Annotated in this window: 102 protein-coding genes (1 of these 102 only partly in view); 44 read left to right on the plus strand and 58 right to left on the minus strand. The window is 72.4% G+C overall.

Going from position 1 to position 115343, the window contains the following annotated elements:
• Nucleotides 1–74 precede the first annotated feature (74 nt).
• From BMZ92_RS14340 to BMZ92_RS14365, 6 genes are all read left to right on the plus strand, one after another.
• A complete protein-coding gene (locus BMZ92_RS14340; protein WP_091507313.1) occupies nt 75–818 on the plus strand; it encodes a PIG-L family deacetylase in 744 nt (247 codons plus the stop codon).
• Nucleotides 819–845: 27 nt separating this feature from the next.
• Nucleotides 846–3110 carry a YfhO family protein gene (locus BMZ92_RS14345; protein ID WP_143249861.1) on the plus strand — a complete coding sequence of 755 codons (2265 nt, stop codon included), beginning with the start codon at nt 846–848 and terminating at the stop codon, nt 3108–3110.
• Nucleotides 3111–3190: 80 nt separating this feature from the next.
• On the plus strand, nt 3191–4210 hold the full coding sequence (locus tag BMZ92_RS14350; RefSeq protein WP_091507317.1) for a zinc-dependent alcohol dehydrogenase family protein: 1020 nt from the start codon (nt 3191–3193) through the stop codon (nt 4208–4210).
• 20 nt (nt 4211–4230) lie between these two features.
• Nucleotides 4231–5070 (plus strand): MmyB family transcriptional regulator, encoded by an 840-nt coding sequence (locus BMZ92_RS14355; protein WP_091507767.1) that lies wholly within the window; start codon nt 4231–4233, stop codon nt 5068–5070.
• A 154-nt stretch (nt 5071–5224) separates the two neighbouring features.
• Nucleotides 5225–6082: a formate/nitrite transporter family protein gene (locus BMZ92_RS14360; protein ID WP_091507320.1), complete on the plus strand. Its 858-nt coding sequence runs from the start codon at nt 5225–5227 to the stop codon at nt 6080–6082.
• An 89-nt stretch (nt 6083–6171) separates the two neighbouring features.
• Nucleotides 6172–7677: an amino acid permease gene (locus BMZ92_RS14365; RefSeq protein ID WP_091507322.1), complete on the plus strand. Its 1506-nt coding sequence runs from the start codon at nt 6172–6174 to the stop codon at nt 7675–7677.
• 271 nt (nt 7678–7948) lie between these two features.
• Here the strand turns inward: BMZ92_RS14365 and BMZ92_RS14370 are convergent, their stop codons facing one another.
• Nucleotides 7949–8560 (minus strand): TetR/AcrR family transcriptional regulator, encoded by a 612-nt coding sequence (locus tag BMZ92_RS14370; RefSeq protein WP_091507325.1) that lies wholly within the window; start codon nt 8558–8560, stop codon nt 7949–7951.
• A gap of 190 nt (nt 8561–8750) precedes the next feature.
• On the opposite strand from BMZ92_RS14370, the gene BMZ92_RS14375 reads away from it, so the two are divergent.
• Together BMZ92_RS14375 and BMZ92_RS14380 are read left to right on the plus strand one after the other, a co-directional pair.
• The gene (locus BMZ92_RS14375) at nt 8751–11126 is read left to right on the plus strand and encodes a glycoside hydrolase family 3 C-terminal domain-containing protein (protein WP_091507328.1); all 2376 of its coding nucleotides are present in this window, start codon (nt 8751–8753) and stop codon (nt 11124–11126) included.
• 10 nt (nt 11127–11136) lie between these two features.
• Entirely contained in the window at nt 11137–12621 is a 1485-nt protein-coding gene (locus tag BMZ92_RS14380) for a carboxylesterase/lipase family protein (RefSeq protein WP_218153459.1), read from the plus strand.
• A gap of 3 nt (nt 12622–12624) precedes the next feature.
• On the opposite strand, the gene argG is transcribed toward BMZ92_RS14380, so the two are convergent.
• The 3 genes from argG to BMZ92_RS14395 are packed head-to-tail and all read right to left on the minus strand — an operon-like array spanning nt 12625 to nt 16396.
• Nucleotides 12625–14073: an argininosuccinate synthase gene (argG, locus tag BMZ92_RS14385; RefSeq protein WP_091507330.1), complete on the minus strand. Its 1449-nt coding sequence runs from the start codon at nt 14071–14073 to the stop codon at nt 12625–12627.
• Between the two features lie 48 nt (nt 14074–14121).
• Nucleotides 14122–15759: an ABC-F family ATP-binding cassette domain-containing protein gene (locus BMZ92_RS14390; protein ID WP_091507332.1), complete on the minus strand. Its 1638-nt coding sequence runs from the start codon at nt 15757–15759 to the stop codon at nt 14122–14124.
• A 46-nt stretch (nt 15760–15805) separates the two neighbouring features.
• Nucleotides 15806–16396 (minus strand): TetR/AcrR family transcriptional regulator, encoded by a 591-nt coding sequence (locus tag BMZ92_RS14395; protein ID WP_177228694.1) that lies wholly within the window; start codon nt 16394–16396, stop codon nt 15806–15808.
• Nucleotides 16397–16472: 76 nt separating this feature from the next.
• On the opposite strand from BMZ92_RS14395, the gene BMZ92_RS14400 reads away from it, so the two are divergent.
• The 7 genes from BMZ92_RS14400 to BMZ92_RS14430 all read left to right on the plus strand — a co-directional run bounded on the left by BMZ92_RS14400 (nt 16473) and on the right by BMZ92_RS14430 (nt 26868).
• Nucleotides 16473–17213, plus strand: coding sequence for an SDR family oxidoreductase (locus BMZ92_RS14400; protein ID WP_218153460.1), 741 nt, complete (start codon nt 16473–16475; stop codon nt 17211–17213).
• Entirely contained in the window at nt 17213–18406 is a 1194-nt protein-coding gene (locus BMZ92_RS14405) for a Cmx/CmrA family chloramphenicol efflux MFS transporter (RefSeq protein ID WP_091507337.1), read from the plus strand. The genes BMZ92_RS14400 and BMZ92_RS14405 overlap by 1 nt, the downstream gene beginning before the upstream one ends.
• Before the next feature lie 40 nt (nt 18407–18446).
• The gene (locus BMZ92_RS14410) at nt 18447–19388 is read left to right on the plus strand and encodes an ABC transporter permease (RefSeq protein WP_091507339.1); all 942 of its coding nucleotides are present in this window, start codon (nt 18447–18449) and stop codon (nt 19386–19388) included.
• Nucleotides 19385–20383 carry an ABC transporter permease gene (locus BMZ92_RS14415; RefSeq protein WP_245783055.1) on the plus strand — a complete coding sequence of 333 codons (999 nt, stop codon included), beginning with the start codon at nt 19385–19387 and terminating at the stop codon, nt 20381–20383. Before BMZ92_RS14410 ends, BMZ92_RS14415 begins: the two co-directional genes overlap by 4 nt.
• Before the next feature lie 89 nt (nt 20384–20472).
• A complete protein-coding gene (locus tag BMZ92_RS14420; protein WP_091507342.1) occupies nt 20473–22161 on the plus strand; it encodes an ABC transporter substrate-binding protein in 1689 nt (562 codons plus the stop codon).
• A complete protein-coding gene (locus BMZ92_RS14425) occupies nt 22162–23763 on the plus strand; it encodes a dipeptide ABC transporter ATP-binding protein (RefSeq protein WP_091507345.1) in 1602 nt (533 codons plus the stop codon).
• Between the two features lie 765 nt (nt 23764–24528).
• Entirely contained in the window at nt 24529–26868 is a 2340-nt protein-coding gene (locus BMZ92_RS14430) for a GH92 family glycosyl hydrolase (protein ID WP_091507346.1), read from the plus strand.
• 44 nt (nt 26869–26912) lie between these two features.
• Here BMZ92_RS14430 and BMZ92_RS14435 read toward each other — a convergent pair whose 3' ends face one another.
• Nucleotides 26913–27740 (minus strand): MerR family transcriptional regulator, encoded by an 828-nt coding sequence (locus BMZ92_RS14435; protein WP_091507349.1) that lies wholly within the window; start codon nt 27738–27740, stop codon nt 26913–26915.
• An 80-nt stretch (nt 27741–27820) separates the two neighbouring features.
• On the opposite strand from BMZ92_RS14435, the gene BMZ92_RS14440 reads away from it, so the two are divergent.
• Complete coding sequence (locus BMZ92_RS14440) at nt 27821–28603, plus strand: SDR family oxidoreductase (RefSeq protein ID WP_091507354.1); 783 nt, start codon at nt 27821–27823, stop codon at nt 28601–28603.
• A gap of 13 nt (nt 28604–28616) precedes the next feature.
• Nucleotides 28617–28943 (plus strand): nuclear transport factor 2 family protein, encoded by a 327-nt coding sequence (locus tag BMZ92_RS14445; protein WP_091507357.1) that lies wholly within the window; start codon nt 28617–28619, stop codon nt 28941–28943.
• A gap of 2 nt (nt 28944–28945) precedes the next feature.
• On the opposite strand, the gene BMZ92_RS14450 is transcribed toward BMZ92_RS14445, so the two are convergent.
• The 6 genes from BMZ92_RS14450 to BMZ92_RS14480 form a co-directional block, all read right to left on the minus strand.
• The gene (locus BMZ92_RS14450) at nt 28946–30004 is read right to left on the minus strand and encodes an NAD(P)/FAD-dependent oxidoreductase (RefSeq protein ID WP_177228695.1); all 1059 of its coding nucleotides are present in this window, start codon (nt 30002–30004) and stop codon (nt 28946–28948) included.
• An 83-nt stretch (nt 30005–30087) separates the two neighbouring features.
• A complete protein-coding gene (locus BMZ92_RS14455) occupies nt 30088–30813 on the minus strand; it encodes a dienelactone hydrolase family protein (protein WP_091507361.1) in 726 nt (241 codons plus the stop codon).
• Nucleotides 30814–30987: 174 nt separating this feature from the next.
• Nucleotides 30988–31770: an ArsR/SmtB family transcription factor gene (locus tag BMZ92_RS14465; protein WP_245783056.1), complete on the minus strand. Its 783-nt coding sequence runs from the start codon at nt 31768–31770 to the stop codon at nt 30988–30990.
• A 47-nt stretch (nt 31771–31817) separates the two neighbouring features.
• Entirely contained in the window at nt 31818–32981 is a 1164-nt protein-coding gene (locus BMZ92_RS14470) for an aminotransferase (RefSeq protein WP_091507363.1), read from the minus strand.
• Nucleotides 32982–33013: 32 nt separating this feature from the next.
• The gene (locus BMZ92_RS14475; protein ID WP_091507365.1) at nt 33014–33574 is read right to left on the minus strand and encodes an isochorismatase family protein; all 561 of its coding nucleotides are present in this window, start codon (nt 33572–33574) and stop codon (nt 33014–33016) included.
• A gap of 49 nt (nt 33575–33623) precedes the next feature.
• Nucleotides 33624–34958 (minus strand): MFS transporter, encoded by a 1335-nt coding sequence (locus BMZ92_RS14480; protein WP_091507368.1) that lies wholly within the window; start codon nt 34956–34958, stop codon nt 33624–33626.
• 71 nt (nt 34959–35029) lie between these two features.
• Here BMZ92_RS14480 and BMZ92_RS14485 point away from each other — a divergent pair, with 71 nt between their 5' ends.
• A complete protein-coding gene (locus tag BMZ92_RS14485; RefSeq protein ID WP_091507371.1) occupies nt 35030–35470 on the plus strand; it encodes a MarR family winged helix-turn-helix transcriptional regulator in 441 nt (146 codons plus the stop codon).
• A 49-nt stretch (nt 35471–35519) separates the two neighbouring features.
• Nucleotides 35520–35870, plus strand: a complete 351-nt coding sequence (locus BMZ92_RS14490) for a UBP-type zinc finger domain-containing protein (protein WP_091507373.1) — start codon at nt 35520–35522, stop codon at nt 35868–35870.
• A gap of 84 nt (nt 35871–35954) precedes the next feature.
• On the opposite strand, the gene BMZ92_RS14495 is transcribed toward BMZ92_RS14490, so the two are convergent.
• A complete protein-coding gene (locus tag BMZ92_RS14495) occupies nt 35955–37019 on the minus strand; it encodes a phospholipase D-like domain-containing protein (protein WP_245783057.1) in 1065 nt (354 codons plus the stop codon).
• Between the two features lie 399 nt (nt 37020–37418).
• Nucleotides 37419–38327, minus strand: coding sequence for an MBL fold metallo-hydrolase (locus BMZ92_RS14500; RefSeq protein ID WP_091507375.1), 909 nt, complete (start codon nt 38325–38327; stop codon nt 37419–37421).
• Between the two features lie 72 nt (nt 38328–38399).
• On the opposite strand from BMZ92_RS14500, the gene BMZ92_RS14505 reads away from it, so the two are divergent.
• Nucleotides 38400–39053, plus strand: a complete 654-nt coding sequence (locus BMZ92_RS14505; protein ID WP_091507377.1) for a TetR/AcrR family transcriptional regulator — start codon at nt 38400–38402, stop codon at nt 39051–39053.
• Here the strand turns inward: BMZ92_RS14505 and BMZ92_RS14510 are convergent.
• Nucleotides 39029–41308 carry a molybdopterin-dependent oxidoreductase gene (locus BMZ92_RS14510; RefSeq protein ID WP_091507380.1) on the minus strand — a complete coding sequence of 760 codons (2280 nt, stop codon included), beginning with the start codon at nt 41306–41308 and terminating at the stop codon, nt 39029–39031. The two genes, BMZ92_RS14505 and BMZ92_RS14510, sit on opposite strands and share 25 nt — an antisense overlap.
• 120 nt (nt 41309–41428) lie before the next feature.
• Here BMZ92_RS14510 and BMZ92_RS14515 point away from each other — a divergent pair, with 120 nt between their 5' ends.
• A complete protein-coding gene (locus BMZ92_RS14515) occupies nt 41429–42970 on the plus strand; it encodes a serine/threonine-protein kinase (RefSeq protein WP_091507381.1) in 1542 nt (513 codons plus the stop codon).
• 192 nt (nt 42971–43162) lie between these two features.
• On the plus strand, nt 43163–45010 hold the full coding sequence (locus tag BMZ92_RS14520) for a putative bifunctional diguanylate cyclase/phosphodiesterase (protein ID WP_245783058.1): 1848 nt from the start codon (nt 43163–43165) through the stop codon (nt 45008–45010).
• A gap of 19 nt (nt 45011–45029) precedes the next feature.
• Here BMZ92_RS14520 and BMZ92_RS14525 read toward each other — a convergent pair whose 3' ends face one another.
• Both BMZ92_RS14525 and BMZ92_RS14530 read right to left on the minus strand, forming a co-directional pair.
• Nucleotides 45030–45473: a YdeI/OmpD-associated family protein gene (locus tag BMZ92_RS14525; protein WP_091507386.1), complete on the minus strand. Its 444-nt coding sequence runs from the start codon at nt 45471–45473 to the stop codon at nt 45030–45032.
• Nucleotides 45470–46132 carry a DUF998 domain-containing protein gene (locus tag BMZ92_RS14530; protein ID WP_091507388.1) on the minus strand — a complete coding sequence of 221 codons (663 nt, stop codon included), beginning with the start codon at nt 46130–46132 and terminating at the stop codon, nt 45470–45472. The genes BMZ92_RS14525 and BMZ92_RS14530 overlap by 4 nt, the downstream gene beginning before the upstream one ends.
• A gap of 75 nt (nt 46133–46207) precedes the next feature.
• On the opposite strand from BMZ92_RS14530, the gene BMZ92_RS14535 reads away from it, so the two are divergent.
• Nucleotides 46208–46837 (plus strand): TetR/AcrR family transcriptional regulator, encoded by a 630-nt coding sequence (locus tag BMZ92_RS14535; RefSeq protein WP_218153461.1) that lies wholly within the window; start codon nt 46208–46210, stop codon nt 46835–46837.
• Here BMZ92_RS14535 and BMZ92_RS14540 read toward each other — a convergent pair.
• Nucleotides 46834–47538 (minus strand): helix-turn-helix transcriptional regulator, encoded by a 705-nt coding sequence (locus tag BMZ92_RS14540; protein WP_091507391.1) that lies wholly within the window; start codon nt 47536–47538, stop codon nt 46834–46836. The genes BMZ92_RS14535 and BMZ92_RS14540 overlap by 4 nt on opposite strands.
• Before the next feature lie 115 nt (nt 47539–47653).
• On the opposite strand from BMZ92_RS14540, the gene BMZ92_RS14545 reads away from it, so the two are divergent.
• Genes BMZ92_RS14545 through BMZ92_RS14555 form a run of 3 tightly spaced genes read left to right on the plus strand, consistent with a single transcriptional unit; the run spans nt 47654 to nt 49821 of the window.
• A complete protein-coding gene (locus BMZ92_RS14545) occupies nt 47654–48166 on the plus strand; it encodes a DUF2231 domain-containing protein (protein ID WP_245783059.1) in 513 nt (170 codons plus the stop codon).
• 32 nt (nt 48167–48198) lie between these two features.
• A complete protein-coding gene (locus BMZ92_RS14550; RefSeq protein WP_091507393.1) occupies nt 48199–48618 on the plus strand; it encodes a hypothetical protein in 420 nt (139 codons plus the stop codon).
• A 3-nt stretch (nt 48619–48621) separates the two neighbouring features.
• On the plus strand, nt 48622–49821 hold the full coding sequence (locus BMZ92_RS14555) for an NAD(P)/FAD-dependent oxidoreductase (RefSeq protein WP_425425808.1): 1200 nt from the start codon (nt 48622–48624) through the stop codon (nt 49819–49821).
• A gap of 13 nt (nt 49822–49834) precedes the next feature.
• On the opposite strand, the gene BMZ92_RS14560 is transcribed toward BMZ92_RS14555, so the two are convergent.
• Complete coding sequence (locus BMZ92_RS14560; RefSeq protein WP_091507397.1) at nt 49835–50767, minus strand: AraC family transcriptional regulator; 933 nt, start codon at nt 50765–50767, stop codon at nt 49835–49837.
• A gap of 81 nt (nt 50768–50848) precedes the next feature.
• Between BMZ92_RS14560 and BMZ92_RS14565 the strand changes: the two genes are divergently transcribed.
• Nucleotides 50849–51268, plus strand: coding sequence for a pyridoxamine 5'-phosphate oxidase family protein (locus tag BMZ92_RS14565; RefSeq protein ID WP_177228696.1), 420 nt, complete (start codon nt 50849–50851; stop codon nt 51266–51268).
• Here BMZ92_RS14565 and BMZ92_RS14570 read toward each other — a convergent pair.
• The 3 genes from BMZ92_RS14570 to BMZ92_RS14580 all read right to left on the minus strand — a co-directional run bounded on the left by BMZ92_RS14570 (nt 51249) and on the right by BMZ92_RS14580 (nt 53787).
• Nucleotides 51249–51812 carry a GNAT family N-acetyltransferase gene (locus tag BMZ92_RS14570; RefSeq protein WP_091507400.1) on the minus strand — a complete coding sequence of 188 codons (564 nt, stop codon included), beginning with the start codon at nt 51810–51812 and terminating at the stop codon, nt 51249–51251. The two genes, BMZ92_RS14565 and BMZ92_RS14570, sit on opposite strands and share 20 nt — an antisense overlap.
• A 42-nt stretch (nt 51813–51854) precedes the next feature.
• Nucleotides 51855–53012, minus strand: coding sequence for an LCP family protein (locus tag BMZ92_RS14575; protein ID WP_177228697.1), 1158 nt, complete (start codon nt 53010–53012; stop codon nt 51855–51857).
• A gap of 94 nt (nt 53013–53106) precedes the next feature.
• The gene (locus BMZ92_RS14580; RefSeq protein ID WP_425425810.1) at nt 53107–53787 is read right to left on the minus strand and encodes an alpha/beta hydrolase; all 681 of its coding nucleotides are present in this window, start codon (nt 53785–53787) and stop codon (nt 53107–53109) included.
• 50 nt (nt 53788–53837) lie between these two features.
• On the opposite strand from BMZ92_RS14580, the gene BMZ92_RS14585 reads away from it, so the two are divergent.
• Nucleotides 53838–54539 (plus strand): sugar isomerase domain-containing protein, encoded by a 702-nt coding sequence (locus BMZ92_RS14585; protein WP_177228698.1) that lies wholly within the window; start codon nt 53838–53840, stop codon nt 54537–54539.
• Here BMZ92_RS14585 and BMZ92_RS14590 read toward each other — a convergent pair.
• Together BMZ92_RS14590 and BMZ92_RS14595 are read right to left on the minus strand one after the other, a co-directional pair.
• On the minus strand, nt 54509–55735 hold the full coding sequence (locus tag BMZ92_RS14590) for an ROK family protein (RefSeq protein ID WP_218153462.1): 1227 nt from the start codon (nt 55733–55735) through the stop codon (nt 54509–54511). The genes BMZ92_RS14585 and BMZ92_RS14590 overlap by 31 nt on opposite strands.
• Before the next feature lie 47 nt (nt 55736–55782).
• Nucleotides 55783–57648, minus strand: coding sequence for an ABC transporter ATP-binding protein (locus BMZ92_RS14595; RefSeq protein WP_091507796.1), 1866 nt, complete (start codon nt 57646–57648; stop codon nt 55783–55785).
• A gap of 133 nt (nt 57649–57781) precedes the next feature.
• Here BMZ92_RS14595 and BMZ92_RS14600 point away from each other — a divergent pair, with 133 nt between their 5' ends.
• Nucleotides 57782–59071, plus strand: coding sequence for a DUF2029 domain-containing protein (locus tag BMZ92_RS14600; protein ID WP_091507405.1), 1290 nt, complete (start codon nt 57782–57784; stop codon nt 59069–59071).
• On the opposite strand, the gene BMZ92_RS14605 is transcribed toward BMZ92_RS14600, so the two are convergent.
• The 4 genes from BMZ92_RS14605 to BMZ92_RS14620 form a co-directional block, all read right to left on the minus strand.
• The gene (locus BMZ92_RS14605; protein ID WP_005437638.1) at nt 59049–59258 is read right to left on the minus strand and encodes a helix-turn-helix domain-containing protein; all 210 of its coding nucleotides are present in this window, start codon (nt 59256–59258) and stop codon (nt 59049–59051) included. The two genes, BMZ92_RS14600 and BMZ92_RS14605, sit on opposite strands and share 23 nt — an antisense overlap.
• A gap of 1265 nt (nt 59259–60523) precedes the next feature.
• Nucleotides 60524–62152: an ABC-F family ATP-binding cassette domain-containing protein gene (locus BMZ92_RS14610; RefSeq protein ID WP_091507407.1), complete on the minus strand. Its 1629-nt coding sequence runs from the start codon at nt 62150–62152 to the stop codon at nt 60524–60526.
• Nucleotides 62153–62302: 150 nt separating this feature from the next.
• A complete protein-coding gene (locus BMZ92_RS14615) occupies nt 62303–62959 on the minus strand; it encodes an acVLRF1 family peptidyl-tRNA hydrolase (protein WP_091507409.1) in 657 nt (218 codons plus the stop codon).
• The gene (locus BMZ92_RS14620; protein ID WP_091507411.1) at nt 62956–64512 is read right to left on the minus strand and encodes a deoxyguanosinetriphosphate triphosphohydrolase family protein; all 1557 of its coding nucleotides are present in this window, start codon (nt 64510–64512) and stop codon (nt 62956–62958) included. Before BMZ92_RS14620 ends, BMZ92_RS14615 begins: the two co-directional genes overlap by 4 nt.
• 103 nt (nt 64513–64615) lie before the next feature.
• Between BMZ92_RS14620 and BMZ92_RS14625 the strand changes: the two genes are divergently transcribed.
• Complete coding sequence (locus BMZ92_RS14625) at nt 64616–66319, plus strand: GGDEF domain-containing protein (RefSeq protein WP_091507413.1); 1704 nt, start codon at nt 64616–64618, stop codon at nt 66317–66319.
• Here BMZ92_RS14625 and BMZ92_RS14630 read toward each other — a convergent pair.
• The 8 genes from BMZ92_RS14630 to BMZ92_RS14665 all read right to left on the minus strand — a co-directional run bounded on the left by BMZ92_RS14630 (nt 66307) and on the right by BMZ92_RS14665 (nt 73269).
• Complete coding sequence (locus BMZ92_RS14630) at nt 66307–66828, minus strand: snapalysin family zinc-dependent metalloprotease (protein WP_091507415.1); 522 nt, start codon at nt 66826–66828, stop codon at nt 66307–66309. The genes BMZ92_RS14625 and BMZ92_RS14630 overlap by 13 nt on opposite strands.
• A 131-nt stretch (nt 66829–66959) precedes the next feature.
• A complete protein-coding gene (locus BMZ92_RS14635) occupies nt 66960–67352 on the minus strand; it encodes a metal-sulfur cluster assembly factor (RefSeq protein WP_091507418.1) in 393 nt (130 codons plus the stop codon).
• Complete coding sequence (gene sufU / locus BMZ92_RS14640; RefSeq protein WP_091507419.1) at nt 67349–67792, minus strand: Fe-S cluster assembly sulfur transfer protein SufU; 444 nt, start codon at nt 67790–67792, stop codon at nt 67349–67351. The genes BMZ92_RS14635 and sufU overlap by 4 nt, the downstream gene beginning before the upstream one ends.
• Nucleotides 67789–69075, minus strand: a complete 1287-nt coding sequence (locus BMZ92_RS14645) for a cysteine desulfurase (protein WP_091507422.1) — start codon at nt 69073–69075, stop codon at nt 67789–67791. Before BMZ92_RS14645 ends, sufU begins: the two co-directional genes overlap by 4 nt.
• A 40-nt stretch (nt 69076–69115) precedes the next feature.
• On the minus strand, nt 69116–69886 hold the full coding sequence (gene sufC / locus BMZ92_RS14650; RefSeq protein WP_091507425.1) for a Fe-S cluster assembly ATPase SufC: 771 nt from the start codon (nt 69884–69886) through the stop codon (nt 69116–69118).
• A gap of 32 nt (nt 69887–69918) precedes the next feature.
• Nucleotides 69919–71085: a Fe-S cluster assembly protein SufD gene (sufD, locus tag BMZ92_RS14655; RefSeq protein ID WP_091507428.1), complete on the minus strand. Its 1167-nt coding sequence runs from the start codon at nt 71083–71085 to the stop codon at nt 69919–69921.
• A gap of 1 nt (nt 71086) precedes the next feature.
• Nucleotides 71087–72532: a Fe-S cluster assembly protein SufB gene (sufB, locus tag BMZ92_RS14660; RefSeq protein ID WP_091507430.1), complete on the minus strand. Its 1446-nt coding sequence runs from the start codon at nt 72530–72532 to the stop codon at nt 71087–71089.
• Complete coding sequence (locus BMZ92_RS14665) at nt 72529–73269, minus strand: helix-turn-helix transcriptional regulator (protein ID WP_177228699.1); 741 nt, start codon at nt 73267–73269, stop codon at nt 72529–72531. The genes sufB and BMZ92_RS14665 overlap by 4 nt, the downstream gene beginning before the upstream one ends.
• 171 nt (nt 73270–73440) lie before the next feature.
• Between BMZ92_RS14665 and mptB the strand changes: the two genes are divergently transcribed.
• The 5 genes from mptB (at nt 73441) to BMZ92_RS14690 (ending at nt 78835) form a co-directional block, all read left to right on the plus strand.
• Nucleotides 73441–75054, plus strand: a complete 1614-nt coding sequence (gene mptB, locus BMZ92_RS14670) for a polyprenol phosphomannose-dependent alpha 1,6 mannosyltransferase MptB (RefSeq protein ID WP_177228700.1) — start codon at nt 73441–73443, stop codon at nt 75052–75054.
• An 18-nt stretch (nt 75055–75072) separates the two neighbouring features.
• Nucleotides 75073–75999, plus strand: coding sequence for an ABC transporter ATP-binding protein (locus tag BMZ92_RS14675; RefSeq protein ID WP_091507434.1), 927 nt, complete (start codon nt 75073–75075; stop codon nt 75997–75999).
• Nucleotides 76000–76055: 56 nt separating this feature from the next.
• Nucleotides 76056–76781, plus strand: a complete 726-nt coding sequence (locus tag BMZ92_RS14680) for an ABC transporter permease (protein ID WP_177228710.1) — start codon at nt 76056–76058, stop codon at nt 76779–76781.
• 47 nt (nt 76782–76828) lie between these two features.
• Nucleotides 76829–77806 carry a COX15/CtaA family protein gene (locus BMZ92_RS14685; RefSeq protein ID WP_091507439.1) on the plus strand — a complete coding sequence of 326 codons (978 nt, stop codon included), beginning with the start codon at nt 76829–76831 and terminating at the stop codon, nt 77804–77806.
• A 93-nt stretch (nt 77807–77899) separates the two neighbouring features.
• Nucleotides 77900–78835: an acyl-CoA desaturase gene (locus BMZ92_RS14690; RefSeq protein WP_091507441.1), complete on the plus strand. Its 936-nt coding sequence runs from the start codon at nt 77900–77902 to the stop codon at nt 78833–78835.
• On the opposite strand, the gene BMZ92_RS14695 is transcribed toward BMZ92_RS14690, so the two are convergent.
• A complete protein-coding gene (locus BMZ92_RS14695) occupies nt 78836–79717 on the minus strand; it encodes a cyclase family protein (protein WP_091507444.1) in 882 nt (293 codons plus the stop codon).
• Between the two features lie 60 nt (nt 79718–79777).
• Nucleotides 79778–80095 carry a hypothetical protein gene (locus tag BMZ92_RS14700; RefSeq protein WP_177228701.1) on the minus strand — a complete coding sequence of 106 codons (318 nt, stop codon included), beginning with the start codon at nt 80093–80095 and terminating at the stop codon, nt 79778–79780.
• A gap of 59 nt (nt 80096–80154) precedes the next feature.
• Between BMZ92_RS14700 and BMZ92_RS14705 the strand changes: the two genes are divergently transcribed.
• Nucleotides 80155–81126, plus strand: a complete 972-nt coding sequence (locus BMZ92_RS14705) for a quinone oxidoreductase family protein (RefSeq protein ID WP_091507449.1) — start codon at nt 80155–80157, stop codon at nt 81124–81126.
• Between the two features lies 1 nt (nt 81127).
• Here the strand turns inward: BMZ92_RS14705 and BMZ92_RS14710 are convergent, their stop codons facing one another.
• From BMZ92_RS14710 to hpnC, 8 genes are all read right to left on the minus strand, one after another.
• Nucleotides 81128–82615: an FAD-dependent monooxygenase gene (locus tag BMZ92_RS14710; RefSeq protein ID WP_245783061.1), complete on the minus strand. Its 1488-nt coding sequence runs from the start codon at nt 82613–82615 to the stop codon at nt 81128–81130.
• A 102-nt stretch (nt 82616–82717) separates the two neighbouring features.
• Entirely contained in the window at nt 82718–83722 is a 1005-nt protein-coding gene (gene hpnH, locus BMZ92_RS14715; RefSeq protein WP_091507450.1) for an adenosyl-hopene transferase HpnH, read from the minus strand.
• A gap of 2 nt (nt 83723–83724) precedes the next feature.
• Nucleotides 83725–85197: a 4-hydroxy-3-methylbut-2-enyl diphosphate reductase gene (ispH, locus tag BMZ92_RS14720; protein WP_091507453.1), complete on the minus strand. Its 1473-nt coding sequence runs from the start codon at nt 85195–85197 to the stop codon at nt 83725–83727.
• Nucleotides 85194–87089, minus strand: a complete 1896-nt coding sequence (gene shc / locus BMZ92_RS14725; RefSeq protein ID WP_091507455.1) for a squalene--hopene cyclase — start codon at nt 87087–87089, stop codon at nt 85194–85196. Before shc ends, ispH begins: the two co-directional genes overlap by 4 nt.
• Nucleotides 87089–88099 carry a polyprenyl synthetase family protein gene (locus tag BMZ92_RS14730; protein WP_091507458.1) on the minus strand — a complete coding sequence of 337 codons (1011 nt, stop codon included), beginning with the start codon at nt 88097–88099 and terminating at the stop codon, nt 87089–87091. Before BMZ92_RS14730 ends, shc begins: the two co-directional genes overlap by 1 nt.
• Complete coding sequence (gene hpnE, locus BMZ92_RS14735) at nt 88096–89454, minus strand: hydroxysqualene dehydroxylase HpnE (RefSeq protein WP_091507461.1); 1359 nt, start codon at nt 89452–89454, stop codon at nt 88096–88098. Before hpnE ends, BMZ92_RS14730 begins: the two co-directional genes overlap by 4 nt.
• Nucleotides 89451–90308: a presqualene diphosphate synthase HpnD gene (gene hpnD, locus BMZ92_RS14740; RefSeq protein ID WP_091507463.1), complete on the minus strand. Its 858-nt coding sequence runs from the start codon at nt 90306–90308 to the stop codon at nt 89451–89453. Before hpnD ends, hpnE begins: the two co-directional genes overlap by 4 nt.
• Nucleotides 90305–91195 carry a squalene synthase HpnC gene (hpnC, locus tag BMZ92_RS14745; RefSeq protein ID WP_177228702.1) on the minus strand — a complete coding sequence of 297 codons (891 nt, stop codon included), beginning with the start codon at nt 91193–91195 and terminating at the stop codon, nt 90305–90307. The genes hpnD and hpnC overlap by 4 nt, the downstream gene beginning before the upstream one ends.
• 134 nt (nt 91196–91329) lie before the next feature.
• On the opposite strand from hpnC, the gene BMZ92_RS14750 reads away from it, so the two are divergent.
• Nucleotides 91330–92544, plus strand: a complete 1215-nt coding sequence (locus tag BMZ92_RS14750; protein WP_091507468.1) for a PucR family transcriptional regulator — start codon at nt 91330–91332, stop codon at nt 92542–92544.
• Here the strand turns inward: BMZ92_RS14750 and BMZ92_RS14755 are convergent, their stop codons facing one another.
• From BMZ92_RS14755 to BMZ92_RS14785, 7 genes are all read right to left on the minus strand, one after another.
• On the minus strand, nt 92545–94485 hold the full coding sequence (locus tag BMZ92_RS14755) for a bifunctional phosphatase PAP2/O-acyltransferase family protein (RefSeq protein WP_245783062.1): 1941 nt from the start codon (nt 94483–94485) through the stop codon (nt 92545–92547).
• A 99-nt stretch (nt 94486–94584) separates the two neighbouring features.
• Nucleotides 94585–95199: a DUF3159 domain-containing protein gene (locus BMZ92_RS14760; protein WP_425425811.1), complete on the minus strand. Its 615-nt coding sequence runs from the start codon at nt 95197–95199 to the stop codon at nt 94585–94587.
• 93 nt (nt 95200–95292) lie between these two features.
• Complete coding sequence (locus BMZ92_RS14765; RefSeq protein WP_091507474.1) at nt 95293–96270, minus strand: DMT family transporter; 978 nt, start codon at nt 96268–96270, stop codon at nt 95293–95295.
• Between the two features lie 42 nt (nt 96271–96312).
• Entirely contained in the window at nt 96313–97074 is a 762-nt protein-coding gene (locus BMZ92_RS14770; RefSeq protein WP_091507477.1) for an SDR family NAD(P)-dependent oxidoreductase, read from the minus strand.
• Nucleotides 97075–97083: 9 nt separating this feature from the next.
• On the minus strand, nt 97084–97662 hold the full coding sequence (locus BMZ92_RS14775) for an FKBP-type peptidyl-prolyl cis-trans isomerase (protein ID WP_091507478.1): 579 nt from the start codon (nt 97660–97662) through the stop codon (nt 97084–97086).
• Between the two features lie 31 nt (nt 97663–97693).
• A complete protein-coding gene (locus BMZ92_RS14780) occupies nt 97694–99985 on the minus strand; it encodes an ATP-binding domain-containing protein (protein WP_091507806.1) in 2292 nt (763 codons plus the stop codon).
• A 97-nt stretch (nt 99986–100082) separates the two neighbouring features.
• Nucleotides 100083–101063, minus strand: a complete 981-nt coding sequence (locus BMZ92_RS14785; protein ID WP_091507481.1) for a heme o synthase — start codon at nt 101061–101063, stop codon at nt 100083–100085.
• A 313-nt stretch (nt 101064–101376) separates the two neighbouring features.
• On the opposite strand from BMZ92_RS14785, the gene tkt reads away from it, so the two are divergent.
• The 7 genes from tkt to BMZ92_RS14820 all read left to right on the plus strand — a co-directional run bounded on the left by tkt (nt 101377) and on the right by BMZ92_RS14820 (nt 110935).
• On the plus strand, nt 101377–103479 hold the full coding sequence (tkt, locus tag BMZ92_RS14790) for a transketolase (RefSeq protein WP_091507483.1): 2103 nt from the start codon (nt 101377–101379) through the stop codon (nt 103477–103479).
• Nucleotides 103480–103501: 22 nt separating this feature from the next.
• Nucleotides 103502–104611: a transaldolase gene (gene tal, locus BMZ92_RS14795; RefSeq protein ID WP_091507485.1), complete on the plus strand. Its 1110-nt coding sequence runs from the start codon at nt 103502–103504 to the stop codon at nt 104609–104611.
• A gap of 2 nt (nt 104612–104613) precedes the next feature.
• Entirely contained in the window at nt 104614–106236 is a 1623-nt protein-coding gene (locus BMZ92_RS14800; protein ID WP_091507487.1) for a glucose-6-phosphate isomerase, read from the plus strand.
• On the plus strand, nt 106233–107762 hold the full coding sequence (gene zwf / locus BMZ92_RS14805; RefSeq protein ID WP_091507490.1) for a glucose-6-phosphate dehydrogenase: 1530 nt from the start codon (nt 106233–106235) through the stop codon (nt 107760–107762). The genes BMZ92_RS14800 and zwf overlap by 4 nt, the downstream gene beginning before the upstream one ends.
• On the plus strand, nt 107759–108751 hold the full coding sequence (opcA, locus tag BMZ92_RS14810; RefSeq protein ID WP_091507492.1) for a glucose-6-phosphate dehydrogenase assembly protein OpcA: 993 nt from the start codon (nt 107759–107761) through the stop codon (nt 108749–108751). The genes zwf and opcA overlap by 4 nt, the downstream gene beginning before the upstream one ends.
• Entirely contained in the window at nt 108748–109530 is a 783-nt protein-coding gene (gene pgl / locus BMZ92_RS14815) for a 6-phosphogluconolactonase (RefSeq protein ID WP_091507495.1), read from the plus strand. Before opcA ends, pgl begins: the two co-directional genes overlap by 4 nt.
• A gap of 211 nt (nt 109531–109741) precedes the next feature.
• A complete protein-coding gene (locus tag BMZ92_RS14820; RefSeq protein ID WP_091507498.1) occupies nt 109742–110935 on the plus strand; it encodes a sensor histidine kinase in 1194 nt (397 codons plus the stop codon).
• A gap of 64 nt (nt 110936–110999) precedes the next feature.
• On the opposite strand, the gene BMZ92_RS14825 is transcribed toward BMZ92_RS14820, so the two are convergent.
• From BMZ92_RS14825 to BMZ92_RS14850, 6 genes are all read right to left on the minus strand, one after another.
• A complete protein-coding gene (locus BMZ92_RS14825) occupies nt 111000–111341 on the minus strand; it encodes an RNA polymerase-binding protein RbpA (protein ID WP_091507501.1) in 342 nt (113 codons plus the stop codon).
• A 52-nt stretch (nt 111342–111393) separates the two neighbouring features.
• Nucleotides 111394–111624 (minus strand): preprotein translocase subunit SecG, encoded by a 231-nt coding sequence (gene secG, locus BMZ92_RS14830; protein ID WP_091507503.1) that lies wholly within the window; start codon nt 111622–111624, stop codon nt 111394–111396.
• Between the two features lie 131 nt (nt 111625–111755).
• Entirely contained in the window at nt 111756–112544 is a 789-nt protein-coding gene (gene tpiA, locus BMZ92_RS14835) for a triose-phosphate isomerase (RefSeq protein ID WP_091507505.1), read from the minus strand.
• Entirely contained in the window at nt 112544–113752 is a 1209-nt protein-coding gene (locus tag BMZ92_RS14840) for a phosphoglycerate kinase (protein WP_091507508.1), read from the minus strand. The genes tpiA and BMZ92_RS14840 overlap by 1 nt, the downstream gene beginning before the upstream one ends.
• 4 nt (nt 113753–113756) lie before the next feature.
• Nucleotides 113757–114761 carry a type I glyceraldehyde-3-phosphate dehydrogenase gene (gap, locus tag BMZ92_RS14845; RefSeq protein ID WP_091507511.1) on the minus strand — a complete coding sequence of 335 codons (1005 nt, stop codon included), beginning with the start codon at nt 114759–114761 and terminating at the stop codon, nt 113757–113759.
• A 136-nt stretch (nt 114762–114897) separates the two neighbouring features.
• A protein-coding gene (locus tag BMZ92_RS14850; protein WP_091507514.1) for a winged helix DNA-binding domain-containing protein crosses the window boundary here: on the minus strand, nt 114898–115343 show its final stretch. Its footprint extends 718 nt past the window's final position; 446 of the gene's 1164 nt are visible here — the last part of the coding sequence; its start codon lies off the right edge, out of view — the gene reads right to left on this strand; its stop codon occupies nt 114898–114900.

A 115343-nucleotide genomic window follows, 5' to 3' on the forward strand; every position in this document is an offset into this window, starting at 1 on the left:
CTGGGCGTCCACTTCGGGCTCGCCGGGGAAACGGCGCCGGTCCCCACCGCGACTACGGGGGTGAGGAGGCGGGGATGGCACACAGCTTCTACTTCGCGGCGCACGCCGACGACGCGCTGTTGTTCCGGGGCAACCAGCTCTTCGCCGACGAACACACCCGCGGCGCGCAGGTCGTGCACGTGACGACCACGGGCGGGGACGCCGGGCGCACCGACGGCTGGTGGCAGGCGCGCGAGCAGGGCCTCGTGGACGCCCTGAACGCCACCGCCGGCGATCCACCCGTCACCACCGAGACGATCACGCTCGGCGGCCGCGCCCTGACCCGGTACCGCGCGGCGAACTGGTTCCTCTACCCGCTCCGCCTGCCCGACGGCGGGCTCGACGGGCAGGGCTTCGGCCTCGGCTCGCTCACGATGCTGCGCGACGGGCGGCTCGGCGCGCTGACCCCGCTCGACGGGAGCACGCCGTACCAGGGCTGGCCCGCGGTCGTCGCGACCCTGCGGGCGATCGTGGCCGGTCACCGCGACAGCGGCGAAACGCCGTGGCTCAACGTCGCCGACCCCGATCCGGCCCGCAACCCCGGCGACCACCCCGACCACTACGCGACCGCGGCCGCCGCCGACGCGATCGCCGACGCCGACCGGGCCAGCGCCTGGTTCTGGACCGGCTACGACACGAAGAACCGGCCCGCCAACCTCGACGGTCTCGCGCTGGAGGCGAAACGTTTCCTCTTCGCCGCGTACGGCTGGCGGACCGGCGGGCCCGACGAGACGGAATGGGGTTGGTGGGGGCCGCGCGACTACGGCCGGGTGCGCTGACGGAAAATCGCCCGTAACGCCATTTGGGTGACGTCCGATAGGGGGACCATGGGGCTCGACGCCGAGGTCGGCAACGCTACTGCGCTGTCCCACACCACCGAGGCCCCCGCCCCGCGGTCACGCCGCGTGCCGGAGTGGCTCGTGGTCCTGGCCGTCGGTGCCGTGGCCGTCGTCGGATTCTCGATCCCGTACTGGCTGCAGCCGCGCTTCTTCTTCGTCGGCGACAACCCCGAGTCGTTCGTGCCGCTCTGGCACCACCTCGGCACGCAGCTGCGTGCCGGGCACTGGCCGATGATGGACGCCGCGGGCTGGTACGGCGGCAACTACGCCGCCGAGGGCGAGTACGCGATGTGGAACCCCGTCGAGCTGCTCGGCTACGTGGTGGTTTCGCTGTTCGACAACCTCGCGGCGGCCTCGGCGGTCGTCAACGTCGCCTTCCTCGCCCTGCTCAGCATGGCCGCATACCTGCTGTGCCGCGAGTACGGCGCCGCGCGCGTGCCGTCGGTGGTGCTGGGGCTGGCGATGCCCGCCGGGGGCTTCACGCTCTTCTACGCGGCGGCGGGCTGGCCGGCCGAGCTGATGGCGCTCACGTGGCTGGCGTGGTTCTGGTGGGCCGCGCGCCGGCACGTGCGCGGCGCGCTGAACCCGTTGGTGCCGTTCGCCTTCGGGGCATTGGCGATCACCACCGGGAACCCGTACGCCGCACTGGGCATCGCGATCGTCAGCACCGGGATCATCGTCGAACTGGCCCTGCGGCGCCGATTCCGCCCCATCGCGCACCTCGTGCTCATCGGGCTGTGCGTCGCGGCGGCCGCCTTCCCCGCGTTCCTGCCGCTCCAGCTGGTGCTGCCGGTGACCGACCGGCAGGGCCTCGCCATGATCAGCAACGACATGTTCCAGGTGCCGCACCTCGGCGACCTGCTCACCTCCAGCGCCCCCACGTACCTGCCCGGCATCGTCAACTGGGACGGCGCGGTGCGCGAAACCCTGCCCTCCACGTACTTCGCGTGGTTCGCCGTGCCGCTGCTGCCGTGGGTGCGGTTCGGCGCGCTCCGCCGGGCGGCCCGCCCGCTCACGAGCGTCGCGGTGATCTGCGGGATCTACTTCCTGCTGGTGCTCGGCCCGTCCAACCTGTGGCTGTTCCGCTGGCCGATCCGGCTCATCGAGCACCTGTACCTGGGGGTGGCCGTCCTCGTCGCGGTGCTGCTGTCCGCGGGGCTCGCGCGGGACCACGTGCGGCGGCGGGCGGTGGCCTCGGCGTGCCTGGTCCTGGTGGCCGGGTACCTCTCGACCGCGCTCAGCCCCGAGATCTCCTGGCTGCACCTGCTCGCCACCGTCGCCGTGCTGGCGCTGGTCGCGGCCGCGGTCGTCGTCCACCGCCGGTACGGGCCGCGCCCGTTCGGTGCCGTGCTGCTGGCCGGCACGGTCGCGATCATGGCCTACCAGACCGGGAACCTCCCGGTGAAGGCGGCGCCGACCGCGGAGGGCCCGGTTTCGGTGAGCCAGATCCGGGAGGGCGCGGTCACGATGCGCGGCACAGTGCTGCAGCTCGCGGACCAGACGCCGGTCCGCACGGAGGACTACGCGAACGGGGACCTCCTGTTCGGCAACGAGAACATCCTGCGCGGCCACGAGACGATCAACCACTACAGCGGCATCAGCTTCGCGAAGTTCAACACGGCGCTGTGCATGACCTACAAGGGCGAGGTGTGCCCGGACGCCTTCCGGCGGCTGTGGCAGCCGGACGCGGACACCGGCGTCCCGCCGGTGGACGCGCTGCGCGTGCAAACCCTGGTCCTGCAACGGCATCTGCTGCCCGAGGCCGCCGACCAGCCACCCCCGCCGGGCTGGCAGGTGGCGGCCCGCGACGCCGTCCGCACCGTGTGGACGCGGTCCGCGCCGCCCTACCCCGGCCGGGTGTCGTGGGCCTCACCCGGCACCGAGGTGCTGGACTCGCGGTCCCAGCCGGAGCAGGAGGCGGTCACCTACCGCGCCCAGCCTGGTGGCGGCCGGATCCTCTTCGCCCGGCTGAACTGGCCCGGCTACACGGCCACTGTGGACGGTGCCGCCGTCCCGGTGCGGGAGGACGCCACGGGCCTGATCGTGCTGGACGTGCCCCCCGGTGAGCACCGCGTGGACCTGTCCTTCCGCGAGCCCGGGCTGCGTGCCGCCGCGTGGGTGTTCGGGGCGGCGACGGTCGTCGCGCTGGCGCACGCGGCCGTCTGGTGGTGGCGCCGCAGCCGGCTGAGGGGGCCTCGCAGAACCTCCCAGCTCCCCTCTCCGCCGACCTAACGTGGTCGTGTCACGGCCGCCGCAGCGGGTATGCCCCTCCGCGCGACCGTGCTCGAACGACTCACGAGGAGCGACACGAGATGCTTGGTGTGGTCATGCACGCCCCCGGCGACGTCCGGGTCGAAGAGCGTGAAGACCCGAAGATCCAGTACCCGACGGACGCGGTCATCCGGGTCGCCGCGGCCTGCATCTGCGGGTCCGACCTGTGGCCCTACCGCGGCGCCGACGACGTCCACGACGCCCCGATGGGCCACGAGTACGTCGGCGTGGTCGAAGAGGTCGGCGACGAGGTGCGCAACGTCAAGCCCGGTGACTTCGTCGTCGGCTCGTTCTTCGCCTCCGACAACACCTGCGAGATCTGCCGCGCCGGGTACCAGTCCCGCTGCGTGCACGCCGAGCCGATGGGCGCGCTGGGCACCCAGGCGCAGCGCGCCCGCGTCCCGCTCGCCGACGGCACGCTCGTGGCCACCCCGGGGATGCCGGACGCGGACCTGGTCCCGTCCCTGCTCGCCGCGTCCGATGTGCTGGGCACCGGCTGGTTCGGCGCGGTCGCGGCGGAGGCGGGGCCTGGCAAGACGGTCGCCGTCGTCGGCGACGGCGCGGTGGGCCTGCACGCGGTGCTGGCCGCGAAGCAGCTGGGCGCCGAGCGGATCGTCATCTTCAGCAGGCACGCCGACCGACAGCGGCTCGCCGCCGAGTTCGGCGCGACCGACGTCATCGCCGAACGGGGTGACGAAGGGGTCGCGAAGCTCAAGGACCTCACCGGCGGGCTGGGCGCACACTCGGTGGTCGAGGCCGTGGGCACGCAGGAGTCGATGATGCAGGCCATCCGCGCGACCCGCCCCGGCGGGCACGTCGGCTACGTGGGCGTCGCGCACGACGTCGCTTTGCCCGGCGGCGAGCTGTTCTTCTCCGGGGTGCACCTGCACGGCGGACCCGCACCCGTGCGCCGCTTCCTGCCCGAGCTGATCCAGCTCATCTGGGACCGCACCATCGACCCCGGCAAGGTCTTCGACCGCACCCTCCCGCTGGCCGACGCCGCCGAGGGCTACCGGGCGATGGACGAACGACGGGCGATCAAGGTCCTGCTCACGGTATGAACGGCGCCTACCGTGGAGCCGTGGACTGGAAGAAGGACGTCCGGGACTTCCTGGTCTCGCGCCGCGCCAGGGTGACCCCGGCGCGCGCGGGGCTGCCCGACGTGGGCGGCGAACGGCGGGTGCCGGGGCTGCGGCGCGAGGAGGTCGCGACGCTCGCCGGGGTCAGCACCGACTACTACACCCGGCTGGAGCGCGGCAACATCGCGGGCGCGTCGGACGGGGTGCTCGACGCGATCGCCAGGGCCCTGCAGCTCGACGACGCCGAGCGCGCGCACCTGTTCGACCTGGCCCGCGCCCGTGCCCGCCGGCCCCGGCACTCCGCGCGGCACGTGCGGCCGTCGGTCCGGCGGATCCTCGACGCGATGGACGTCCCGGCCATGGTGCAGAACGCCGCGCAGGACGTCGTGGCAGCGAACGCGCTGGGACGGGCGCTGTACGCCCCGCACTTCGAGGCGGGACCGCGGCCCAACATCGCGCGGTTCATCTTCCTGGACCCGCGGGCGCGGGAGTTCTACGTCGACTGGGAGCTGGCCCGGCACACCTGTGCCGCGATGCTGCGCCGCGACCTCGGGCGTGACCCGGCGAACGCGGACCTCGCCGCGCTCGTCGGCGAACTGTCCGCGCGCAGCGGCACCTTCGCGCGGGACTGGGCGCGGCACAACATGCACATCCACCGCACCGGCACGAAGGCGTTCCGGCACCCCGGCGTCGGCCTCCTCGAGGTGGACTTCGACGTGTTCGAGCTGCCCGGGGACGACAACCTGATCATGGTCACCTACAGCGCCGCACCCGGCTCCCCCGCGGCCGACGCGCTGGCGCTGCTGGCGCTGGACTCCCCTGCGGCGGCCGATATCGCCTGAACGTCCGGATCACCCGGTGATGGGAGGTTTCACACCGGATACCGGCACGAGTGCGTGAACGGATACCGCACGCTGATCTGCCCGCCACGTCCGCGACGCGGGGCGGAGATCGAATGCGGGCGTCACCGCAGCGTATGAGAGAAAGGACAAGCTCGTGCCGATTCCCGCGTCCGAAGCACTCGGCCTGCAGGCCGAGGTCGCCGAAGGCAAGATCGACGACCTGCGCCGCCCGGGGCGCTACCTGGTGAGCTCGCTGTTCGCCGGGGCGTTCATCGGGGTCGCCGTCGTGTTGCTGCTGGAGGCGACCGGACCACTCGACGCGGCGCACTCGCCCTGGACGAAAGTGGTGCAGGGACTGGTGTTCGGCATCGCGCTGACCGCCGTGGTGTTCGCCGGCGCGGAACTGTCCACCGGCAACATGATGACGATGACGCAGGGCGTGCTGGTGCGGCGGCGCGGGGTGGGCGCTGCGGTGGGCGTCGTGCTCGCGTCGTTCGTGGGCAACCTGCTCGGCTCGGTCCTGTTCGCCTGGCTGGTGCACGAGGGCGGGGTGCTGGCGATCGGCGCCACCCCCGGCCACGCGGGGCCCGGTGCCGCGCTGCTGGCGAGCCTGCTGAAGGCCAAGACCGCGGAATCCGCCGGGGCGTTGTTCTTCCGCGGCGTGCTGTGCAACTTCCTGGTGTGCCTCGCGGTGTGGATGGCGGCGCGCACGAAGTCCGACGGGGCCAAGCTCGCGCTCATCTTCTGGTGCCTGCTGGCGTTCGTCGCGTCCGGGTTCGAGCACGTCGTGGCCAACATGACGACGTTCTCGCTGGGGCTGTTCGAGGACGTGCCCGGCGTGACCCTCGCGGCGTTCGGGCGGAACCTGCTGTTCGTCGGGCTCGGCAACCTCGTCGGCGGCGGGCTGCTCGTCGGCGCCGGGTACGCCTTCGTGGCGCGGCGGCCCGGCGCCAAGGCGCACGGAACCGACACCGCAGGTCAGGAGGGCGAGCTGGCGAGCACGCGCGCGTGACGCCCCGGCCCGTCCTTGACGGTCTTCCCCGGCGGGGCTACTTTCTGCGGACTCGCATTGGCGCGTTCCTGGACCATTGAGGGGATCCCGTGGACGAGGACAGCATCCGGCTCCACCAGCTCGGTTACGCGCAGGAACTCCGGCGCACCATGTCGGCCTTCTCGAACTTCGCCGTCTCGTTCACGATCATCTCGATCCTGTCGGGCTGCCTGACGCTCTACGGGTTCGGCCTGGGCACCGGCGGCCCCGCCGCGATGGTGTGGGGCTGGCCGCTGGTCGGGGTGTTCGTGGTCCTCGTCGGGCTCGGGATGGCCGAGGTGTGTTCGAGCTACCCGACGGCGGGCGGGCTCTACTACTGGGCGGCGAAGCTGGCGCCGGCCCGCAGCGCCGCGGCCTGGTCGTGGTTCACCGGCTGGTTCAACCTCGTCGGGCAGGTCGCGGTCACCGCGGGGATCGACTTCGGGGCCGCCCTGTTCCTCAACGCGTTCCTCGACCTGCAGTTCGGGTTCGCCGCCACGCCGGGGCACACGATCACCCTGCTCGCGTTCATCCTGGTGCTGCACGGGCTGCTCAACACGTTCGGCGTGCGGCTGGTGGCCTTCCTCAACAACGTCAGCGTGTGGTGGCACCTCATCGGTGTCGTGGTGATCGTGGCGGTGCTGGCGTTCGTGCCGGCCCGCCACCAGTCCGCGTCGTTCGTGTTCGGGCACTTCGTGAACAACACGGGCTGGGGTTTCGCGCCGTACGTGTTCGCGCTCGGGTTGCTCGTCGCGCAGTACACGCTCACCGGGTACGACGCGTCCGCGCACATGACGGAGGAAACCCGCAACGCGGCGAAAGCCGGGCCGCGCGGGATCGTCCACTCCATACTGGTGTCGCTCGTCGCGGGCTGGATCCTGTTGCTGGGCCTGACTTTCGCGATCCAGGACTACGACGGCGCGGTGAACTCAGCGACCGGCGTCCCGCCCGCGCAGATCTTCCTCGACGCGGCGGGCGCGACCACCGGCAAGTTCCTCCTGCTGATCGCGATCGGCGCGCAGCTGTTCTGCGGCATGGCGTCGGTGACGGCGAACTCACGCATGATCTACGCCTTCGCCCGCGACGGCGCGATCCCCGGATCCTCGTGGTGGCACCGCATCAACAAGCGCACCCGCACGCCGACGAACTCGGTGTGGCTGGCCGCCGTGGGTGCCTTGGTCCTCGCACTGCCGTACCTGTGGAGCGCGACGGCGTACGCGGCCGTGACGTCGATCGCCACCGTCGGCCTGTACGTCGCGTACGTGATCCCGGTCTTCCTGCGGGTGCGCAAGGGCGACGCGTTCGAGCGCGGTCCCTGGCACCTCGGCCGGTGGGGCCGCCCGGTCGGGATCGTGGCGTCGGTGTGGGTCGCGTTGATCTTCGTGTTGTTCATGCTGCCGCAGGCGTCCCCGATCACGGTGCGAACGTTCAACTACACGCCGGTCGCGTTCGTCGTGGTGCTCGGCGGGGCGGCGGTGTGGTGGTTCGCCTCGGCGCGGAAGTGGTTCACCGGCCCGAAGGTGCAGGGCTCGGCCGCGGAACTGGAAGCCGTGGAGGAGGACCTGCGGGTGGTCTGAGCGGAGCCGCGGCGCCCGTCGGCTTCACGGCGGTGCGCCCGTGCCGGGCGAGCCGCCGCCCGGCCAGGCCCCGTCGCCGGTCAGGCCCCGTCGCGGGGCCCCTGCCGCGCAGCGATCCCGCCGCCGCGGAGCAGATTTCCAGCACCGCCAGCAATCCCGCCCTCACTGAGCAGCCCACTCACCGCCGGGCGCCCACAGCGCCTCGCGCCCGCGCGCCGAGTAGCGGTGCACCCCTCCCCGATGGGGAACCGGCGCAACGACCCAGCCGCGCCTACCCTTCCTCCCGGGGCGCGAGGTGTTCCAGCAGGATCCGCACGAACGCCTCGAACGCGGCGGTCATGTCCTGGTCCCGGTCGAGGAGCCACTGGATCTGCAGCCCGTCGAGCATCGCGAGCACCAGGTTCGCCAGCACGGCCGCGTCGACGTCCGTGCGGAACTCGCCCGTGTCCTGGCCCTGCGCGATCGCCCGGCGGACGCTGCCCCGCAGCCGCTCGTACCGCTCCTCGAAGTACTCGTGCGCGGGATGGCTCTCCGACACGCCCTCGCCCACCAGCACGGTGAACAGCTGCACCAGCTCCGGCGTCGTCGTGTTGCGGGCCACCAGCGCGACGAGCGCGCGCAGTGCCGCGCTCCCGCCCTCGGACCAGGTGTCCCGCATCCACCGCATCGCCTCGCGGTCGCGTTCCTCCAGCACCGCGAGCAGCAGCCGCTCCTTCGACGGGAAGTGGTGCAGCAGACCGGGCTGGGTCAACCGGGCCGCTTCGGCGACCGACGCGAGCGGGGCGCCGCGGTAGCCGTGGCGGGCGAACAGCGGGGCGGCGGCGTCGAGGATCGCGGCGCGGGTGCGCTCGCCCCGCCGCGTGGGCTTGCGGGTACTGGGCATGCCCCACCCTAGACTCCGAAAAGCCTAACGAACGGTAGCGAACGCACGCAGAAGCCCCGCGTGACCTGCTTCTTCATCGATCCGTGACAACCTACCGACTACTAGGTCTTCCGCCGGCCCCGCTCCGCGCACTACCTTGGCCGACGCACCGAAACCACCCGCCGACCAACGACGAGAGGCGGCTGTGCCGATGGACGTCGATCGACGCACCCTGTTGCTGGCGACCGCCGCGGTCGCCCTCTCCCCCGCGCTGACCGCCACCGCCTCGACCGGGGACCCCGTCTCGCGGATGACCCTCGAAGAGAAGGTGTCGCTGCTGCACGGCGCCACCGATCCGGCCTCGCTCGGGCAGGCCGGTTACCTCCCGGGAGTGCCCCGCCTCGGCATCCCCGAGGTCCGCCTGACCGACGGCCCCGCCGGGATCCGCGTCACCCGCCCCGCCACCGCCCTGCCCGCCCCGGTCGCGCTCGCCGCCACCTTCGACCCCGCGACCGCCCGCGACTACGGCCGCGTCCTCGGCGAGGAAGGCCGGTCACTGGGCCAGGACGTGCTGCTCGCCCCCATGACCAACATCGTCCGCGTGCCGCAGGCCGGCCGGAACTTCGAGACGCTGGGCGAAGATCCGCTGCTGGCGGGCGAGCTCGTCGCCGCCGAGGTGCGCGGCATCCAGGAAGCCGGCCTCATCGCGACGGTGAAGCACTACGCGGCCAACAACTTCGAGAACGGCCGCCAGACCGTCAGCGCGGACGTCGACGAGCGCACCCTGCGCGAGATCTACCTCCCGGCGTTCGAAGCGGCAGTGCGCGCCGGAGCCGGTGCGGTGATGGCCTCCTACAACCGCGTCAACGGCGTGTACGCGTCGGAAAACGCGCACCTGCTCACCGAAATCCTGCGGGGCGACTGGGGTTTCCGCGGTTTCGTGATGTCCGACTGGGGCGCGACCCACAGCACGGAGGCGATCCTCGCCGGGCTCGACATGGAGATGCCGAGCGGCACGTACTTCGCCGCTCTCGTCACCGCGGTGCGCGAGGGGCGGATCCCCGAGTCCGTTGTGGACACCGCGGCACGGCGTGTCGTCACCCAGCTGCGGCGGTTCGGCACCCCGAAGACCCGGCCACCCCTGGACCGGGCCGGGCACGCCCGCGCCGCCCGGCGGTTCGCCGCGGCGGGCGCGGTGTTGCTGCGCAACGAAAACGCCGTCCTGCCGCTCACCGGGCTGCGCTCGGTCGCCGTCATCGGGCCGACAGCCCGCAGCCCGCTCGTCGGCGGAGGCGGGAGCGCGCACGTCGTCCCCGAGTACGCCGAAAGCCCGCTCGACGCGCTCGCGCGGCGGGCCGGCCGTCCCCTGCCCTACGCACCGGGCGTGGACCTCGACGGGGTGCCCGTCCCCGCTTCGGCGCTGTCCACGGGCACGATCGACTTCACCGGTTCCGCCGCACTGCCCGCCGGCACCACCCGCACCTGGACCGGCACACTGACCGCGCCCGAAACCGGCGACTACGACCTGCGCATCCAGGGCAGCGGTGCGGTGCAGTCGTTCCAGGGCGGTATCTCGCTCACGCTCGACGGCACGCGGATCGGCTCGGTCGGCGCGATCTTCGGCGGCAACAGCCGCCTGCTCGCCACCGGCGACGGGCTCGGCAACGCGGGCACGGTCGTGCACCTCGAGGCGGGGCAGCCGCACCAGTTCACCATCACCGCCACCGGCGCCGCGGACACGCCGTTGCAGGTCCGGCTCGCGTGGGTCACCCCGGCCCGGCGGCAGCAGGCGCTCGACGAGGCCGTGGCGCTCGCCCGCTCGGCGCGGACGGTGCTGCTGTTCGCGTTCAACGAGGGCACCGAGGGGCAGGACCGGCCGGGCCTGGCCCTGCCCGACAACCAGGATCCCGTCGTCGCCGCCGTCGCGGCGGCGAACTCGCGCACCGTCGTCGTGCTCAACACCGGGGATCCGGTCACCATGCCGTGGCTCGACCGGACGGCGGCCGTGCTGCAGATGTGGTACCCGGGCCAGGAAGGCGCCGACGCGACCGCCGCGTTGCTGCTGGGCGAGGCGAACCCGGGCGGGAAACTGCCCGTGACGTACCCGAAGCGCGAGGCCGACGCCCCGACCGCGCCGCCCGAGCGCTACCCGGGGGTGAACGGGCACGCGCGGTACAGCGAAGGCATCTTCGTCGGCTACCGGCACTACGACGCCCACCACGTCGAGCCGCTGTTCTCGTTCGGGCACGGGCTTTCCTACACCCGCTTCCACTACAGCGACCTGTCCGTGCACGGGCGCCAGGTGGAGTTCCTGCTGCGCAACACCGGTGACCGCGCCGGGGCCGAGGTCGCACAGGTGTACCTCGGGCCACCGGCTTCGGCGCCGGTGCCGATGGCCCGTCAGCTGGCCGCGTTCGCCAGGGTCGAGCTGCGGCCGGGGGAAAGCCGCCGCATCCGCCTGGAGCTGCCCGGGCGCGCGTTGTCGTACTGGTCCGGGGGCTGGCGGGTGGTACCGGGCGACCGCGAGGTGCAGGTCGGCTCGTCCTCCCGCGACATCCGGCTGAACCGGACCGTCTTCGTCCACTGAGGAGGATGTGGTGAAGCTCTTTTCCCTGCTGGTCACGCTTCTCCTGCTCGCCGCCGGCACGGCCACGGCCGCCACCGGGGCACCGCACGCGCACACCCGGGCCGGGGTGGTGCGCGGCAGTTCGGCGGACGGGGTGGACAGCTTCCTCGGCATCCCTTACGCCGCACCGCCGACGGGTGACCTGCGGTGGCGTCCCCCGGCCCCGCCCGTCCCGTGGACCGGGGTGCGGGACGCGACGGCGTACGGCAACCGGTGCCCGGCCGTGGCGAGCACGAACGGGCCGCGGTCGGAGACCGAGGACTGCCTGTACCTCAACGTGCAGCGGCCCTCGGGCGCGAAGAAACTCCCGGTGTTCGTGTGGATCCACGGCGGCGGACTGCGGAACGGCAGTTCGAACCAGCACGACGGCAGCCTGCTGGCACGCCGTGACGTCGTCGTCGTGACGATCAACTACCGGCTCGGCGTGTTCGGCTTCCTCGCGCACCCCGGGCTCACCGCGGAGGCCGGGCGGTCGGGCAACTACGGTTTCCTCGACCAGCAGGCCGCACTGCGCTGGGTCAGGGACAACATCGCGGCGTTCGGCGGGGATCCGCACCAGGTGACGTTGGGCGGCGAGTCCGCGGGCGGCTTCTCGACGTGCGCGCACCTGGCTTCCCCCGCCTCGCGCGGACTCTTCCAGCAGGCGATCATCCAAAGTGGAGCATGCCCGAGCACCCCGCTCGGCACCGCCGAGCAGAGTGGCACCGCCGTCGCACAGTCCTTGGGCTGCCAGGACATCGCGTGCCTGCGGGCGCTTCCGGCGGCCCGGCTCGTCGACGTCGACGCGGCACCCACGCTCGTCAGCGGCGTACCGGAGCTACCGCGGCCGCCGGACAGCGTCGTGCGCGCCGGCGAGTTCACCCGCGTCCCGCTGCTGATCGGCGCGAACCGGGACGAAGGGCGCACGTTCGCGCTGGGCTTCGTCGGCGCGACCCGCGAGCAGTACGAGTCGTGGGTGCTCACGAACTACAGCGCGGCGGCCCTCGCCCGCTACCCGTGGCCGGAGCGGTCCGACCGGTTCACGGCGGCGTACCTGATCGGCGCGATCATGACCGACTCCGGGACGGTGGGCGGTATCGGCGGATGCGCGACGCGTTCGCTGGTCCGGTCCTTCACGCACTACACGCCCACGTACGCCTACCAGCTCGACCACCGCACGGGCCCGGGCCTGAGCCCCGAACCCGCTGGGTACGTGTGGGGCGCCGGGCACGCGGCGGAGCTGGCGTACCTGTGGCCGAGCTTCGACAACGGCACCCCGATCGCGCCGACGTTCGACGCGGCGGAACGGCAGCTGTCGCGGGACATGGTGCGGTACTGGACGTCGTTCATCCGCACCGGCGACCCCGGCTGGGCCACCTATCCCGGCTCGACGTTCTCGCTGCGGGCGGGTGGCACGTCCGTGCCGATCCCCGACCGGCAGTTCTCCGCCGAGCACCAGTGCGGGTTCTGGGGCTGACGCTCAGTCGGTCCCGGCCTCCATCGCCGCGTTGTCGAGCAGGCCCTCCTCCTCGGAGACGGTGCCGCGCGAGGCGATCGTCTCCGCGCCACCCGCGGGCATCGCGCCGATGAGCCCGGTGGAGGCGGCCTGCGCGGCGCCCACGAGCGTCGGGTTCGAGCTGCCGACGAGACCGAGCGCGACGTACTGCTCCAGGCGCGCCCGCGAGTCGGCGATGTCGAGGTTGCGCATGGTCAGCTGCCCGATGCGGTCGGTCGGCCCGAACGCCGAGTCCTCGGTGCGCTCCATCGACAGCTTGTCCGGGTGGTAGCTGAACGACGGGCCGGTCGTGTCGAGGATCGAGTAGTCCTCGCCGCGCCGCAGCCGCAGGGTCACCTCGCCGGTGACGGCCGCGCCGACCCACCGCTGCAGGGACTCGCGCAGCATGAGCGACTGCGGGTCGAGCCACCGGCCCTCGTACATCAGGCGGCCGAGGCGTCGGCCCTCGACGTGGTAGGCGGCGAGGGTGTCCTCGTTGTGGATCGCGTTGACCAGCCGCTCGTAGGCCGCGTGCAGCAGGGCCATGCCGGGCGCCTCGTAGATGCCGCGGCTCTTGGCCTCGATGATGCGGTTCTCGATTTGGTCGGACATGCCCATGCCGTGGCGGCCGCCGATCGCGTTGGCCTCCAGCACGAGGTCGACGGCGGTCGGGAACTCCTTGCCGTTGATCCGCACCGGGCGGCCCTGCTCGAAGGCGATCGTCACGTCCTCGACCGGGATCTCCACGGCCGGGTCCCAGAACCGCACGCCCATGATCGGCTCGACCAGCTCGATGCCGTTGCCGAGGTGCTCCAGCGCCTTCGCCTCGTGGGTGGCGCCCCAGATGTTGGCGTCGGTGGAGTAGGCCTTCTCGGTGCTCGCGCGGTAGGGCAGGTCACGCGCCTGCAGCCACTCCGACATCTCGGTGCGGCCGCCCAGCTCGGTGACGAAGTCGGCGTCCAGCCACGGCTTGTAGATCCGCAGCGAGGGGTTGGCGAGCAGGCCGTAGCGGTAGAACCGCTCGATGTCGTTGCCCTTGAAGGTGGAGCCGTCGCCCCAGATCTGCACGTCGTCCTCGAGCATCGCGCGCACGAGCAGCGTGCCCGTGACGGCGCGGCCGAGCGGCGTGGTGTTGAAGTAGGTGCGGCCGCCCGAGCGGATGTGGAACGCGCCGCAGGCGAGCGCGGCGAGCCCCTCCTCCACCAGCGCCTCGCGGCAGTCGACGAGGCGGGCGATCTCCGCGCCGTAGGTGCCGGCGCGGCCGGGCACCGAGTCGATGTCGGGCTCGTCGTACTGCCCGATGTCGGCGGTGTAGGCGCACGGCACGGCGCCCTTCTCGCGCATCCACGCGACCGCTACCGACGTGTCGAGACCACCGGAGAAGGCGATCCCGACTCGTTCACCGACAGGCAGGGAAGTGAGCACCTTGGACACGAGTGGAACTATATGCAACGCGATGCATGGCCATTCATCCGGGGTGCCTTAGCCCTCCTCGACCCGCCCTCCGGACACCGCCAGCCGGCGGTTCACGTGCACCGCGTCCAGCATGCGGCGGTCGTGCGTCACCAGCAGCAGGGTGCCGGGGTAGGTGTCCAAAGCGGACTCCAGCTGCTCGATCGCGGGCAGGTCGAGGTGGTTGGTCGGCTCGTCGAGCACCAGCAGGTTCACGCCGCGCGCCTGCAGCAGCGCCAGCGCCGCCCTGGTCCGCTCCCCCGGTGACAGCGTCGCGGCCGGGCGCAGCACGTGGGCCGCGGTCAGCCCGAACTTCGCCAGCAGCGTGCGGACGTCGGCGTCGGCGAACTCCGGCACCTCCCTGGCGAAGGCCTCCGCGAGCGCCACGTCGCCGAGGAAGCGCCGCCGCGCCTGGTCGACCTCGCCGACGACGACACCCGGGCCCAGCGTGGCGCTGCCCCCGGCGAGTTCGGCCCGGCCCAGCAGTGCCGCGAGCAGCGTGGACTTCCCGGCCCCGTTCGCGCCGGTGATCGCGACCCGGTCCGCCCAGTCGATCTGCAGGTCCACCGGCCCGAGCGTGAAGGCGCCCCGGCGCACGACCGCGCCGCGGAGGGTGGCCACGACCGCACCCGCGCGCGGGGCGGCGGCGATCTCCATCCGCAGCTCCCACTCCTTGCGGGGTTCCTCCACGACCTCCAGGCGCTCGATCATCCGGTCCGTCTGCCGCGCCTTGGCCGCCTGCTTCTCGGTGGCCTCCGAGCGGAACTTGCGGCCGGCCTTGTCGTTGTCGGGAGCCTTGCGCCGGGCGTTGCGCACGCCCTTCTCCATCCACGCGCGCTGGGTCCGGGCGCGCGCCTCCAGCCCGGCCTTCGTCGCCGCGTACTGCTCGTACTCCTCGCGCGCGTGCCGCCGGGCGACCGCGCGCTCCTCCAGGTAGGACTCGTAGCCGCCGCCGTAGGTGGTGACCTGCCGCTGCGCGAGGTCCAGCTCCACCACGCGGTCCACCGTGCGGGCCAGGAACTCGCGGTCGTGGCTCACCAGCACCGTCGCGGCGCGCAGTCCCGTGACGAAGCGCTCCAGCCGCTCGAGCCCGTCCAGGTCGAGGTCGTTGGTCGGCTCGTCGAGGAGGAACACGTCGTAGCGGCTGAGCAGCAGCGAGGCCAGCCCGGCGCGCGCGGCCTGGCCGCCGGACAGCGAGGTCATGGGCTGGTCGAGGTCGACCGCGAGCCCCACCTCCGCCGCGACCTCGCCGGTCCGCTCGTCCAGGTCGGCGCCGCCCAGCGCGAGCCAGCGCTCCAGGGCGGCCGCGTAGGTGTCGTCGGCGCCCGGCGCGCCCTCGGTGAGCGCCCCGGTGGCGGCGTCGAGTTCGGCCTGCGCGGCCGCGACCCCCGTGCGGCGGGCCAGGAACGCGCGCACCGACTCGCCCTCGCGCCGCTCCGGTTCCTGTGGCAGGTGGCCGACGGTCGCGGTCGGTGGGCTCAGCCGGATCTCCCCCGCCTCGGGCGGCGTCAGCCCGGCGAGCAGGCGCAGCAGCGTGGACTTCCCGGCGCCGTTCACCCCGACGAGCCCGACGACCTCCCCCGGCGCGACGACCAGGTCCAGCCCGGAGAACAGGGTGCGTTCACCGTGCCCGGCGGCAAGCCCCTTCACGACGATCGTTGCGCTCATCAGCAGGTGAGTCTAGGGACCGTTGCGGGAGCGATCCGCGGCCGCCTCAGCCCCAGGCCCGCTCCGCGATCCGCGCCACGGCCTCCAGCTCGGCCCGCGACGCACCATCGCGGGCCGCCTGCGCCAGGCCCGTCAGCACGGACATCGTGTATCGGGCCAGCGCGCGGGCGTCGGTGTCCTCCGGCAGCCTGCCTGCCGCCACGTCGGCACGGACCTTGGCGGCGAAGGCGGTGACCTTGCTCTCCCGCAGCCGCCGCAGGCACCCGATCACGTCCGCGTCCGTCGTACCTCCGTCGCCGCTGATGACGAGGCAGCCCTTGGGCAGGCCGCGGCGGGTGTAACGCCCGGGCGCCTCCGCGAACACGCGTGCGGCCGCGCGCTCCGCCGTCGGCTCCTCCGCCAGCGCCGCCTCGATGAAGCCGCCGTACTGCGCGTCGTACACCCGCAGCGCCTCGGCGAACAGCCGCTGCTTGTCCCCGAACGCGGAGTACAGGCTGGGCGCCCCGATGCCCAGCTCCTCCGTCAGGTCCCGGACCGACGTCGCCTCGTACCCGCGCCGCCAGAACAGCCGGATCGCCTTGTCCAGCGCCGCTTCCCGGTCGAAGGAACGCGGCCGGCCGCGGGTTTTCGTCACCATGGCCGCCATTTTATAGCGATCGTTAGCGAACCTGGTACGGTCATTTGTGTAACGACTGCTAGGGAAAGGAGCGACCGTGGGCAGGACCGCACTGGTGACCGGGGCGGGGCGCGGTATCGGCAGGGCGATCGCGCTGCGGCTGGCGCGCGACGGCGTCCGCGTCGGCGTGCACTACGGCAGCAGTGCCGACGCCGCGAAGCAGACCGTCGAGGAGATCACCGCGGCGGGCGGCGAGGCCTTCGCGATCCAGGCGCGGCTCGGCGCCCCCGGCGACGCCGACGCGCTGTGGACCGCGTTCGACGAGCACGCCGACGGCCTCGACATCCTCGTCAACAACGCGGGCGTCCTCGGCGGCCGGATCCCGTTCGCCGACGTGACCGAGGCGACCTACGACGAGGTCTTCGCCGTCAACACCAAAGCACCGTTCTTCGTGACGCAGCAAGGCCTTTCGCGGCTGCGGGACGGCGGCCGGATCGTCAACGTCTCCACCCGGATCACCCACGGGGCGCACACACCCGAGCTGATGGCCTACGCCATGTCGAAGGCCGCCATCGACACCTTCACCGCGACGCTGGCGAAGGAGCTGGGACCGCGCGGGATCACGGTCAACGCCGTCGGGCCCGGCGCGACGGACACCGACATGAACACCACCCGGCTCGCGACCGAGGAGGGCCGCGCCGCGATCGCCGCCCAGTCCCCGCTGCGGCGCGTGGCACAGCCGGCCGACATCGCGGACGTCGTCGCGTTCCTGGCGAGCGACGACGCCCGCTGGGTGACCGGGCAGTGGCTCGACGCGAGCGGGGGGTCGATGCTCTGATGCCCGTCGCGGTTCTCGTGCTCGGGTTCGCGATCTTCGCCCAGGGCACCAGCGAACTGGTGCTCGCCGGGCTGTTGCCCGAGCTCGCCGCCGACCTCGGGGTGAGCATCCCGCAGGCGGGCCTGCTCGTCTCCGGGTTCGCGCTCGGCATGCTGGCCGAGGCACCCGTGCTGGCCGTCCTCACCCTGCGCTGGCCACGGCGGCGCGCCCTGCTCGCGTTCCTGGCCGTCTTCGTGCTCGTCCACGTCGCCGGGGCGCTGACCACGAGCTACGCGGTCCTGTTCGCCACCCGGTTCGCCGGCGCCTTCGTCTACGCCGGGTTCTGGGCGGTCGGCGGCAGCACCGCGATGGCGCTGGTCCCGGCCGACCGCCGTGCGCGGGCCATGAGCGTCGTCGCGGGCGGGCTCACCGTCGCGACCGTCCTCGGCCTGCCCGCCGGGACGTGGATCGGGCAGCACGCCACGTGGCGCGGCGCGTTCTGGGCCGTCGCCGCACTCAGCGCGCTCGCCGCCATCGGTGTGCTGCTCGCTGTGCCGGACCACCGGCCGGCACACCCGCCGCGCGTGCGGGACGAGCTGCGCGGGCTGCGCACGGGCAGGCTGTGGCTGTCCTACGCGATGACCGCCGTCTCCACTGCCGCGTTGCTGGGCACCTTCACCTACCTCGGCGCGATGCTCGTGACGACCACCGGCCTGGCCGAGCGCTGGGTACCGGCCGTGCTGCTGACCTACGGCGTGGGCGCGCTCGCCGGGATCACGTTCGGCGGGCGGCTGGCGGACCGGCACCCCCGCGGCGTGCTGGTAGCGGGCTTCACCGGCCTGCTCGCCGTCTCGGCCGCGCTCGCGCTGACGGCGGCGCACGCGGTCGCGGTCGTGGTCCTGGTGTTCCTGCTGGGGCTGGCCGGGTTCGCCACGAACCCCGCGCTCAACTCGCGGGTGTCGGTGCTCGCACCCGGCGCCCCGACGCTCGCCGTCGCCGGGAACATCTCCGCCTTCAACACCGGGATCAGCGTGGGCCCCTGGCTCGGCGGCCTCGCGCTCGGCGCGGGCCTCGGCTACCCGTCGGTGGCCTGGCTCGGCACCCTTCTGGCGGCGGTGGCACTGGTCCTGGTGGGCGTTGACGCGACCCGGCAGCGTGTCCACAATGTGGGAAGCGAGTTCCCTCACATGGCGGAATCTCGCCGGGTTTCTTAAGGTCCGGTGGTCCAGTCCAGACAGACCCGCAGAGGAACAGTTGTCCGACATGCTGTCGCCGGGCGGCGCGCCCGTGCCCGCCGCCGCTCCGGCGTCACGCGGCCTGTGGCGCTCCCTGCGGCGTGACCGGTGGGCGCAGGCCAGTGCCGTCGTCATCGTGCTGGTGATCGTGACCGCGCTCGCCGCGCCGCTGCTCGCCATGATCGAGGGGCAGGACCCGTACACCTACCACACGGACCTGCTCGACCCCGCCGACGGCACGGGCGCCGGCGCGCTCGGCGGCATCAGCGGCGCCCACTGGTTCGGCGTCGAGCCGCTGACCGGGCGGGACCTGTTCTCGATCGTCGCCTACGGGGCACGCACGTCGTTCCTCATCGGACTCGCGGCGACGGTGGTGTCGGTGGTCATCGGGGTGCTGCTGGGCGCGAGCGCCGGGTACACCGGCGGCTGGTGGGACACCGCGGTCAGCCGCGTGACCGACGTGCTGCTCGGGTTCCCGCAGCTCATCTTCATGATCGCGGTCGGTGCCGTCGCCCCGGCCTCGATCCCCCGGCCGCTGCTGCTGATCGCGGTGATCGGCCTGTTCGGCTGGCCGCGCGTGGCCCGTGTCGTGCGCGCCCAGACGCTCAGCCTGCGCAACCGCGACTTCGTGCGTGCCGCGCGGGCGCTCGGCGCGGGCGGGGTGCACGTGTTCCGCCGCGAGCTGCTGCCGAACCTCTGGGCGCCGATCATCGTGCTGACCACGGTCACCATCCCGGCCAACATCGGCCTGGAGGCGGCGCTGTCGTTCCTCGGGGTCGGGATCCCGCCGCCCACGCCGAGCTGGGGCCGTTCCATCAGCGACGCGATCAACTGGGTGCAGACCGATCCGATGTTCCTGATCTTCCCCGGCGCCGCGTTGTTCCTCGCGACGCTGGCGTTCAACATGCTCGGCGACGGGCTGCGGGACGCGCTCGACCCGAAGACGGCGGTGCGCCGGTGACCCGCACGCTGCGTTTCGTCGGTGCCCGGCTGGGCGGCATGGTCGTCGTCCTGCTCGTGGTCAGCTTCGGCATGTTCGCGGTGTTCTACCTGCTGCCCACCGACCCCGCGATCATGTCGTGCGGCAAGCCGTGCACGCCGGAGAACCTCGCGCTGGCACGGCAGTTCATGGGCTTCGACAAGCCGTGGATCCAGCAGTACCTCGACTTCCTCGGCGGGATCTTCACCGGCCGCACGTTCGGCACCGGCGCGACGGCGATCGTGTGCGCCGCACCGTGTTTCGGCTACTCCTTCCAGCAGAGCGAACCGGTGCTGACGCTCATCGGCGACCGGCTGCCGGTCACCGTGTCGCTCGCCGTGGGCGCCGCGGTGCTCTGGCTCGCCGCCGGGGTCGCGACGGGTGTGCTGTCGGCGCTGCGGCGGGGCAGGGCGACCGACCGCATCGCGATGACGGTGACGCTGGCCGGGGTGTCGGCTCCGGCGTACCTGGTGGGGCTGCTGGGGATCCTGCTGTTCGGGTTCACGCTCGACGTGGTGCCGGTCAACGGGTACGTGCCGCTCGCGGAGAGCCCGGTCGACTGGGCGTGGCACCTCGTGCTGCCGTGGCTGGTGCTGGCGTTCATCAACGCGGCCGTGTACGCGCGGCTCTCGCGCGGCCAGATGCTGGAGGTCCTCGGTGAGGACTTCATCCGCACGGCGCGGGCGGTCGGCCTGCCCGAGCGGACGGTCGTCGGGAAGTACGCGCTGCGCAACGTGCTGCTGCCCGTGGTCACGGTGTTCGCCATCGACCTCGGCTCCCTGCTCGGCGGCGCGGTGATCACCGAGCGGGTGTTCGCGCTGCCCGGCCTCGGCGGGCTGCTGGTGGACGCGGTGCACCAGGTGGACCTGCCGCTGCTGATGGGCGTGTCCGTGTTCGCCGCCTTCTTCGTCGTACTGGCGAACTTCGTCGTCGACGTCCTCTACGGAGTCCTCGACCCGCGCGCGCGGGTCAGGTGAGGAGGAGGGAAATGGTTGCTTGGGTGGCGGAGCCGGCTGACGGCCCGCAGCAAGCGGCTCCGCCGCTTCGAAACCAGGAAGGAAACTTGATGGATCGCAGGGATTTCCTCAGGGCAGTGGGACTGGCCGCGGGGGTGTCGGGCGCCGGCGCGCTGCTGGCCGCCTGCAACGCCAACGAGCGCTCCGGTGGCGGCGCGCTCACCGTCTCCCCCGGTGGCACGCTCCGCATCCTCTACGACGGCACCTCCCAGCGCCTCGACCCGGCCAGGAGCCAGAGCCTCGCGATCACCTTCTCCGGGCTCATCCACCGCCGCCTGACCGCGTGGAAGACCTCCGCCGACGGCCCCACGACCGTGGTGCCCGACCTCGCGACCGACACCGGCCGCGCGAGCGCCGACGGGAAGACGTGGACGTTCACGCTCAAGGACGGCCTCAAGATGTCCGACGGCACGCCCATCACGAGCGCGGAGATCAAGTACGGCATCGAGCGCTCGTTCGACCCGGCGTTCGCCGGCGGGCTGGGCTACCACAAGACCCTGCTGGAGGGCGGCACGTCGTACTCGGGGCCGTTCAAGAGCGGTGACCTGGCCTCGATCGAGACGCCCGACGCGAAGACGATCGTGTTCCACCTCGCACGGCCCTACGGCGACTGGCCGTGGATCGTGAGCATGCCCGCGTTCGCCCCGGTGCCCAAGGGCAAGGGCACCGACGCGACGTACGACTCCAGCCCGGTCGCGTCCGGCCCCTACCAGGTCGCCTCCTACACCAAGGGCGTGGAGATCCGGCTGACCCGCAACCCCAACTGGGACCCCAAGACCGACGTCGCCCGCACCGGCCTGCCCGACGAGGTCGTGATGCAGCTGGGCCAGGACACCGGCGTGATGTCCCAGCGGCTGCTCGCCAGCGGCGGGGACGACGCCCACGCGTTCGGCGCGGCGTTCGTCAACCCCGCGCAGCTCGCGCAGATCCGCACCAACCCGGCGGCGAAGGACCAGCTCGTCACCTCGAAGTCCGGGGCGCTGGCCTACCTGGCGCTCAACACCCGCCGCGGCCCGCTCGCGAACCCCAAGGTGCGCCAGGCCTTCCAGTACGCGGTGGACAAGACCGCGTACCAGATCGCCACCGCGGGCACCGCCGACCTCGCCGGCCCGGTCGCCACCACGCTGATCACCGAGGGCATCGTCGGCCGCGAGGTGTTCGACCTCTACCCCGCCCCGCCGACCGGTGACGTGGCCAAGGCCAAGCAGCTGCTCGCCGAAGCCGGGTACCCGGACGGCATCCAGAACCTGGACTTCCCGGTGTCCACCGCGAACAACTACGCCGACAAGGCGCAGGCGATCCAGGCCGCGCTGCGGCGGGCGGGCATCGAGACCAAGCTCCGCCCGCTGGACGACGACGCCTGGCAGGCCGTCGCCACCGGCAACGACGACAACGCCTACGACCTCACCCTCACTTCCTGGCAGCCGGACTTCCCCAGCGCCAACGCCAACATCCAGCCGCTGTTCGGCACGTCGGAGATCGGCAACAACGGGTACAACATCTCGCGCTACTCCGTGCCCGAGGTGGACGCGCTGATCGCGCAGGCGCAGGGCACCGTCGACCCGGCGGCGGCCGGGAAGCTGTGGGCGCAGGCGGACCGGCGGATCCTGCAGGACTCCCCCATCGTGCCGCTGATCTACACGCGCAACTCGTTCCTGCACGGCTCGAAGGTGGGCGACTTCGCCATCGGCGAGTTCCCCGCCTACCCCAACTACCTGCAGATGGGGCTGGCGAAGTAAGTGGCCGACGCGCTGCTCGCACTCCGGGACGTCTCGATCCGCTTCGGGGACACCGAAGCGGTCCGGGACGTCGCGTTCGACGTGTTCCCCGGCGAGGTCGTCGCCCTCGTCGGGGAGTCCGGTTCCGGCAAGTCGGTCACCGCGCTGTCCCTGCTCGGGCTGCTGCCGGACACCGCGACGGTGACGGGTTCGGCGACGCTGTCCGGCCGCGATCTGTACACAGTGGACGGTGATGCGCTGCGTGCGGTGCGGGGCGGCGAGATCGGCATGGTGTTCCAGGAGCCGATGAGCGCGCTCAACCCGGTGTTCCGCATCGGCACCCAGCTGGTGGACGCGGTGCGCGCGCACCGGAAGGTGTCGCGGGCGCAGGCCCGGGAGCGCGCCAGGGAACTGCTCGAACTCGTGGAGCTCGACGCCACGCGGGTGCTGCGGTCGTACCCGCACGAGCTGTCCGGCGGGCAGCTGCAGCGCGTCGTGATCGCGGCGGCGCTGGTGCACGAGCCGGCGCTGCTCATCGCCGACGAACCGACCACGGCGCTGGACGTGACGGTGCAGGCCGGGATCCTGCAGCTGCTGCGGTCGCTGCGGGACCGGCTGGGCACGGCGATCCTGCTCGTCACGCACGACATGGGCGTGGTCGCCGACCTCGCGGACCGCGTGGTGGTGCTGCGTGAGGGCCGGGTGGTCGAGCAGAACACGGCCACGGGGCTGTTCGCCGCCCCCAAGGCGGACTACACGCGGGAGCTGCTGGATTCGGTGCTGTCACTGGGTTCCGGCTCGCCGGGCAAGGCGGTGCCCGAGGCCGGGCCGCTGGTTTCGGTGCGGGACCTGGAGGTCACCTACCGCGGCGGTGTGCGTGCCGTGGACGGCGTGTCACTGACCATCGCGGCCGACGAAGTGCTGGGGCTGGTCGGCGAGTCGGGTTCGGGCAAGAGCACGATCTCGTCGGTGCTCACCGGCCTGGTGGCGCTGTCGGGCGGTGAGGTGCGGATCGCCGGGGTGGACCTGGCGCGGGCGAACGCGCGGCAGCGGCGTGAGGTGCGGCGGCAGATCGGTGTGGTGTTCCAGAACCCGGCCTCGGCGCTGAACCCGCGGGCGACGATCGGCGCGAGCATCGCGGAACCGCTGGTGGTGCACGGGGAGCGTGGCGACCACCGGGCGCGCGTGGCCGAGTTGCTGGAGGCGGTGCGGCTGGACCCGGGCTGGAGCGGGCGGTACCCGCACGAGCTGTCCGGTGGCCAGCGGCAGCGGGTCGGCATCGCGCGGGCGCTCGCGCTGCGGCCACGGCTGCTGATCGCGGACGAGCCGACGAGCGCGCTGGACGTTTCCGTGCAGGCCTCGGTGCTGGCGCTGCTGGCCGACCTGCAGCGGGAGCTGGCGTTCGCGTGCCTGTTCATCTCGCACGACCTCGCGGTCGTCGAGCGGGTGGCCGACCGGGTGGTGGTGCTGCACCAGGGGCGGGTCGTGGAGGAGGGCCCGGTGGCGGCCGTGCTGGGCGCCCCGAAGCAGCCCTACACGCGGCGGCTGGTGGCGGCCGCCCCGGTCGCGGACCCCGCGCGGCAGCGGGAACGCCGGGAGGCGTGGCGGGCGCTGACCTCCTGAGGGTGTGTGCCTTCGGGGCCGGGCGGCGTTGCGCTTACCCTGTGGGGCGGGCGGTCTCCTGAGGCAGGGGTCGCGGCCCTCGTGGCGCGGTGCTGGCCCTGGCGAAACCGCACCGTCCTCTGAACGGCGGAGCCGCGCTCTCCCACGGCGCGCCTTGTCGGCCTCCCGGGCTGGGCCGGGCTGTCCCGCGGCGCGCCTTGTCGGCCTCCCGGGCTGGGCCGGGCTGTCCCGCGGCGCGCCTTGTCGGCCTCCCGGGCTGGGCCGGGCTGTCCCGCGGCGCGAGTGTTGGCTCCCCGGGGCCGGGCGGCGAGCCCACCCGCCGCTCGAAGGCACACGCGGCCTCCTGAGACGCGCGCTCCCTGCCAACGCGCCGCCTCCCCCGTCCCGCCGCCGCCCCCAAGCCGCGCCGCCGCCCCTCTCCCACCGCCCCTCCCGCGCGCCGCCTCCCCCGCGCCGCCGCGCTGCCGCCCCTCTCCCGCCAAGCCGCCCTGCCTCCCGCCGCGCCGCTGCCCCTCCCGCGCGCACCCTCGCCCGTCCCGTCTCCCCGGCCAAGCCCTCCCCTGCGCCGCGCCGCTTCCCGCCAACTCCTCCCCGGCCAAGCCGCCCTGCGTCCCCCTCGCCCGCCCCGCCTCCCCGGCCAAGCCCTCCCCTGCCCCGCCCCTCCCACCCCCGAAACTCCCGACCTTCGGCGGGTTGACGCTCCCCTCCCCGGCCCGAAAGGATCAAAGCACGCAGATTGACAACGTTGTCACAGGAGGAAACGGAATGAGAGCGCGCAAGCGCGTCCTTGCCGCCCTGCTCGCCGGGGTCACGACCGTCGCCGTCGCGACGCCCGCCGTCGCGCAGGAGCGGGGGCCGCGGTTCGCCGGCGACCCGACCGCGCTGGTCGACACGTCGATCGGCAACAACGGCGACGGCACCACGTTTCCCGGTGCCACCACCCCCTTCGGGATGGTGCAGCTGAGCCCCGACACGCAGCTCAAGAAGTACGCGTCCTACGACTACGCGCAGGACACGATCCTCGGCTTCAGCCACACGCACCTCTCGGGCGTGGGCTGCCAGACCATGGGCACCTTCCGCTTCATGCCGACCACCGGCGCGGTCACCACGTCCGACCCGGCGCAGTACGGCGCGAAGTTCAGCCACGCCAACGAAACCCGGCAGCCCGGCTACTACGGCGTCAAGCTGGACGACGGCATCACCGCCGAGCTGACCGCCACCCAGCGCACCGGGCAGCACCGCTACACCTACCCCGCGGGCGCCGCCGAGAACGTCCTCATCGAGGTCGGCGAGGCCAACGGCTACACCTACGCCGGCGACGTGCACGTGGTCGGCGACGACACCGTCGAGGGCTGGGTCGAGGGCGGCAACTTCTGCTGGGAGACCCAGAAGGAGCGCTACAAGATCTTCTTCAGCGCGCACTTCGACCGGAAGTTCACCGGTTTCGGCACCTGGACCGACTCGACGCTGACCGCGGGCAAGCGGGACGCCTCGCTCGGCAGCCAGCGCACCGGCGCGTGGCTGAGCTTCGACCCCACCCGGAACGGGCAGGTCGGCGTCTCGGTCGGCGTGTCCTACACCTCGATCGACGGCGCCCGGCTCAACCGCACCGCGGAGCAGCCGAAGTCCTTCGACCGGGCGCGGAACGCCGCGCACGACACGTGGCTCGACGAGCTGAACCGGATGCGCGTCGCGGGGGGCACCACCGCCGACCAGCGCACCTACTACAGCGCGCTGTACCGGTCGCTGCTGCACCCGTCCGTCGGGTCCGATGTGGACGGTTCCTACCGCGGCTTCGACGACCGCGTGCACCGCAGCCGCGACACCTACTACCAGATGTTCTCGCTGTGGGACACCTACCGCTCGCAGAACCAGCTCGTCGCGCTCCTGCACCCGGACAAGGCCGCGGACATGACGAAGTCGGTGCTCAAGATCTACTCCGACGGCGGCTGGCTGCCGCGCTGGGCGCTGGCCAACGGCGAGACGAACGTGATGAGCGGCGACCCGGTCACCCCGTGGGTCGTCGACAACTACCGCCGCGGCCTGCTCGACGACCGCACCGCGCGGCAGCTGTTCGACGCGCTGTGGCGCAACGCCACCGAGGTGCCCGCCGACCAGTCGATCTTCCGCGGCCGCGACGGCAATCCCAGCTACGTCCAGAACGGCTGGATCGGCTACCAGGACGTCCTCGGCTACACCTTCGGCGACACCCGCCAGGCCGGGTCCGCGACGCTGGAGTACGCGCTCGGCGACTGCGCGCTGGCCACGATGGCGCAGGGCCTCGGGTACGCGGACAAGGCGAAAACCCTGCGCGGCCGCTGTGACGACTTCGCCAACCTGTGGGACCGGAGCGTGACCTCACACGGCTTCACCGGGTTCCCGCGCGCCCGCGCCGCCGACGGCACCTTCGTCGGTGACGCCGACCCGGCGCAGTCCGTCGGTTTCCACGAGGGCACGCCGTGGCAGTACCAGTGGCTGGCCCAGCAGGACCCGGCGACGTTGTTCGGCCTGATGGGCGGCGCGGGCCAGGCGGAGCAGCGGCTCGACACCTTCTTCGACATGCCACTGCTGCTGACCGACCCGGCGAAGGCCGCGAGCGAGTCGTGGGTGCACGGCGCGTACGACTACCACAACAACTTCGCCTTCAACCCCAACAACGAACCCGACCTGCACGCGCCGTGGATGTACGCGTGGACGGGCGCGCCGTGGAAGACGTCGGCCGTGCTGCGCGCGGCGCGGACGCTGTTCACCGACACCCCCTACGGCATGCCCGGCAACGACGACCTCGGCACCATCTCGTCGTGGCTCGTGTTCGGCATGACGGGGATCTTCGAGGCGCAGCCCGGTTCCGGTACCTACCTGCTGAGCACCCCGATGTTCGAGAAGGTCGAGATCCGGCCCGCCGGCGGCCGGCGGATCGAGATCGAGGCGCCCGGCGCCAGCGCGTCGAAGTTCCAGTACACAAAGGACGTCCAAATCGGACACCACGACTACGACCGGTCGTGGATCTCGCACGCGGATCTCCTGCGGGCGGGCGAGATCCGGTTCGAGCTGAGCGGCACGCCCACGAACTGGGGCACCCGCTCGACACCGCCCGGCGTCTGAGGCGTCAGCGTGGTCCCGGCCGGAACGACCCGGCCGGGACCACGTCATCCGCCGGAACGCGCGCCGGGCGACAGCCGGAAGACCGGCCAGCCGATCTCCGTGCGCCACGAGTCCGGGTCCGGGTCGTCGCGCGGGCCGCACAGGTAGGTCTCGTGCACCGGACCGTCCACGGCGAGCGCGTGCTCCACCACCCACTCGCCGAGCCTGCCGTACGTCACGTCGATGTCGTCGTGAGGCCCGCGGTGCACCGTCACCGCCAGCTCCACCGCGGGCAGGACGTGCCGTGCCACGCGCCCGGTTTCAGGGGCGTCGGGGACGGGGCGGTAGACCAGCACGCGCCCGCGTCCGGCGGTGAACAGCTCGTTGTCGTACAGGCCACCCGGCGGTCCGGCGGGCTCGTGCCCCCGCACGGCCGCGTCCAGTTCCGCCATCGCGCCGTCGTACCAGGTCAGCACGTCCTCCTCGGCGACCGTGCCGCTCACCGCCGTGACGGTCCGGGCGGGCACCGACCGCAGCTCCACCTCCAGCCGCTCGACGTCGGGGCGCAGCAGCTGCCGCAACGACGTGACCGCGGCCCGCGTGCGGTCCAGCCGCTCCTCCAGCCGCCGCAGGTGGGCGGCGGTCAGCTCCGCGCGGGCCTCCGGGTCCCCGGTGGCGAGGATCTGCTTCACGTCGGCCAGCGGCATGTCCAGTTCCCGCAGCCGGTGGATCACCTGGGCCTGCGGGATCTGCGCCCCGGTGTAGTACCGGTAGCCGCTCGCCGGGTCGACCGACGCGGGCTCGAGCAGGCCCGCCTCGTGGTAGCGGCGCAGCGTGCGCACGCTCAGGTGGGTCAGCTGGGCGAACTCCCCGATCGTCAGTCCCTGGCGCATACCGTCCACTGTGCACCCTCACCCCGCGGGAGACTCCAGCCGTTTGCCCCTCTCCCCGGGAGAGGCCACACGCTGGCGGCATGACACACCAGAAGACCGGCCGCCTCGACGGCAGGCGGGCCGTGGTCACCGGCGCCGGACGGGGCACCGGCGCCGCGATCACCGCCCGGCTGCGTGCGGCCGGCGCGACCGTACTGGGGGTCGCCCGCACCCGCCCGCCGGACGCGGGCCTGTTCCTCCCGGCCGACCTCACCACTGACGAAGGCGTCGCCGCCGTCGCCGACGGCGTGCGCGAGCACCTCGGGGCGGCCGACATCCTCGTGCACACCCTCGGCGGTTCGAGCTCCCCGGCCGGCGGGTTCGCCGCGCTGACCGGCCGGCACTGGGGCGACGAACTGCGGCTCAACCTGCTCGCGGCGGTCCGCCTCGACCGCGCCCTGCTGCCGGGGATGCTGGAGACCGGATCCGGTGCCGTCGTGCACGTGTCGTCGATCCAGCGCCGCATGCCGCTCTACGACGGGACGCTCGGCTACGCGGCCGCGAAGGCCGCGCTGACCGCCTACAGCAAGGGGCTGGCCAACGAAGTGGGACCGCGCGGGGTGCGGGTCAACGTCGTCTCCCCCGGCTTCATCCGCACGTCGGCCGCCGACGCCCTGATCGAGCGCATGGCCGCCACCCACGGCGTCACCCCCGGGCAGGCGCTGGACCGGCTCATGGACTTCCTCGGCGGGATCCCGCTCGGCCGCCCCGCCGAGCCCGCCGAGGTCGCCGAACTCGTCGCGTTCCTCGTGTCGGACCGCGCCTCCGCCATCACCGGCGCCGAACACACCATCGACGGCGGCACCGTGCCGACCGTCGGCTGAAAGGAGAAGGACCTTGTCCCTGCCCGAAACGATCACCGCGTACCTGGCCGCGCACGAGGCCCACGACACCGACGCCGAGCTGCGCCTGCTCGCCCCCGACGCGACGGTCACCGACGAGGGTCACACCTACCGGGGCCACGCCGAGATCGCGGCCTGGCTCCGGCGCTCGGCGAGCGAGTACACCTACACCTCGACGCTCACGGGCACCGAACGCGTGGACGACGACCACTACGTGGCGACCCACCACCTGGAGGGCGACTTCCCCGGCGGCGTCGTCGACCTGCACTTCCGGTTCACCCTCCACAACGGACTGATCGAGCGGCTGGTGATCGAACCCTGACGTCACGGGGCCGCCGGGTGCGGCTCGCCGGTGGTGACCAGTGCCGCCAGCACCCGGCCCACCACCGGCAGGACCGGCAGCCCGCGCCCGGCGAGGCCGCACGCGACCACCACCGGGCCCCGCCGGTCCAGCACCGCGTCCGAGACGAACTCGCACCGCGGGGCGGACAGCGTCACCGAAGCGGGGTCCGCCCCCGGCAGCCACTCCTCGACGTAGCGGGCGAGCGCCCGCGTCCGGGGTGCGTCGGCGCGGCAGTCCACCTCGGCCGCCGCGGCCTCGGCGAAGTCGACCTCGGTGCCCGCCCCGCGGACGCCGCTCGCGTAGCCGTGCGCCGCCAGCGCGGGCGGGTCGAGGTAGTGCTGGAACACGGGCCATTCCAGGTCCGGCCGCACCGGCGCGAACCGCACCGAGCGCGTCCACATCGGACGCAGCGGCGGCAGACCGGGGACGAGCGCGGCGGAGCGCACCCCGGCCGCGACGACCACCCGGCGCGCCCGGTAACACCCTTGACCCGTCCTGACCTCCACCAGATCGGACTGCCGGGGGCGCACCTCGGTCACCGGTTCCCCGTAGCGGATGATGCATCCGCTCTGTGCTGCCGCGCCACGCAAGGCCCGCAGCGCGGCCGACGCGTCGAGCCGGCCCGCGAGCGGGTGGAAGAAGATCCGGTCCTCGCACCGGAGCCCGGGCCAGCGCTCGACCGCCTCCTCCGGCGGTACCCACCGGCCCGGTTTCCCGACCGCGTCGGCCGTCCACGCCAGCACGTCCAGCTCCGCCGACCGCCCGTGGGCGACCGCGCCGGTCAGTGTGAGCACCGGGACGCCGGTCTCCTGCTCGGCCTCCCGCCACAACGGCAACGACCGCAGCGCGGCCCGGTTGCCCGCGAGTTCCCCGTCCGCGACGCGGAAGGCGAGCGTCCCGGACGCACCGCACCCGGGACGACCCGCCTCCAGCACGACCACCCGCGCCCCGCCGGCGGCGAGCTGCCACGCCGCGGCGGAACCGGTGCCCCCGGCTCCCACCACGATCACGTCGGCATCCCGCCCGGCCACCGCCAGCACGACCTTCCCTCTGCTGTGGATTGTCCGCACAGCATGGGGCAGCCGGGCCCGGTGTGCCCAGCCCGGTCCACATCGTGAGCGCGCTACTCCAGGTGCCGCGCGAAGAACCGGTTCACGTCGTCGCCCTCGAACCCCGGCACGCCGGTGTGCCCGCCCATGTTGGCGTGCAACGTCTTTTCCTTCGAGCCGAAGGCGTCGAACAGGTCCAGCGCCAGTTGCCGGTCGTTGTTTTCGTCGTCCCACTGCAGCAGGACGAGCAGCGGGATGGTGACCCGCCGGGCCTCCTCGAACATGCGGCGCGGCACGTAGCTCCCGGCGAACAGGACGGCGGCCGCGACGCGCGGCTCGACCACCGCCAGCCGGAGACCGATGCCGATCACCCCGCCGGAATACCCGACCGGGCCGCGGATCCCGGGCAGCGCGAGGAGGGCGTCCAGCGCCTCCTGCCATTCCGGGACCGCCGCTTCGACCAGCGGGAGGACGAGCCGCTCGACGATCCCGTCGTCGACCGGTTTCCCGGCCCGCACCGCCCGTTGGAGGTCGGCGCGGGCCTGCTCGGCGGCGTCGGAACGGGGCCGCTCCCCGCTGCCGGGGAGTTCGAGGGTGGCCGTGGCGTAGCCCTGCGCCGCGGAATGCCGGGCCCTGGCCGACAGCCGGGGGTACATCCTGGCCAGTCCGCCGGGGTGGCCGAGCAGGATCAGCGGGGCTGGCGAGGAATCCGGCGTCCAGAGGATGCCGGGGATCTCGCCGAGGGTGAATTCGCGTTCGAGGACGCCGTCTTCGAGGCGGCGTTCGGAGGTGAAGTGCATGGTCGTGCCTTTCGGGAGTGCTCGGAAACGGCGCTCCCGGACGACCTACCGCCCGACCGTGACCCCTGAGGGGAGCACCCATGTCGCAGTGTTCACGGGTACCACCTCCTCGGTCTCTCGCACGGCCTCCGGCAAGGTAGCAGCGGCGGGTCCGCTCCGCCAACGGGTTTTCCGCTACGCGTGGGCGGGGCTCATCTCCCACGGCGCCTGGGGCAGCACGTCGCCGGTTTCGAGCAGCGACTTGAGGTTCGCCAGCACGGCGGGCCAGCCGCTGGAGATCCCCTTCAGCATGTCGTGGTCGGGCAGCTTCTCGTGGGTCACGGTGAGGCGCACGATCTCCGCGTGCGGCTCGACGAGGAACGTCACGACCGACGGTTCCCGCGAGCTGTCCGGCGAGTCCTCGAACGTGATCACCAGGCGCGTCGGCGGTTCGGCTTCGAGCACCTTGCCGACGACGTCGACGGCACCCGAGCCGTCCGCCCGCCGGTGCTCCCAGTCCGAACCCGGCTGCCAGTCGGAGACGTTGTGGTGCCCCCAGTAGCGCGCGGTGAGCTCGGCGTCCGTCAGCGCCTGCCACACCTGCTCGGCACTGGCGTGGATGTAGGTGACGTAGACGTAGTCCGGGACGGTCATGGCGTACTCCTCTGCTCGGGTCTTGATGGCGTGCAGCGCCCGCAGCCGGGGCTGGTCGAACTCGGAGATCCAGCGCCGCTCGATCTCGGCGAGGGGTGCCGGGTTGAGGTAGTGCAGCCGTTCCCGCCCGCGCCGCACGACGGTCACGAGGTTCGCCCGCACCAGGACGTCGAGGTGCTGGGTCACCGACTGCCGTGCCATGTCCAGGTGCTCGCACACCTGGCGCAGCGTCTGCCCGTTCCGCTCGCGCAGCCGGTCGAGCAGCAGCCGACGGGTGGGGTCGGCCAGTGCCTTGAAGACGGCGTCCAGCTCTTCGGCACTCACCCGGCCATTATGCAGGTATTTGCCTGCCTATTGTCAAGGACGGGCGGTCAGCGCTCCTTGCCCGCCAGCGCGAGCCGCGCCGCGAGCTCGGCAACGCCCTCGGGGCCCAGGTTGCTGTAGCTGACCCGCACCGTGCCCGGGTCGCCGGGCCAGAACGCCGTGCCGGGGATGACGAGCGTGTCGTACTCCGCGATGAGCTGCCGCACGACTTCGCCGGTGGGGCGGTCGCGGAACGGGTGCCGCACCCAGCCGAAGAACGCCCCGGCCGACAGCAGCGTGAACCCGCCCGGGCGGTCCGCCATCACCGCGGCGAACGCGTGCCGCCGCCGGGCGATCTCCGCCACGCGCTCGCGCCGCCACGCCCCGGCGGAGGTGAGCCCGGTCAGCACGGCCTCCTGCCCGGCACGGGGCGCGCAGATCGCGGCGCAGTCGAGCAGTTTCAGCACCTCGCGGTTGAGCGCCGGAGACCCCACGATGGCCCCGACGCGGTAGCCGGGGATCGCGAGGTCCTTGGAGAAGCTGTGCAGGCTGACAACGGTGTCCTCCCAGCCGGGCTCGGTGAACAACGCGTGCGCGGGCCCGTCGTCCTCCCGGAAGGACCGGTAGGTCTCGTCGACGATCAGGGCAATGCCGTGCCGGCGCGCCAGCGCGGCGAAGGCGGCCAGTTCGGCGCCGCCGATCGTGGCACCGCTGGGATTTCCCGGCGTGACAAGCACTATGGCCCGCGTACGGGAGCTCAGCAGTGCCTCCGCCGCCTCGGCGCGGGGCAGCAGGTCCGGCCCCGGCTCCAGGTACACCGGCACGATCTCGTTGAGGCGCAACCACATGTCGTGGTTGAAGTAGAACGGCAGCACCAGCACGACCTCGTCGCCGGGCCCGGCGAGCGCGGAGATCGTCATGGCGAACGCCTGGTTGCACCCGGACGTGATGACGACGTTCGCGGCGTCGACCTCGGCCCCGTAGTCACGGGAAAGCTCGGCGGCGAAGGTCTCCCGCAGCAGCGGCAGCCCCGGCACCGGCGTGTACGCGGCGCCGTGCGGGTCGGCCGCGACCCGTGCCAGGCGCTCGGCGACCTCGGGCGCGGGCGGGTACGGCGGTGCCGCCTGCGCCAGGTCGAGCAGGTCACGCGCGCCCCCGCGCTGCGCCAGCAGCGAGTAGGCCTCGCCCATCGGCGAATCGACTTGCTGCCGCGTCACCTCTCGCAACCGCATGTGTGCTGTTCCTTCCCTCCGTGCCGGAGAGTTCAGGAAAGCACACCGAAGTCGACGTCGGCGCTGTCCACGGTGCCGGCGGTCCGGCCCGGCGCGCGGTGGTAGCGCCAGTACAGGTTCGTGTGCGCGATGACCTGCTCCGGCGGCGGCGCACCCCAAGCCGAATGGTCCTCGGTGGTGTGCGCGTCCGCGACCAGGAGCGCGTCGTACCCCTTCACGATGGCGGTGTGCAGCGTCGCGCGGATGCACTCGTCGGTCTGCGCCCCGGCGAGGACGAGCCGCCCCGCCGCGAGACCGGCGAGCTCGTCCTCGAGGGTGGTGCCCTCGAACGCGTCGGCGTAGTTCTTGCCGAGGCACGGCTCGCCGTCCCGCGGCGACAGCTCCGGCACGATCTCCCAGTCGTCGCTGCCGTACACCACGTTCTCGTCCGAGTGCTGCACCCACACGACGGGCACGCCCTCGCGCCGCGCCTTCTCGACCAGCCCGCCGATGGTCGCGACGACCTCGTCCCGGCGGTGGCAGCCGCCCACGACGCCGTTCTGCACGTCGACCACGAGCAGGGCGGTGTTCGGCCGGTTTTCCAGTGTTGTCATGGTCCCCCCAGCGCCTCCGGCGAAGACCGCAGCTTATCGCCGGGGACGCTCAATCGGCCACCGGCGCCGCCTTCGCCTCCACCACCGCCGCGTCCTCCGCACGCGCCCGCCGCGTCAGCGGAGCGGTGTGCGCGAGGAACGCCGCGACGCCCGAGACCACGGTCAGCCCGGCGAGATAGACCCCGATCAGGAACGAACTGCCGCTCCCGGCGAGGATCCCGGTCGCGATGATCGGCGCGAAGGACCCGCCGACGATGCCGCCGATCTGGTAGCCCAGCGACGATCCGGTGTACCGCACGTTCGTGGGGAACAGGTCGCTCATCACCGCGGGCAGCGGCGCGTACTGGGCCACGTTGGAGGCCGCGCCGAACGTGCAAGCCAGCAGCGCGAGCACCCACACCCGCGTGTCCAGCAGCGGGAACAGCAGCAGCGACGCCGCGACCTGCAGCACCGTGCCGATCACCATCGTGCGCCGCCTGCCGAAGCGGTCGGCGACCGAACCCGCCCACGCCATCGCGAAGATCTGCACCAGGCTCGCGAGGATGCCCATCAGCAGCACGTCGTTCCGGGTGAAACCGTCCGCCTTGGGCGCGTAGGACAGCGTGAACGTCAGCACGGTGTAGCCGATCGCCGAGGACGCCGCCGTCGCCAGGACGGCCGTCACGACACCGGCCGGGTACCGGCGCAGCACGTCCAGCAGCGGCACGCGCGCCGGACCGGTCCGCACCGCCCTGGTGAACAGCGGGCTCTCGGTCAGCCGCCGCCGGACCACCAGCCCGTACACGACGAGCACGATGCTGGACACGAACCCGATCCGCCAGCCCCAGTCGGTGAACGCCGGGCCGGTCAGCCAGGACAGCACGAGCATCATCAGGTTCGACAGGATCGCGCCCGCCGGCACGCCCAGCTGGGTGGACGAGCCGTAGAGCGCCCGCCGCTTCGGTGGCGCGTGCTCGACCGCCATCAACGCGGCGCCACCCCATTCCGCGCCGACGGCGAGGCCCTGCGCCAGCCGCAGCAGCACGAGCAGCACCGGGGCGGCGACGCCGATCTGCGCGTAGTTGGGCAGCAGGCCGACGAGCACCGTCGAGCCGCCCATGACCAGCAGGGACAGGATGAGGATCCGCTTGCGGCCGAGGCGGTCGCCGAAGTGCCCGGCGATCACGCCGCCGAGCGGCCGGGTGAGGAAGCCGATCGCGAACGTGGCGAACGAGCCCAGCTGGCTGACGACGGGGTTGCCGACCGGGAAGAACTGGGGGCCGAAGACCAGCGCGGCCGCCGCTCCGTAGAGGAAGAAGTCGTACCACTCGATGGTGGTGCCGAGGAAACTCGCTGTGGCGACCTTGCGCGCCTCGCGCGTGCCGCCGGAGTGCAGGTGCGTCATTGGGGGCCTGCTTCCGATGTCAGGTTTCCTGATGTGATCCAGGTAACAGGATCCCTGATACCGTGTCAAGCATGAGCCGTTCCGAGCTGCCGCCGCGCACCGCCTACCTCGTCAAACAGCTGGAGCTGGCGATGCGGTCCCGGCTGGACGCGGCGGTGCGTCCCCACGGGCTCACGACGATCCAGTACACGGCGCTCGCGGAGCTGCGGCGGCACCCGGGGCTGTCGTCGGCGCAGCTGGCGCGGCGGGCGTTCGTGAGCGCGCAGACCATGCAGGAACTCGTCGCGCGGCTGGAGCACCAGGGCCTCGTGCGGCGGCGGCCCGCGGAGCACAACAAACGCGTCCTGCGCACCAGCCTCACCGCCGAGGGGGAACGGATCCTCGCCGAGTCCGACTCCGCCATCGACGAGATCGAGCGCGACATGCTCGCCGATCTCGAACCGGCGCAGGTCACCGAATTCCGCGCCACACTGCGGTTGTGCACGCAGCGCCTGCTCAAGGACGAGCGGTGAGCGTGCCAGACTGGACCCATCACCCCGGCCGCGACTGGAGGAACCGCTGATGGAGGGGATCGACCCGACGGTGCCGCCGAGCGGCACGGGTTGCGCCGAGTGCGACGCCGCGAGCCCCCAGGGCTGGTGGTTCCACCTGCGGCGCTGCGCGCAGTGCGGGCACATCGGCTGCTGCGACTCCTCCCCCGGGCAGCACGCGACGGCGCACGCCGAGGAGACCGGGCACCGGCTCGTGCGCAGCTTCGAACCCGGCGAGGAGTGGTTCTGGGACTACAGCGCCCAGGTCATGTACGAAAGCGGTCCCGCGCTCGCCGCCCCGGCCCACCACCCCCTGGACCAGACCGCGCCCGGCCCCGCGGAACGCGTCCCCGCCGACTGGACGCAACGCCTCCACCGCTGACCCGCTTTCCAGTCGAAACCGCCCCGGCGGCACCTCGGCGGTTCTTCCCGTCCAAAGTGGACGATCCTTGCGGCGCCCAACCCCTCAGCCGTCCACCAGCAGGCCTCGCAGCGGCCCCTGGAGGCGTTCCGCCCGGCGGGAAACGCCGGGCAGCAGCACGAGCCGGTGCGTGCGGCGCTCGCCCCGGCGTTCCCGTTCCGCCTGCTCCTGCGCGACCGGGCGCCACACGCGGTCGACCACGTCGGCGGGATCGCCGTCCAGCTCCGCCTCCGCGCGCCCCAGGTGCTCGGCCCACAGCCGGAGCCGCGTCGCCCTGATCAGGTCCCGGTCGTCGGTCGCCACGTTGACCTCGGTGTCGTTGAACAGCGAGTGCTCGTTGAGGTTCGCCGAACCCACGGTCAGCCACGCGTCGTCGACGATGCCGAGCTTGGCGTGCACGTACACCGGCGCCGACGTCCCGCCGTCGTGGGCGCTGATCGTGGCCGCGACCAGGCGCCGGTTGCCGTCGTCCGCATCGAGGAGCCTGCCCAGCTGGCCGCGGGTGGTGTCCGCGCCGTTGCTGGGTTTGCGGGGCAGCAGCAGGACGACGCGGAAGCGGTCGTCCGGGGGGTTGCGCAGCTTGCCGATCAGCACCTCGGCGATCTCCGGTGACCACAGGAACTGGTTCTCCAGGTACACCAGCCGCCGCGCCGACCGCAGCGCCCGCAGGTAGGCGTCGAGGACGGTGAACTCCCCCTTCGGGGCGAAGTCGTACGTCCCGTTCGGCACTGTGCGCAGCAACTGCACGTTCGTGCCCCCGGCAGGCTCCGGGACGCGCGCCGGGGGCAGGTCCTCCCCGGCGACCTCGGTCCAGCGCTGCCGGAAGTGCTCCGCGACGTCCGCCACGACCGGCCCTTCGAGCCTGCTCACCAGGTCGTGCCAGCCCATCGGCCGTGGCGGGTGCCCGGGGCTGTCGTGCCGGTCGCCCTGCAGCGCGGTGAAGTCCACGCCACCGACGAACGCGACCTCGTCGTCGACCACCACGACCTTCTCATGGTGGCAGTGCAGCGTGCGCTCACGCGAGTCCAGCACGCACCGCACGCCGGTGTCCTCGACGAGCTTCCGCCGCTCCTCCCGCGCCTGCCCGCGGGTCGGTTCGAACGCGGGCACCGGCGGGCCCGCCCACACGAGCACCCGTACGGCGACGCCTGCCCGGCCGTCTCGGCGAGCAGCGTGCGCAGCGTCGGCGCGCCCGGGTCCCGTGACAGCCGGAAGTCCGCGCTGGCGTGCCAGTTGGCGATGTGGACGTGCGAGCGCGCACCCCGGATCGCGGCTTCGATCGCGGGCAGCGCCTCCTCCCCGTCGACCAGGACGTCCATCCGGTTGCCCGCGCGGACCGGCGCGCGCCCGCCCAGCGGGTCCCCCGCCCCGCCTTCGAGCACCTCGCCCCAGCCGAGCCGGCGCAGGCGGCGCCCGTGGCGGGCGCACAACACCCGCTCCAGCCCGTCGCCGAGCTTTTCGTCCACCTTGTCCAGCAGTGTGCGAAATGTCTTCACGTCCTACATAGCACTACAGATCGCCCGGGTTCGCCGTGCGAAGCCCGTACCACGCGTGGACACCCGCGGTGATCCACTCCGGGCGTTCCCACGTGCTCCAGCGGGCACGGGCGGCCTCGCCGATCGTCGCCGCGGCGTCGTCGGCCGGCACTCCCGCGGCTTGCAGCCGGGCGGTTTCGTCACGGAGGTGGACGAGGTAGTCGTGCACGTCGCGGAGCAGCGTGCGGTCGCCGACCTCGCCGTGCCCCGGTACCACCACGTCGGGTCCGTCGGCGGCGAGTCGCGCGAGCAGGTCGATCCACCGGTCCGGGTCGACATCGGTGTCGTGCGGCGGGAAGTACGGCAGGATCGGGAAGATCCGGCTCTCGAACAGGTCTCCGCCGAACACCACGTGGTCGTCGACGAGGACGAGCTGGTCGCCCGCCGTGTGGGCCGGGCCCACCGCCCGCAGGACCACCTTCCGGCCGCCGAGGTCCAGTTCGGCCTCACCGTCGTAGACGAGATCGGGCTCGACCAGCTCGACGTCCGCCAGCGCGGCCGCGATCGCTTCACCGAACCCCGAGAACATCCCGAGGTAGGCCGCGCCCTTGCGGCGCAGCTCGTCCCGCTGCGCCCGGTTGCCGACGATCGCCGCGGCGCCCCGGAACGCCTGCGCGCCGAACGCGTGCTCGGGGTGGAAGTGCGTCGTCGTCAGGTACAGCGGCCGTGACCCGGCCAGCCGCCGCGCCTGGCCCAGCACGTACTCCCCGTTCGACGGGCCGAGCCCGGTGTCGACGACGAGCGCGGCCCGCTCCCCCACGACGAACCCGACGTTCGGCACCAGCTCCGCCCGCCGGTCCGGCAGCACGAAGACCCCTTCGGCCACCCGCACGGGCTCGCCGCCCACCGTCGGGACCGCCTCGCTCACGTCCGGTCTGCTCATGTCCCACTCCGATCTGATCGGTGTTCAGATCGCCTACCCTACCGGAGATCTGAGCACTGTTAAGATCGGTTCATGGCAAAGGCGCGGTACCACCACGGCGAGCTGCGCGGCGCCCTGCTGGACGCCGCCGAAGCGCTCGTCCGCGAGCGCGGGGTCGGCGGCTGGTCCCTGCGCGAGGTGTCCTCAGTGGTGGGTGTGAGCGCGAGCGCCGCCTACCACCACTTCGCCTCGCGCGAGGCGCTGGTGCGGGCGCTGGCGGCCCGCGTGCTCGCCCAGCTCGGCGAACGCATGGGGCAGGCAGCCGCCGCGGAGCCCGGGCGAGGCCTGGTCGCCGCGTGCCGTGCCTACGTCCGGTGGGCGCTGGAGGATCCCGCGGTCCGCCTGGCGCTGAACGCCGGAGGCGGCGGCACCCCGATCGCCCCGCACCCGCACGACGTGCTCGACGCGGAACTGGACCGGCTCGTCGCCGAGGGCGAACTGGGCGCCCCTTCCCGGCCCGGCGCGGAATTCGTGGTGTGGGCGGCCGTGCACGGCCTGACCACCCTGCTCGCCGACGGCCTGGTGACGCTCGACGAACCCGACGGCGTCGAGCGGGAGACCGAACGCGTCGTGCAGGCCGTGCTCACCGGTCTGGCACGGGAAACCCCGCCGCCGAAGCCCTGGCCGGCCCCGCACTCCGCGCACACGCGGCGCCGGTCCGCTCAGCCGGGGACCGGAGGTTCGTGAGCCCGCACCGGCGGCACCTCACCGCGGAACGCCACGACCTCGACCCGCGTGAGCTGGCCGGTGCACCCCTGCGCGAGCCGTGAAGAGCCAACGTCGCGGGTCAGCGCGTTCGGGTTGCCGTGCACGCACGTGGCCACTTCCGGCGCGGTGGGGTCGAACCACGCACCGGTGGACAGCTGGACGACACCCGGCCGCACCGCGTCGGACACCACGAGCCCGGCCAGCGCGCTGCCCCGCGGGCTCCTGACCAGCACCACGTCTCCCGTGGACAGCCCGCGAGCGGCCGCGTCGCCGGGGTGCATCCGCACAGGTTCGCGGCCCGCGACCTTGGCTCCCGCGCTTTCGGCACCGTGGTCGAGCTGGCTGTGCAACCGCGTCGCGGGGTTGTTGGCGACCAGCGTCAACGGGAAACCCGGCTCCTCCTCCGGTTCGAACCACGTGGGGTGGCCGGGGCAGTCGTCGTAGCCGAAGGACGCGATCCGCCGCGAGAACAGCTCGATCCGCCCGCTCGGCGTCGGCAGCCGGTGCCGGTGCGGATCGGCGCGGAAGTCCGCGTACAGCACGTGTTCCGGCCTCGCCTCACGCAGTTCGATGCGGCCCTTCCGCCAGAACTCCGCGAAGTCGAGCCCGGGATCGGCCTCCGGCGGCAACTTCGCGCGCCAGCTCTCGTACAGCCACTCCAGCCACTGCCGCTCGTCGCGTCCCTCGGTGAACTCGTGCTCGACGCCGAGCCGCTTCGCGAGCCCGCTCAGGATCTCGAAATCGGACTTCGCCTCGCCGAGCGGCGGGCTCACCCGTGCCATCGCCACCAGTGCGGCGTCCTGCCGCGCGGCGCCGAGGTCCTCACGTTCCAGCGTGGTCGTCACGGGGAGCACGAGATCGGCGTGCCGGGCCGTCGCCGTCCAGAACTGCTCGTGCACGAGCACGGTGTCCGGGCGCGTGAACGCCCTGCCGAGGCGGGCGAGGTCCTGGTGGTGGTGAAAGGGGTTTCCGCCGGCCCAGTGCACGAGCCGGATGTCCGGGTACCGCAGCCGCTGCCCGTTGTAGTCGTACTCCTCGCCGGGGTGCAGCAGCATGTCCGCGACGCGCGCGACCGGGATGAACTCGCGCACCGGGTTCAGGCCCCGCCTCAGCGTCGGCAGCGGGAACGGCAGCGAGCCCGCGCCGATCCCGGCCATCGACGCGTAACCGTGCCCGAAACCGCCGCCCGGCAAGCCGATCTGCCCCAGCACGCAGGCCAGCGCGACCCCGGCCCACAGCGGCTGCTCGCCGTGCCGTGACCGCTGGAGCGACCAGCTCACCGTGATCATCGTGCGGTGCGCGGCCATCGACTCCGCGAGTTCGACGATCTTCCCCGCCGGGATCCCGCAGCGCGCCTCTGCCCATTGTGGACTCTTCGGCACGCCGTCCACGCTGCCCGACAGGTAGCGCCACAGCTCCGGGAAACCCTCGCAGTGCGTGTGCAGGAACTCCTCGTCGTGCAGGCCGCGCTCGACGAGGGTGAAGCACAACGCGAGCATCAGCGCGGTGTCGGTGCCCGGGGCGAGCGGGAGCCAGTCGGCGCCCAGGTCGTCGGCGAGGTCGTCGCGCAGCGGGCTGACGAGCGTGAACCGGGCACCCCGCCGCTTCGCCCGGCGCAGCTCTTCCGCCATCCCGTGCCGGGTCACGCCCCCGGCGTTGACCTGCGCGTTCTTGTCCGGCAGGCCACCGAAGCACACGAAGTGCCCGGTGTGCTCGGCCAGCACCGCCCACGTGGTCGGGCGCTCGATGGGCGCGTGGTCGCCGACCACGTGCGGCAGCAGCACCTCCGCGGCGCCCGAGCTGTAGGTGTTGACCGACCGGACGTAGCCGCCGGCCACGGCGAGGAACCGGTGGAGCTGGCTCTGCGCGTGGTGGAACCGGCCCGCGCTGCCCCACCCGTACGAGCCGCCGAAGATCGCGGTGTTGCCGTACCGGGTGCGGACGCGGTCCAGCTCGGCGGCGGCGCGGTCGAGCGCTTCGGCCCAGCTGATCCGCACGTACTCGTCCCGCCCGCGGGCGGGATCCGGACCGGGACCGCGCTCCAGCCAGCCCCGGCGGGCGTACGGCGCGAGCACGCGCAGCCGTTCGTCCAGCGCCGCGGGCACGTTGCGCAGCAACGCGGCGGGCGCCGGGTCACCGGCGTCCGGACGGACGGCGAGCCCGGCGGGGGTGAGCGCGGCGTCGAAGGCGCCCCAGTGGGAGCTGTGCGAACGGAAGGCGGCCGGCTCGGGCATGTCCCCGAAACTGCCTGCGGCAACGGGAAGGTGTCAAGCCGGTTTCGGCACCATGGCACGGGAACCGGCTGGCTACGATCATCGTCGATCCCGCGTCAGCGTCCCCGCCCCAGGAGAACCATGCCAGCCGAGACCTTCGGTCCCTACCGCATCGGAGCGCTGCTCGGCCGGGGCGGGATGGGTGAGGTGCACCGGGCCTTCGACACGGCGCACGACCGCGTGGTGGCGCTGAAACGGCTCACCGAGCCGTACGTGACCGATGCCGCGTTCCGGGCGCGTTTCCGCCGGGAATGCCAGATCGCGGCGCGGCTGCGCGAACCGCACGTCATCCCCATCCACGCGTTCGGCGAGATCGACGGCCGCCTCTACCTCGACATGCGCCTGGTGGAGGGCACGGACCTCAAGGAGCTGATGGCCGCGGGCCCGCTGCCGCCGCGCCGCGCGGTCGCGCTGCTGGCGCAGGTCGCGAGCGCGCTCGACGCCGCGCACGCCGAACAGCTCGTGCACCGGGACGTCAAGCCGTCGAACATCCTCGTCACCCCGGGCGACTTCGTGTACCTCGTGGACTTCGGGATCGCGCGGGCGACCGGCGCGGAAGCCACGTCGCTCACGCTGTCCGGCGACGTGATCGGCACCCTCGACTACATGGCGCCCGAGCGCTTCGGCGAGGGCCCGGTGGACGGGCGCGTCGACGTCTACGCGCTGGCCTGCGTGCTGTTCGCGTGCCTCACCGGCCGCCGCCCGTTCGCGCAGACCGAGCCCGCCGCGCAGGTCCTCGCGCACCTGCGGGACCAGCCGCCCGCCGTGTCCGCGCTGAACAGGGCGCTCCCCCGCGCGCTGGACGACGTCGTGTGGCGTGGCATGGCGAAGGACCCCGGACAGCGCTTCCCCACCGCCGGTGCGCTCGTCGCGGCGGCATCGGCCGCGCTCGACGCGCCACCGCCGCCCGCCTGGGTGCCGCCACCGCCGCCGCCTCGTCCCAGCAAGGCGCCGTGGCTCGTCGCGCTCGCGGCCGTGCTGGTGATCGCCGCCGCGGTGGTCACGACGGTGCTGGTGTCCCGCTCCACCGGGGCGAGCGGCACCACCCCGACCCCCACCCCGCCACCGAGCACCAGCGCGACCACGACCACCACCACCACCAGCAGCAGCACGCCGACGCCCGTACCGGACACCGGCGCCGGGGACCGCCTGCTCGCCGCGCTGCCGCCGGTCTACCACGGGAACGCGAGCTGCCGCGCCGACGACGGTTACCGCCAGCCGGGAAGCCAGGCGGCGGTGCTGTGCACCGCGCCCAACCACCAGAACCCGGACTTCGCCGCCCCCACGGAGGCGTACTTCTACTCCTTCGCCGACCGCGCCGCGCAGGACGCGTTCTTCCAGCAGCTCGTCACCGCCCGTGGCCTCAAGCGCGACGACACCTACGGCGGCTGCAGCCCGCTCAAGCGCACCGGCGTGTACGGGCTGTACTACCGCGGCACGTCCGGCCCGCTCCCCGGCGACTACCTCACGTGCTTCGTGCTCGCGGGGGCCGGGCAGCTGTGGTGGGTGGACACGCGCGGGCTCACCGTCGGTGAGCTGTCCTCGCCCGAGGCGGACACCAACGACGGGCTCGACCGGCTCTACTACTGGTGGAACGAGGAGATCGTGCAAACCCTCGGCTGAGGTCGCGCACCGGGGCGGATCATCACTTCCCGTGACGGTCACTACACTGATCATCACTCGTTCAGCCGGTAGACAGTGCCGGGCCGAAATGATGGCGTGACATCACTCGGGGCCGGTACCGGTCCAGCGCGGGCGTCACGGCGTCCGAACTGCGGCTGGCCTGGCCTTTGTCCGTTCAACAAGAGGTGAAGCGTGCCGGAACCTGGTGGGGCGCCAGGCTTGGTCGACGTCGTCCGCCGCTGGACGGCCCAACTCGCTGACACGGATGGGGTAGGTCTTTCCGCCGACAGGCTGGAGGAGCTGCTGCACCAGGTGGTCCGCGACGCGGTGGCGACCGCGGAGTCCGCCAGGGAGGCGGCCATCCGCCGCTTCAGCGCGCTCTTTTCGACCTCGCCGATGGGCATCGCGCTCGCCGGTCCCGACGGCGCGATCGTCGAGGCGAACGCGGCGCTCGCCATGTTCCTCGGCGGCAAACCGGAGGAGCTGCGCGGCCGGCACGTCGCCGACCTCGGCTTCACCCGCCGCGACGCCGAACGGCTGCGCACCGGTCTCGAAGAGATCGCCGTGACCGACGTCGAGCAGTACAGCGAACGCCTGCAGCTCACCCACGCCGACGACGCGGGGGTCTGGGCCGAGGTCACGCTGACGACGCTGCCCGCCGACCGGCCCGGCGTCAGCTACCCGGTGCTGATGGTGCAGGACGCCAACGAGGTGCACTCCCTGCAGGAGACGCTGCGCCACCAGAGCGTGCACGACGCGCTGACCGGCCTGTCCAACGGCTCCCGCTTCAACACGCTGCTCGAAACGGCGCTGAGCCCGGCCGCCCGCGACCAGATCGCGCTGGTCTACCTCGACATCGACGGGTTCAAGGTCATCAACGACGGCCTCGGCGCCGGGGTCGGCGACCAGGTGCTGCGCGGCATCGCCCGCAAGCTCAAGGACGTGTTCGCCGCGCCGGACACCGTCGTCGCGCGGCTCTCCGGCGACGGGTTCGGCATCCTGCTGCGCGGCAAGCTCCAGGCCAGCGAGGTCATCGGGCTGGTCGAGCGGGCGCTGGAGGAGCTGGGCGAGCCGATCTACCTCGGCGACCACGGCATCGGCGTGAGCGCGAGCGCGGGCATCGTCGTGCGGGACGTCGCCGAAGGCGGGCCCGAGGACCTGCAGCGGGCCGCCGAGATCGCCCTGCACCGCGCCAAGGAGGCCGGCAAGGCGCAGTGGATGTTGTTCGACCCGGAGCTGGACGCGCGCGACCGCGCCCGCTACCGGCTCGGCGCCGAGATCGCCGGTGCCCTGGAGAACGGCGAGTTCACGCTGATCTACCAGCCGACGGTGAAGCTGGACAACCACGAGGAGCTGGCCGCCGTCAACGCGGGGCTGCGCTGGCACCACCGCGAGCTCGGGCAGCTGGACTCGGCCGAGTTCTACCCGCTCGCCGACACCACGGGCATGACCATCCCGCTCGGCAAGTGGCTGCTCACCCGGTCGCTGGCGGCCGCGGCGCGCTGGCGGGACCGCTACGGCGACGCGGCTCCTGACGTGTGTATCCGACTACCGCGGCGGCTCGCGATCGACCCCGACCTGGTGCGGCTGGTGAAGGACCAGCTCGACGAGCACCACCTGCCCGCGAGGACCTTGCGGCTGTGCACGGACAGCGCGTCGCTGCTCGACCCGCGCGGCGAGGTGCTGGAGTCGCTGTCCGTGCTGTCCGACCTCGGCGCGAAACTGGTGCTGACGGTCAGCGGTACGGCGGATCTGGAGCTGATCCCGCGGCACGAGCTGAAGGTGCAGCACGCCGTGCTCAGCGGCGGGGTGGTGGAGGCGCTCGCCGACAGCCCGGACGAAGCCGCGCTGCGCCACCTCGACCAGCTGATCACCCGGGCCCGCGAGCTGAAGCTCCGCATCGGCGCCGAGGGGGTCGTGACTGCCGAGCAGGCCGGGCTCCTGCGGGCACACGGCGTCCTCGCCGCCCGCGGCCCCTTCGTGGCGACCTCCGCGACCGACGACGAGGTCGACGACATGATCGAGAGGCACTCCGGCTGACCGGGAACCGCACCGGACGTCACGACGGGCCGGAAAGGTCCGCCACCGTCTTCGCGATGCGACGCTGCCGGGTCGGTGCCGTCTTCGCTTCGCCTATCCACAGGACGTAGCGCCGCTGGTGGCTGTAGGACAGCTTGTCGAACGCCTGTCGTGAGACGGGCACAGCGTCGAGCGCCCGGGCCAGGTCAGGCGGCAGGTCCACCGTGCGGGGCTCGGTGTCGAGCACGAGCTCGACATCGACCTCGTCTCCGGCCGCGACGCCTGCCCCCGCCCGGATTTCGGCGCTCACCGGCAGCAGCGACCGGCCGCCCATGCTGCCCACGCTGCTGCGGTACTCGTACCCGTTGAGCCGCACCCGCACCTTCGGCCGTTTGCCGCCGCCGAGTTCCGCCAGCACGTCCGGCGGCACCTCGATGCCCGTGGCGGATTTCCCGTTCAGCTCGACCTTCGCCCGGAATCTCACTGGTCCACCTCCGTTCCGTACAGGTGCGCCGAGACGACCGCGAGCCACGCCCAGCCCACGACCACCGCGACGGTGAACGCCACCGTCGCCGCTACCTGCCCGGGTCCCGCCGCGATCCCGGCGAACCCGGCCAGGAACACCACGCCGGAGCCTGCGGAATACCACGCCCGCCCCCGCTGTCCCCGTCTGGCGAACCGTCCCGCGAACACCAGGCACGCCGCGACGAGCGCGAGGAAACCGAGGCCGCCCGCGACGAGGTGGGCCAGCCCGTGCCAGCTGACCTCCGCCGGCCCGGCCGGGGTGCCGGGCGGGAAGCCGTACGCCGGATCCGCGGGGAAGACGCCCGCGAGGGCCAGACCCGCGCCGTATCCGCCGACCAGGACCGGTCCCGTCAGCCCGTGGCGCGTGCGCGCCATGCCCACCGCGGCCGCGATCACCATCAGCCCGGTGACCACGAAGTTGGCGGTCTGGATCCACCCGGCACCGCCGTTGGCCAGCAGGCTCACATCGTGGCGAAGCGGGTCGTAGCCGGTCTTGACCCCGGCCTGCACGGCCGCGGTCACGACGTAGAGCGGTCCGGCGAGGACTCCGTAACCGAGCAGGCTCCGGGTCACGCGGACCCGGAGCGGTGGACAGACCGCCGCGGTACTGGAATGCATCAGAACCTCCTCGACCGAGAACTAGACGGTACAGTACTCGGCTCAGTACTGAGCCGTCTAGTACCATGACTACCCGTGGACGAGACCGAGGGCCGCAGCGCCCGCAAGCGCAACGCGATCATGGCCGCGGCGACGGAGCTGTTCCTGCAGAACGGCTACCAGGGCACGAGCATGGACCAGGTCGCCGCACGCGCCGCCGTTTCCAAGCAGACGGTGTACAAGAACTTCGCCGACAAGGAGCGCTTGTTCAGCGAGATAGTGCGCGGGGTGGCGGACAACTCGGACCGCATCGTCGAGCTGCTGGGCGAACCGCTCCGTGCCGGCATCACGAGCCGGGCGGACCTGGAGGCCGCGCTCACCGAGGTGGCCCGGCGTTACCTCGACGCGGTACTGCGGCCGAACGTGCTCCAGCTGCGCCGCCTGGTGATCGCCGAGGCGGACCGCTTCCCCGGCCTCGCCCGCGACTACTACGAACGCGGCCCGGAACGCGGGATCACGGTGCTCGCCTCGGCACTGGAGCACTACGCGACCCGCGGCCTGCTCCGCTTCGACGACGCCCGGCTCGCCGCCGCCCATCTCGCGTACCTGGCCCTGGCCATCCCGCAGGACAAAGCCCTGTTCTGCCCGGGGGAGAACCCCGGCGCGGCGGCCCGCGAGCACATCGCCCGCTCGGCGGTGCGGGTCTTCCTGGCCGCGTACGGCTAGCCGCGCCGCTCCCCGGCGGCGGAGCGCAGCTCCACGCAGCACTCGCCGGCGCGGGGGTCCAGGACGGCTTCGACCGTGGTGGCCTGGAGACCGTCGAGCAGCCCGCTGAGGAACGCCTGGTTGATCCCGCACACGAGCTCGGGCGCCTTGGCGGCCAGCGGGTGGAACGGGCAGTTGCGCAGCCGCAGGCAGGCCGGGGTCTCCCGGTCCGGCTCGAAGCCGTGGCGCTCGACGACGGCCGACGCGAGCGTCAGCGCCCGTTCCACACCGAGGCGCCCTGGCCGGACCTGGTCGCGTTCCGCCGCGCCCAGCGCCTCGCCGTGCCGGTGTGCCGTGCGCAACGCGGCGTCCCGCGCGGTCTCCCCGCCACCTTCGTCGAGGACGGCGTCCAGCAGGATCTCAGCCAGGACGTCGTGCTGGCGCGGCGGGATGCTGACCCGCACCTCCAGGTCGGAGGGCTCGTACACCTTCGGCGCGCGGCCGACCTTGCGGACCCCGCCCGCGAACTCGTAGCGCGTCCGCAGCAGCCCGGCCGCCACCAGCTTGTCCAGGTGGAACGCCGCCAGCTTGCGGGAGATCCCGACCGCCTCGGCCGCCTCGTCCCGCGTCACCGGGTGCCGGGCCTGCCGGATGTGGGTGTACATACCGCGCCGCAACGGCTCCTCCAGCGCGGCGAGCGCACTGATCGGCTCCGCCTCCATGCCCGCAGGCTACACCGAACTTTCTCGTCGCAGCTCCGATCGGGTGTCGCTCACCAGGTGCACTTGACCGGCACCCGACAATAAGTCCAAACTTCGTTGGCGAAAAGGAGGCGACGTGGCCCACGACATGGAGCAGGCGAAGCAGCCGGTGAGCGCGACGCTGGCCGGTCCGTACGGGCACCCCCTCCACCCGGCACTGGTGACCGTCCCGATCGGCGCCTGGGTGTCGAGCCTGGTCTTCGACATCGGTTCGCGGATCGTGGCCGACCCGGGCTTCCTGAACCGGGGATCGCTCTGGCTCATCGCGATCGGGGTCGTCGGTGCGCTCGCCGCGGCGCTGGTCGGCGCGCTGGACCTGCTGGCGATCCCGGCGGGCACCCCGGCGTTCCGCACCGGGCTGACGCACATGAGCCTCAACCTCGCGGTCACCGCCGCCTACGTCGGCGGGTTCTTCTGGCGCCGTCCGGCCACCGCGGGCCCGGTCGCGATCGGCCCGCTCGTGCTGTCCGCGGCCGCCCTGGTCGTGCTCGCCGTCTCCGGCTACCTCGGCGGGAAGCTGGCCTACCGCTACGGCGTCCGCGTGGCCGCCGAGTCCACCCAGGCCGAGGGCTACCGGTCCGCCCCCTGACTCGTCCCACCACCACATCGAGGAGAACGACCATGGACATCGCCGCGCTGATCGCCTGGCTGGTCACCGCCGGGGGCGGTTTCGTCATGCTGGGCACCTGGATCGCCAAGGGCGGCACCCGCGAACCGGGGAGCAGCCGGTTCTCCCCCGGGCTGGTCTTCGGGCACTTCGCGCTCGCCGCGGTGGGGCTGGTCCTCTGGATCGTCTACCTGGTGGCGGGCGGCGCGGTGCTGGCGTGGATCGCGTTCGCCCTGCTCGTGCCCGTGGCGTTGCTGGGCTTCACGATGCTGGCCCGCTGGATCCCCGGCCGCCGCGCCCGCACGGCGTCCGCGCCGGACGGGAAAACGGCGCCGGAGCAGCACTTCCCGGTCGTGGTGGTCGGCGCGCACGGGCTGGTCGCCGTCGCGACCGTGGTCCTCGTCCTGCTCGCGGCGCTGGGTCTGGGGAGCTGATCGGTGATGTCGTCGACGTATGTGATCATCGGCGCCGGACTGGCCGGCGCGAAGGCCGCCGAAGCGTTGCGGGACAAGGGTTTCGACGGGCGGGTGGTGCTGCTCGGCGACGAGCACCACCGCCCGTACGAGCGGCCCCCGTTGTCCAAGGGCATCCTCACCGGGAAGGCCGAGCGCGAGAGCGCGTTCGTGCACCCGGAAAGCTGGTACTCCGACCACGACGTGGACCTGCGGCTCGGCACGCGGGTCACGGCGGTGGACCGTACCGCCCGTGAAGTCGTGCTCGCCGACGGCAGCCGCGTCGGCTACGCCAAGCTCCTGCTGGCCACCGGCGCCGAACCCCGTGTCCTGCCGGGTGCGGAGAACACGGTGCGGCTGCGGCGTTTCGGAGACACCGAGCGGCTGCGGCAGGTGCTGGAAACCGGTTCGAAGCTCGCCGTGGTGGGCGCCGGGTGGATCGGTCTCGAAGTCGCGTCGGCGGCCCGGCAGGCCGGCCTCGACGTCGTCGTGCTGGAGGCACTGGAGCTGCCGCTGCTGCCCGCGCTCGGCCGGGAAGCGGCGCGGGTGTTCGCGGACCTGCACCGCGAACACGGCGTCGACCTCCGGCTCGGGGTGCGGGTCGCCGAAGCCGGCCCTGACCACGTCCGGCTGGGCGACGGCGAGCGGATCGATGCCGACGCGGTCCTCGTCGGCATCGGCGCGGTCCCGAACACCGCGCTGGCCGAAGGCGCCGGGCTGACCGTGGAGAACGGGATCCAGGTCGACGCCCACCTGCACACCAGCGATCCCGACATCTTCGCCGCGGGCGACGTCGCGAACGCCTACCACCCGTCGCTGGGCCGCCACCTGCGCGTCGAGCACTGGGCCAGCGCACTGAAACAACCCGCCGTCGCCGCCGCGGGAATGCTCGGCCTGGAAGCGGTCTACGACGAACTGCCGTACTTCTACACCGACCAGTACGACCTCGGGATGGAGTACACGGGTCTCAGCGACGGCTACGACCGCGTCGTCTTCCGCGGTGACGTCGAAGCCCGCGAATTCATCGCCTTCTGGCTCAAGGACGGCAAAGTCGTCGCGGGGATGAACGTGAACGTCTGGGACGTCACCGACCCGATCAAGGATCTCATCCGCTCAGCGTCCACAGTGGACAGCGCGCGGCTCGCCGACCCGTCCGTGCCGCTCACGGAGGTCGGCGCAGGCTGACCAGGAAATCCCGTCATCCCACGGCGGAACGCCGGAACGCGCTCGGGGTGACGCCGCGGACGCGCTTGAACGCGGCGCTGAAGCCGAACGCGTCGGAGTAGCCGACGGTGCGGGCGACCTCCGCGAGCGTCGCCGTATGCCGGCCGGCCAGCAGGTCCGCCGCGAGCGTCATGCGCCAGCGGGTGAGGTAGGTCAGCGGCGGTTCGCCGACCAGGTCGGTGAACCGCTTGGCGAGCGTGGCCCGCGAAACCCCGCACCGCGCGGCCAGTGCCGCGACCGTCCACGGCGCGGCGGGTTCGGTGTGCAGCAGGCGCAGCGCCTCCCCGACGACCGGGTCCCGCTGGGCCGCCCACCACGCCGGGGCCTCGCCGCCGGGCCGGTCGAACCACTCGCGCAGCGTGCAGACCAGCATCCAGTCCAGCAGCCGGTCGAGCACCACCTGCTGCCCCGGGGTGTCGAGGGCGACCTCGGCGGCGAGGTGGTCCAGCACCGCGTCGCCCGTGCCGCCGCCCGGGACGCGCAGCACGGCGGGCAGCGCGTCCAGCAGCAGGCGGCTCACCTCCCCGCGGACCGGATAGGCACCGACGATCAAGGTCGTCGCGCCGGGGCCGTCCCCCGCGGTGTCGTGCCAGCCGAGCCGGTGCCGGGTGCCGCCCTGCTCCGGTGTCGCGCAGAATTCACCGCACGCGACCGGTTCTGCGCGGGTGCCGACCTCGTCGACGAAGGTGAACGTCTCCGGCCCGCGCACGACGACCGTGTCCCCGGCGCGCAGCGGCTCGGGCGGGTGGTTCTCCCGCACGATCCACCCCCCGCCGCCGAGCACCGTGCACAGCGTCAGCGGCGCGCCGTCCACGAAGTGCAGTGCCCAGGGCGGGGTGAGCACCGAGCTGCCGAACAGCGACCCGTGCGCCCGGACGCCGCGGATCAGGTCGTCGAACACGTCCACCTCGTCAGGTTAGACGAATGGACAGGCAATCCAGCCTTTTACCCATGGGCTCGTCCAGCAGGGCGGTGTTCAATCAAGATCATGAGCACCGACCTGACGCCCGATGACCTCGAGTTCCTGCGCCGCCCGCTGCACGGGTTCCTGTCCGTGGCCGCCGGACCGGTTCCCCCGCAACCACGCCCGGTGTGGTTCGAGGCGCCCGAAGACGGCACGATCCAGCTGTTCAGCGAGGCCGACGCGCTCAAGGTGCGGCGCCTGCGCCGCGATCCCCGCGCGTCGCTCGTCGTCGCCGCGCCGGTCGGCGAACGCGAGCGCTGGGTCGCGGTCACCGGCCGCGTCACGGTGGAACCCGACGGCGCACACGAACTCGCCGCCCGCCTCGCCGCGCGTTACTGGGACCTCGAAGACCCCCGCCGCGCCGAGGACCTCGCCGGAATCCTGGCCACTGCCCAGGTCCGGCTCGTCATCCACCCCGAGACCGTCAGCCGCTACGCGTACTGAGCCACTCCTCGGCGGTGATCCGCCAGTACACGTGCACCCCGGTGCTGGCCACGCCGCCCGGCAGGTCCGCGGGGCCACTGCCGACGCGCGTGAACCCCAGGCGCTCCGGCACGAGGCCACTGCGCTCGTTCGCCGCGTCGTGGCGGATCTCCACCCGGTTCGCCCCGACGCGGAACGCCTCGGCCGTCAGCAACGCCGCAGCGCGCGTGACGAGGCCGCAGCCGGTGTGCTGCTTGCCCAGCCAGTACCCGATTTCGAGGCCGCCGTCGCCGATGCGCGTCATCAGCGAGGCCGCACCGAGGATCTCGCCCTCGGCGCTGACGTTCGCGTAGCCGTAGGCCTCGCCGTCGCGCCACTCACGCACGGTCGTGCGCAGGAACTCGGCGGCGTCGGCCTCGGTGTACCCGCCCACCGCCCACGGCATGAACGGCTCCAGGTGGTCCAGCGAATCGTGCACGACGTGGTGCAACGGGATCAGGTCGTCCTCCCGCCAGCGGCGCAGCAGGACCTCGCCGTCGGACAGCTCGGGTGCGGGTTCCTCCATGCCCCGAATGCTGCCCGACGGCGCCCGGTGCGCGCACCGGGTTTAGTTCATGATCGCGCTGTCCGGGATCTGCGTGTCCCCGCGCAGCGCGTCGAACAGCTGCTTGGACTTCGTCTTGTCCCAGTTCTCCGCGGAGCCGGACGTGACGGGCACGGTGGTGGTCACGACGCCGCCGTCGGAGATCCCCCGCATCGCCCACGCCAGCCCCACGAGGTTGTGCAGGTGGTCGCCGGAGTCCATGGTCAGCGCGTCCGGCGCCGCCGACAGCAGCGGGAAGAAGTGGAACGGGTTGAGGATCGTGCCCGCGGTCGCGATCTGGCTCACCAGCGCGCCGATGAACTTCCGCTGGTTCTCCACGCGGTCCAGGTCCGAGCGCGGTGTCGCGGCGCTGTGGCGCATCCGCACGAACCCGAGCGCGTGCGCGCCGTCGAGGGACTGGCAGCCCGGGGGGATCGTGATGTTGGTGAAGTCGTCGTGCATCTCCTTGTCGATGCACATGTCCACGCCGCCGATGGCGTCCACGATGTTGGCGAACCCGCCGAAGCCGATCTCGGCGTAGTGGTCGATGCGCAGCCCGGTCGCCTGCTCCACGGTCTTGACGAGCAGCGCGGGGCCGCCGATGGAGAACGCCGAGTTGATCTTGCCGCGGCCGTGGCCGGGGATGTTCACCTGCGAGTCGCGCGGCAGGCTCAGCAGCGTCGGCTTGGTGCTGTTGTCGGTCAGGTGCGCGACCATGATCGTGTCGGTGCGCGAGCCACCGCCCGCCGCGGCGCTGTCGCCCGTGGCGAGCTGCTGCTCCTGCTCGGGGGTCAGCCCGTCGCGGCTGTCGGACCCGACGATGAGCCAGTTCGTGCCCGAGGCCGCTGCGGGCCGCCCGTCGTAGTCGGCGAGGGCGTCGACGCGGTTGATCGACGTGTCGAGGTAGATCCACACACCGGCGACGAAGACCACGAACAGCACGACCAGCGTCAGCAGGATCTTGCCGACACCGAACTTCCGCTTGCGCCGCGGGCGCTCCGGCAGCGGCTCCCTGTCGTACCGCGGCGGCTCGGACGGCGGGGGCGGCGGGGCGGCGCTCCGCCGGGACATCGGGCGCGTCGGCCCCTCCCGGCCGGGCACGGGCAGCATCTGCGCCGCCTGGTGCTGCCGCGGACCTCGCGCCCGCGGGTAGTCGCCCCCGTAGTTCCCGCCATAGCTCATGCGATCACCCGTCCCCGATCTCGGCCTGCGGAGCCTAGTGAACCGCAAACCTCACATTCTGGGACGCCCGGCTCCCCGAAAGGGTTGTGTCCGCTCAGACCGGCAATCGCAGCCGCTGGTCAGGTTCCTCATCCCAGGCCGGCAGCGGCTCGGCCCCGAGCGCGTCCAGCACGAACCGCCGGGCCAGCCGGTGCCACGCCGGGGCCCGCAGCAGCATCGCGTGCGCCTCGGACATCAGCTCGAACCGGACGAGCCGCCGCGCCACCGCGCGCGCCCGCTCGGCGTAGGCGTAGGACTCGGCCGGGTTCGTGATCCGGTCCAGCGTCCCGTGCGCGAGCACGACACTGCGGTCACGCACGGGCTCGACCGGCTCCCCCGCCGGCGTCCACGGGGCGAGCGCGAGCACCGACGTCACGGCGGGATCGTCGGCGACGCGCAGCACCACGCGGCCGCCCATCGAGTGCCCGACGAGGAACACCGGTACGCCGGGCCGTTCCGCCCGGATGCGCGCCAGTTCCGCGCGGGCGTCGGCCACCGGGTGCAGCTCCGGGTCGTTCCAGCCGCGGATGCGGTTGCGCAGCAGGCGGACCTCGACGCCGTGCCGTGCGGTGGCGGCCGCGATCGCGCGGGCGACCGGTAGCATCCGCAGGTAGGCCAGCCCCCAGGGGCGCACCGGCTGCCTCCCGGTTTCGGCACCTCCGTGCAGCACGAGCGTCACGGCGCGGACGGGGCCCCGCGCCGCCCAGGTCCTGGTGGCGGCCTCACGAGCGATCACTTCGTGAGCAACGCTCACGGCCGGGGTTTCTTCCCGATAGGGTGCGCCGCGTGATCGGAGATCTGGTGACTGAAGCGGTGCGCGCCGCCGAGACGAACAACGCCGAGCAGGTCGCCAAGGCGGCCGAGCTGGTCGTGCGGACCCTGCGGGCCGACGGCCTGGTCTTCACCGCGGGTGCCGGGCACTCGCTGGCGGCCGTGGCGGAGACGTTCTACCGCGCCGGCGGCCTGGCCTGCGTGTACCCGCTGTACCACCCGCAGCTGCTGCCGCTGCACGGCGCGCAGTCGAGCACGACGGCCGAGCGCCGCAGCGGGCTGGCCGCCGAGGTGCTCGAACAGCGGGCGCCGGGCCCCGACGACGTGCTGGTCGTGTTCTCCACCTCCGGCGTCAACCCCTACCCGGTCGAGCTCGCGCAGGCCGCGCGCGCCGCCGGTGCGCCGGTGATCGCGGTCAGCTCCCGGCAGTCGGTCGCCGCCGCGCCCCGGCGGGCCGGCCGCACGCTGATCGAGGAGGCCGACGTCGTGCTGGACACCGGTGTCCGCCCCGGCGACGCGAGCTTCCCCGTCGACGCGCCCCGCACGGCCGCCCTGTCGACGATCCTCAACGCGCACCTGTGGAACTCCGTGCTGGCGAAGGTCGTCACGCTCGCCGAGGACGCGCCGCTGTGGCGCAGTTCCAACGTCGAAGGCGGGGACGAGGCCAACGCCGCGTTGTTCGCGCGCTACCAGCCGCGCGTGCCCGCGCTGGCCTGACCCGCCCCCGGCGGCGCGGCGACGACCGCCAGCGGGTCGTCCAGCAGGGGGGCGAACGCGAGCTCGCCCGCCCCGATCAGGGTGGCGTCGTCGCCGAGCGCGGAGACGCCCAGCCGCACGCGTTCCCTGGCGACGGGGAGGACGTGGCTGACTATGCGGCCGCGCACCTCCGCCGCCACGGCGGGGTAGACGTCCCGCAGCATCCCGCCGAAGACCACCATGCCGGGGTTGAACAGGTTGATCAGGTTGGCCACGCCGATGCCCAGCCAGTCGCCGATCCGCCGGAGCGCGTCGCGGGCGGCGGGATCGCCGCGGCCGGCGTCGTCCACCACGGCTCGCACGGCCTCGCGGCCGAACAGGTCCGCGGGCCTGCCGGCGGCGTCGAGCAGGGCCCGCTCACCGACCTCCGCCTCCAGGCAGCCCCGGGAACCGCAGCCGCACGGGCGCCCGTCCACCGGGTTGACCACGATGTGCCCGACCTCGCAGCCGTAGCCCGTCTCGCCGTCGAGCAGCTTGCCACCGGCGATGATGCCGCCGCCCACGCCGACGTCGCCGTGCAGGTAGATCAGGTTCCGCAGGCCCGCGCCGGCCCCGCGGCGCTGCTCGGCGACCGCGCCGAGGTGCGCTTCGTTGCCGACCCGGACCGGCAGGCCCAGCCCCAGTGCCCGGGACAGCTCGGCGCCGAACTCCTGGTCGACCCAGCCCAGATCGGGCCCGAAGCGCACCGTCCCGCCGCCCGGCTCGATCATCCCGCAGTACGACGCGCCGGCTCCCACGCAGATCGACGCCGGGGGCGCGGCCCGGTGCAGCTGCCTGCCGAGCCGGGCGAGGACGTCCACCACGTACTCGAGATCCGGCCCGGCGCGCGCTCGCGGTGCCACCACGCGGTCGAGTACCACCCCGCCCAGGCCGATGCGGGCCGCGACCAGGTGGTCGACCGCGACGTCGAAGGCCAGCACCTGGATCCGCTCCGACTCGGGTAGCACGACCAGCGAGGGACGCCCCTGCTGGTGGCTGTCCCGCGGGAGCTCCTCCCGGATCAGCCCTGCCTCGGTCAGTTCGGCCGTCAGCGCCAGGATCGTGCTCCGGTTCAGGCCGAGCTCCCTCGCCAGGCCCGCACGGGACATCCCGCCACTGAGGTGGACACTGCGCAGGAGCGCGGCGACGTTGCGCCGCCGGATCCCGTCCCGGTCCAACCCGGCCTCCCAGCAGTCCGGCTCTGCGGCGTCACGAATCGTACCGCCTACGCCGCGGTCGGCTCCTCGGCGAACTGCGTGTGGTACAGCTCCGCGTACCGCCCGTCCGCCGCGAGCAGCTGGTCGTGCGTGCCGCGCTCGACGATCCGGCCGTCCTCGACCACGAGGATCTGGTCGGCGGCCCGCACGGTCGACAGCCGGTGCGCGATCACCAGCGCGGTCCGCCCGGCCAGCGCGTGCGTGAGCGCCTCGCCCACGGCGGCCTCGGACTCCGAGTCCAGGTGCGCCGTCGCCTCGTCGAGGACGATCACCCGCGGCTGCGCGAGCAGCAGGCGCGCGATCGTGAGCCGCTGCCGTTCCCCGCCGGAGAGCCGGTAACCGCGCTCCCCCACCACCGTGTCGAGCCCGTCCGGCAGGCTCTGCACGAGCCGCGCGAGCCGCGCCTGCTCCAGCGCGTCCCAGATCTCGTCGTCGTCCACGTCCGGCCGCGCGTACGCCAGGTTCGCGCGGATCGTGTCGTGGAACAGGTGCCCGTCCTGCGTCACCACGCCGACGGTTTCCTTGATGGACGCGAAACTCAGGTCCCGGACGTCCACACCGGACAGCCGGACCGCACCCGAGTCGACGTCGTAGAGCCGCGGCAGCAGCGTCGCGATCGTGGACTTGCCCGCACCGGACGAGCCGACCAATGCCACCATCTGCCCCGCCTCGGCGCGGAAACTCACGCCGTGCAGCACCTCCTCGCCGCCGCGGTTGTCCAGTGTGGACACATCCTCCAGCGAGGCGAGCGAGTACTTGTCCGGCGCCGGGTAGCCGAACCGCACGTCCTCGAACTCGACCGAAACCCCGCCCGGCGGGACCTGCCTGGCGTCCGGCTTCTCGGTGATCATCGGCTTGAGGTCGAGCACCTCGAAGACCCGCTCGAACGACACGAGCGCCGTCATGACGTCGACCCGCACGTTCGCCAGCGCCGTCAGCGGGGTGTACAGCCTGGTCAGCAGCAGGGCGAGCGCGACCACCGTGCCGGGCTGCAGCTGCCCGCGGATCGCGAGCCACCCGCCCAGCCCGTACACCAGCGCCTGCGCGAGCGCGGAGACCAGCGTGAGGCTCGTGAGGAACCACCGCGTGAGCATCGCCGTCCGCACGCCGATGTCCCGCACCCGCCCCGCGCGGGCGCCGAACGCGGCGGTCTCCTCCTCCGGCCGCCCGAACAGCTTCACGAGCGTGGCGCCCGGCGCCGAGAACCGCTCGGTCATCTGGGTCGTCATCCCGGCGTTCAGCTGCGCCGACTCGCGCTGCAGGTCGGCCATCCGCCGCCCCAGCGTGCGGGCGGGCAGCACGAACACCGGCAGCAGCACCAGCGCGAGCAGGGTGACCTGCCACGACAGCGTCAGCATCACGCCGAGCGAGAGCACGAGCTGGATGACGTTGGTGACCAGCCCCGACAGCGTCGCCGTGAACGTCCGCTGCGCGCCGATCACGTCGTTGTTGAGCCGGCTGACCAGCGCCCCCGTGCGGGTACGCGTGAAGAACGCGATCGGCAGCCGCTGCACGTGCTCGAACACCGCGCGGCGCAGGTCGAAGATCAGCCCCTCGCCGATGCGCGCGGACTGCCACCGCTCGACGAGCCCGAGCCCCGCGTCCGCGATCGCCAGCCCGGCGACCACCACGGCGAGCATGATCACCAGCCCGGCCTCGTGCCCGCCGACGATCGTGTCGACGACCTTGCCCGCCAGCAGCGGCGTGGACACCGCGATCACGGCCGAAACCACGGTCAGCACGAGGAAAACGGCGAGCATCCGCCAGTACGGCCTGGCGAACCGCGCCACCCGCCGCACGGTCCCCGGCGCCAGCCCGCGCGGTGCGTCGGCGCGGCGCATCGCCGAGCTGAGCAGTGACCAGGTGTTGTCCAACACTGCCTCCCAGTCCGTCCCGAAGCTTCACATTACTTCAGGTTTCGTGCACAGATGTCCTGGACAACGCCGGGTGCGGACGCAAGCTTCCCGAACAGCTCCGGCTTTTTCCCGCCGGGTAACCTACGTGCTCATGGGTGCTGGAGGGGTCGTGTCGCAACGCGCCCGCAGCCTTCTCCCGCCGTTGGCGCTGGACCTGCTCTTCTACGCGGCCTGCCTGGTGTACGCGCTGGTGACCGCGTTCGTCTCCGAGTTCTACGGCTTCCGCGTGTGGGGCGCGTTCGCGGCGATCGGCTACGGGCTCGCGGCGGCGCACACGGTGTGGTTGTGGCGGCAGCCGCGTGGCCCCGGCTGGTGGCGCTCGCGGGGTGCGGGCCTGGCCGCGGTGGTGGTGTTCGCGATGCTGGTGCCGCTCGCCGTGCTCGTGGTGCGGCGGCTGACCGGGGTGGACTGGCTGATCACGCCGTTCTCGTGGAGCGCGCAGCCCGAGGTGTGGGTGATCGAGCGGTCGGCCGAGCTGTTGCTGCGGCACGGCACGCCCTACGTGGACGTGACCGCGCTCGGCCGTCCGCCCGAGGTCAACGACTACACCCCGTACGGGCCGGTGATGGCCGTGTTCGGCCTGCCGCGCGCGTTGTTCGGCGGCAGCCCGGTGGCCGACGCGCTGACCGACGCACGGCTGGCCTTCGCCGTGACCGCGTGCGTGTGCGCGTGGCTCACGCTGCGGATGATCGGCATGCCCCGGGTGCCGGTGCGCGCGGCGCAGCTCGCCGTGGCGTGCCCGCTGACCGCGCTGACGTGGTCGGTGGCGGGTCCGGACCTGGCGATCGCCGGGCTGATGCTCGTCGCCGTCACCCTCGCCGCGACCGACCGCCCCACCGCGTCCGCGATCGTGCTCGCGGCCGTGGTCAGCGCCAAGCTCATCGTGGCGCCGGCCGTGGTGGTGCTGGCCGTGCTGGTCGCGGCACGGCTCGGCGCCGGCGCGCTGGTGCGGTTCCTCGCCACGCTGGTGGCCGCGGGCGCGGTGCTGACCGTGCCGGTGCTGCTGGTCGATCCGGCGGCGTTCACCGAGCACGTGCTGCGGTTCCCGGCCGGGCTCGGCGTGGTGCGCTCACCCGCCGCGAGCCCACTGCCCGGGCACCTGATCGCGAGCACCGGGCCCGTGGGCAACGCGCTCGCGTTCGTGCTCCTGGGAGCGGCCGCCGTCGCCGTGCTGGTCTGGCTGCTGCGGCGGCCGCCGGTGCTGGGTTCGGACGCGATGCTGCGGATCGCCGTGGGGCTCGGGGCGTTCACCCTGCTCACCCCGGCGACCCGCTACGGATATCTGGTGTACCCGCTCGTGCTGCTGGGCGCGATGCTGTGTTTCCGCCGCGCGGAAGACGGGAACCCCGCTATTGGTACTACTTCTTCTTCACCCGGGTAGCCCCACCGCGCCCCCGGAGCTGAACTCCCGATTCCGAAAGCACGCGGTGCACGAAACCGTACGAACGGCCCGTCGACTCCGCGAGTGCACGAATACTGGCCCCCTTCTCGTATTTCTTCTTCAGGTCAGCGGCCAGCTTGTCACGGGTGTTGCCGGTGATGCGCGCGCCCTTCTTCAGGTCAGCCACGTCTTTCCGCCTTCCTAGACAGTGTTCGGGGCCCTGGCGCGGCCCTGCAAAGGCAATGATCGAACACCCGGCGGCGGATTGCCAGGCGACGGGCGAAAAAATCCTCGGAATCGGCCGATATTGGGCCATTTCAGTGTGGTTGCCTACAACAACTAAGCACCTGGACACACTTTTCGGGCACAGGCGGCTTTTGTTGGCGACCAGCGACGGCTCCGCGTGCTCGATAGTCGAGCCGGGCGGGAAATCTTAGGCAGGGCTAACTACGAATGGTTTCGCCGCAGAACCAAATATAGCGGAACGGTCGCCGGAACGCCTCATCTCCGGAGGGGGCGGGGCCCGGCGGGGCTTTGGGTGGGATGGGCGGCGATGGGGGTGGGCGGCGGAGTTCGAGCGGCAGGGGGCACGCTGCCGCGGTCCGGCGGCGGCTGCCGGACCGCGGGGCGGCCGTCGTGGCCCGGATGTGACCGAGGTGGCTGCCGCGTTGCGGGGCGGCTGCCGGTTCGCGGGGGCAGCCGCCGTGGCCCGCGGGGTGACTGGGCTGGCTGCCGCATTGCGGGGCGGCTGCCGGACCGCAGGGGCAGCCGCCGTGGCCCGCGGGGTGGCTGGGGTAGCTGCCGCGTTGCTGGGCGGCTGGGCGCATCGCGGAGGCAGCTGCCGTGGCCCGGGGGTGGCTGCCTTGTGGCGGATCGCGGGGGCGGCCGTGGTAGCGCGGGGCGCTGGGGTGGCTACCACATCGGGAGGGACTTGCCGCCGCTTCCCGGGCCGGGATGCGACCGCCCCTCACGGGGCCGGGCAGCGGGAACCCGCGCCAGCAGACAGCCACCGCCGCCCCGCGCTCCCACCCCGCCCGACACGAAGCACAGGCGACAGGCCACGCCGCCCGGCAGGCGCCCGCCGGGCGGGCCACCCCGCCCGACACGAAGCACCCGCGACGGGGCCCTTGGCAGGCGCCCGCAGCAGGTCACCCTGCTCGGCAGGGGGGCACCCGCGACAAGGCCCTCGGCAGGTCGCCCCGCCGGGCAGGCCACCTCGCCCCGCAGCCACCCGCGACAAGCCCACCTCGCCCCACAGGCACCTCGGCAAGCCACCCCGCCCGGCGGGGCGCACCCACGAGAGGCCCGCCCACCGCTTCCACCCAGGCGGTGACATCAGCCGGGCGGCCCGGCCATCACCCCCGGCCCAGCACTCACCCCGGCGGCCAGGCCATCACCCCCAGCCCCGCAGCACCACCCCCGCCCCCGCGACAGCACCACCGCCGCGCGGGGTCAGGCCAGCTGCACCAGCTCCAGGTAGTCCGCCGACCAGTGGTCCTCCGTGCCGTCGGGCAGCAGGATGACCCGCTCCGGCTCCAGCGCCTCCACCGCGCCCGGGTCGTGCGTCACCAGCACCACGGCACCCGTGTAGCTCCGCAGCGCCTCCAGCACCTGCGCCCGGCTCGCCGGGTCGAGGTTGTTCGTGGGCTCGTCGAGCAGCAGTACGTTCGCGGCGCTCGACACCAGGCCCGCGAGCGCGAGCCGCGTCTTCTCGCCACCCGACAGGGTGCCTGCGGGCTGGTCGAGCTGCTCACCGGTGAACAGGAACGAGCCCAGCAGGTTGCGCAGCTCCTGCGCACCCGTGTCCGGCGCGAGGTGCCGGATGTTCTCCCACACGCTGGCCTCGTGGTCGAGCGTCTCGTGTTCCTGCGCGTAGTAGCCCAGCCGCAGCCCGTGACCCGCGACCACCTGGCCGGTGTCGGGCTTCTCCATCCCGCCGAGCAGGCGCAGCAGCGTCGTCTTGCCCGCGCCGTTGAGGCCCAGCACGACCACCTTCGAACCGCGGTCGATGGCGAGGTCCACGCCGGTGAAGATCTCCAGCGAACCGTACGATTTGGACAGTCCCTCGGCGGTGAGCGGGGTGCGCCCGCACGGGGCCGGCGCGGGGAACTTGATGTGCGCGACCTTGTCCGCCTGGCGCGTCTCGTCGAGGTTCGCCAGCATCTGCTCGGCACGCCGCGCCATGTTCTTCGCCGCGACCGCCTTCGTCGCCTTCGCGCCCAGCTTCGCCGCCTGCTGCTGCAGCGCCGCGGCCTTCTTCTCGGCGTTCGCCCGCTCACGGCGGCGGCGCTTCTCGTCGGTCGCGCGCGCCTCCAGGTAGCGCTTCCAGTTCATGTTGTAGTGGTCCAGCTCGCCGCGCGTCGCGTCGAGGAACCACACCTTGTTGACCACTTCGTCGAGCAGGTCGACGTCGTGGCTGATCACCACGAGCCCACCGTCGTGCGACTTGAGGAAGCCCCGCAGCCAGTTGATCGAGTCGGCGTCGAGGTGGTTGGTCGGCTCGTCGAGCAGCAGGATCGTGTCCGACCGCCCCGACGCGCCCACGTCGGACGCGGCGAACAGGATCCGCGCCAGCTCCACCCGGCGCCGCTGCCCGCCGGACAGCGTCCGCAGCGGCTGCGCCAGCACCCGCTCGGCCAGCCCCAGGTTCGAGCAGATCCGCGCGGCCTCGCTCTCCGCGGCGTACCCGCCGAGCGCGGCGAACCGCTCCTCCAGCCTGCCGTAGCGGCGGATCGCCTTGTCCCGCGCGTCCTCGTCGACGAGCTCGGACATCGCCGTCTGCGCCTTCTCCATGTCGCGCAGCAGCGCGTCCAGGCCCCGCGCGGACAGCACGCGGTCCTTGGCGGTGACGGACAGGTCGCCCTCACGCGGGTCCTGCGGCAGGTAGCCGATCTCGCTGCCGTGCCGGACCTCACCGGCGTAGGGCTGCCCCTCGCCGGCCAGCACCTTCAGCGTGGTCGTCTTGCCCGCACCGTTGCGGCCGACGAGACCGATGCGGTCGCCGGGCTGGATGCGGAGAGTCGTGTCGGCGAGCAGGATGCGCGAACCGGCGCGCAGCTCGAGGCCGGTGGCCGTGATCAAGGGAACTCCCGGGAACGGGGGTGGATGAGGACAGGCTTCGACTGCCCGGCACCAGGCCGGGCGGGAGCGCTACTCCAGCTGGATCTCCTCGAACCCCACGAAACCCAGTGTAACGAGCGGAGGCCACCGTTTTTCCGCCGGTGGCCGGGCTCACGCGTCGCGGACGAGGATCTCCACGTCACGCGCCCGCTCCGCCGCCTCGTCGAGCACGGCCCGCCGCGGCTCGACGATGTCCAGCACACGCTGCGAAGCCAGCTCGAACAGCGGGGCCAGCCGCCGGTCGGCGCGGAGCTCGTCCAGCGCGCGCCGGTCCCCGCCCAGCACGACCGCGTCCAGCTCGCGCACTCGTGGCACCAGCACCTCGTAGGCGTCGTCCGCGGCGTCACGCAGGGCCTGCCGCGCCTGCCCCTCACGACGCCGGGCGAAGCGCTGCTGCGACCAGCCGCCCGCCGCCGCCCGGCCGTGCACGTGGTGCCGGTCGGTGCGCGACACCACGACCTTGCCACCTTCCGCGACGCCAACGCTGTGCGCGCCCAGCCGCACCAGCAGCAGCCCGATGCGACGGGACCGCTTGGCGTGCACGGCAAGCCGGACCGTCGGCGGGCCCGAACCGGTCAGCGGCGGGAACGGCACCACCGCCGTCGCCGTCGTCCCGTTGGCCGCCGTCACCACGACCTCGGTGTCGGTCGCCGCCGTTTCGCGGATGCCGCCGTTGCGGGTGGCGAACCGGTCGAACCAGCCGCCGAGCCGTTCCGGCGCAACCTCGACCACCCTGCCGCCCCCGGCGGCGTCCCGCACCCTGCTCACAGCACGAACGAATCGGACCAGGGCTGCGACGACCGGCCCGACAGGGCGTCGAGCAGCGAAACCGCCTGCCGGTCGGTCAGCGAGGACACGAAGTCGATCACCGCGCGGCCCCGCGCCAGGCTGCGGATGGCGTCGGCTCCGGTGACCTGCTCCCCCGTCGCGCCGACGAGCAGTTCGGGGGCGTTCGCGGCCAGGTCGGTGAACTCGGCGTGCGCCAGCTCCACGAGGTCGTGCAGGCGGCGCGGCAGCCGGGACTCCTCGTCACGGTCGCCCAGCCACGCGTCGAGGGCGTCCACGAGGGTGGTCACCAGGCTCGCCTGGCCGCGCTGGTGCAGCGCGAGTTCGGGGCGCAGCAGCACGAAGGTGCGGTGCACGAACTTCAGCACCTGCACCTCGTGCCACTGGGCGGTCCGCAGCGTGACGTGCCCGGAGCGGGTGGTCGGCGACTCCAGCACGACCACCCCGCCGACGAGCCGCGAGGTCCAGCGGGCCGAGAACGCGGCGATGGCCTGCTCGGCCTCGATCGAGCCGTCGAAACCCCGCGCCAGCAGGCCGTCCACCAGCTCGGTGCGCACGCGGGACACGGCGTCGGCGAACGCGTCGTCGTCCACCACCCACGCGTCGCGGACGTGCATGCGGCGGCGCAGCAGTTCCAGCGACCGGCCGGGCCGCCGCGTCTGCGCCGCCAGCGTCGCGTCGTCCAGCCCCGCCAGTTCGAGCGCGTTCGCCAGCCACTGCCCCAGCTCCGTGGCCACCGGGGCGTGCTGCAGCACGCCGATCCGGTGGAAGTCCTGGATGTCGTGGATCGCGTAGGCGATGTCGTCGGCGGTGTCCATCACGGACGCTTCGACGGTCTGCTGCCACGGCTCGATCACGCCGGCGTAGGGCTCACGCGCCTGCACCACGTCGTCCAGTTCCGTGCTGTAGGCCGAAAACTTCGCCGAGCCGGTGCCCGGGGCGCCGGGCGGTTCGGCCGCACCACGTGGCGGGTTCGGCATCGTCGCCGGGTGCGGGTCGGGCCGGTGCAGCCGCGCCCACGGGTACTTCAGCACCGCCGCCCGCACCGCGGCGGTCAGGTCGAGCCCCACCGCGGACGGACCGCGCACGTCGGTGGTGGTCAGGATGCGGAAGGTCTGGGCGTTGCCCTCGAAGCCGTCGGCGAGCCCGAAGCGGTGCCGGGCGATGCGGTCGAGCACCTGCTCCCCCAGGTGCCCGAACGGCGGGTGACCGAGGTCGTGCGCCAGCGCGGCGGCCTCCGCGACGTCGGGTTCGAGCCCGCCGAGCTTGCCGATCAGCTCGGCGCCGTCGGGCGCGGCGAGCAGGCGGTCGCTGATGGCGCGCGCGACCTGGGCGACCTTGAGGCTGTGGGTGAGCCGGTTGTGCAGCAGCCCGGATCCCGCGGCGCTGACCACCTGCGTGACGCCGCCGAGGCGGGCGAAGAACGGGGAGACGACGATGCGGTCGCGATCGGCCCGGAACGGGTTGTCCGCCAGGTCCGACCAGCTGGCCGCCTCCGCCTGTTCGTCACGGCGGCGCGTGCGCGGATCGTGCATGCGTCGAGGCTAACCGTGCCGGTCGCGGCCGGTTCGGCGACGCCCCGGTGAACATCAGCCGACAAGTCTGGAGAAACGCCGTCTGACCGGCGAGTATCGGTCCGTGCGCGAATCATCGAGGTCGGTCCGGTTCGCCTTCCAGCCGTTGTACAGCCTGCACACCGGCGGTGTCGTCGCGCTCGAGGCACTCGCCCGCCCCGGCCGGGGTTCGGTCGCCGAGCTGCTCGACCGCGCCCGCCGCGAACAGCGCCTGCCCGAGGTCGACGTGGCGCTCGCCGCCGAGGCCGCCCGCGCCGAGGCCGATCACGAGACCCTGCTGCCGCTGCACCTCAACCTCACCGCCACCACGGCCGCCGCGCCGGGCGCGGTGTTCGACCCGCTGCTGGACGCGCTGGCCTCGGTGAACCGCCGCCCGCGCGAGGTCGTGCTGGAGATCGGGCCGCCGTTCGCCCAGGTGTGGCCCGAGCAGCTGCTGGCCGGGCTGCACCGGCTCGCCGAACTGGGTTTCCGCCTCGCGCTCGACGGCCTCGGCCGGGCCGACCTGCCGTTCGCCCTGCTCGCGGCCGCCCCGGCCGACCTGCTCAAGCTCGACCGGACCGTGCTGGGCGGGCTGCCGGCGGACCCGGCGTCCGTCGCCGTGGTCGAGTCGCTGCTGCACTACGCCGCCCGCAGCGGCACCCGGCTCGTCGCGACCGGGATCGAGACGGAGGCGCAGCTGACGGCGGTGCGGAAACTGGGGGTCCGCATCGCGCAGGGCAACCTGTTCGCCCCGGCCGCCGACGGCGTGTCGTGGACGCACCTGCTCACCCCGGCCACGCCCGAGCCCGGGGAGCTGCCGGGGCCGGGTCCGCTGACGGCGCCCCGCGTCCGGGACTTCCTGCGCCCCGCCAGCACCCTGCCTGCCGACGCGACGTGCGACGACGTCCGCACGGCGCTCGCCGCGGGCGACGGCCCGTCCGGCATCGTCGGCGTCGACGAGCATCACCGTCCACAGTGGTCGGTCGACCGGACCCGGTTCCTGGTCTCGGTCACCGGTCCCTACGGGCACGCGCTGCACGCCAAGCGCCCGGCCGCCAGGCTGGCCGACCCGCCGCACGTCATCTCCGCCGACGCGGGCGCGCTCGAACTGCTCGAGCTCGTGACCGACGCCGATTGGAGCCGCACGGGCGACGACGTGGTCGTGGTGGACGAGCGGGGCCGCTGCGTCGGGGTGGTGCTGGTGACCGAGGTCGTGCGGGGCGTCGCCGAGGCGAAGGTCGAGGAGGCGGCCGCGCTGAACCCGCTGACCAGGCTGCCGGGCAGTGACACGGTGGCGCGGGACATCGAGCGCCGGATCGCGTGCCGCGAACCGTTCGTCACGGCGTGGCTGGACGTGGACTCGTTCAAGGCGGTCAACGACAACGCCGGGTTCGCGGCGGGGGACGACCTGATCCGCGCGCTCGGCCGCACCCTCACCGACCTCGCGGCACGGCTGAAGCGGACGACGGTCAGCCATGTCGGCGGCGACGACTTCCTCATCGCGTGCGACGTGGACGAGATCGGCACGATCGCCGCGGCGCTGCTGGACACGCCGTGGTCCGCGGACGGCCTGCCGGTCACCGTGTCACTCGCGACGCTGGTGTGCGCGACCGCGACGATCTCCTCCTACCGCGAGGCGTCGCGGCGGCTGGCGCCGCTGAAGAAGCGGGCGAAGGCGGTGCCGGGGTCGAGCTGGGTGCTCGGCAGGCCCGACACCGAGCACGTCGAGATCCTCCGTGGCCGCAGGCTGTTCCCCGAGCAGCGAGCGCCGCTCGGTCACTCCGCCTGACGCACGTCCCCCGCCGCGAAGCCGTCGGCCCAGTCCTGCTGCACCTTCGCGGCCTCCGCGGCGTCGGGGACGGCGTTCGTGCACGACGTGCCGGGGCCGTGCCCGGACATCAGCTCCGAGCAGGGGCCCGAGTAGTGGTCGGGCAGGCCGAGGTTGTGCCCCAGCTCGTGGGCGGCGATGCGCGTGACCGCGAAGCCCTCGGCGACCTGCTGCTTGTCGAGGTAGATCCGGCCGTGCCCGTGGCCGTCGGTGTTCGTGTACGAGCCCCGCCCGTCGTCGGTCTCGGCGAAGACGATCGTGGCGGTGCCGCCCTTGACCAGCCGCACGTCGGTGACCGCGGCGTTCCAGTTCGCGGCGGCCTGGTCGATCTGCGTCACGTAGTCCGGCGCGCCCGTGGAGCTGTAGTGGAGCGTGGTCACCGGCGCCGCGTTCGCGGTCGCCGTCACGAGCTGGACCGCCAAGGTCGCGGTCACCGCCAGTGATGCGGCGAGCGCCTTCCTGTACCTCATGCGCCGACCCTAGGGGCGCCGCGGGCGGCCCGAGTACCCGCGAAAGTCGGAAGCCCGTACCGTATAGGCCGTTATACACCGCTCGGTGCGAAAAAGGCCCCTCCGGAGAGGGGCCTTTCCGTCCAGCCGGTTCAGACCGTGAAGCCGAGCGCGCGCAGCTGCTCGCGGCCGCCCTCGGTGATCTTCTCCGGGCCCCACGGCGGCATCCACACCCAGTTGATGCGGAAGTCCTTCACCACACCCGCGTTGCCCACCAGAACCGAAGCCGTCTGGTCCTCGATCACGTCCGTGAGCGGGCACGCCGCCGACGTCAGCGTCATGTCCAGCGTCGCGGTGTTGTCCGGCTCCACGCGGATGTCGTAGACGAGGCCGAGGTCGACGACGTTGATGCCCAGCTCGGGGTCGACCACGTCGCGCATGGCCTCCTCGATGTCCTCGATCTTGGCCACGTCGGCCGCGGGCTGTGCCTGCTCAGGCAGGTCGGCAGCCGTGCGGCCCTCACGGGTCGTCGTTTCCTCGCTCATGCCTTCGCTCCCTCGGTCTTGACGAGCGCGTCCTTGAAAGCCATCCACCCCAGGAGAGCACACTTCACGCGCGCCGGGTACTTGGCGACGCCCGCAAAGGCGATGCCGTCCTCCAGCACGTCCTCGTCCGGCTCGACCTGGCCGCGCCCCTGCATCAGCTCGACGAACGCGTCCATCGTCTTCAGCGCCTCGCCCACCGGCCGCCCGACCACGAGGTCGGTCAGCACCGAGGTCGACGCCTGGCTGATCGAGCAGCCCTGACCCTCGTACGAGACGTCCGCGACCGTTTCGCCGTCGAGCTTCACGCGCAGCGTCACCTCGTCGCCGCAGGTGGGGTTCACCTGGAACGACTCGCCGTCGAACGGCTCACGCAGGCCGCGGCCGTGCGGGTTCTTGTAGTGGTCCAGGATGATGTCCTGGTACATGCTCTCCAGGTTCACCGTGCCACCCCGAAGAACTTCTGGGCCTCCCGCACGCCGTTGGCCAGCGCGTCCACTTCGGACAGATCGTTGTACAGGTAGAACGTCGCCCGCACGGTGGCCGGCACCTGGCAGACCCGGTGCAGCGGCCACGCGCAGTGGTGCCCCACCCGCACCGCGATGCCCAGGCTGTCCAGCACCTGCCCGGCGTCGTGCGGGTGCACGCCGTCGATCACGAACGCGATCGTGGCGCCGCGGTCCTTCGACTCGGACGGCCCGATGAGCCGCACCCCGTCGATCTCCGCGAGCGCGGCGACGGCGGCTTCGGTGAGCGTGTGCTCGTGCGCCTCGACGCGGTCCATGCCGATCGCGGTGAGGTAGTCCACCGCCGCGCCGAGGCCCACGGCCTGCGACGTCATCGGCACCCCGGCCTCGAACTTCTGCGGCGGCGGCGCGAACGTCGTGCGCTCCATCGTCACCAGCTCGATCATCGAGCCCCCGGTGAGGAACGGCGGCATCGCTTCCAGCAGCTCGCGGCGGCCGTAGAGCACGCCGATGCCGGACGGCGCCAGCATCTTGTGCCCGGAGAACACCGCGAAGTCCACGCCCAGCGCGGAGAAGTTCACCGGGAAGTGCGGCACCGACTGGCACGCGTCGAGCAGCGTGAGCGCCCCGACCTCCTTGGCCCGCGCCACGATCGGCGCGACCGGGTTGACGGTGCCCAGCACGTTCGACTGGTGCACGAACGCGACGATCTTCGTGCGCTCGTTCACCAGTTCGTCCAGGTTGGACAGATCCAGCCGGAACCCGTCGGTCAGGTCGAGCCAGCGCAGCGTCGCCCCGGTCCGCTGGCAGAGCTGCTGCCACGGCACGAGGTTCGCGTGGTGCTCCATCGCGGTGATGACGATCTCGTCACCGGGACCGACGCGGAACCGCTCGGCCTCCGGGCCCGCGGTGGCGGCGTTGCTCATCGCGTACGCGACGAGGTTGATGCCCTCGGTGGCGTTCTTGGTGAAGACCAGCTCCCCCGGGTCGGCCCCGACGAACTCGGCCGTCCGTGCCCTGGCGTACTCGTAGGCGTCGGTCGCCTCCTCGGCCAGCTGGTGCGCCCCTCGGTGCACCGCCGCGTTGGAGGTCTCCAGGAACCGGCGCTCGGCGTCGAGCACCTGCACCGGCCGCTGGGAAGTCGCCCCGGAGTCGAGGTACACCAAGGGTTTCCCGTCGCGGACGGTGCGCGACAGGATGGGGAAGTCGGCGCGCACGGCAGCGACATCCAAAGGCGTGTTGGCCGTTGTGGTGGTCACGCGCCAACTCCTTCCTGGTGTCAGTTCGGGTGTGGGAGGCTCAGACCGAGGCGGGCTCGGCCTTGCCCACGTACTTGACGTAGCCGTTCTCCTCCAGCTCGTCCGCCAGCTCCTTGCCGCCGGACTCGACGACGCGGCCGCCCGCGAAGACGTGCACGAAGTCCGGCGTGATGTGGCGCAGGATCCGGGTGTAGTGGGTGATCAGCATGACGCCGACCTCGTTGTTGGCCTTGTAGTCGTTGACGCCCTCGGAGACGATCCGCAGCGCGTCGACGTCCAGGCCCGAGTCGGTCTCGTCGAGGATCGCGATCTTCGGCTTGAGCAGCGCCAGCTGGAGGATCTCGTGGCGCTTCTTCTCACCACCGGAGAAGCCCTCGTTCACGCTGCGCTCGGCGAACTCGGGCGAGATCTCCAGCTTGGCCATCTCGTCCTTGACTTCCTTGACCCAGTGGCGCACCTTCGGCGCCTCGCCGCGGACGGCGGTGGCGGCGGTGCGCAGGAAGTTCGACATCGACACGCCCGGCACCTCGACCGGGTACTGCATCGCCAAAAAGATGCCCGCTCGACTGCGTTCATCCACGGTCATGTCGAGCACGCTCTCGCCGTCCAGCAGCACCTCGCCCGAGGTCACCTCGTACTTGGGGTGCCCGGCGATCGCGTACGACAGCGTCGACTTGCCCGAACCGTTGGGGCCCATGATCGCGTGGGTCTCGCCGGAGCGGATGGTCAGGTTGACGCCCTTGAGGATCTCTTTCGTGCCCTCGTCGGTCGTGACGCCGGCGTGCAGATCCTTGATTTCCAGTGTGGCCATGAGGTCTTCTTCTCGTCCTTCGTGGTGAAAAGTCAGCTGCCGACGGCTTCGAGCTCTTTTTCGATCGCCGCTTCGAGGCGCTCCCGCACCTCGGGGACGTCGATCTTCATCAGGATCTCGTGGAAGAACCCGCGGACGACCAGCCGTCGCGCCGCCTCCTCCTCGATACCGCGCGACTGCAGGTAGAACAACTGCTCGTCGTCGAACCTTCCCGTCGCGCTCGCGTGCCCCGCCCCGGCGATCTCCCCGGTCTCGATCTCGAGGTTCGGCACCGAGTCCGCGCGGGCGCCCTCGGTCAGCACGAGGTTGCGGTTGAGCTCGTAGGTGTCGGTGCCCTCGGCCGCGGCGCGGATCAGCACGTCGCCGATCCACACGGCGTGGGCGTCCTCGCCCTGCAGCGCGCCCTTGTACATCACGTTCGACTTGCAGTTCGGCACCGCGTGGTCGACGAACAGCCGGTGCTCCTGGTGCTGCCCCGCGTCCGCGAAGTACAGCCCCAGCAGCTCGACCTCGCCGCCCTTGTCGGCGAACGTCGCGGTCGGCGAGACGCGCACCAGGTCGCCGCCCAGGGTGACCACGATGTGCTTGAGCGCGGAGTCCTTGCCCAGCTTGAGGTGCTGCTCCGAGACGTGCACCGCGTCGTCGGCCCAGTCCTGCACCGACACGACCGTCAGCTTCGCGCCCTCGCCGAGCAGGAACTCGACGTTGTCGGCGTACGTGCCCGAGCCGAGGTGGTCGAGCACGACCACGCCCTCGGCGTACGCCTCGGCGCGCACCTGGACGTGCCCGTACGCGACGTGGCCCTCGCCAGGGCCGGTCAGCCGCAGCACGGTCGGCTTCGACGCGCGGGTCTCCTTCGGCAGGGTGACGACCGTGCCCGTGGTGAAGGCCGAGTACGCCTGCGCCGCGACGCGGTCGCTGGGCTCCCCCGCCTTGCCGAGGCGCTCGTCGTCCCGGCCGACGGTCTCGACGCGCACCTCGGGGGCTGCGTCCACGTCGACCTTGACCTCGCCGTCGGCGACCGCGGTGCCGTCGTGCAGGCCGCGCAGGCGCTTCATCGGCGTGAAGCGCCAGTTCTCCTCGCGGCCACCGGGCACCTCGAAGGCCTCGACGTCGTACCCGGTGAAGCGCTCCGCGCGCGACGCGGCCGGGACGGTGACCTCCGCAGCCTCGGAGACGTTGTTGCTTGCCACCGTCATGTCAGCCGACGGCTCCTTCCATCTGCAGTTCGATCAGGCGGTTGAGCTCGAGCGCGTACTCCATCGGCAGCTCGCGCGCGATGGGCTCGACGAACCCGCGCACCACCATGGCCATCGCCTCGTCCTCGGTGAGGCCGCGCGACATCAGGTAGAACAGCTGGTCCTCGCTCACCTTCGACACCGTCGCCTCGTGCCCCATGGACACGTCGTCGTTGCGGATGTCGACGTAGGGGTAGGTGTCCGAGCGCGAGATGTTGTCCACCAGCAGCGCGTCGCACTTCACCGTCGAGCGCGAGTGGTGCGCGCGCTTCGCGACCCGGACCAGGCCGCGGTAGGAGGTGCGGCCACCGCCGCGCGCCACCGACTTCGACACGATCGTCGAGGAGGTGTGCGGCGCCAGGTGCTCCATCTTCGCGCCGGCGTCCTGGTGCTGGCCCTCGCCCGCGAACGCGACCGACAGCACCTCGCCCTTGGCGTGCTCGCCCATCAGGAAGACCGACGGGTACTTCATGGTCACCTTGGACCCGATGTTGCCGTCGATCCACTCCATCGTCGCGCCCTCTTCGCACTTGGCGCGCTTGGTGACGAGGTTGTAGACGTTGTTCGACCAGTTCTGGATCGTCGTGTAGCGGCAGCGGCCGCCCTTCTTCACGATGATCTCGACGACGGCCGAGTGCAGCGAGTCGGACTTGTAGATCGGCGCGGTGCAGCCCTCGACGTAGTGCACGTACGCGCCCTCGTCGACGATGATCAGCGTGCGCTCGAACTGGCCCATGTTCTCGGTGTTGATCCGGAAGTAGGCCTGCAGCGGGATGTCCACGTGCACGCCCTTCGGCACGTAGATGAACGAGCCGCCGGACCACACCGCGGTGTTCAGCGCGGAGAACTTGTTGTCCCCGGCCGGGATGACCGAGCCGAAGTACTCCTGGAACAGCTCGGGGTGCTCACGCAGGCCCGTGTCGGTGTCGAGGAACACCACGCCCTGGGACTCGAGGTCCTCGCGGATCTTGTGGTAGACGACCTCCGACTCGTACTGGGCGGCGACACCCGCGATGAGGCGCTGCTTCTCCGCCTCCGGGATGCCCAGCTTGTCGTAGGTGTTCTTGATGTCCTCGGGCAGCTCGTCCCAGCTGGCCGCCTGCTTCTCGGTCGACCGGACGAAGTACTTGATGTTGTCGAAGTCGATCCCGGACAGGTCGGCGCCCCAGTTCGGCATGGGCTTGCGCTCGAACAGCTTGAGGGCCTTCAGGCGCGTTTCGCGCATCCACTCCGGCTCGGACTTCTTCGCGGAGATGTCGGTGACGACGTCTTCGTTGAGCCCTCGCCGGGCGCTCGCGCCCGCGGCGTCGGGGTCCGCCCAGCCGAACGCGTACTTGCCCAGGGAGTCGATGGTCTCTTCCTGGGTCATCGGCGTGGCGGGATTGCGCTGCTCGGCAGCGGCAGTCATGCGCTTCCTCCATCCGGAGTTCGTGCTCGGTGTCCCTGCGGACTGTCCGCCGGGACGTGTGTCGTGCACACGGAGTCACCGCGTGCGATGGTCGCCAGTCGCTGCACGTGGGTACCGAGCAGCCTGGCGAACGCCTCGGTCTCCGCCTCGCACAGCTGCGGGAACTCAGCGGCGACGTGGGCGACCGGGCAGTGGTGCTGGCACAGCTGTTCGCCGCTGCCGACCTGACGGGTCGACGCAGCGTAACCCTCCCTGGTCAGGGCGGCCGCCAGGGCCTCGGCCCGCCGGGCGGGCTCGCCCGGCTCGGTGACCGCGTCCTGGTGGGGACCGACCAGCGAGGCGACCCGCCGCTCCGCGAAGGCGCGGACCGCCTCCTCGCCCGCGTGCTCGGCGAGGAACCGGATCGCCGACACGGCGAGGTCGTCATAGGCGTGCCCGAACCGCGCCCGTCCCGCCTCGGTGAGCAGGAAGAGCTTCGCGGGACGGCCCCGCCCGCGCGGTCCGCGCCGGGGCGCGTCCCGCGTTTCGGCCTCACCGTCGGCCAGCATGGCGTCGAGGTGACGCCGCACCGCCGTGGGGCTGATGCCCAGCCGGTCCGCGACCACGACCGCGGTCATCGGACCCTCCTCCAGCAGCAGGCGCGCCACGGCGTGCCGCGTCCGCCCCTCTGCCGTGGCCTGGGCGGGCGCGGCAGCACCGGGAGCGCCGGGCTCCTGGGGCTTGCCGCTGTTTTTCACAACATAAGTGTGTCGTATTTCGAGCCGGGAGGCAAAGACCGATCACCCGGCAGTGACCGGGGTCACCGGAAGCGCCCTTCACGAGGCCCTCTTCACCACGTCGATACTGCCAGCCACTTCCCCGCCACCGCCCTCAATGGAGCCGCTTCGCGGCGCCGATAGTCTTTGGGAGTGGTAGTTGGCGAGCCGGACACCGAACAGCAGCGGGGCGCTTCGGCGTTCCACCCGCCGCCGCCCGGGCCGCTGGAGGACGGCGAACTGAAGGCGCTGGACGTGATCCGGCGCTTCGGCACCATCGGTGCGCTGTTCCTCGCGCTCGGCTCGCTCGGCGCGGGCGCGGCGCCCGTGCTCAACCCCGTGCAGGACATCCCGGTCCTGCGGCTGTTCTCCCGCATCCCGACGGTTTCCCTCGCCATCGCGTTCACGGGCATGGGGATGCTCGTGCTCGGCTGGCTGATGCTCGGCCGCTTCGCCCGGCCCGGTCGCGCGCGCCTGGTCAGCCGCGCGCAGCTGACGCGGACGCTGGTCATGTGGCTGACGCCGCTGATGTTCATCCCGCCGCTGTTCTCCCGCGACGTCTACAGCTACCTCGCGCAGAGCGAGATCGTGCACCGCGGCATGGACCCGTACTCGCTGGGCCCGGCGCAGGCGCTCGGCGTCGGCGACCCGCTGACCAGCGGCGTGTCGAACATGTGGCGCGAGACGCCCGCCCCCTACGGCCCGCTGTTCCTCAAGCTGGGCAGCTTCATCTCCGGGATCACGGGGGACGACATCGTCGCCGGCGTGCTGCTGCAGCGGGCGATGGCGCTGGTCGGGGTCGTGCTCATCATCTGGGCGCTGCCGCGGCTGGCGCGCCGGTTCGGCGTCGAGCCCGCCACCGCGCTGTGGCTGGGCGCCGCCAACCCGCTCGTGTTGTTCCACCTGGTCGCCGGCGCGCACAACGAAGCCCTCGGGATCGGCCTCATGGTCGCCGGGCTGGAGCTGGGCATCCGGCGGCTGCCCGTGCGCGTCGCGGGCGACACCCCGCCCCCGCTCGCGCGGGGTGAGCTGCTGTTCATCGTGCTGGGCGCTGTGGTGATCACGCTCGGCGCGGCGATCAAGATCAACGCGGTGATCGCGCTGGGGTTCTTCGGTGTGATGATCGCGCGGCGGTGGCACGGCAGGCTGCTCGACCTCGTGCGGACCGCGGCCCTGATGACCGGGGTGTTCGCGGTGGTGATCGTGGCGCTGTGCTTCGGCACCGGGCTGGGCTTCGGCTGGGTCGGCGCGCTCGGCACGCCGGGGCTCGTGCGCAGCTGGATCTCCCCCACCGCCGAGCTGGCGAACGTCGGCGGCGTGCTGGGCATCGCGCTGGGCCTGGGCAACCACACGGACTCGCTCGTGTCGATCGTGCAGACCGCGGGCACCGTGGTGGCCGGCCTGATCACGGTGAAGTTCCTGTGGGACAGCTTCCGCTGGCGGTACCGGCCGATCATCGGGCTCGGGGTTTCGCTGGGCGCGTTCATGATGCTGCACGTGGCGATGCAGCCGTGGTGGCTGCTGTGGGCGGTGATCCCGCTGGCCGCCGCGGCGGGCACGTCGCGCTTCCGCGTGGCGGCGACCGTCGTCAGCGCGGTCGTCGCGTTCCTCGTCGCCCCGCCGGGCAGCAGCTTCGACGGCCGGGCCTTCGTGCCGCTGCAGGCGTACCTCGCGGCGCTCGTCGTGGTGGCGATCGCCCTGCTCGTAGTCCGGCGCTCGGCCCCCATGCTGCTGAAGCGGGACGTGAAGCCGGTCACCGGAGCCTAGGTCGTAGGCTTGACTGCCGTGAGCACCCCTGCCGTCGAGATCAGCGGACTGGTGAAGCGCTACGGCGCGAAGACCGCGGTCGACGGCCTCGACCTGAAGATGGCCCGCGGCCGCCTGCTCGCCCTGCTCGGTCCCAACGGCGCCGGCAAGACGACCACCGTCGAGATCTGCGAAGGCTTCCTGCGTCCCGACTCGGGCACCGTGCGCGTGCTCGGCCTCGACCCCGCCCGCGAGGGCCGTGCGCTGCGGCCGCGCATCGGCGTGATGCCGCAGGGCGGCGGCGCCTACCCGGGCGTGCGGGCGGGCGAGATGCTCGGCCTGGTCGCGTCCTGCGCGGCCGATCCGCTCGACCCCGCCTGGCTGCTCGACGTCCTCGGGCTCGCCGGCGTGCGCCGCACCCCGTTCAAGCGCCTGTCCGGTGGGCAGCAGCAGCGCCTTTCCCTCGCGTGCGCCCTCGTCGGCCGCCCGGAGCTGGTGTTCCTCGACGAGCCGACCGCGGGCATGGACCCGCAGGCCCGCCGCCTGGTCTGGGACCTGCTCGGCGCCCTGCGCGCGGACGGGGTGAGCGTGCTGCTGACCACGCACCTGATGGAGGAGGCCGAGGCGCTGGCCGACGACGTGGTGATCGTCGACCACGGCAAGGTGATCGCCGAGGGCACCCCGGCCGCGCTCACCGCCGAGGAGGGCGACGCCGCGCAGCTGCGCTTCAAGGCCCGCCCGGGCCTCGACACCGACCTGCTGACCGCCGCCCTGCCCGAGGGCTACCACGTGCACGAGCCGACGCCCGGCAGCTACCACGTGCTGGGCCGCGTCGACCCGCAGGTGGTGTCCACGGTGACGTCCTGGTGCGCGCAGCAGGGGGTGCTCGCGGAGGAGCTGCACGTGGGCAAGCGGGACCTGGAAGAGGTCTTCCTCGAGCTGACCGGACGGGAGCTGCGGTCGTGACCACCTTCGCCCCCGGGACGTTCACCCCGAAGCCCGGCGCGGGCAGCCGCGGCCGGATGCTGCTCACCCACGCGAAGGTCGAGACGAGCCTCACGCTGCGGCACGGCGAGCAGATCCTGCTGACCCTGCTCATCCCGCTGGCGCTGCTGATCGGCCTGACGCTGCTGGACATCCTGCCCACCGGGGACCTCAACGGAGTGTCCAAAGCGGACTGGGTGACGCCGAGGATCTTCGCGCTCGCGGTGATGTCCTCGGCCTTCACCGGGCAGGCGATCGCACTGGGCTTCGACCGCCGTTACGGGGTGCTCAAACGGCTTTCCGCCACCGCGCTGCCGCGCTGGCTGCTCGTCGCGGGACGGATGGTCGCCGCACTTGTCGTCGTGCTGCTGCAGGTCGTCGTGCTCGGCGTGGTCGCCGCGCTGCTCGGCTGGTCGCCCTCCGGGCCAGGGCTGGCGGAGGCCGTGCTGCTGCTCGTGGTGGGCACGCTCGGCTTCGGCGCGCTCGGCGTCCTGCTGGGCGGTTCGCTGCGCGCCGAAGCGGTGCTGGCGCTGGCCAACATCGTGTGGTTCGTGCTGCTGCTCGCGGGCGGCATCCTGCTCGCCCCCTCGACCCTGCCGTCGGCCGCCGCGGCGGTCGTCGAGCTGCTGCCTTCCGGGGCGCTGGCCGAGGGCCTGCGGGCCGCGCTGGTGGACGGAACGCTCGACTGGAAACCGGTCGTGGTGCTGCTCGCCTGGGGCGCCGTCGCCGGTGCCGTGGCCACGCGCACGACCCGGTTGACCTGACGGGGCGGTGCGGCCGGGACCAAAGTCCCGGGCCTATCCTCACATCCGTGGCTCTGAACTCCCTCGTCGCCCGGCTGCCCCTCCCCTCGCGCTCGGTCCAGAAAGCCGTCGGCATCGCCGCGGTCGTCGCGCAGGCCGGGATCGGCGTGACCGGGTCGGTCGTGCGGGTCACCGGGTCCGGCCTCGGCTGCCGCACCTGGCCGGAGTGCCAGCCGGGCAGCATGGTGCCGGTCGCCCACGAGGAGCTGCACGCCGTCACCCAGTGGATCGAGTTCGGCAACCGCCTGCTGACCGGGGTGGTCATCCTGGTCGCCGCCATCGCGGTCCTCACGGCGTGGCGCGTGCACCTCGCCACCCCGCGCAAGCGGCTCCTCGCGCTGGCCTGGACCATGCCCGGCGGTGTGGTCCTGCAGGCCGTCGTCGGCGGGATGACGGTGCTCGCGAAGCTCGAGTGGTGGACGGTCGCGATCCACTTCCTCGCCTCCACCCCCCTGATCTGGCTCGCGGTGGTGCTGCTGCACGCCTTCACCGAGGGCGACGAGACCCCGCGCTGGCTCGTGCCGCCGATCGCGAAGACTTTCCTCGTCGTCCTCGCCGTCGCGATGTGGGGCATCCTCGTCGCGGGCACCACCGTGACGGGCGCGGGCCCGCACGGCGGGGACCCGGAGACCCACCGCCTCGACGCGCCGATCGAGCTGCTCGCCCGCGTCCACAGCGGGGTGCTCGTGGTGTACCTCGTGGTGCTCGCCGTCCTCGGCCTGACACTGCTGCGCACCGGCGCGCCACGGTCCCTGTGGCGGCGGTACGGCGCCGTCTGGCTGGTCGCGCTGGCGCAGGGCGTCCTCGGGGTCGTGCAGTACGCGCTGGGCGTGCCGGAAGCCCTGGTGTCGCTGCACGTGCTCGGCTCGGCGCTGGTGATCGTCTCGACCGCGGCGCTGTGGTGCGGGGCGCGGGACCGCGGGCTGCCCCCGGCACCGGCGGTCGTGTCCTCTACCACAACCGGACATGCCGCTGTAACGCCGTAGCGATGTGCGCGCCAGCCGCTGCGGCTAGTCTCGGCCACGGCGGGGGCGGAAAGTCCGGATTCCGCCCCGGAACCTGAGTGAGGTACCTGCTCCATGAGTGCCACCGATGTCCGTCCCGGCGCGAAGCCCCTCATCTCCCACCGGCGGTCGGCCGGGCAGATGCTCGTGCTGAAGTCCTTCCTGCTGATCCCGTTCGTCGCACTGGTCGCCGCGCTCCCGCTGGCGTGGGGCTGGGGCCTGAGCTGGCTCGACCTCGCGCTCGCGGCGGTGTTCTACGTCGTCGCGACGCTGGGCGTCACGGTGGGGTACCACCGCTACTTCACGCACGGCGCGTTCAAGGCGAACCGCCCGCTGCGCGTGGCGCTCGCGATCGCGGGCAGCATGGCCGTGCAGGGCTCGGTGATCTTCTGGGTCGCCAGCCACCGGCGGCACCACGCCTTCGCCGACCGCGAGGGCGACCCGCACTCCCCCTGGCTGTTCGGCACGTCACCGGGGGCGCTGCTGCGCGGGTTCTGGCACGCGCACATGGGGTGGATGTTCCAGCGTGAGGTCACCAACTACGACCGGTTCGCCCCCGATCTGGTGGCCGACCCTGCGCTGCGGGTGGTGAACCGGTACTTCTGGCTGTGGATCACGCTGAGCCTCGCGCTGCCCGCGGCGCTGGGCGGCCTGCTCAGCTGGTCGTGGCAGGGCGCGGTGACGGCGTTCTTCTGGGCCGGCCTCGTGCGGATCGCGTTCCTGCACCACGTGACCTGGTCGGTGAACTCGATCTGCCACATGGTCGGCGACCGCCCGTTCGCCAGCAGGGACAAGGCGGCCAACTTCTGGCCGCTGGCGATCCTGTCGATGGGCGAGTCGTGGCACAACTCGCACCACGCCGACCCGACGTGCGCCCGGCACGGGGTGCTGCGCGGGCAGATCGACGTGTCGGCGCGGGTGATCTGGCTGTTCGAGAAGCTCCGGTGGGCGCGGGACGTGCGCTGGCCGAAGGCGGAACGCCTCGCGGCCAAGCGCATCGGCGCCGCCTGATCAGAAGATCGCGACCGGGTTGACGGGCACGCCCGTCAACCCGTGGACGCGGGGTGGTGCGACGCTGAGCAGGAAGCGGTAGCGGCCCAGTTCGGCGCACACCGCGGCCAGTTCGTCGGCGTCCACGGCGTCGATCAGCGGCAGGCCCATCCTGGGCAGCGCCACGCGGTGCATCGCCGAGGGCAGGTCCGGTTCCAGCGACGGATGGGAGTCCGCCAGGTCCCCGCCGTACAACGAAACCCCGCGCTCGTGCATCCACCGCGCCGCGGCCACGCTCATGCCGGGCATCGGGTTCCCGCGGTAGCGAGTCTGCACCCAGCCGAACCGCGCGATGAGCGCGTCACCGGACTCGACGAGCACCCCCTGGCGCTTCTCCGCCGCTTCCAGGTCCTCCGGCGTGACCGAGTGATCCGCCGGCACGGGGCCGTCGACGGCGAGGTCGAGCAGCACTCCCCTGGTGACGATCCCTTCGGCGAAGGCGGTCGTGGAGCCGTGCCGGACCCCGGCGGGGGTCACGCTCCGCGCGAGCGGCTCTCCGGGGTACACCTGGTCCCCCTGCACCTGGTGGCTCAACGCGTCCAGGTGCGTCATCTCCGGATGGTGGGTGGTGACCAGCAGCACGTCGGCCGTCGCCGTCGCCGGGCTTCCCGCGTACACCATCAGCTGCTGCACCGGAGACGCGTCGGTCGTGGTGGTCGGCGCGAACGGACCGCTCAGCACCGGTGCGGGCCGGACCGGCACGGCCAGCGACACGGCGCGGCCCGTGCGCACCTCCCGCGCGGCCCGCTCGCGGACCTCGTCAGTGATCAGGTTGAGCGTGCCCCGCTCGTCGTCCTCGCCCCACCGGCCCCAGTTGTCCGGCAGCTCAGCACTGTCATCCATGATCGCGACGGTAGTCCTCGGACCGCCGCCGGGGGGTTCCCGAAAGGGCAGGGTTCGGCGTCAGTACCGGCGGCCGGCGGGCCCCGCCATGCGGTGCCGGTGGCCGGGGCCGATCTTCACGGCACCGACGGTCGCGGCGTCCCATTCGGCCGGTTCCAGGTCCTCGACGGCCTCGACGAGCGCCTCACCCGTCGCGGTCGAGGGCACCACGACGTCGCCGAGCGCGCCGTCGGCGCCCACGAGCACGACCCGCGCCCCGGCACGGCCGATGTTCTCCACCACGCCCTTGCTCGGCTTGCCGTGCTCGGCCACGAACCGGCGGGCGGCGGCCAGCTGCTTGGCGGTCGGCTCCTGGGTCTTCTCGGTCTGTTCAGCCACGTGCAGCATCCTAGACTCGGTACCCGGCGCAGGCAGTCGAAGGAGACGAGGAGAACTTCATGCCCACGGCAGTGCAGATCCACCGGACCGGCGGCCCGGAAGTGCTGGAGGTCGGCGAGGTCGAGGTCGGCGATCCGGGTCCCGGGGAGCTGCTCGTGGACGTGCGCGCGGCCGGCGTCAACTACATCGACACCTACCACCGCAGCGGGATCTACCCGGTGGAGCTGCCCGCCACGCTCGGGATGGAGGGCGCGGGCACGGTCACGGCGGTGGGTCCCGACGTGACCGGGTTCTCGGTCGGTGACCGCGTCGCGTGGCAGGGGCACTTCGGCAGCTACACGAGCCGAATCAGGGTGCCCGCCGCGATCGCCGTGCGCGTGCCCGAAGGTGTGTCCGACGAGACCGCGGCGGCGCTGATGCTGCAGGGCATCACGGCGCACTACCTCGTCCGCTCCACCTACGAGGTCGAGGAGGGCGACGCGGTCCTGGTGCACGCGGCGGCGGGCGGGGTCGGCCTGCTGCTGACGCAGCTGGCGAAGGCCAGGGGCGCGCGGGTCATCGGCACCGTGTCCACAGAGGAGAAGGAGCGGCTGGCGCGCGAAGCCGGGGCGGACGAGGTGATCCGCTACGACCAGGTCGACTTCGCCGAGCGGACCCGCGAGCTCACCGGCGGCGAGGGCGTGGCCGTGGTGTACGACGGCGTCGGCCAGAGCACGTTCGACGGCAGCATCGCGAGCCTGCGCGTGCGCGGCGTGCTGGCGCTCTTCGGCGCGTCGAGCGGCCCGGTCCCGCCGATCGACCCGCAGATCCTCAACCGCGGCGGCTCCCTGTACCTGACGCGCCCGACGAGCGTGCACTACGTCCGCACGCGCGAGGAGCTCGACTGGCGCGCCGAGGAGCTGTTCTCGTCCGTTGTGGACGGTTCGCTGACCGTCCGGATCGGACACCGCTACCCGCTGGCCGAGGCGCGCCAGGCACACGAGGACCTCCAGGGTCGCAGGACGACCGGGAAGCTCCTGCTGCTGCCGTAGTTCAGCTGCCGGGCGCTCCGGCCCACCGGCGCAGCGCGGTTTCGAGCCCGTCCGCGCCGGTGGCGCCGGTGGCCCAGGCGATCACCCCGTCCGGGCGCACCAGCACCCCCACCGGTGTCGCCTGGTCGTCGGCCACGACGGTCACCCGCTTGCCCCAGGGGGCGGCGAGGCGGGTGAAGGCGCCGTCCGGCGTGCGGTCGAGCAGCAGGAACCCGCCGCCGTGGGCGTGGTCGGCCAGCCGCGTGCCGTCCGCCAGCGCGAGGTCGGGCAGGAAGCGGCCGACCAGCGGGTGGTCCCCGGGCAGGTCGGTCCGCTGCGTGACCCCGGAGATCATCTTGACGGCGTAGGTCGTGCCGTCGCGGGTGCCGAGCAGGTCGGCGACGACCTGCCGCAGTGCCGCCGATTTGGGGTCCCCGCGCAGCACCCCGATCTGCGCGCGGGTCCAGTCCAGCACCCAGGCGCCGAGGGGCCGGCGCTCGGCGTCGTAGGTGTCGAGCAGGTCCTCGGGCGCCCACCCGGCGATCACGGCGCCCAGCTTCCACCCCAGGTTCACCGCGTCACCGACACCGAGGTTGAGCCCCTGGCCGCCGAACGGCGGGTGGACGTGCGCGGCGTCCCCGGCGAGGAACACCCGCCCCGACCGGTAGGTCGCGGCCTGGCGGGTGTTGTCCGTCCAGCGGGTCGGCTCACCGCGCAGCGCGGTCAGCGTCACGTCGGTGCCCGAAACCCGGCGCAGGCTGGCCTGCACGTCTTCGAGGGTGACCCGTGCCGAGCGGTCGGCGGGGCCGCCGTCGAACTCCACCGTGGCGATCCGCCCCGGCTGGGGTCCGTAGCGGTACGCCCCGCGCTCCGACCAGGTCCACCCGTCGGCGAGCTGCCCGGGGTCGGCGATGTCGGCGATCGCCTGGTAGCCGGTCATTTCCGGGTCGGTACCGGGGAAGTCGATGCCCGCGAGGCGGCGCACGGTGCTGTGCCCGCCGTCGCAGCCGACGAGCCACCCGGTGCGGATGGTGCCCGCGCTCGTGCCGACGAGCACGCCGTCGCCGGTGTCCTCGAGCGAGGTGACCTCCACCCCACGGCGCACCTGGACGCCGAGACGCGCGAGGTGGCCGGTCAGCAGCGACACCAGTTGCGGCTGCGGCACCAGCCTGGCGCGGTCGGCCGAGGCGTAGGCGGCGAGGTCGGGATCGGCCCAGTCCACCTTGCCTGGGTCCAGCACCACGCCCGCGAAGTGCCCGGTGAAGCGGGAAGCGCCGACGACCGAGCCCATCCGCTCGACCACCTCCCGGTGCACCTGCTCGGCGGCGGGCAGCAGGCCGCGGCGGTCGAGCACACCGGCTGTCGGCACGTTGATCGACTGCGCCTTCATCGCCTTGTCCGGTTCGTCCCGCCGTTCGAGCACCCGCACGGTGGCCCCGGAAAGCGCCAGCTCCGCGGCGAGCAGGAGGCCCACGGGCCCGGCTCCGACCACGGTCACGTCATTAGTCACGAACACCGTTCTACACACGAACAGTGTTCGTGTCAAACGCAGCCCGGACAGCACTTCGGCCCGGAACCCACTCGGGGTCCCGGGCCGAAAGGGGTGCCGAACCTACGCGCCCACGGCGGCGCGGATGGTCTCCTTGAGGCTGCTGGTGGTGGCGATCACGGCGGTCGGCTCGTAGCCGCAGTGCGCCATGCAGTTGGCGCAGCGCGGGTCCTTGCCGCGGCCGAACTTGTCCCAGTCCGTGTCCTCGATCAGCTCGCGCCAGGTCTTGGCGTAGCCGTCGTCCAGCAGGTAGCACGGGCGCTGCCAGCCCAGCAGCGAGTACGACGGGATGCCCCACGGGGTGCACTCGAAGTCCCGCTTGCCCTCGAGGAAGTCGAGGAACAGCGGCGAGTGGTTCAGGCGCCACTTCTTCCGGCGGCCGTCGCCGAACGCCTTCTTGAACAGCTCCCGCGTCTGCTGCACGCCGAGGAAGTGCTCCTGGTCGGGCGCCTTCTCGTAGGCGTAGCCCGGCGACAGCTGCATGTTGTCGACGCCGACCTCGTCGTTGAGGTAGTCCAGCACGTCGATGACGTCCTGCGGGGTGTCGGTGTTGAAGAACGTCGTGTTCGTCATCACCCGGAAGCCCTTTTCCTTGGCGAGCTTGATCGCGTCGACCGCCGCCTGGAAACCACCCTCCTTGCGCACCGACGCGTCGTGCTTCTCCTCGAGCCCGTCGATGTGCACCATCCACGCGAAGTTGCGGTGCGGCTTGAACTTGTGGATGTGCTTGGGCAGCAGCAGCGCGTTCGTGCACAGGAACACGATCTTGCCGCGCTCCAGCAGGATCCGCGTGATCTCGTCGATCTGCGGGTGCATCAGCGGCTCGCCGCCGGCGATGGACACCATCGGCGCGCCGCTCTCCTCCACCGCGCCGACCGCCTGCTGCACCGGCATCCGCTGCTTGAGCAGGTGCGCCGGCTGCTGGATCTTGCCGCAGCCACCGCACTTGAGGTTGCACGCGAACAACGGCTCCAGCTCGACGAGGACCGCGTACTTCTCCTTGCGCTGAAGCTTCTGCTTGGCCAGGTAAGCACCCAGCCGGATCGACTGCCGCAACGGCATCGCCATGACTACCCCACCTCCCGAGGTAACGTGAATCGAACGTCTTCGTCGGCCACCTGGCTGTCCCGCACCGTGGTCCGGCCGAGCCCCGCCAGGCACTGGGTCAGCTCCTCCACCAGGTGCGGCGGAGCCGAGGCGCCCGCCGTGATCCCCACCCTGCGCGCACCGGCGAGCCAGCGCATGTCCACTTCGGACACGTCGTCGACCAGGTGCGCCCTCGGGCCCTGGCGTCGCGCCACCTCCACCAGCCGCTTCGAGTTCGACGAGTTCGCCGAACCGACCACGAGCACCAGGTCCGCGTGGTCGGCGACGGCCCGCACGGCCCGCTGCCGGTTGGTGGTGGCGTAACAGATGTCGTCGCGCCGGGGCGCCGACATCGTGGGAAACCTTTCGCGCAGCACGGACGCGATCTCCTCGGCCTCGTCGACCGCGAGCGTCGTCTGCATCGCGTACGCGACCTTCTCGGGGTCGCGCACCTGGACGTGCCGGGCGGCGGACGCGTCCTCGACCACGATCACCTGCTCGGGGGCCTCGCCCACGGTGCCCTCGACCTCCTCGTGGTCGGAGTGGCCGATGAGCAGCACCGTGTCGCCCCGCGAGCTGTACCGCCGGACCTCGTTGTGCACCTTGGTCACCAGCGGACAGGTCGCGTCGATCACCCGCAGGTCCCGCGCGGCGGCGGCCCGGCGCACCGACGGCGCGACGCCGTGTGCGGCGAGCACCGTCGTCGCCCCCGGGGGCACCTCGTCGACCTCCTGCACGAACACCGCGCCGAGGCCTTCCAGCCGCCGCACGACGTGGGCGTTGTGGACGATCTGCCGCCGCACGTACACCGGCGCGCCGTACCGCTCCAGCGCCCGCTCGACGATCTCGATCGCCCGGTCCACCCCCGCGCAGAACGACCGCGGACTGGCCCGCAGGATCTCCCCGCGCCCCGCCGCGTCGCACCACTCACGCAGGACCGGGGCGGCCGCCCGCAGCGAACGCAGCCCGGTGATGCCGCGCCACACGGTGCCAGGCCGCCACAGCGGGTGCCCCGGTGTGTCCACAATGGCCCGGACGACGGCGAGCGGCCCCGGTACCGACGCGAACTGCGCCGACTCCATGTCCACCGCGAGCGCCCCGCGCCGGGCGTAGGCCTCCCGTTCGACACCGTCGACGAGGTTCTCCGCCGACGCGACCGGTCCGGTGTGGACGGTCAGCCCGAGCCGCCGCAGCGCGGCCGCCAGCAACGGCGCGGACTTCAGCGGCACGGGCCCGTCCGGGCCGTCGATCTCCGTGGCCACCACGAGGTCGCCGGGCCGGACGTGGTCGGTCACCCCGCCCGCGATGCCCGCGAGCAGGACCGGCGTGGCACCGGTGAACCGCTGCGCGGACTCCGCCGCCCGCCGCGGCCCCATGCCCGTGTGCAGCACCCGCACCCCGGGGACCCGCAGCGCCGCGGCCTCCAGGTGCATCGGCGCGCACACGACTCCGCTCATGCCGCCTCCAGATAACGACCCAGGGCCGACACCGGGAACACGAGCCGGTACAGGTGGTAGTTGATGTAGAAGTCGCCGGGGAAGCCGGTGCCGGTGAACTGCGGCTCGTCCCACGTGCCGTCCGGCCGCTGCGTCTCCGTCAGCCACCGCACGCCACGCTCCACAGTGGACGAGTTCCGCTCCCCCGCCGCGAGCAGCGCCAGCAGCGCCCACGCCGTCTGCGAGGCCGTGGAGTCGCCCTTGCCGATCCACGCCGGGTCGCGGTAGGAGCGCAGGTCCTCGCCCCAGCCGCCGTCGGGGTTCTGGCAGGACTCCAGCCACTCCACCGCCCGCCGGATCGCCGGATCGGCGGACGAGACCCCCGCCGCGACGAGCGCGGGCACGACGGCACCCGTGCCGTAGAGGTGGTTGGCACCCCACCGGCCGAACCAGGAACCGTTGTCCTCCTGGGCGTCCAGCAGCCACCGCACGCCGCGGCGGCACTCCTCGGTGCCCGCGAGCCCTTCGGCGACCAGCATCTCCACGACGTGCGCCGTGACGTCCGCCGACGGCGGGTCGATCACCGCGCCGAAGTCGCAGAACGGCAGTTTCGTGGTCAGCTCACGGGTGTTGTCCGCGTCGAAGGCGCCCCAGCCCCCGTCACCGGACTGCATGCCCTGCAGCCACACCACGGCGCGGCCGATGGCCTCCTTCACGCGCGGCCGGTCGGGGTGCGCGACGCGCCGCAGCGCGAGCACCACCTCGGCGGTGTCGTCGGTGTCGGGGTAGATGTCGTTGGCGAACTCGAACGCCCAGCCGCCCGGCGGGGTCGTCGGCCGCTTCACCGCCCAGTCGCCGGGCACGCGGACCTCCTCGCCCAGCAGCCAGTCCGCGGCCTTGAGCACCGCCGGGTCGTCCGCCGGCACGCCCGCGTCGAGCAGCGCGGTCACCGCCAGTCCCGTGTCCCACACCGGGGACTGGCACGCTTCGAGCCGCCGGACCCAGCCGTCGGGCGTCTCCTCGCGGATGACGAACCCTTCGAGCCCTTCGAACCCGGCCTTCACCGCGGGGTGGTCGAACGAGTAGCCGAGCAGGTGCAGCGCCAGCAGCGAGTACACCCACGGCGGCTGGATGCCGCCCCACGACCCGTCCGCCTCCTGGCGGGCCAGTATCCACTCGGCGGCGGTGCGCATCGCCAAGCCCCGCAGGGGTTTCACCGGCAGCTTCGCGTACGTGTGCAGCGCCTTGTCCAGGTACTCGAACGCGCCCGACCACGTCCACGGCTTGAGGTTCTTCCGCTTCCGGACCCCGGTGCGCAGTTCGTCCACACCGAACGGCAGCGGCCGCACCGGGCGCAGCGTCGACACGATCGTCAGCGGCACCACGGTCTGCCGCGCCCAGCACGCCCAGTCGTAGACGTTGAGCGGGAACCACGACGGCAGGAAGATCAGCTCCGGGGGCATGTTCGGCAGGTCGTCCCACGACCACAGGCCGAACAGCGCCAGCCAGATCCGCGTGAACACGCGGGTGGCCTCCAGGCCGCCGTTGGCCTGCACGAAGCTTTCCGCGGCGCGCATGTGCGGCGCCTCGGGCGAGTCGCCGGCCAGCCGCAGCGCGACCCACGCCTCCACCGTGGTGGACAGGTCGCCGGGGCCGCCGTAGAAGGTGGCCCAGGTGCCGTCCTCGCGCTGCTGCGACCGGATCCACCGCGCGGCCTCCTCGGTCTCCCGCGCGGTGCGGATGCCGAGGAACTCCCGCAGCAGCAGGTCCTCGGCGTCCATCGTGACGTTGGTCTCCAGCTCGCCCTTCCACCAGCCGCCGTCCTGCTGCAGCCCCTTCAGGTGCGCGACCGCGCGGGCCAGCGTGTCGGCGGTGCTGCGGACGGGGGCCGGGGGTTCGGCGATCTGCGTCATCAGGCCTCCCTCGTGACGATGAACTGCGCGAGTGACAGCAGCTCCTCCCGCGCGCGGTCCGGAATGCGGGCGTCCTCGAGCTTCTGCCTCCCCGCCGCCATCCGCCGGTAGGCCTCGTCGAGCGCCCACTTGCGCCCGCCCGCCTGCTCGACGAGCCCGGCGGCGTGCCGCACGGACTCCTCCCCCGGCGCCTCGGGCCGCGCGAGCCACTCCGCCAGCTCGCGGCCGAGCGCGCCGCCGTGGGTGATGGCGTAGGTGACCGGCAGGCTCTTCTTGCGGGCCCGCAGGTCGGAGAACACCGGCTTGCCGGTGACCGCGGCCTCGCCCCAGATGCCGAGCACGTCGTCGACGAGCTGGAACGCGAGCCCGAGGTCGGCGCCGAACCCGGCGAGCGCGTCCACGACGGGCTGCGGGGCGCCGGCCAGCACCGCGCCGATCGCGGTGCTCGCCGACAGCAGCGCACCGGTCTTGCCCGCCGCCATGTCGAGGCACTCGTCCAGGCCCACGTCGTTGCGCTGCTCGAAGGCGACGTCGAGCACCTGGCCGCGGATGAGCTCGTTCGTGGCGTCGGCGAGCAGCCGCGCCGCGGCCACCGCGCCCGGCCCGTCACCGTCGAGCAGCACCTCCTGGGCCAGCGACAGCATCGCGTCGCCGGTGAGGATCGCGCTCGCGGCGCCCCGCACCGCCCACACCGTCGGCCGGTGGCGGCGTTCGGTGTCGCCGTCCATCAGGTCGTCGTGCAGCAGGGAGAAGTTGTGCACCAGCTCGACGGCGACCGCGCCGGGCAGGCCCACCGAGGGCTCCGCGCCGGCCGCCTCCGCCGACAGCAGCGCGAGCGCGGGCCGCACGGCCTTCCCGCCGCCGTCGGTCGGGTTGCCGTCGAGGTCGGTCCACCCGAGGTGGTAGTAGGCGATCGAGCGGCTGGTGGGGTCCAGCCGTTCCAGCGCCGCCCGCATCGCGGGCATGATCGCCTGGCGGCCCTGGGCGAGAGAGTCGAGTACAGCGGTCATGGGATGTCCTTACCGTGGGGCGAAGTGGGTCGTCCGTCGGAGGCGATGAGGGCTGACGCGGCCGCTTCGCCGCTGCGCACGGCACCTTCCATCGTCGCGGGCCAGCCGGTGGCGGTCCACGCACCGGCGAGGACCACCCCCTCGGCCGCGGTGACGGGCCCGGGGCGCAGCGCCGCGCTGCCCGGTGCCGGCCGGAAGGTGGCGGTGCGTTCGCGCGTGACGAAGAAGTCACGCACCCCGGCGGTCGCGGCCGCCGGCACCACCTGCCTCAGCGCGGGCAGGATCCGCTCGCGGATCTCCCGCACCGGGACGTCGATGAGGTCGTCGGCCGCGGACAGCGAGACGGCCAGGTACTGGCCACCGTCCACACCGGACTGTGAGGTGCGGTCGAACACCCACTGCAGCGGGGAGTCGACCGCGGCGAAGAACGGTTCGTCGAGGACCTCCCGGTCGAACACGACGTGGGCGTTGACGATCGGCGAGCTGCCGAGCCGCTTAGCCCAGCCCTCGGGCAGCGACAGCGCGCCCGGGGGCAGCAGGCGTTCCGCGACCTCGGGCGGCAGGGCGACGACGACGCGGTCGGCGGTGAGCTCCGTCTCCCCCGCGGTGATCCGCCAGCGCCCGTCCTCCCGCGCCAGCCCGGTGACCTTCGTGCCCAGCAGCACCTGGGCGCCGGCCTCGGTGAGCCGGGCCTTGGCCGGTTCGCCGTGCAGCTCCCGCAGCGGCACCTTCGACCAGCCGATGTCGGCCGCCCCCGCCTCGGTGAGCAGGCCGAGCTGGAACACGGTCGCGGCCAGCGCCAGGGAGGCCCCGGTGGCGGGCGCGTTGAGCGTCGCGATGCCCACCAGGTCCCACAGCTTCTCGATGGCGGCGGTGCTCTGGCCGTGCCGGCGCAGCCAGTCCGCGAAGGACTGTCCGTCGGCGGCCGCGGACTCCCGGTCCACGCCGCGCAACGCCAGCGCCGCGCCCGCGAACTTGAGCCGGTCCGCGACCGGCAACGGCCGGTACTTCAGCACCGAGTCGGCCAGGTGCAGCGGTGCGGGCAGCGCGTTGCGCCGCAGCCACACCGGCTGCCGCAGCCGCGGTGAACGGACCTGGATGGCCAGCCGGGGCTGCAGGAACACCTTGTCCAGCACGCCGAGCCGCCGCAGTAAGTCCACATAGGACGTACAGCAGCGGAGGAACACGTGCTGCCCGTTGTCGACGTCCAGCTCGCCCCGGCGGAACGAGTGGGTCAGGCCACCGAGGTGGTTCTTGGACTCCAGGAGGGTGACGTCGAGGCCCGCGTCCGCGCAGCGCAACGCGGCGGTGATCCCGGCCAGCCCCCCACCCAGCACCGCCACCCTGGCATTCACGTGAGCCGCCCCGACAGCGCTCGCGCCGCCACTCCCAGCTTTTCCCGGCCGGACAGCGAAAGCCGGCGATCGAACACGAGCGAGGGCTGGTCGTTGATGCGCTCCAGCAGCTGGCGGTAGATCCCGGCCATCGCGAGGCACGACGCCTTGCTGCGCCAGTCGAGCAGCGGCGCCAGGCGCAGGCCGTCGGCGTACCACTCGCGGGCGCGCGCGGCGCTGTGCCGGACCAGCGCGGTCAGCCCGCCGTCGGGGTCCTCGAGCCGGCCCCGCTCGTCCAGCGCCAGCTCGACGCCGAACGCGTCGAGGTCCTGCTTCGGCAGGTACACGCGGCCGTTGACCAGGTCTTCGCGGATGTCGCGGAGGATGTTGGTCTGCTGCAGGGCGATGCCCAGCGCGTCGGCGTAGCGGGAGGCGTCCGGGTGCGGCTTGCTGCCGAACACGCCGAGGCACAGCCGCCCGATCGACCCGGCGACGCACCGGCAGTACTCGGTGAGCTCGTCGAACGTGGCGTACCGGCGGCCCTCGATGTCCATCCACACGCCGTCGAGCAGCTCGTCGAAGGCGCCGAGCGGGATCGGGTACCGCTTCGCGGCGTCGGCGACCGCGACCAGCACCGGGTCGCTCGTGGTGTCGAGCTCGGCCAGCGACTTGCGGACCTCCTCCAGCTGGACCGACTTCTCCTCGATGGGCAGGTCGCCGTCCCCGATGTCGTCCACGCGGCGCGCCAGCGCGTACACGGCGCACAGCGCCTTGCGGCGGCCGCTGGTGAGCAGGCGGATGCCGTAGTAGAAGTTGCGGGCCTCCGTCCTGGTGATCCGTTCGCACTCGGCGTACGCGGCATCGATGTCGGTCAACGGCGGCCTCCCCGCAGCAGCAACTTCGACAGGTGGATGAGCACGTCCCGTTTGCGTGGCCTGGGTGTGCCGGCGAGCACGTCCCAATCGGCTCGCCGGAGCGCGTCGACGGTCGCCAGGCCTCCCGCGACGTACCCCGCGATGGCCAGGCGCGCCCAACCTTGCAGCAGCCCGACCAGCGCCGCACCTTCGGTCAACTGATCGAGTGCTTTCCGCACCTGGGCGGCCACCGTCCGCCGCACCGCCTCGTTGGCGTGCGGCGCGTCGAGGTCCGCCTCGGTGGCGCCGTAGGCCGCGAGGTCCTCCTGCGGCAGGTACACCCGGCCGGCCCGCCGGTCCTCGGCGACGTCCTGGCAGTGCTCGATGAGCTGCAGCGCGGTGCACACCCGGTCCGACAGCCGCTCCGCCTCGGCCGAGCGCACCCCGAAGATCCGCAGCACGATCCGCCCGACCGGATCGGCCGACAGCGTGCAGTACCGCGCCAGCTCCGCCTGCGTGGCGTAGCGCTTGACCCGCTGGTCCTGCAGGTTGGCCTGGACGAGCCGGTCGAAGGGCTCCCGGTCCAGGTCACGCTCGCGGATGGTCGGCACGAGGGCCTTCAGCACCGGCTCCTCGGGCTCACCGTCCCACGCGCGCGCCAGGTCGGCGCGGAAGCGCAGCAGGGCGGCGGTGCGGTCCCCCTCGGCCTCGTCCCCCAGGTCGTCGATCACCCGCGCCACGTCGTACAGCGCGCCGAGATCGCGGCGGAGCGCACGCGGCAGGACGCGCAGCGCCACCGGGAAGTTCTCCGCACGCTCCTTTTCGCGTAGTGCGGCCACCTGTTCCGGTGGCAACCTGGGCAGCCCGGGGTCGCCGACCGTGTCGGAACCTGTCGGTGCTGGTGTCACCGGCCCATAATCCATCGGGAGGGGACAGCGGTTCTTCGCACAGGAAACAAATTCCGGGAAGCACGGGTTATCACGAGCGCACAGTCTTAACCCGATCGAAGGACGGCTTACGACGTAAGGGTGGAGGTAACCGGGTGGACACGGGCAACAGAGCGGACTCCGCGGACGCGAAACTCGAAGAACTCGCGGCCGCGACCGCCGAACGGTTGCCCCGCATGCTCGACGACGTCACCCGGCTGCTGAGCCACGACTGGCCCGACTACGCCGACTTCATCGTCACCGAACGGGACGAGGTGCTCGTCTCGGCGAACATGTTCCTGCACCGCCTGATGAAGATGGCGAAATGGGACATAACGGAGCTTCCGGACGTCTCCGACCCCCCGCCCGAAACGCTGACCGAGCAGCCCCTGTTCGAGGAGATCGGCCGAGCCCAGTGGCAGCAGGGCCGGGACCTCACGAGCCTGCTGTCGGCCTACCAGATCGGCGCGCGCGTCGCGTGGCACCACGTCGCGGAGGCCGCGCTGGAGATCGGCGTGCCCCCCGACGTCTTCGCCGCGCTCGCCGAGGCGGTGTTCATCTTCGTCGACCAGCTGTCGTCGGCCTCCGCCCGCGGGTACGTCCTCGAACAGTCCGAGGCGGCCGCCGCGCGGGAGCGGCTGCGGGACGAGCTGGGCAACATGCTGTTGTCCGACCGCTCGGACTCCACCGCCGTCCGGGCCGCGGCCTCCCGCGTGGACTGGCCGCTGCCGCGCGAGGCGGCGGTGGTGCTCGTCGAACCGGACAACCCGGTCGGCGGGGCGCTGCTGGCCCGGCTCGACCAGTCGTGCCTGCAGGTGCGCCGCCAGCGGATGGTGTGCGCGATCGTGCCCGACCCCGCGGGCCCGCAGCGGCGGGAGCGGCTCGCGTCGGCGCTGCGGGGCGCGGGCGCGGTCGTCGGGCACACGGTGCCGCTGGAGAACCTGCCGGCGAGCATGCGGGTCGCCGAGGTGGCCGCGCAGCTGCGCCGGACCCACGTCCTCGACGACGACCCGGTGTTCGTCGACGAGCACCTGGACTCGATCATCGTGCACCGCGACCCGCGGCTGCTGGAGGCGTTCCGGGCGCGCTGCCTCGCCCCGCTCGACCAGCTCGGCCCGGTCACCCGGCACCGGCTGTGCGAGACGCTCGCCTCGTGGCTGCGGCACCTCGGCGACCGGCGTGCCGTCGCCGAGGAGCTGCACATCCACCCGCAGACGGTCCGCTACCGGCTCGCGCAGCTGCGGGAGCTGTTCGGCGAGAGCCTGGACGACCCCGACAACCGCCGCCGCCTCACCCTCGCGCTGGCCTGGGGCTTCCCCGCCGAGGGCTGATCAGCGCCGGTACTCGTCCAGCGTCTTGCGGAACTCGCCGAGGAAGGCGTCGGCGTCCGCGACGAACGCCGGGTCGGTGGCCACCGTCATCGAGAACGAGCCGTGCCAGCCCAGCACGCCCACCACGAACGGCGTGCCCGGCGCGATCGGGATGATCGGGAACGCCGTGCGCAGCGGGAAGTCGCCGAACGCCACCACCTGCCACGTGGCACCGGGCATGTTCGACACGGTGCCGTTGAAGAACCGGCCGCCGTACACGGTGCGCGCGAACCACGAGTGGAACCACGGCGGCATCAGGTTCGCGACCGTGTGCTGCACGAACCGCGACGCGATCGCCCGCGTGCCGGTCCGCAGCCGGGCGCTGGCCTTCGCGACCGCCGCCAGCCGCTCGGTCTCCGGCATGTCGCCCAGCGGCACCTCGACCATCACGGCGGCCGTCACGTTGCCCGCCATGCCCGCCCTCGGCTCGGCCGCCATCAGCGGCACCGACGCCAGCAGCTTCGACGGCAGCGGCCCGGTGGCCAGCCGGCGCACCGCAGCCGCGGTGCCGGCGAGCAGCACGTCCGTCACCCGCGCGTCCCGCCGCCGCGCGATCTCCCGCACGTCGTCCAGGTCGAGCTGGAGGCTGCTGAACGCCCGCGACGCGGTGCCCGAGGTGACGAGCTGCCCCTCCGGCCGCGCGTCGGTCGCCAGCTGCGCGATGCCCGCCACCCCGGCGGCCAGCTGCTTGAGCCGCCCCGGCCGCCGCACCTCGCCCAGCGCCGAGGTGAGGTCGGGCGAGTCGAACAGGTCGAGCATCAGGTTGATCGTGCCGATGCCATCGGCGACCGAGTGGTGCACCAGCGAGACGACCGCGGCCGTGTCCTCCTCGACGCCGGTGACCACGCAGAACCGCCACAGCGGCCGGTCCCGCGGGAGCTGCTGCCCGGCGAGGTCGGCGACCAGCGCGTGCAGCGCGGACATCCCGCCGGGCCTGCCGTCGCGGCTGAGGTCGAACGCCGGCACGTGCCAGTTCCAGTCGAGGTCGGTGTGCTCCACCCAGCGCCACGGCCGCCAGCGCGTCGGCGGCGCGAGCTTCTTGCGGAACTCCGGCCGGCCCGCGAGCTTCGCGGCGATCTTGGCCCTGGCCAGCTCGGCGGTCGGCACGGTGCCGGCCTTCGAGGTGTCCAGCATGATGAGCCCGCCGACGTGCTGCGGTGCCGCGGGGGTCTCGACGTGCAGGAAGAACGCGTCGGACGCGGGGATGCGGTCGCTGTCTCGTCTCGCCACGTCCGCGATCATGACAGCAGCCCACACCACGACGACAGCACCCGCCGCGTCGAGCCAGTAGTGGTTGCCCGTCGCGAGGATCACCGCGAGCGTGACCAGCACGTGCACGGCGCTCACCGCCTGCACCACGCGCCCGCCGGAGATCCGGGCCAGCACCACCGAAACCCACAGCGCCCAGCCCACGTGCAGCGACGGCATCGCCGCGAGCTGGTTGGCGTTCTCCACCATCGGCGAGCCCCACGAACCCCAGGTGTGCCCGAGGCGGACGGTGTCGACGAACCCCGCGCCCGCGAGCATCCGGGGCGGCGCGACGGGGAACAGCCAGAAGCACGCCAGCGCGAGCAGGTTCACCCACGCGAAGGAGTTTCGGACCTGCCGGTACTGCCCGGGGTGCCGGGCGTACACCCACACCAGCAGGATCAGCGCGCTGGCGATGTAGGTGATCGCGTACTCGTAGTTCGCCGCCGTGCGCAGCCAGCCCTGACCCGCCAGCCAGGTGTTCATCGGCAGCTCGAAGTCCAGGTGCAGGAACCGCTCGAACGCCAGGATCGCGTCACCGTGGTCCAGTGCCCGCGCCTCCCGCGACGGCAGCGGTTTCGCCTCGATCAGCAGGTAGACACCGAACAACACGAGCCCGCCGAGGAGCTCACCCCACCACCGGGGCCGGGTCACCGGCCCGAGCCGGTGGGGCACCGTTAACGAGCTGTTGGTTGACGACCCGGCTGTGAGCACACTCCGTGATATAACACGAACGCGCGAGCGGCCGCTTGATCAGGCGGCGGAGGCGGGAGCCGTGTCGTCGGCGCGGTGCCAGCGCATCCGCAGGGTCAGGCCCGGCACCCGGCGCAGCTTGCGCCAGCCGTGCCCGGCGCACACGGCGATGGTCAGCGCGGTGAGCAGGCCGCTGAGGATGCCGCGCGAGAGCAGCCCGGCCTCGACGCCCCAGTGCAGGAAGCCGATGGTCATCCCCGCGTCGATCAGCCGCGAGCCGCCCCACATGAGCGCGACCTGCACGAACACCCGGTTCACCGTGCGGTGCGCGAACAGCTCCGCGGGCAGCCGCACGAAGTCGCGGGCCAGCCGCGCCGTGATCGGGCGCCCGAGCGCCGCGCTGCCCACGAAGATCAGGAACATCAGCACCGAGCCGAGCGCGGGCTGCAGCACGTAGACCACGGCGCTGGAGGTGATCAGCGCGATGCACGCCCTGCTGATCAGCATGCCCGTGCACAGCAGCAGCGTGCCCGGCAGGTCCCGGCGCAGCAGGCGGCGGGCGCCGATCACGAACACAGCCCAGCCGAGCACCGCGCACAGCCCCGGCACCAGGCCGGCGAAGTGCAGCAGCACGGCGAGCAGCACGCTCGGGACCACGACGGTTTCCAAGGCCATGACGAGCGCCCGCGCCAGGGTGCCCTTCAGGTGCGGGATCTCGATCACCAGGTGGCGCTCGGGGTGCGCGTCAGCTTGCTTCACGGGCTCAGATCACTCCTGGGCACAAGTGTCCGGGGGTTGCGCGGGGGCCGCAACTTTGCCGGGGACCTTATCCGTGACAGGGTAAACGCCGTGTGTTGCGGTGCGGGTGGTTTCGCGTTGCACCGTCGGTGAATGAGCGAGGCCGAAGACGCCGGCCACGAGCAGCACCGCCGCCCCCGCCGAAGCCGCGAGCGGGCCGGGTTCGGTGGACAGCGTGGCGTGGAACGCGAGCATGCCGAGCACGTAGCTGACAGCCGGGTTGACGATCGACATCACCGCGATGGCCGCCGACAGCGAGCCCGAGCCGTACGCCTGCTGCCCCAGGAGCAGGCCGGTGAGGGTCGACAGGGCCAGCGCGTACCCCGGCCAGTCGATCGCGGTGGCGAGCACGCCGCGGACGAGGAGGTCGTCGGTGGTGAGCTTCATCAGCGCGGCGCTGATCGCGTAGCACATGCCGGCGGCGCTGGCGATGAGCGCGCTGTGCAGCAGCGGGCCCCGGTGCTGGGCCAGCTGGACGAGGACCACGACGACCACGACGGCCACGAGCACCGCGACGACCAATCTCCCCCGGTCGGGGGAGCCGTCCAGCGGCGCGGCCCCCTCGACCGCCAGGAAGCACGCCACCCCGCCGCTGATCGCGAGCGCGGCCAGCCAGTCCCGGGCGGCCGGCCACTGCCGGACGACGGCGGAGGCCATCGGCAGCGCGAACAGCAGCTGCGTCACGAGCAGGGGCTGGACCAGCGCGATGGAGCCGAAGTGCAGCGCGGCGGCCTGGCTGACGAAGCCGAGGAGGTTGGTCGCCCAGCCGGCCAGCCACACCCGCTGCCGGAGCAGCTTGCGGATGAGCCACAGCACGGGCAGGCGGTGCCGGTTGGCCCGGTGCTCGGTGTCGGCGTCGGCCACGACGAGCACCGCGCTCCGCTGCAGCGCGGCGGAGGCGGCGAACAGGAACGCGGCTGCGAAACCGAGGAGAACCGGGATCAACACATCAAGTTGCAGCGCTCCCCAGGCGAGAAAGATTCCGACGGCTCAACCCGAACCACCGAATCGGGTCGCCAATGCACGGTACACCCCGGGAAGGGTGCCGCGCACGAGTACCGGAAGGCGGAGCCACCCCGGAACGTGCTGCTCAGCACGGCCGTCGCGGACCGCCCGCAGCACCGCGCCGGCCACGCGGTCCGCGGGGATCGGCCGCGGTGAACGCCTTTGGTAAGGGCGTCCGCGGCGGGCGAAGAATTCCGTGTCCACGACCCCGGGAACCACGACCCCGATTCTCACTCCCGTACCGGCGAGTTCGAAGCGGAGGCTTTCGGCGAACACGTCCAGCCCGGCCTTGACCGCCGAGTAGACCGACTCCCCCGCCACCGCCGTGCGGCCCGCGATGGACGTGACGAACACGACGCCGGCCTCGGGGCGGCCACGCAGAGCGGGCAGCAGCGCGCGGGTCAGCTCGATGGGCGCGGTGAGGTTCACGTCGACGACGCGCCGGACGTCGGCCGCGGTCATCTCGCCGAAGGGGCCCGCCCAGCCGATCCCGGCGTTGTTGACCAGCACGTCGACCTCGCCGAAGCGGCCGGTGATCTCGTCGGCGAGTGCGGGGATGCCGTCGAGGTCGGCGAGGTCACCCGCGACGACGGCACCGCCGGTGCGCTCGGCCAGCGCCGCCAGCCTGCCGGTGTCCCTGCCGTGCAGGACCAGCCGCGCACCGGCCTCGTGCAGCCGGAGCGCGGTGGCGGCCCCGATGCCGGACGAGGCGCCCGTCACCACCGCCACCGCTCCGCGCAACCGCATGGCCGCGGCTCAGCCGGTGACCCGGTCGGCGTCGACCACGAACACCAGCGTCTCGTTCGGCTTGATCGACTGGTTGCCCCGCGCGCCGTAGCCCTTGTCCGGCGGGATGACCAGCAGCCGGCGCCCGCCCTGCTTGATGCCGACGAGGCCCTCCTCCCAGCCCGGGATGACGCTGCCGTCGCCGAGGGTCAGCGGGAACCCGCCGCTGCCGAAGGAGTTCTGCTGGTCCACCTTGTCCGACCACGTGTAGAGGTCGTAGTCGACCTGCAGCTGGCTGCCGGTCTTCGCGGCGGCGCCGGTGCCCGGCACCAGGTCCTTGCTCAGCAGCTTGGTCGGTGCGGCGCAGGTGTCCGGGATGGTCACGGTCGGCTTGCTGCCGAACGCGCCGGCGACCTGGACGTCGTCCACGGTGCACTCGCGCTGCGGCTGCGCCGAAGGCTGCGCGGCGGACGAGGCCGCGGCCGGGTTCGGCGCGGGGTAGGTCGGGCCGCCACCGGGCGGGACGTCCGCGGGCTCCTGGCTGTTGGAGCAGGCGGCGAGGGCGAGCGCGGCGGCCACCCCGATCACGATCTTGCCAGCGTTACGCATGGCGCTCACCTTAATCGGCCGTGACCAGTTCTTATCCGGCACCCACGAGTGGTTCCAGCGCGCGTTCGGTGTAGACGACGCCCAGCCGCCGGGTCGCGCGGGTCAGCGCCACGTAGAGGTCGTTCCAGCCGCGCGGGGAGGCCGCCACGATCTCCTCCGGCGCCACCACGAGCACGCCGTCGAACTCCAGCCCCTTGGCCTCGTCCACCGCGAGCACGGACAAGCGCTCGTCGTCGGGCAGCTCGGCACGCAGAGCCGCGAGCCGCGCCGCCGGGCACAGGACCGCGACAGTGCCACCGTCCGCTGCGCGCAGCTCCTCCTCCGCCAGCGTCCGCAGCGACACCTCCGCCAGCGGGCGCTGCCACGGCTCGATGCCGCTCTCGCGCACCGAGGCGGGTGCCCGCAGCGCGGGGTCGACCTTGGCGAGCACACCCGCGGCGAGCTCCATGATCTCGGCGGGGGTGCGGTAGTTGACGGTCAGCTCACGCAGCCGCCACCGGTCCCCCACGTGCGGAGCGAGCACGTCGTCCCACGACGAGGTCCCTGCCGCGGCCCCGGTCTGCGCCACGTCCCCGACGAGCGTCATCGACCGGCTCGGGCACCGGCGCATCAGCAGCCGCCAGTCCATCGCGGACAGCTCCTGCGCCTCGTCGACGATCACGTGCCCGAACGTCCACTTGCGGTCGCGGGCGGCGCGCTCGGCGGCGGTCAGCTCGCTGCGGGCCTGCTGGCGCTCGGCGAACAGCTCGGCGTCGAGGATGTCGCCGACCCGCAGGATCTCCTCGTCGGCGAGCTCGTCGTCCTGCTCGAGGATGTGCAGCACGCCCTCGGCGTACGCCCGCTCTTCCCGCTCACGGCGCTCGCGCTCGGCGCGTTCCTCCGTGTCGTCCTCGCCGAGGAGTTCGGCCAGCTCGTCGAGCAGCGGCACGTCGGCGGGCGTCCAGCGGGACTTCGGGGGCCGGACGAGCGCGGCCCGCTCGGCTTCGGTCAGGCGGTCCCCCGCCGCCGACGCCAGCCGCTCGGGCGAGGCCAGCAGGTCACGCAGCAGCCGCTGCGGGGTCAGCTTCGGCCACAGCTCGTCGAGCGCGGCCAGCACCTTGGGCGAGCTCGCCAGTTCGGCACGGATGTCGGCCCGGTCGCCGGCGTCGAGCACCGGGGCGTCCGCGGTCTCGCCTTCGTCGAGCGGGATCTCCGGGACCCCTTCGAACAGGTCCACTTCGAGCCGCCCGGCGGCACGCTCGGCGAGCGCGTCGAGCAGCTGGTCGACGAAGACCCGGCGGGCGAGGTTGTGCGGGCGGCGGGTGGCGCGGGCCTTGGCCCTGGCGCGCTCGCACGTCTCCCGGTCGACTTCGAGCACGTCGTCCTCGAACTCCACGCGCAGGACCTCGTCGGGCACCCGCTGCCGGTCGGCGACGGCGTCGGTGAGCACGTCCACCATCACCGCACGGCCCTTGACCTCCGCCGCCTCGCGGGTGTCCTCGCCGGTGGCGCGGACCCCGGGGAACAGCTGACCGACGGTCGACAGCAGCACGCCGGTCTCGCCCAGGGACGGCAGCACCTGGCCGATGTAGCGGAGGAACGTGCTGTTGGGCCCCACCACGAGCACGCCGCGCGTCGCGAGCTGCTGGCGGTAGGTGTAGAGCAGGTACGCGGCGCGGTGCAGCGCCACGGCGGTCTTGCCGGTGCCGGGCCCGCCCTGCACGACGAGCACGCCACCGAGCTCGTCACGGATGATGCGGTCCTGCTCGGCCTGGATCGTGGCGACGATGTCGCCCATCTCGCCGGTGCGGCGGCGCTCCAGCGCGGCCAGCAGTGCGGCCTCGCCCGCCAGGCCGAGGTCGTGGCCCTGGTCGGCGGCACGCAGGTCGAGGACCTCGTCGTCGAGGGCGACGACCCTGCGGCTCAGCGTCCGGATGTGCCGTCGCCGCCGGACGCCCTCGGGCGAGGCGGCCGTGGCGAGGTAGAACGGCCGGGCCGCCGGGGCACGCCAGTCCAGCAGGAGGGGCTCGTAGTCGCCGTCCTCGTCGAACAGGCCGAGGCGCCCGACGTAGAGGGTCTCGCCCTCGTGGAAGTCGAGCCTGCCGAAGCACAGGCCCTGCTCGACCGAGCTCAGCTGGGCGAGCCGGTCGGAGTAGGTGGTGGTGGCGACGTCCCGCTCGGTGCGGGCCTGCGGCGTGCTCCCCACCTGTTCCAGTGCCGAGCTCAGCCGCCGCTGGGCGGCCTCCCGCTCGGCGTCCAGCTTGCGGTAGAGCAACGACACGTAGTCCTGCTCCGCCGCGAGGTCTCGTGCGCTGTCGGGTTCCCGTTGCGGGGACACGGACAAGAACAACCCGCCTTCACTTTTCAGGGGTGGATGGTCAGCGTGCGAACCAACGACCCTGCCCCCCGGGGAATTCCCGGTGCGGCGGTTTTTTCGCGGGCTAGAACGGCAGGCCGAGGGTGGGCAGCCCGATGGCGGAGTCGACGGCCAGCGCGCAGAACACGACCATCAGGTAGGTGTTCGAGCGGTGGAACAACGCCATGGGCTTGGTCTCGACACCGCGCCGGACCTGCCGCTGCAGCGAGTGCGCGTAGAAGAGGAACCAGCCGCCCGCCAGCACGGCGAACGTGGCGTACAGCCAGCTCGTCACGGGCAGCAGGAGCAGCGTCCAGCCGACCATCACCCACGAGTAGATGACGATCTGCCGCGCCACGTGCTGCGGCGTCGCGACGACGGGCAGCATCGGCACGCCGGCGCGCTCGTAGTCCTCGCGGTACTTCATGCCCAGCGCCCACGTGTGCGGCGGCGTCCAGAAGAAGATGACGCCGAACATCACGAAGGCGGGCCACTGCACCGTGCCGGTCACCGCCGCCCAGCCGATCACGACCGGCATGCAGCCGGCGGCCCCGCCCCACACCACGTTCTGCGCGGTGCGGCGCTTGAGCCCCAGCGTGTAGACGAAGATGTAGAACAGGATCGTCGCGATCGCGAGCACGGCGGACAGCAGGTTGACCGTGAAGTACAGCATCACGAACGACGCGGCGCCGAGCACGAGGCCGAACACCAGGGCGTTGCGCCGCGGCACCGAGTCACGCACGAGCGGGCGCCGCTTGGTGCGGTTCATCACCTTGTCGATGTCGGCGTCGATCACGCAGTTCAGCGTGTTGGCGCTGCCGGCCGCCATCGCCCCGCCGACGAGCGTGGCCAGTATCAGCCACGGCGACGGGATGGTGCGGGCCGCGAGGAACATCGCGGGGATGGTCGTGACCAGCAGCAGCTCGATGACCTGCGGCTTGGTCAGCGCGAGGTACGCGGCCGCGCGGCCCGTCAGCCGTCGCAGGCCACCGGTGGGCGGTTCGCCTCCGGGGTGGTCGGCGCTGGTGCGGTCACTGCGGCCGTGCGCAGCGTTCACCAACGACAATTTCGCTCCCAGGGTCGGTTCGGGGTGGTGCCCGCGCGGTACGCGTGACACCGCCACTGATCGTAGTCACGGGGTTCGCCCTGACGCCTGCCGGGGGTTCGCCCGTCCGGCGGCCGCCCCGGTGTGTCGCACTTCAGCGCCACGGGTACCCGACCTACTAGGCTGCCCCCGAAAGGCTTCGGCGCCCGCGCGCGCATGGCCGCCAACCAGGAATATTGTCCCTTCGGGATCGATTGAGATAAGTGGCACCGGCGCGCGCGAACACGCCGGGTGACGTAACCGACCAACGACGAGTACCGGGAGTTCGAGTTCAGTGTCCGAAACCGCCTCTACCAGCGAGAACAATCCTCTGCTCCGGCGGAACGTGCCCGCCGACTGGACCGACCTCGACACCCGCGCCGTGGACACCATCCGCGTGCTGGCCGCGGACGCCGTGGAGAACTGTGGCAGCGGCCACCCGGGCACGGCGATGAGCCTGGCCCCGCTGGCCTACACGCTGTTCCAGCGCGAGATGCGGCACGACCCGTCCGACCCGGAGTGGCCCGCGCGCGACCGTTTCGTCCTCTCGGCCGGGCACTCCAGCCTGACGCTGTACATCCAGCTGTTCCTCGCCGGCTACGGCCTGGAGATGGAGGACCTCAAGCAGCTGCGCAAGTGGGGCTCGAAGACCCCCGGCCACCCCGAGTACCAGCACACCAAGGGCGTCGAGGTCACCACGGGCCCGCTGGGCCAGGGCCTGGCCAACGCCGTGGGCATGGCGATGGCCGCCCGGCGCGAGCGCGGTCTGCTGGACCCGGACGCCGCGCCCGGCGAGAGCCTGTTCGACCACTGGATCTACGTGATCGCCTCCGACGGTGACATCGAGGAGGGCGTGACCTCCGAAGCCTCGTCGATCGCGGGCCGCCAGGAACTGGGCAACCTGATCGTCTTCTACGACGACAACAAGATCTCCATCGAGGACGACACGAACATCGCCCTGTCGGAGGACACCGCGAAGCGGTACGAGGCCTACGGCTGGCACGTCCAGGTCGTCGAGGGCGGCGAGGACGTCGTGGCGATCCAGGAGGCGATCAAGGCCGCGAAGGCGGACCCGCGCCCCTCGTTCATCCTGCTGCGCACGATCATCGGCTACCCGGCCCCCAAGAAGATGGGCACCGGCAAGGCCCACGGCGCCGCGCTGGGCGCCGAGGAGGTCGCCGCGGTCAAGGAGATCCTCGGCTTCGACCCGGAGCGCAGCTTCGTGATCGAGGACGAGGTCCTCGCCAACACCCGCAAGGCGCTCGACCGCGGCAAGCAGTGGCGCGCCGAGTGGCAGGAGCGCTACGACGCGTGGGCCGCGGCCAACCCGGAGCGCAAGGCGCTGGCCGACCGCCTGTCCACCCGCACGCTGCCCGAGGGCTGGGCCGACAAGCTGCCGACGTGGGAGCCCGACGCCAAGGGCATCGCCACCCGCAAGGCCTCCGGTGAGGTGCTGAACGCGCTCGCCGACGTGCTGCCGGAGCTGTGGGGCGGCTCGGCCGACCTGGCCGAGAGCAACAACACCACGATGAAGGGCGCCGACTCGTTCGGCCCGGAGAAGGCCTCCACGGACATGTGGAACGCCAACCCCTACGGCCGCACGCTGCACTTCGGCGTCCGCGAGCACGCCATGGGCTCGATCCTCAACGGCATCGCGCTGCACGGCGGCACGCGCCCCTACGGCGCCACCTTCTTCACCTTCAGCGACTACATGCGCCCGCCGGTGCGCCTGGCCGCGCTGATGCACGTGCCGGTGATCTACGTCTGGACGCACGACTCGATCGGTCTCGGCGAGGACGGCCCGACGCACCAGCCGATCGAGCACCTGGCCGCGAACCGCGCCATCCCGGGCCTCAACGTCGTCCGCCCCGCGGACGCGAACGAGACCGCCGGTGCCTGGAAGGCCGCGCTGGACGACAAGCACCACCCGTCCGGTCTGGTGCTGACGCGCCAGAACGTGCCGGTGCTGGAGGGCACGACGATCGACGGGGTCGCCAAGGGCGGCTACGTCATCGCCGACGCGACCGGCGGTGAGCCGGACGTCGTCCTGATCGGCACCGGTTCCGAGGTCCAGCTGGCCGTCGAGGCCCGCAGGATCCTCGAAGCCGACGGCGTTCGAACCCGCGTGGTCTCCATGCCGTGTGTGGAGTGGTTCGAGGCGCAGGACGAGGCCTACCGGGAGTCCGTGCTCCCGTCCGGGGTGAAGGCGCGGGTGGCGGTCGAGGCCGGCATCGCCCAGCCCTGGTACCGCTGGGTCGGCGACGCCGGCGAGATCGTGTCGATCGAGCACTACGGTGCCTCGGCCGACTACCAGACCCTGTTCCGCGAGTTCGGGTTCACCGCCGACGCCGTGGTCGACGCCGCGCGCAGCTCGCTCGCCAAGACCAAGAACTCCTGAACCCAGAAGGGGATGACTCCTCATGAGCGACCGACTTGCTCAGCTGTCCGACGCCGGCGTATCGATCTGGCTCGACGACCTGTCGCGTGAGCGGCTCAACTCCGGCAACCTCGCCGCACTGATCCGCGACAAGCACGTCGTCGGGGTCACCACGAACCCGACCATCTTCGCGAACGCGCTGTCGCACGGCGACGCCTACGACGAGCAGGTCCGCGAGCTGGCCGCCCGCGGCGCCGACCTGCACGCGACCGTCCGCGAGCTGACCACCACCGACGTGCGCAACGCCGCGGACCTGTTCCGCGACATCTACACCGCCACGAACGGCACCGACGGCCGCGTGTCGATCGAGGTCGACCCGCGGCTGGCCAAGGACGCGGAGAAGACCGCGCTCGAGGCGCAGGACCTGTGGAAGACCGTGGACCGGCCGAACATCTTCATCAAGATCCCGGCCACCGAGGAGGGCCTGCCCGCGATCACGCGCACGCTGGCCGAGGGCATCAGCGTCAACGTCACGCTGATCTTCTCCGTGGAGCGCTACCGCAAGGTGATCGAGGCGTTCTTCGCCGGGCTGGAGCAGGCCAAGGCCAACGGCCACGACCTGCGCACGATCGAGTCCGTGGCGTCGTTCTTCGTGTCCCGTGTGGACACCGAGGTCGACAAGCGCCTCGACAGGATCGGCACCGACGAGGCCAAGGCGCTGCGCGGCGAGGCCGCCATCGCCAACGCCCGCCTGGCCTACGCCGCCTACGAGGAGCTGTTCGCGAGCGAGCGGTGGGCCGCGCTGAAGGCCGAGGGCGCCAACCCGCAGCGGCCGCTGTGGGCCTCCACCGGCGTGAAGGACCCGCAGTACTCCCCCACCCGCTACGTGGACCAGCTGGTGGTGCCGAACACGGTGAACACCATGCCGGAGAAGACGCTGGACGCGGTGGCCGAGCACGCCACCATCGACGGTGACAAGGTCACCGGCACCGCGGGCCAGGCGCAGGAGGTCTTCGACAAGCTGGCCGCCGTCGGCATCGACATCTCCGACGTGTTCCGCACGCTGGAGGAGGAGGGCGTGGAGAAGTTCGAGAAGTCCTGGCAGGAGCTGCTCGACACCGTCGAGGGCCAGCTCGGGAAGGCGAAGAACTGACCATGGCCCCCGACGGAACCACAGTCACGATCGTCGACGACGGTCTGGCGGCCAAGGCCGCGCCGCTGGTCGACAAGCTGGTGGCCGACCAGGTCGCCTCGAAGCTCGCCGCGCAGGACCCCACGCTGTGGGGTCCCGACGCGGAGTCCGAGGCGTCGATCCGGCTGTCGTGGACCACGCTGCACAAGAGCTCGCGGCCGTTGATCGGCGAGATCGAGGCGCTGCGCGAGGAGCTGCGTGGCGAGGGCATCGACCGCGTCGTGCTCGCCGGCATGGGCGGCTCCTCGCTCGCGCCCGAGGTGATCACGAGCACCGAGGGCACGCCGCTGACGGTGCTCGACACGACCGACCCCGGCCAGGTGGCCGACGCGCTCGCGGGTGACCTGCAGCGCACGGTCATCGTGGTGTCGTCGAAGTCCGGCGGCACCGTCGAGACCGACAGCCACCGCCGCATCTTCGCCAAGGCGTTCACCGAGGCGGGGATCGACGCGGCGAGCCGCATCGTCGTCGTCACCGACCCGGGCTCCCCGCTGGCCGAGCTCGCGGAGAACGAGGGCTACCGCAAGGTGTTCCTCGCCGACCCGCACGTCGGCGGCCGCTACTCGGCGCTGACCGCGTTCGGGCTGGTGCCCGCCGGGCTCGCCGGTGCCGACGTCGCGCGCCTGCTCGACCAGGCCGCCGCGGCGGCCCAGGTGCTCGGCGAGGACAGCGCGGACAACCCGGCGCTGCGCCTGGGCGCGGCCTGGGCCGCGGCACACGCCGACGGCGCCGAGAAGGTCGTGCTCGCCGACACCGGCTCGGGCATCACCGGCTTCCCCGACTGGGCGGAGCAGCTGATCGCCGAGTCCACCGGCAAGCGGGGCACGGGCCTGCTGCCCGTCGCGGTCGAGGGGCCGACGGCCCCCGGCTTCGCCGACGCGGGCGCCGACGCGACCCCGGTCGCGGTGGGCCCGCAGGTGGGTGCCGCGAAGATCACCACCGAGGGCCCGCTGGGCGCGCAGTTCCTGCTGTGGGAGTTCGCGACCGCGATCGCCGGGCGGCTGCTGGAGATCAACCCGTTCGACCAGCCCGACGTCGAGGCCGCGAAGGCCGCGGCGCGGTCGCTGCTGGACAACCCGGCGGCGCTGGAGGGCGGCGAGCAGCCGTCCACTGTGGACGACACGGTGGAGGTGTTCGCGCCGGAGGGGATGAGCACCGACGGCGAACTCGCCGACGTGCTCCGGTCGTTCCTCGCGACCGCCCCCGAGGGCGGCTACCTCGCGGTGCAGGCCTACCTCGACCGGCTCGACGACGCCTCGGCGTCGATCCTCCGCGCGGAGCTGGCCAAGCGCACCGGGCTGCAGACCACCTTCGGGTGGGGCCCGCGCTTCCTGCACTCGACCGGCCAGTACCACAAGGGCGGCCACCAGAACGGCATCTTCCTGCAGATCACCGGCGCCGTCGAGCAGGACCTCGACGTGCCGGACCGCCCGTACACGCTGGGCAAGCTGCAGCACGCCCAGGCGCTCGGCGACGGCCAGGTGCTCCGCGAGCACGGCCGCCCGGTCCTGCGCCTGCACCTGACCGACCGGGCCGCCGGCCTGGCACAACTCGTCCGCGCTGTACAGGAGGTCAGCGAACGGTGAGTGAGCAGTGGAGCAACCCGCTGCGGGACCCTCGCGACAAACGCCTGCCCCGGATCGCGGGGCCGTCGAGCATGGTCATCTTCGGTGTCACCGGTGACCTGTCGCGCAAGAAGCTGATGCCCGCGATCTACGACCTGGCCAACCGCGGGCTGCTGCCCGCCGGCTTCTCGCTGGTGGGCTTCGCCCGGCGCGACTGGGAGAACGAGGACTTCGGCCAGCTGGTGCACGACGCGGTGGCCGAGCACGCCCGCACGCCCTTCCGCGAGTCGGTCTGGCACCGGCTCGCCGAGGGCATCCGGTTCGTGCAGGGCACCTTCGACGACGACGACGCGTTCGACCGGCTCGCGCAGACGGTGCGCGACCTGGACACCGAGCGCGGCACGGGCGGGAACACGGCGTTCTACCTGTCGATCCCGCCGGGTGCCTTCCCCGTCGTGACCAAGCAGCTTGCCCGTTCCGGGCTGGCGCAGTCCGACGACCGGTCGTGGCGCCGCGTGGTGATCGAGAAGCCGTTCGGGCACGACCTGTCCAGCGCCAGGGAGCTCAACGGCATCGTCAACGACGTCTTCCCCGAGGAGTCGGTGTTCCGCATCGACCACTACCTCGGCAAGGAGACGGTGCAGAACATCCTGGCGCTGCGCTTCGCCAACCAGCTGTTCGAGCCGATCTGGAACGCCAACTACGTCGACCACGTGCAGATCACCATGGCCGAGGACATCGGCCTCGGCGGCCGCGCGGGCTACTACGACGGCATCGGCGCGGCCCGCGACGTGATCCAGAACCACCTGCTGCAGCTGCTGGCCTTCACCGCGATGGAGGAGCCGCTGTCGTTCGAGCCGCGTGCGCTCCGGGCGGAGAAGATCAAGGTCCTGCGGGCCACCAAGCCGCTGCAGCCCTTCGACGAGACCACCGCGCGCGGGCAGTACGCCGGTGGCTGGCAGGGCGGCAAGAAGGTGCCGGGCCTGCTGCAGGAGGCCGGGTTCGCCAAGGACTCGACCACCGAGACCTACGCCGCCGTGACGCTGGAGGTGCAGAACCGCCGCTGGGCGGGCGTGCCATTCTACCTGCGCACCGGCAAGCGGCTGGGCCGCCGCGTCACCGAGATCGCGGTGATGTTCAAGCGCGCCCCGCACCTGCCGTTCGACTACACCTCGACCGAGGAGCTGGGGCAGAACGCGCTGGTCATCCGCGTCCAGCCGGACGAGGGCGTGACCATGCGGTTCGGCTCGAAGGTGCCGGGCACGACCATGGAGGTCCGCGACGTCACGATGGACTTCGGGTACGGGCACGCGTTCACCGAGTCCTCCCCCGAGGCCTACGAGCGGCTCATCCTGGACGTGCTGCTCGGCGAGCCGTCGCTGTTCCCGGTGAACGAAGAGGTCGAGCTGTCCTGGGAGATCCTCGACCCGATCCTGGAGCACTGGGCCAAGCAGGGCGCGCCGGAGCCGTACGCGCCCGGCAGCTGGGGTCCCGCTTCGGCCGACGAGGTGCTCGCCCGCTCGGGCCGGAACTGGAGGCGTCCGTGATCATCGACCTGCCCTCGACCACCACCTCGCAGGTCAACCGCAAGCTCGTCGAGCTGCGTGAGCAGGGCGGCGCCGTCGCGCTGGGCCGCGTGCTCACGCTGGTGATCGTCGACGACGACGGCGAGCACCTCGAGGAGCACATCGACGCGGCGAACGAGGCCAGCCGGGAGCACCCGTGCCGGGTCATCGTGATCGCCCGCGGCTCCCGCACCGCCGCCGCGCGCATCGACGGCCAGATCCGCATCGGCGGCGACGCCGGGGCGAGCGAGGTCGTGGTGCTGCGGCTGTACGGCCCGCTCGCGGCGCAGGGCCAGAGCGCGGTCGTGCCGCTGCTGCTGCCCGACGCGCCGATCGTGACGTGGTGGCCATCCGCGGGCCCGAAGTCGCCGGCGGAGGACCCGATCGGCCAGCTCGCGCAGCGCCGCATCACCGACTCCGCGGCCGAGAAGAACCCGATCCGGGCGCTCGCCACGCGGCGGAAGTCCTACACCCCGGGCGACACCGACCTGGCGTGGACGCGGCTGACCAACTGGCGTGCCCAGCTGGTCGCGGCGCTGGACCTGCCGCCGTACGAGGCGGTCACCGGCGCCACCGTCACCGGCGAGGCGGACTCGCCGTCGACGGAGCTGCTCGCGGGCTGGCTCGCGGAGTACCTGAAGATCCCGGTGAAGCGGGTGAAGACGGCGTCCGCGCAGGGCATCGTGTCGGTGTCGCTGGAGCGGCGTTCCGGCGTCATCGAGCTGCACCGCCCCGACGGCAAGGTCGGCACGCTGACCCAGCCGGGCCAGCCGACCCGCCGCATCGCCCTGCACCGGCGCAACACCAAGGACTGCCTGATCGAGGAGCTGCGCCGGCTCGACCCGGACGAGGTGTACGAGGCCGCGCTGCACGGTCTGGACAAGCTGTCCGCCGGGGCCGGCAAGCCCGCGGCCGCCAAGACCAACGGCAAGGCGAAGAACGGCAAGAAGACCGCGAAGGCGGCGTCGTGAGCGGCAAGACCGAGGTCGTGGTCTACGCCAATCCGGAGCTGCTGGCCGCGGCCGTCGCCGCGCGGCTGGTGACCCGGCTGGTGGACCTGCAGGCCGCCAAGGGCTCGGCTTCGCTGGTGCTCACCGGTGGCGGCACCGGCATCGCCGTGCTCGACCAGCTCCGCCGCTCCCCCGCGCGGGACGCGGTGGACTGGTCTCGGCTGGACGTGTACTGGGGTGACGAGCGGTTCGTGCCCGCGGACGACGACGAGCGCAACGAGAAGCAGGCCCGCGAGGCGCTGCTGGACCACGTGCCCGTCGACCCGAAGCGGGTGCACGCGATGGCGCCTTCGGACGGCGAGTTCGGCGACGACGTGGACGCCGCAGCGGCGGCGTACGCCCGCGTGCTGGCGGACAACGCCCGGCCGGAGGACCACGGCGACGTGCCGGGCTTCGACATCATGCTGCTCGGTCTGGGCGGCGAGGGGCACACCGCTTCGGTGTTCCCGGAGTCGCCCGCGGTCTACGAGACCGAGCGCTCGGTGGTGGCGGTGCGCAACTGCCCCAAGCCGCCGCCGACGCGGATTTCGCTGACGCTGCCTGCCATCCGCCGCGCGCACGACGTGTGGCTGCTGACCACCGGTGAGGCGAAGGCGGACGCCGTCGCGCTCGCGCTGTCCGGTGCCGGGGAGGTGCAGCTGCCCGTCGCGGGTGCGCGGGGGCAGCGGCGCACGCTGTGGCTCGTCGACCGGGCCGCCGCGGGCAAGCTGTCGAACGTCTACCTGCCGCCCACGGCCTGACGCCGCCGGAGGGGCCTCTGGTGCGATTGGTCTGCACCAGAGGCCCCTCCGGACCGCGTCACCGGGCAGGATTTCCGTGACGCTGGGTGAAATTTCCCCGCAGTGCGGCGTTTCCCGTTAGCATCCGCACATTAATTCACTTGCGTGCGTCCCGGACGGCATGTTCGGCCATCTCACCGTCAAGTCCACGAGACGAGTGAGGGCCGATTCCATGAGCACTGAGGGACTCTCCATCGGCATTGCGGTCGGTGGAGCCAAGACCGCCGAGCGGACCTCCGGCCGCCACGGCGCGCGCTGGGAAGTGCTGACGAGACGGGCGACCTGGGCGCCGCTCGCACTCGACGCCGCCGCCATCCTGCTGGCGGCGCTCGACGTGTGGCTCGTCATCCCCGAGAAGGCCGAGCCGTACTCCATCTACCTCTCGGCGTTCGCCTGCCTGGCGCTCGCCGCCCGGCGGTGGCTGCCGTTCGCCGTCGTCCTCGGCACCGTGCCCGGGTTCCTGACCGGCTGGTCCCAGCTCGCGGCGATGATCGCGCTGGGCATGCTCGCCACCCGCAGGCAGACGCACTGGCAGGTGTGGGTCGGGGCGGCACTGGTGTGGGCCTGCCGCTTCATCCAGTGGCCGCTGTCCGACTTCGCGCAGCTGAGCTGGCGCGAACACGTCCTCGACGCCATCTACGGCGTCCTCGTCGCCGGCATGCCGATCGCGATCGGGCTGCTCATCGGCGCGCGGGCCCAGCTCGCGCAGAAGCTCGTCGAGCTGGCCGCCAGCCGCGACCGCGAGCAGCAGCTGCGGGACGACGCGGTGCGGGCCGAGGAACGCGCCCGGCTGGCCCGCGAGATGCACGACGTCGTCTCCCACGACATCACGCTCATCGCGATGCAGGCCGGGGTGCTCGCCGCCGCGGGCGACCCGGCCAACGCCCAGCAGACCGCGCAGGTCATCCGGCAGCTGTCCACCCGCACCCTCGAAGAGCTGCGCTCACTGGTCGGGGTGCTGCGCTCCGGTGCCCCCGACGACGGCCCCCACCCCGGCATCGGCGAGCTCGACCAGCTCGTCCGCGGCTGCGAGGTGCCCGTCCAGCTCACCGTCGACAGCGTGCCGGACCAGCTGCCCGCGAAGGTGTCCGCCGCGGCCTACCGGACCGTGCAGGAGTGCCTGACGAACGTCCGCAAGCACGCGCCGGGTGCCCGGGCGAAGATCGTCATCCTCGGGGACGGCGACCGCCTGAACATCGAGGTGAGCAACGACGGCCCCAGCCGCCCGGCGACCCCGCTGCCCTCGGGCGGGCACGGGCTGACGGGCCTCGCCGAGCGGGCGCGGCTGCTCGGCGGCAGCTTCGAAACGGCCCCCACCTCGGACGGCGGGTTCCGGGTCCGGGCCACCTATCCCGTGAAGTCGTGAAAAGGCCGATGGGGCCGGTTCTCCAGGGGAGGACCGGCCCCATCGCAAGGGACCCTGCGGCAGCTCAGATCTGCCGGCGCTGCCGCAACCGCTCGAGCGCCTCGGCGAGGATGGCCTCGCCGTCGGCGTCACTGCGCCGCTCCTTCACGTACGCCAGGTGAGTCTTGTACGGCTCGGTCCTGGGCGCGGCCGGCGGGTTTTCGGAGTCACGGCCGCCGGGCAGCCCGCACCGCGGGCAATCCCACTCCTCCGGGACCTCCGCGTCCATCGCGAACGACGGACGTGACTCGTGGCCGTTGGCACACCAGTAGGAGACCCGGCGCCGCGGCGCGGATTCGCCGCGCTCGGACTCGCCGGAAGGACCGGCACCGACCCTGGTGCCTCGAATCGCGTTACCGCCAACCATGAATCCTCACAGTTCATTCGGCGGCGCGCCCCCCATAGGCACGCCCGTGCACTCAGACCTTCAGCAACAGGCCGAGGCCCACGATGCTGATCAACCAGACGGCACCGAGCAGGAGGGTGATGCGGTCGAGGTTCTTCTCGGCCACGCTCGACCCCGCGAGACTGGACTGCATCCCACCGCCGAACAGCGAGGACAACCCGCCGCCGCGCCCGCGGTGCAGCAGTACCGCGATCACCAGCAGCACGCTGGACGCGATCAACAGGATTTGCAGGAACAGCTTCATCTCATCCTCTGTGGTCCTCGGGGTGCCGGACGACCCGGCGGGCGGGTGGCCCCGATCGTACGGCACCGCAAAGGGTGTTCCCTGATGGTGTGACGGTCTGAGGTTGCCAGACTACTCGCCGACCGCAAGGGTCACGGCAGCGGTCCCCCGGCGGCGAGCGCGCACAGCTTGGTGAACTCGTCGGCCTGCAGGCTCGCCCCGCCGACCAGCGCACCGTCGATGTTGTCGCACGCGACCAGCTCGGCGATGTTGCCCGACTTCACGGAGCCGCCGTAGAGGATGCGCACCTTGTCGGCGACCTCGGCGCCGTACTTCTCCGCGAGCGTGGCCCGCAGCGCCTTGCACACCTCCTCGGCGTCGGCCTGCGTCGCGACCCGCCCGGTGCCGATCGCCCAGATCGGCTCGTACGCGACGACCACGTGCTCGGCGACCTGCTCGGCCTTCAGGCCCTTGAGCCCGGCGAGCAGCTGCGCGCACCCGTGGTCGACGTGCTCGCCCGCTTCGCGCACGTTCAGCGGCTCCCCCACGCAGAGGATGGGGCTGATGCCGTGCTTGATCGCGGCCCGCACCTTCTTGTTGACCAGCTCGTCGTCCTCGTGGTGGTACTCGCGGCGCTCGGAGTGCCCCACGGTGACGTACTTGCAGCCCAGCTTGGCCAGCATCGGGCCCGAGACGTCACCGGTGTAGGCGCCCGAGTCGTGCGGGGACAGGTCCTGCGCCCCGTAGGTGAGCAGGAGCTTGTCCCCGTCGACGAGGGTCTGGATGCTGCGGATGTCCGTGAAGGGCGGCAGCACCGCCACGTCCACCTTGGCGTAGTACTTCTCCGGCAGCGAGAAGGCGATCTTCTGCACCAGCGCGATGGCCTCGAGGTGGTTGAGGTTCATCTTCCAGTTGCCGGCGACGAACGTCTTGCGCGCCATCAGCCTTCCTCTCCCAGCACCGCCACGCCCGGCAGCTCCTTGCCCTCCAGGTACTCCAGCGACGCACCGCCACCGGTGGAGATGTGCGAGAAGCCGTCCTCGGGCAGCCCGAGCTGGCGCACCGCGGCGGCCGAGTCGCCACCGCCGACGACGCTGAACGCCGCCGAGTCCGCGATCGCCTGCGCGACCCCGCGGGTACCGGCCGCGAACGGCGCCATCTCGAACACGCCGGCCGGGCCGTTCCAGAACACCGTCTTCGCCCCGGCGACCGCGGCCGCGAAGGACTCGACCGTGCGCGGGCCGATGTCCAGCCCCATCCAGCCCTCGGGGATCGCGTCGGCGGCGACCGTGTCGGTGGCGGCGTCGGCGGCGAAGCGGTCCGCCACGACGACGTCCACCGGAACGACGATCTTGTCGCCCTCGGTCTCCAGCAGCTTGCGCGCGGTCTCGACGAAGTCCTGCTCCAGCAGCGAGGAGCCCACGGAGTGGCCCTGCGCGGCGAGGAACGTGAACGCCATGCCGCCGCCGATGAGCAGCTTGTCCACCTTCGGCAGCAGTGCCTCGATCACCGCGAGCTTGTCGGAGACCTTCGAACCGCCGAGCACGACTACGTACGGCCGCTCCGGGTTGCCGGTGAGCCTGCCGAGCACGTCCAGCTCCGCCAGCACGAGGCCGCCCGCGTAGGCGGGCAGCACGCGCGCCACGTCGTAGACCGACGCCTGCTTGCGGTGCACGACACCGAACCCGTCGGAGACGAACGCGCCGTCCTCACCGACGAGCGCGGCGAACGCGTGGGCCAGCTCGTCCCGCTCCCCGGCGTCCTTGCTGGTCTCGCGCGGGTCGAACCGCACGTTCTCCAGCAGCGCGACCTGGCCGTCGGCCAGCGAGGAGACGACGGCCTTCGCGCCTTCGCCCACCACGTCCGAGGCCAGCCGCACATCGGCGCCGAGCAGCTCACCGAGCCGCGCGGCGACCGGCCGCAGCGAGTACTTCTCCTCCGGCGCGCCCTTGGGGCGGCCGAGGTGCGCGGCGACGACCACCTTCGCGCCGGCCTCGGCCAGGCGCCGGATGGTGGGCAGCGCCGCGCGCACGCGTCCGTCGTCGGTGATGCGGGCACCGTCGAGCGGCACGTTCAGGTCCGAGCGGACCAGGACGTGCCGCCCCGCGACGCCTTCGGCCAGCAGGTCTTCGAGCGTCTTGACGGCCATGGCCTCAGGACAGCTTCGAGCCGACGAGGTTCACCAGGTCCGCCAGGCGGTTGGAGTAACCCCACTCGTTGTCGTACCAGCCGAACACCTTGACCTGGTTGTCGATGACCTTGGTCAGCGGCGCGTCGAAGATGCACGAGGCCGGGTCGTTGACGATGTCCGAGGAGACGATCGGGTCCTCGCTGTAGCGCAGGATGCCCTTGAGCGGGCCCTCCGCGGCGGCCTTGTACGCGGCGTTGATCTCCTCGATCGTCGCCTTCTTCTGCAGGTCGACGGTCAGGTCGGTGATCGAGCCGGTGGGCACGGGCACGCGCAGCGAGTAGCCGTCCAGCTTGCCGTTGAGCTCCGGCAGCACCAGGCCGATGGCCTTCGCCGCACCGGTGGAGGTCGGCACCACGTTCAGCGCGGCGGCGCGGGCGCGGCGCGGGTCCTTGTGCGGGCCGTCCTGCAGGTTCTGGTCCTGCGTGTAGGCGTGGATCGTGGTCATCAGGCCCTTCTCGATGCCGAAGGCCTCGTGGAGGACCTTGGCGAGCGGGCCGAGGCAGTTCGTGGTGCAGGACGCGTTCGAGATGATCGTCTGCGAGCCGTCGTAGAGGTTGTCGTTGACACCCAGCACGACGGTCAGGTCCTCGCCCTTGGCGGGCGCGGAGATGATGACCTTCTTGGCACCACCGGCGATGTGGGCCTTCGCCGCGTCGGCGTTGGTGAAGAAGCCGGTCGACTCGACGACGACGTCGACGCCGAGGTCGCCCCACGGCAGGTTCGCCGGGTCGCGCTCGGCGAGCGCCTTGACGGTCTTGCCGCCGACGACGATGCCCTCGTCGCTGACGGAGATCTCCTCGGGGTAGCGGCCCAGCACGCTGTCGTACTTGAGCAGCTGCGCCATGGTCTTGACGTCACCGAGGTCGTTGAAGGCCACCACCTCGATGTCGTGGCCCGTGGCCTGCACCGCGCGGAAGAAGTTGCGGCCGATCCGGCCGAAGCCGTTCACACCTACGCGAACCGTCACTGCTCGTCTCTCCTCGGGTCCGTACCCGGCTTGCGAAAACCGGGCTACACGTCTTCGGGCTCGAGCCTCACCCTAGCGTGCTGGCCTGCACGGACTGACATGGACCGACGAGAGATCCGCCACCCAGGGGAATCGATCAAGAGACCAGCGTTTTCTCGAGCGGCGTGCGGAATTTCGGAGTCACCCTGACGTCGCCGAGCCACTCGCGCAACTGGTCCGCCTTCGCCTCGACCGCGGCCTCCGCGTCGGCGCCCACGTCCTCCAGCAGCCGCCAGGTGACCTCGCCGTCCGCCCGCTGCGCCCAGCCGCCCACGACCCGGCCCTCCCACCACACCGTGGGGCCGACGTTGCCCGTGCGGTCGAACAGCTGCTCCCGGTGCTCGCCGAGGTACCAGTCACGCCGGACCCAGCCCATCGGCGTGGGGTCGAGCGCGGGCAGGAGCGCGGCGACCGGTTCCGGTGCCGGCACCGGTTCGAGGTCTTCGGCCAGCGCGATGCCGGGCTCGCCGTTGAGGTCGACCTCGGCGGGCGCCACCTGGGCCAGGGCCTTCTTCACCTGGCCCGCGGTCCAGCCCGTCCACC

The sequence above is a fragment of the Amycolatopsis sacchari genome, from assembly GCF_900114035.1.
In the GTDB taxonomy this organism is placed as follows: Bacteria; Actinomycetota; Actinomycetes; order Mycobacteriales; family Pseudonocardiaceae; genus Amycolatopsis_E; species Amycolatopsis_E sacchari.

Excerpts from the sequence above, each read along its gene's own strand:
- BMZ92_RS14430 (WP_091507346.1), top strand. The coding sequence starts at position 24,529 with ATGAGAGCGCGCAAGCGCGTCCTTGCCGCCCTGCTCGCCGGGGTCACG.
- secG (WP_091507503.1), bottom strand. The coding sequence starts at position 111,624 with ATGAAGCTGTTCCTGCAAATCCTGTTGATCGCGTCCAGCGTGCTGCTG.
- BMZ92_RS14565 (WP_177228696.1), top strand. The coding sequence starts at position 50,849 with ATGAGCACCGACCTGACGCCCGATGACCTCGAGTTCCTGCGCCGCCCG.
- BMZ92_RS14510 (WP_091507380.1), bottom strand. The coding sequence starts at position 41,308 with ATGCCCGAGCCGGCCGCCTTCCGTTCGCACAGCTCCCACTGGGGCGCC.
- BMZ92_RS14630 (WP_091507415.1), bottom strand. The coding sequence starts at position 66,828 with ATGAGGTACAGGAAGGCGCTCGCCGCATCACTGGCGGTGACCGCGACC.
- BMZ92_RS14480 (WP_091507368.1), bottom strand. The coding sequence starts at position 34,958 with ATGACGCACCTGCACTCCGGCGGCACGCGCGAGGCGCGCAAGGTCGCC.
- BMZ92_RS14550 (WP_091507393.1), top strand. The coding sequence starts at position 48,199 with ATGGACATCGCCGCGCTGATCGCCTGGCTGGTCACCGCCGGGGGCGGT.
- BMZ92_RS14440 (WP_091507354.1), top strand. The coding sequence starts at position 27,821 with ATGACACACCAGAAGACCGGCCGCCTCGACGGCAGGCGGGCCGTGGTC.
- BMZ92_RS14600 (WP_091507405.1), top strand. The coding sequence starts at position 57,782 with ATGGGTGCTGGAGGGGTCGTGTCGCAACGCGCCCGCAGCCTTCTCCCG.
- BMZ92_RS14350 (WP_091507317.1), top strand. The coding sequence starts at position 3,191 with ATGCTTGGTGTGGTCATGCACGCCCCCGGCGACGTCCGGGTCGAAGAG.
- BMZ92_RS14730 (WP_091507458.1), bottom strand. The coding sequence starts at position 88,099 with ATGACCGCTGTACTCGACTCTCTCGCCCAGGGCCGCCAGGCGATCATG.
- sufD (WP_091507428.1), bottom strand. The coding sequence starts at position 71,085 with ATGACGGTGGCAAGCAACAACGTCTCCGAGGCTGCGGAGGTCACCGTC.
- BMZ92_RS14575 (WP_177228697.1), bottom strand. The coding sequence starts at position 53,012 with ATGAGCTATGGCGGGAACTACGGGGGCGACTACCCGCGGGCGCGAGGT.
- BMZ92_RS14620 (WP_091507411.1), bottom strand. The coding sequence starts at position 64,512 with ATGCACGATCCGCGCACGCGCCGCCGTGACGAACAGGCGGAGGCGGCC.
- BMZ92_RS14695 (WP_091507444.1), bottom strand. The coding sequence starts at position 79,717 with ATGGATGACAGTGCTGAGCTGCCGGACAACTGGGGCCGGTGGGGCGAG.
- BMZ92_RS14570 (WP_091507400.1), bottom strand. The coding sequence starts at position 51,812 with ATGGAGGAACCCGCACCCGAGCTGTCCGACGGCGAGGTCCTGCTGCGC.
- BMZ92_RS14405 (WP_091507337.1), top strand. The coding sequence starts at position 17,213 with ATGCCCGTCGCGGTTCTCGTGCTCGGGTTCGCGATCTTCGCCCAGGGC.
- BMZ92_RS14540 (WP_091507391.1), bottom strand. The coding sequence starts at position 47,538 with ATGGAGGCGGAGCCGATCAGTGCGCTCGCCGCGCTGGAGGAGCCGTTG.
- sufC (WP_091507425.1), bottom strand. The coding sequence starts at position 69,886 with ATGGCCACACTGGAAATCAAGGATCTGCACGCCGGCGTCACGACCGAC.
- BMZ92_RS14420 (WP_091507342.1), top strand. The coding sequence starts at position 20,473 with ATGGATCGCAGGGATTTCCTCAGGGCAGTGGGACTGGCCGCGGGGGTG.
- BMZ92_RS14500 (WP_091507375.1), bottom strand. The coding sequence starts at position 38,327 with ATGAGCAGACCGGACGTGAGCGAGGCGGTCCCGACGGTGGGCGGCGAG.
- BMZ92_RS14800 (WP_091507487.1), top strand. The coding sequence starts at position 104,614 with ATGGCCCCCGACGGAACCACAGTCACGATCGTCGACGACGGTCTGGCG.
- sufB (WP_091507430.1), bottom strand. The coding sequence starts at position 72,532 with ATGACTGCCGCTGCCGAGCAGCGCAATCCCGCCACGCCGATGACCCAG.
- BMZ92_RS14705 (WP_091507449.1), top strand. The coding sequence starts at position 80,155 with ATGCCCACGGCAGTGCAGATCCACCGGACCGGCGGCCCGGAAGTGCTG.
- BMZ92_RS14435 (WP_091507349.1), bottom strand. The coding sequence starts at position 27,740 with ATGCGCCAGGGACTGACGATCGGGGAGTTCGCCCAGCTGACCCACCTG.
- BMZ92_RS14770 (WP_091507477.1), bottom strand. The coding sequence starts at position 97,074 with ATGCGGTTGCGCGGAGCGGTGGCGGTGGTGACGGGCGCCTCGTCCGGC.
- ispH (WP_091507453.1), bottom strand. The coding sequence starts at position 85,197 with ATGAGCGGAGTCGTGTGCGCGCCGATGCACCTGGAGGCCGCGGCGCTG.
- BMZ92_RS14515 (WP_091507381.1), top strand. The coding sequence starts at position 41,429 with ATGCCAGCCGAGACCTTCGGTCCCTACCGCATCGGAGCGCTGCTCGGC.
- BMZ92_RS14635 (WP_091507418.1), bottom strand. The coding sequence starts at position 67,352 with ATGAGCGAGGAAACGACGACCCGTGAGGGCCGCACGGCTGCCGACCTG.
- BMZ92_RS14840 (WP_091507508.1), bottom strand. The coding sequence starts at position 113,752 with ATGGCCGTCAAGACGCTCGAAGACCTGCTGGCCGAAGGCGTCGCGGGG.
- BMZ92_RS14690 (WP_091507441.1), top strand. The coding sequence starts at position 77,900 with ATGAGTGCCACCGATGTCCGTCCCGGCGCGAAGCCCCTCATCTCCCAC.
- BMZ92_RS14820 (WP_091507498.1), top strand. The coding sequence starts at position 109,742 with ATGAGCACTGAGGGACTCTCCATCGGCATTGCGGTCGGTGGAGCCAAG.
- BMZ92_RS14490 (WP_091507373.1), top strand. The coding sequence starts at position 35,520 with ATGGAGGGGATCGACCCGACGGTGCCGCCGAGCGGCACGGGTTGCGCC.
- BMZ92_RS14455 (WP_091507361.1), bottom strand. The coding sequence starts at position 30,813 with ATGCACTTCACCTCCGAACGCCGCCTCGAAGACGGCGTCCTCGAACGC.
- tpiA (WP_091507505.1), bottom strand. The coding sequence starts at position 112,544 with ATGGCGCGCAAGACGTTCGTCGCCGGCAACTGGAAGATGAACCTCAAC.
- BMZ92_RS14825 (WP_091507501.1), bottom strand. The coding sequence starts at position 111,341 with ATGGTTGGCGGTAACGCGATTCGAGGCACCAGGGTCGGTGCCGGTCCT.
- hpnH (WP_091507450.1), bottom strand. The coding sequence starts at position 83,722 with ATGGCGATGCCGTTGCGGCAGTCGATCCGGCTGGGTGCTTACCTGGCC.
- BMZ92_RS14375 (WP_091507328.1), top strand. The coding sequence starts at position 8,751 with ATGGACGTCGATCGACGCACCCTGTTGCTGGCGACCGCCGCGGTCGCC.
- BMZ92_RS14395 (WP_177228694.1), bottom strand. The coding sequence starts at position 16,396 with ATGGTGACGAAAACCCGCGGCCGGCCGCGTTCCTTCGACCGGGAAGCG.
- BMZ92_RS14775 (WP_091507478.1), bottom strand. The coding sequence starts at position 97,662 with ATGCGTAACGCTGGCAAGATCGTGATCGGGGTGGCCGCCGCGCTCGCC.
- BMZ92_RS14680 (WP_177228710.1), top strand. The coding sequence starts at position 76,056 with ATGCTGCTCACCCACGCGAAGGTCGAGACGAGCCTCACGCTGCGGCAC.
- BMZ92_RS14470 (WP_091507363.1), bottom strand. The coding sequence starts at position 32,981 with ATGCGGTTGCGAGAGGTGACGCGGCAGCAAGTCGATTCGCCGATGGGC.
- BMZ92_RS14340 (WP_091507313.1), top strand. The coding sequence starts at position 75 with ATGGCACACAGCTTCTACTTCGCGGCGCACGCCGACGACGCGCTGTTG.
- BMZ92_RS14530 (WP_091507388.1), bottom strand. The coding sequence starts at position 46,132 with ATGCATTCCAGTACCGCGGCGGTCTGTCCACCGCTCCGGGTCCGCGTG.
- BMZ92_RS14485 (WP_091507371.1), top strand. The coding sequence starts at position 35,030 with ATGAGCCGTTCCGAGCTGCCGCCGCGCACCGCCTACCTCGTCAAACAG.
- BMZ92_RS14505 (WP_091507377.1), top strand. The coding sequence starts at position 38,400 with ATGGCAAAGGCGCGGTACCACCACGGCGAGCTGCGCGGCGCCCTGCTG.
- BMZ92_RS14370 (WP_091507325.1), bottom strand. The coding sequence starts at position 8,560 with ATGCCCAGTACCCGCAAGCCCACGCGGCGGGGCGAGCGCACCCGCGCC.
- shc (WP_091507455.1), bottom strand. The coding sequence starts at position 87,089 with ATGACGCAGATCGCCGAACCCCCGGCCCCCGTCCGCAGCACCGCCGAC.
- BMZ92_RS14475 (WP_091507365.1), bottom strand. The coding sequence starts at position 33,574 with ATGACAACACTGGAAAACCGGCCGAACACCGCCCTGCTCGTGGTCGAC.
- tal (WP_091507485.1), top strand. The coding sequence starts at position 103,502 with ATGAGCGACCGACTTGCTCAGCTGTCCGACGCCGGCGTATCGATCTGG.
- BMZ92_RS14760 (WP_425425811.1), bottom strand. The coding sequence starts at position 95,199 with ATGGCCTTGGAAACCGTCGTGGTCCCGAGCGTGCTGCTCGCCGTGCTG.
- BMZ92_RS14390 (WP_091507332.1), bottom strand. The coding sequence starts at position 15,759 with ATGAGCGCAACGATCGTCGTGAAGGGGCTTGCCGCCGGGCACGGTGAA.